The 112,713-nt window shown below is 70.0% G+C and carries 116 protein-coding genes and 1 tRNA gene (1 of these 117 only partly in view); 91 read left to right on the plus strand and 26 right to left on the minus strand.

Annotation, left to right across the window (positions count from 1 at the left end; translation table 11 throughout):
• Positions 1-76: 76 nt before the first annotated feature.
• Positions 77-955: a hypothetical protein gene (locus H9622_RS09460; protein ID WP_191766160.1), complete on the minus strand. Its 879-nt coding sequence runs from the start codon at positions 953-955 to the stop codon at positions 77-79.
• 6 nt (positions 956-961) lie between these two features.
• Here H9622_RS09460 and H9622_RS09465 point away from each other — a divergent pair, with 6 nt between their 5' ends.
• From H9622_RS09465 to H9622_RS09545, 17 genes are all read left to right on the plus strand, one after another.
• Complete coding sequence (locus H9622_RS09465; RefSeq protein ID WP_191766161.1) at positions 962-1,780, plus strand: hypothetical protein; 819 nt, start codon at positions 962-964, stop codon at positions 1,778-1,780.
• On the plus strand, positions 1,780-2,826 hold the full coding sequence (locus tag H9622_RS09470) for an HAD-IIA family hydrolase (RefSeq protein WP_191766162.1): 1,047 nt from the start codon (positions 1,780-1,782) through the stop codon (positions 2,824-2,826). The genes H9622_RS09465 and H9622_RS09470 overlap by 1 nt, the downstream gene beginning before the upstream one ends.
• 40 nt (positions 2,827-2,866) lie before the next feature.
• The gene (locus tag H9622_RS09475) at positions 2,867-3,031 is read left to right on the plus strand and encodes a hypothetical protein (RefSeq protein ID WP_191766163.1); all 165 of its coding nucleotides are present in this window, start codon (positions 2,867-2,869) and stop codon (positions 3,029-3,031) included.
• Positions 3,028-3,828: a TlyA family RNA methyltransferase gene (locus tag H9622_RS09480; RefSeq protein ID WP_191766164.1), complete on the plus strand. Its 801-nt coding sequence runs from the start codon at positions 3,028-3,030 to the stop codon at positions 3,826-3,828. The genes H9622_RS09475 and H9622_RS09480 overlap by 4 nt, the downstream gene beginning before the upstream one ends.
• Entirely contained in the window at positions 3,825-4,769 is a 945-nt protein-coding gene (locus H9622_RS09485; protein ID WP_191766165.1) for an NAD kinase, read from the plus strand. Before H9622_RS09480 ends, H9622_RS09485 begins: the two co-directional genes overlap by 4 nt.
• Positions 4,766-6,457: a DNA repair protein RecN gene (gene recN, locus H9622_RS09490; protein WP_191766166.1), complete on the plus strand. Its 1,692-nt coding sequence runs from the start codon at positions 4,766-4,768 to the stop codon at positions 6,455-6,457. Before H9622_RS09485 ends, recN begins: the two co-directional genes overlap by 4 nt.
• A 74-nt stretch (positions 6,458-6,531) precedes the next feature.
• Positions 6,532-8,229, plus strand: a complete 1,698-nt coding sequence (locus H9622_RS09495; protein WP_191766584.1) for a CTP synthase — start codon at positions 6,532-6,534, stop codon at positions 8,227-8,229.
• A complete protein-coding gene (locus H9622_RS09500; protein WP_191766167.1) occupies positions 8,222-8,830 on the plus strand; it encodes an NUDIX domain-containing protein in 609 nt (202 codons plus the stop codon). The genes H9622_RS09495 and H9622_RS09500 overlap by 8 nt, the downstream gene beginning before the upstream one ends.
• Positions 8,831-8,867: 37 nt before the next feature.
• Positions 8,868-9,812: a site-specific tyrosine recombinase XerD gene (xerD, locus tag H9622_RS09505; RefSeq protein ID WP_191766168.1), complete on the plus strand. Its 945-nt coding sequence runs from the start codon at positions 8,868-8,870 to the stop codon at positions 9,810-9,812.
• Between the two features lie 47 nt (positions 9,813-9,859).
• On the plus strand, positions 9,860-10,765 hold the full coding sequence (locus H9622_RS09510) for a ParA family protein (protein WP_225221942.1): 906 nt from the start codon (positions 9,860-9,862) through the stop codon (positions 10,763-10,765).
• A complete protein-coding gene (locus H9622_RS09515; RefSeq protein ID WP_318247076.1) occupies positions 10,749-11,573 on the plus strand; it encodes a segregation and condensation protein A in 825 nt (274 codons plus the stop codon). Before H9622_RS09510 ends, H9622_RS09515 begins: the two co-directional genes overlap by 17 nt.
• Positions 11,563-12,147 (plus strand): SMC-Scp complex subunit ScpB, encoded by a 585-nt coding sequence (gene scpB, locus H9622_RS09520; RefSeq protein ID WP_191766170.1) that lies wholly within the window; start codon positions 11,563-11,565, stop codon positions 12,145-12,147. Before H9622_RS09515 ends, scpB begins: the two co-directional genes overlap by 11 nt.
• Complete coding sequence (locus H9622_RS09525) at positions 12,144-12,965, plus strand: pseudouridine synthase (RefSeq protein WP_191766171.1); 822 nt, start codon at positions 12,144-12,146, stop codon at positions 12,963-12,965. Before scpB ends, H9622_RS09525 begins: the two co-directional genes overlap by 4 nt.
• A complete protein-coding gene (locus H9622_RS09530; protein WP_191766172.1) occupies positions 12,962-14,086 on the plus strand; it encodes a prephenate dehydrogenase in 1,125 nt (374 codons plus the stop codon). Before H9622_RS09525 ends, H9622_RS09530 begins: the two co-directional genes overlap by 4 nt.
• A complete protein-coding gene (gene cmk, locus H9622_RS09535) occupies positions 14,079-14,825 on the plus strand; it encodes a (d)CMP kinase (protein ID WP_191766173.1) in 747 nt (248 codons plus the stop codon). The genes H9622_RS09530 and cmk overlap by 8 nt, the downstream gene beginning before the upstream one ends.
• Positions 14,815-16,371 (plus strand): ribosome biogenesis GTPase Der, encoded by a 1,557-nt coding sequence (gene der, locus H9622_RS09540; protein ID WP_191766174.1) that lies wholly within the window; start codon positions 14,815-14,817, stop codon positions 16,369-16,371. The genes cmk and der overlap by 11 nt, the downstream gene beginning before the upstream one ends.
• Positions 16,372-16,447: 76 nt before the next feature.
• A complete protein-coding gene (locus H9622_RS09545) occupies positions 16,448-17,356 on the plus strand; it encodes an NUDIX domain-containing protein (RefSeq protein ID WP_191766175.1) in 909 nt (302 codons plus the stop codon).
• A gap of 28 nt (positions 17,357-17,384) precedes the next feature.
• On the opposite strand, the gene H9622_RS09550 is transcribed toward H9622_RS09545, so the two are convergent.
• From H9622_RS09550 to H9622_RS09560, 3 genes are all read right to left on the minus strand, one after another.
• Positions 17,385-17,756: an RNA-binding S4 domain-containing protein gene (locus tag H9622_RS09550; protein WP_191766176.1), complete on the minus strand. Its 372-nt coding sequence runs from the start codon at positions 17,754-17,756 to the stop codon at positions 17,385-17,387.
• The gene (locus tag H9622_RS09555; protein ID WP_225221943.1) at positions 17,753-18,412 is read right to left on the minus strand and encodes a lysoplasmalogenase; all 660 of its coding nucleotides are present in this window, start codon (positions 18,410-18,412) and stop codon (positions 17,753-17,755) included. Before H9622_RS09555 ends, H9622_RS09550 begins: the two co-directional genes overlap by 4 nt.
• 108 nt (positions 18,413-18,520) lie before the next feature.
• A complete protein-coding gene (locus tag H9622_RS09560; RefSeq protein ID WP_191766178.1) occupies positions 18,521-19,105 on the minus strand; it encodes a GNAT family N-acetyltransferase in 585 nt (194 codons plus the stop codon).
• Positions 19,106-19,240: 135 nt separating this feature from the next.
• On the opposite strand from H9622_RS09560, the gene H9622_RS09565 reads away from it, so the two are divergent.
• Positions 19,241-19,317 (plus strand) — tRNA-Pro (locus H9622_RS09565).
• A 183-nt stretch (positions 19,318-19,500) separates the two neighbouring features.
• Here the strand turns inward: H9622_RS09565 and H9622_RS15850 are convergent.
• Positions 19,501-19,995 (minus strand): tyrosine-type recombinase/integrase, encoded by a 495-nt coding sequence (locus H9622_RS15850; RefSeq protein WP_225221969.1) that lies wholly within the window; start codon positions 19,993-19,995, stop codon positions 19,501-19,503.
• Positions 19,996-20,351: 356 nt separating this feature from the next.
• Between H9622_RS15850 and H9622_RS15855 the strand changes: the two genes are divergently transcribed.
• Together H9622_RS15855 and H9622_RS09580 are read left to right on the plus strand one after the other, a co-directional pair.
• Positions 20,352-20,618, plus strand: a complete 267-nt coding sequence (locus tag H9622_RS15855; RefSeq protein ID WP_225221944.1) for a helix-turn-helix domain-containing protein — start codon at positions 20,352-20,354, stop codon at positions 20,616-20,618.
• Between the two features lie 175 nt (positions 20,619-20,793).
• Positions 20,794-21,528, plus strand: a complete 735-nt coding sequence (locus tag H9622_RS09580; RefSeq protein WP_318247077.1) for an alpha/beta fold hydrolase — start codon at positions 20,794-20,796, stop codon at positions 21,526-21,528.
• 9 nt (positions 21,529-21,537) lie between these two features.
• On the opposite strand, the gene H9622_RS09585 is transcribed toward H9622_RS09580, so the two are convergent.
• Positions 21,538-23,106 (minus strand): cell wall-binding repeat-containing protein, encoded by a 1,569-nt coding sequence (locus H9622_RS09585; protein ID WP_191766180.1) that lies wholly within the window; start codon positions 23,104-23,106, stop codon positions 21,538-21,540.
• Between the two features lie 185 nt (positions 23,107-23,291).
• On the opposite strand from H9622_RS09585, the gene H9622_RS09590 reads away from it, so the two are divergent.
• The 4 genes from H9622_RS09590 (at position 23,292) to H9622_RS09605 (ending at position 26,603) form a co-directional block, all read left to right on the plus strand.
• Complete coding sequence (locus tag H9622_RS09590; RefSeq protein WP_191766181.1) at positions 23,292-24,053, plus strand: hypothetical protein; 762 nt, start codon at positions 23,292-23,294, stop codon at positions 24,051-24,053.
• A 49-nt stretch (positions 24,054-24,102) separates the two neighbouring features.
• Positions 24,103-24,549: a DUF2809 domain-containing protein gene (locus tag H9622_RS09595; RefSeq protein WP_191766182.1), complete on the plus strand. Its 447-nt coding sequence runs from the start codon at positions 24,103-24,105 to the stop codon at positions 24,547-24,549.
• Positions 24,550-24,593: 44 nt separating this feature from the next.
• Positions 24,594-25,547 carry a L,D-transpeptidase gene (locus H9622_RS09600; RefSeq protein WP_225221945.1) on the plus strand — a complete coding sequence of 318 codons (954 nt, stop codon included), beginning with the start codon at positions 24,594-24,596 and terminating at the stop codon, positions 25,545-25,547.
• 69 nt (positions 25,548-25,616) lie between these two features.
• The gene (locus tag H9622_RS09605) at positions 25,617-26,603 is read left to right on the plus strand and encodes an aldo/keto reductase (RefSeq protein ID WP_191766183.1); all 987 of its coding nucleotides are present in this window, start codon (positions 25,617-25,619) and stop codon (positions 26,601-26,603) included.
• Positions 26,604-26,609: 6 nt separating this feature from the next.
• Here the strand turns inward: H9622_RS09605 and H9622_RS09610 are convergent, their stop codons facing one another.
• The 6 genes from H9622_RS09610 to H9622_RS09635 form a co-directional block, all read right to left on the minus strand.
• Positions 26,610-27,065, minus strand: coding sequence for a DUF1294 domain-containing protein (locus H9622_RS09610; RefSeq protein WP_191766184.1), 456 nt, complete (start codon positions 27,063-27,065; stop codon positions 26,610-26,612).
• A gap of 61 nt (positions 27,066-27,126) precedes the next feature.
• Positions 27,127-28,614 (minus strand): hypothetical protein, encoded by a 1,488-nt coding sequence (locus tag H9622_RS09615; RefSeq protein WP_191766185.1) that lies wholly within the window; start codon positions 28,612-28,614, stop codon positions 27,127-27,129.
• Positions 28,615-28,749: 135 nt separating this feature from the next.
• Positions 28,750-30,630, minus strand: coding sequence for an adenylyl cyclase (locus H9622_RS09620; protein WP_191766186.1), 1,881 nt, complete (start codon positions 30,628-30,630; stop codon positions 28,750-28,752).
• Between the two features lie 209 nt (positions 30,631-30,839).
• Positions 30,840-31,241 (minus strand): DUF7144 family membrane protein, encoded by a 402-nt coding sequence (locus H9622_RS09625; protein ID WP_191766187.1) that lies wholly within the window; start codon positions 31,239-31,241, stop codon positions 30,840-30,842.
• A 105-nt stretch (positions 31,242-31,346) separates the two neighbouring features.
• The gene (locus H9622_RS09630; protein WP_191766188.1) at positions 31,347-31,952 is read right to left on the minus strand and encodes a GNAT family N-acetyltransferase; all 606 of its coding nucleotides are present in this window, start codon (positions 31,950-31,952) and stop codon (positions 31,347-31,349) included.
• Positions 31,953-32,101: 149 nt separating this feature from the next.
• Positions 32,102-33,559 carry an HNH endonuclease gene (locus H9622_RS09635; protein ID WP_225221946.1) on the minus strand — a complete coding sequence of 486 codons (1,458 nt, stop codon included), beginning with the start codon at positions 33,557-33,559 and terminating at the stop codon, positions 32,102-32,104.
• Positions 33,560-33,747: 188 nt separating this feature from the next.
• On the opposite strand from H9622_RS09635, the gene H9622_RS09640 reads away from it, so the two are divergent.
• From H9622_RS09640 to H9622_RS09710, 15 genes are all read left to right on the plus strand, one after another.
• Positions 33,748-34,560: a glycosyltransferase gene (locus tag H9622_RS09640; RefSeq protein WP_191766189.1), complete on the plus strand. Its 813-nt coding sequence runs from the start codon at positions 33,748-33,750 to the stop codon at positions 34,558-34,560.
• 170 nt (positions 34,561-34,730) lie between these two features.
• A complete protein-coding gene (locus H9622_RS09645) occupies positions 34,731-36,416 on the plus strand; it encodes a PxKF domain-containing protein (protein WP_191766190.1) in 1,686 nt (561 codons plus the stop codon).
• Between the two features lie 40 nt (positions 36,417-36,456).
• Positions 36,457-36,882, plus strand: a complete 426-nt coding sequence (locus H9622_RS09650; RefSeq protein ID WP_191766191.1) for an SRPBCC family protein — start codon at positions 36,457-36,459, stop codon at positions 36,880-36,882.
• A 25-nt stretch (positions 36,883-36,907) separates the two neighbouring features.
• Positions 36,908-37,300, plus strand: a complete 393-nt coding sequence (locus tag H9622_RS09655) for a hypothetical protein (RefSeq protein ID WP_191766192.1) — start codon at positions 36,908-36,910, stop codon at positions 37,298-37,300.
• 9 nt (positions 37,301-37,309) lie between these two features.
• Positions 37,310-37,609, plus strand: a complete 300-nt coding sequence (locus tag H9622_RS09660; protein WP_191766193.1) for a DUF1905 domain-containing protein — start codon at positions 37,310-37,312, stop codon at positions 37,607-37,609.
• A 424-nt stretch (positions 37,610-38,033) separates the two neighbouring features.
• Positions 38,034-38,411, plus strand: a complete 378-nt coding sequence (locus tag H9622_RS16115; protein WP_191766194.1) for a type IV pilin protein — start codon at positions 38,034-38,036, stop codon at positions 38,409-38,411.
• Between the two features lie 65 nt (positions 38,412-38,476).
• Positions 38,477-38,866, plus strand: coding sequence for a hypothetical protein (locus H9622_RS09670; protein WP_191766195.1), 390 nt, complete (start codon positions 38,477-38,479; stop codon positions 38,864-38,866).
• Positions 38,863-39,387 carry a hypothetical protein gene (locus tag H9622_RS09675; protein WP_191766196.1) on the plus strand — a complete coding sequence of 175 codons (525 nt, stop codon included), beginning with the start codon at positions 38,863-38,865 and terminating at the stop codon, positions 39,385-39,387. The genes H9622_RS09670 and H9622_RS09675 overlap by 4 nt, the downstream gene beginning before the upstream one ends.
• Entirely contained in the window at positions 39,378-40,985 is a 1,608-nt protein-coding gene (locus H9622_RS09680) for a hypothetical protein (RefSeq protein ID WP_225221947.1), read from the plus strand. The genes H9622_RS09675 and H9622_RS09680 overlap by 10 nt, the downstream gene beginning before the upstream one ends.
• A 1-nt stretch (position 40,986) precedes the next feature.
• A complete protein-coding gene (locus H9622_RS09685; protein ID WP_191766198.1) occupies positions 40,987-41,817 on the plus strand; it encodes a prepilin peptidase in 831 nt (276 codons plus the stop codon).
• 15 nt (positions 41,818-41,832) lie between these two features.
• On the plus strand, positions 41,833-42,849 hold the full coding sequence (gene pilM / locus H9622_RS09690; RefSeq protein WP_191766199.1) for a pilus assembly protein PilM: 1,017 nt from the start codon (positions 41,833-41,835) through the stop codon (positions 42,847-42,849).
• The gene (locus H9622_RS09695; RefSeq protein WP_191766200.1) at positions 42,849-43,493 is read left to right on the plus strand and encodes a PilN domain-containing protein; all 645 of its coding nucleotides are present in this window, start codon (positions 42,849-42,851) and stop codon (positions 43,491-43,493) included. Before pilM (H9622_RS09690) ends, H9622_RS09695 begins: the two co-directional genes overlap by 1 nt.
• Positions 43,493-44,191, plus strand: a complete 699-nt coding sequence (locus tag H9622_RS09700) for a hypothetical protein (RefSeq protein WP_191766201.1) — start codon at positions 43,493-43,495, stop codon at positions 44,189-44,191. The genes H9622_RS09695 and H9622_RS09700 overlap by 1 nt, the downstream gene beginning before the upstream one ends.
• A 5-nt stretch (positions 44,192-44,196) precedes the next feature.
• Positions 44,197-45,408 carry a type IV pilus twitching motility protein PilT gene (locus H9622_RS09705; protein WP_191766589.1) on the plus strand — a complete coding sequence of 404 codons (1,212 nt, stop codon included), beginning with the start codon at positions 44,197-44,199 and terminating at the stop codon, positions 45,406-45,408.
• Position 45,409: 1 nt separating this feature from the next.
• Complete coding sequence (locus H9622_RS09710) at positions 45,410-46,645, plus strand: type II secretion system F family protein (protein WP_191766202.1); 1,236 nt, start codon at positions 45,410-45,412, stop codon at positions 46,643-46,645.
• Between the two features lie 101 nt (positions 46,646-46,746).
• Here H9622_RS09710 and H9622_RS09715 read toward each other — a convergent pair whose 3' ends face one another.
• Positions 46,747-48,414: a GspE/PulE family protein gene (locus tag H9622_RS09715; RefSeq protein ID WP_191766203.1), complete on the minus strand. Its 1,668-nt coding sequence runs from the start codon at positions 48,412-48,414 to the stop codon at positions 46,747-46,749.
• A gap of 261 nt (positions 48,415-48,675) precedes the next feature.
• Between H9622_RS09715 and H9622_RS09720 the strand changes: the two genes are divergently transcribed.
• From H9622_RS09720 to H9622_RS09780, 13 genes are all read left to right on the plus strand, one after another.
• Positions 48,676-49,077: a type II secretion system protein gene (locus tag H9622_RS09720; protein WP_191766204.1), complete on the plus strand. Its 402-nt coding sequence runs from the start codon at positions 48,676-48,678 to the stop codon at positions 49,075-49,077.
• A 134-nt stretch (positions 49,078-49,211) separates the two neighbouring features.
• Entirely contained in the window at positions 49,212-49,634 is a 423-nt protein-coding gene (locus tag H9622_RS09725; protein WP_191766205.1) for a prepilin-type N-terminal cleavage/methylation domain-containing protein, read from the plus strand.
• A gap of 44 nt (positions 49,635-49,678) precedes the next feature.
• Positions 49,679-50,191 carry a hypothetical protein gene (locus H9622_RS09730; protein ID WP_191766206.1) on the plus strand — a complete coding sequence of 171 codons (513 nt, stop codon included), beginning with the start codon at positions 49,679-49,681 and terminating at the stop codon, positions 50,189-50,191.
• Positions 50,179-51,729 carry a polymer-forming cytoskeletal protein gene (locus H9622_RS09735; protein ID WP_191766207.1) on the plus strand — a complete coding sequence of 517 codons (1,551 nt, stop codon included), beginning with the start codon at positions 50,179-50,181 and terminating at the stop codon, positions 51,727-51,729. The genes H9622_RS09730 and H9622_RS09735 overlap by 13 nt, the downstream gene beginning before the upstream one ends.
• Complete coding sequence (locus H9622_RS09740; RefSeq protein ID WP_191766208.1) at positions 51,726-52,559, plus strand: prepilin peptidase; 834 nt, start codon at positions 51,726-51,728, stop codon at positions 52,557-52,559. Before H9622_RS09735 ends, H9622_RS09740 begins: the two co-directional genes overlap by 4 nt.
• A 31-nt stretch (positions 52,560-52,590) precedes the next feature.
• Positions 52,591-53,643, plus strand: a complete 1,053-nt coding sequence (pilM, locus tag H9622_RS09745) for a type IV pilus biogenesis protein PilM (protein ID WP_191766209.1) — start codon at positions 52,591-52,593, stop codon at positions 53,641-53,643.
• A complete protein-coding gene (locus tag H9622_RS09750; protein WP_191766210.1) occupies positions 53,643-54,287 on the plus strand; it encodes a hypothetical protein in 645 nt (214 codons plus the stop codon). The genes pilM (H9622_RS09745) and H9622_RS09750 overlap by 1 nt, the downstream gene beginning before the upstream one ends.
• Entirely contained in the window at positions 54,284-54,985 is a 702-nt protein-coding gene (locus H9622_RS09755) for a hypothetical protein (protein ID WP_191766211.1), read from the plus strand. Before H9622_RS09750 ends, H9622_RS09755 begins: the two co-directional genes overlap by 4 nt.
• 2 nt (positions 54,986-54,987) lie before the next feature.
• Complete coding sequence (locus H9622_RS09760; RefSeq protein WP_191766212.1) at positions 54,988-56,127, plus strand: type IV pilus twitching motility protein PilT; 1,140 nt, start codon at positions 54,988-54,990, stop codon at positions 56,125-56,127.
• A complete protein-coding gene (locus H9622_RS09765; protein ID WP_191766213.1) occupies positions 56,127-57,365 on the plus strand; it encodes a type II secretion system F family protein in 1,239 nt (412 codons plus the stop codon). The genes H9622_RS09760 and H9622_RS09765 overlap by 1 nt, the downstream gene beginning before the upstream one ends.
• 97 nt (positions 57,366-57,462) lie before the next feature.
• Entirely contained in the window at positions 57,463-58,473 is a 1,011-nt protein-coding gene (locus H9622_RS09770; RefSeq protein ID WP_191766214.1) for a YihY/virulence factor BrkB family protein, read from the plus strand.
• Positions 58,470-59,165, plus strand: a complete 696-nt coding sequence (locus H9622_RS09775; RefSeq protein WP_318247078.1) for an NAD(P)H-hydrate epimerase — start codon at positions 58,470-58,472, stop codon at positions 59,163-59,165. The genes H9622_RS09770 and H9622_RS09775 overlap by 4 nt, the downstream gene beginning before the upstream one ends.
• Positions 59,166-59,218: 53 nt before the next feature.
• Positions 59,219-60,190 carry a calcium/sodium antiporter gene (locus H9622_RS09780; protein ID WP_191766215.1) on the plus strand — a complete coding sequence of 324 codons (972 nt, stop codon included), beginning with the start codon at positions 59,219-59,221 and terminating at the stop codon, positions 60,188-60,190.
• A gap of 7 nt (positions 60,191-60,197) precedes the next feature.
• On the opposite strand, the gene H9622_RS09785 is transcribed toward H9622_RS09780, so the two are convergent.
• Positions 60,198-60,929 carry a glutamine amidotransferase gene (locus tag H9622_RS09785; RefSeq protein ID WP_191766216.1) on the minus strand — a complete coding sequence of 244 codons (732 nt, stop codon included), beginning with the start codon at positions 60,927-60,929 and terminating at the stop codon, positions 60,198-60,200.
• A 145-nt stretch (positions 60,930-61,074) separates the two neighbouring features.
• Positions 61,075-63,627 carry an alpha-glucan family phosphorylase gene (gene glgP / locus H9622_RS09790; RefSeq protein WP_191766217.1) on the minus strand — a complete coding sequence of 851 codons (2,553 nt, stop codon included), beginning with the start codon at positions 63,625-63,627 and terminating at the stop codon, positions 61,075-61,077.
• Positions 63,628-63,744: 117 nt separating this feature from the next.
• Here glgP and H9622_RS09795 point away from each other — a divergent pair, with 117 nt between their 5' ends.
• The 3 genes from H9622_RS09795 (at position 63,745) to H9622_RS09805 (ending at position 65,191) form a co-directional block, all read left to right on the plus strand.
• Positions 63,745-63,978: a response regulator gene (locus H9622_RS09795; protein WP_191766218.1), complete on the plus strand. Its 234-nt coding sequence runs from the start codon at positions 63,745-63,747 to the stop codon at positions 63,976-63,978.
• A complete protein-coding gene (locus H9622_RS09800) occupies positions 63,965-64,612 on the plus strand; it encodes a CYTH domain-containing protein (RefSeq protein WP_191766219.1) in 648 nt (215 codons plus the stop codon). Before H9622_RS09795 ends, H9622_RS09800 begins: the two co-directional genes overlap by 14 nt.
• An 84-nt stretch (positions 64,613-64,696) precedes the next feature.
• Positions 64,697-65,191, plus strand: coding sequence for a PaaI family thioesterase (locus H9622_RS09805; RefSeq protein WP_191766220.1), 495 nt, complete (start codon positions 64,697-64,699; stop codon positions 65,189-65,191).
• Positions 65,192-65,318: 127 nt separating this feature from the next.
• Here H9622_RS09805 and lpdA read toward each other — a convergent pair whose 3' ends face one another.
• Entirely contained in the window at positions 65,319-66,716 is a 1,398-nt protein-coding gene (gene lpdA / locus H9622_RS09810) for a dihydrolipoyl dehydrogenase (RefSeq protein WP_191766221.1), read from the minus strand.
• A gap of 10 nt (positions 66,717-66,726) precedes the next feature.
• A complete protein-coding gene (locus H9622_RS09815) occupies positions 66,727-67,428 on the minus strand; it encodes a copper resistance CopC family protein (protein WP_191766222.1) in 702 nt (233 codons plus the stop codon).
• A gap of 107 nt (positions 67,429-67,535) precedes the next feature.
• On the opposite strand from H9622_RS09815, the gene H9622_RS09820 reads away from it, so the two are divergent.
• Complete coding sequence (locus tag H9622_RS09820) at positions 67,536-67,937, plus strand: hypothetical protein (RefSeq protein ID WP_191766223.1); 402 nt, start codon at positions 67,536-67,538, stop codon at positions 67,935-67,937.
• Positions 67,938-67,946: 9 nt separating this feature from the next.
• On the opposite strand, the gene H9622_RS09825 is transcribed toward H9622_RS09820, so the two are convergent.
• Complete coding sequence (locus H9622_RS09825; protein WP_318247079.1) at positions 67,947-68,294, minus strand: hypothetical protein; 348 nt, start codon at positions 68,292-68,294, stop codon at positions 67,947-67,949.
• A 168-nt stretch (positions 68,295-68,462) separates the two neighbouring features.
• Here H9622_RS09825 and H9622_RS09830 point away from each other — a divergent pair, with 168 nt between their 5' ends.
• From H9622_RS09830 to H9622_RS09840, 3 genes are all read left to right on the plus strand, one after another.
• Positions 68,463-68,972: an FHA domain-containing protein gene (locus H9622_RS09830; RefSeq protein WP_191766224.1), complete on the plus strand. Its 510-nt coding sequence runs from the start codon at positions 68,463-68,465 to the stop codon at positions 68,970-68,972.
• Entirely contained in the window at positions 68,972-69,664 is a 693-nt protein-coding gene (gene ftsR / locus H9622_RS09835; protein ID WP_191766225.1) for a transcriptional regulator FtsR, read from the plus strand. The genes H9622_RS09830 and ftsR overlap by 1 nt, the downstream gene beginning before the upstream one ends.
• 112 nt (positions 69,665-69,776) lie before the next feature.
• Positions 69,777-70,322, plus strand: a complete 546-nt coding sequence (locus H9622_RS09840; RefSeq protein ID WP_191766226.1) for a MerR family transcriptional regulator — start codon at positions 69,777-69,779, stop codon at positions 70,320-70,322.
• 83 nt (positions 70,323-70,405) lie between these two features.
• Here H9622_RS09840 and H9622_RS09845 read toward each other — a convergent pair whose 3' ends face one another.
• Positions 70,406-71,617, minus strand: coding sequence for a trans-sulfuration enzyme family protein (locus H9622_RS09845; protein ID WP_191766227.1), 1,212 nt, complete (start codon positions 71,615-71,617; stop codon positions 70,406-70,408).
• 102 nt (positions 71,618-71,719) lie between these two features.
• Between H9622_RS09845 and H9622_RS09850 the strand changes: the two genes are divergently transcribed.
• Positions 71,720-72,211: an Lrp/AsnC family transcriptional regulator gene (locus tag H9622_RS09850; RefSeq protein ID WP_318247080.1), complete on the plus strand. Its 492-nt coding sequence runs from the start codon at positions 71,720-71,722 to the stop codon at positions 72,209-72,211.
• Positions 72,212-72,232: 21 nt separating this feature from the next.
• Here the strand turns inward: H9622_RS09850 and H9622_RS09855 are convergent, their stop codons facing one another.
• Complete coding sequence (locus tag H9622_RS09855; RefSeq protein WP_056119365.1) at positions 72,233-73,042, minus strand: ParA family protein; 810 nt, start codon at positions 73,040-73,042, stop codon at positions 72,233-72,235.
• A gap of 73 nt (positions 73,043-73,115) precedes the next feature.
• On the opposite strand from H9622_RS09855, the gene H9622_RS09860 reads away from it, so the two are divergent.
• From H9622_RS09860 to H9622_RS09870, 3 genes are read left to right on the plus strand one after another with little or no spacing between them, the layout of a single operon-like run.
• Positions 73,116-76,523, plus strand: coding sequence for a pyruvate carboxylase (locus H9622_RS09860; protein WP_191766228.1), 3,408 nt, complete (start codon positions 73,116-73,118; stop codon positions 76,521-76,523).
• Positions 76,524-76,577: 54 nt separating this feature from the next.
• Positions 76,578-78,110 (plus strand): MinD/ParA family ATP-binding protein, encoded by a 1,533-nt coding sequence (locus tag H9622_RS09865; protein ID WP_191766229.1) that lies wholly within the window; start codon positions 76,578-76,580, stop codon positions 78,108-78,110.
• Between the two features lie 8 nt (positions 78,111-78,118).
• The gene (locus tag H9622_RS09870) at positions 78,119-78,610 is read left to right on the plus strand and encodes a peptide deformylase (protein ID WP_191766230.1); all 492 of its coding nucleotides are present in this window, start codon (positions 78,119-78,121) and stop codon (positions 78,608-78,610) included.
• Between the two features lie 111 nt (positions 78,611-78,721).
• Here H9622_RS09870 and H9622_RS09875 read toward each other — a convergent pair whose 3' ends face one another.
• Positions 78,722-80,548: an AMP-dependent synthetase/ligase gene (locus H9622_RS09875; RefSeq protein WP_191766231.1), complete on the minus strand. Its 1,827-nt coding sequence runs from the start codon at positions 80,546-80,548 to the stop codon at positions 78,722-78,724.
• A 152-nt stretch (positions 80,549-80,700) separates the two neighbouring features.
• Between H9622_RS09875 and H9622_RS09880 the strand changes: the two genes are divergently transcribed.
• From H9622_RS09880 to H9622_RS09890, 3 genes are read left to right on the plus strand one after another with little or no spacing between them, the layout of a single operon-like run.
• On the plus strand, positions 80,701-81,636 hold the full coding sequence (locus H9622_RS09880; protein WP_191766232.1) for an ROK family glucokinase: 936 nt from the start codon (positions 80,701-80,703) through the stop codon (positions 81,634-81,636).
• Between the two features lie 2 nt (positions 81,637-81,638).
• Complete coding sequence (locus H9622_RS09885) at positions 81,639-82,325, plus strand: lysophospholipid acyltransferase family protein (protein ID WP_191766233.1); 687 nt, start codon at positions 81,639-81,641, stop codon at positions 82,323-82,325.
• A 50-nt stretch (positions 82,326-82,375) separates the two neighbouring features.
• Complete coding sequence (locus H9622_RS09890) at positions 82,376-83,713, plus strand: class II 3-deoxy-7-phosphoheptulonate synthase (protein ID WP_191766234.1); 1,338 nt, start codon at positions 82,376-82,378, stop codon at positions 83,711-83,713.
• 46 nt (positions 83,714-83,759) lie between these two features.
• Here the strand turns inward: H9622_RS09890 and pknB are convergent, their stop codons facing one another.
• Together pknB and H9622_RS09900 are read right to left on the minus strand one after the other, a co-directional pair.
• Positions 83,760-85,685, minus strand: a complete 1,926-nt coding sequence (gene pknB, locus H9622_RS09895; protein ID WP_191766235.1) for a Stk1 family PASTA domain-containing Ser/Thr kinase — start codon at positions 85,683-85,685, stop codon at positions 83,760-83,762.
• A gap of 69 nt (positions 85,686-85,754) precedes the next feature.
• Positions 85,755-86,906: a LysM peptidoglycan-binding domain-containing protein gene (locus tag H9622_RS09900; protein ID WP_449843661.1), complete on the minus strand. Its 1,152-nt coding sequence runs from the start codon at positions 86,904-86,906 to the stop codon at positions 85,755-85,757.
• 221 nt (positions 86,907-87,127) lie between these two features.
• Between H9622_RS09900 and H9622_RS09905 the strand changes: the two genes are divergently transcribed.
• On the plus strand, positions 87,128-87,478 hold the full coding sequence (locus H9622_RS09905) for an Rv2175c family DNA-binding protein (protein WP_318247081.1): 351 nt from the start codon (positions 87,128-87,130) through the stop codon (positions 87,476-87,478).
• Positions 87,479-87,487: 9 nt separating this feature from the next.
• Here the strand turns inward: H9622_RS09905 and H9622_RS09910 are convergent, their stop codons facing one another.
• Positions 87,488-88,582, minus strand: coding sequence for a polyprenyl synthetase family protein (locus H9622_RS09910; RefSeq protein WP_191766237.1), 1,095 nt, complete (start codon positions 88,580-88,582; stop codon positions 87,488-87,490).
• A gap of 64 nt (positions 88,583-88,646) precedes the next feature.
• Between H9622_RS09910 and H9622_RS09915 the strand changes: the two genes are divergently transcribed.
• From H9622_RS09915 to H9622_RS09960, 10 genes are all read left to right on the plus strand, one after another.
• Complete coding sequence (locus H9622_RS09915; protein WP_191766238.1) at positions 88,647-89,012, plus strand: DUF3040 domain-containing protein; 366 nt, start codon at positions 88,647-88,649, stop codon at positions 89,010-89,012.
• 197 nt (positions 89,013-89,209) lie between these two features.
• Positions 89,210-89,641: a division/cell wall cluster transcriptional repressor MraZ gene (mraZ, locus tag H9622_RS09920; RefSeq protein ID WP_191766239.1), complete on the plus strand. Its 432-nt coding sequence runs from the start codon at positions 89,210-89,212 to the stop codon at positions 89,639-89,641.
• A 105-nt stretch (positions 89,642-89,746) separates the two neighbouring features.
• Positions 89,747-90,700: a 16S rRNA (cytosine(1402)-N(4))-methyltransferase RsmH gene (rsmH, locus tag H9622_RS09925; protein WP_191766240.1), complete on the plus strand. Its 954-nt coding sequence runs from the start codon at positions 89,747-89,749 to the stop codon at positions 90,698-90,700.
• Positions 90,697-91,317, plus strand: a complete 621-nt coding sequence (locus H9622_RS09930) for a hypothetical protein (RefSeq protein ID WP_191766241.1) — start codon at positions 90,697-90,699, stop codon at positions 91,315-91,317. The genes rsmH and H9622_RS09930 overlap by 4 nt, the downstream gene beginning before the upstream one ends.
• A gap of 4 nt (positions 91,318-91,321) precedes the next feature.
• Positions 91,322-93,103 carry a peptidoglycan D,D-transpeptidase FtsI family protein gene (locus H9622_RS09935; RefSeq protein ID WP_191766242.1) on the plus strand — a complete coding sequence of 594 codons (1,782 nt, stop codon included), beginning with the start codon at positions 91,322-91,324 and terminating at the stop codon, positions 93,101-93,103.
• Positions 93,104-93,128: 25 nt separating this feature from the next.
• Positions 93,129-94,544, plus strand: coding sequence for a UDP-N-acetylmuramoyl-tripeptide--D-alanyl-D-alanine ligase (locus H9622_RS09940; RefSeq protein ID WP_191766243.1), 1,416 nt, complete (start codon positions 93,129-93,131; stop codon positions 94,542-94,544).
• Entirely contained in the window at positions 94,541-95,653 is a 1,113-nt protein-coding gene (gene mraY / locus H9622_RS09945) for a phospho-N-acetylmuramoyl-pentapeptide-transferase (RefSeq protein ID WP_191766244.1), read from the plus strand. The genes H9622_RS09940 and mraY overlap by 4 nt, the downstream gene beginning before the upstream one ends.
• Positions 95,650-97,203 (plus strand): UDP-N-acetylmuramoyl-L-alanine--D-glutamate ligase, encoded by a 1,554-nt coding sequence (gene murD, locus H9622_RS09950; RefSeq protein WP_191766245.1) that lies wholly within the window; start codon positions 95,650-95,652, stop codon positions 97,201-97,203. Before mraY ends, murD begins: the two co-directional genes overlap by 4 nt.
• A complete protein-coding gene (gene ftsW / locus H9622_RS09955; RefSeq protein ID WP_191766246.1) occupies positions 97,154-98,422 on the plus strand; it encodes a putative lipid II flippase FtsW in 1,269 nt (422 codons plus the stop codon). Before murD ends, ftsW begins: the two co-directional genes overlap by 50 nt.
• A 96-nt stretch (positions 98,423-98,518) precedes the next feature.
• Entirely contained in the window at positions 98,519-99,604 is a 1,086-nt protein-coding gene (locus tag H9622_RS09960) for a UDP-N-acetylglucosamine--N-acetylmuramyl-(pentapeptide) pyrophosphoryl-undecaprenol N-acetylglucosamine transferase (protein WP_191766247.1), read from the plus strand.
• A 6-nt stretch (positions 99,605-99,610) separates the two neighbouring features.
• Here H9622_RS09960 and H9622_RS09965 read toward each other — a convergent pair whose 3' ends face one another.
• On the minus strand, positions 99,611-99,982 hold the full coding sequence (locus tag H9622_RS09965; RefSeq protein ID WP_191766248.1) for a GntR family transcriptional regulator: 372 nt from the start codon (positions 99,980-99,982) through the stop codon (positions 99,611-99,613).
• A 126-nt stretch (positions 99,983-100,108) separates the two neighbouring features.
• Here H9622_RS09965 and H9622_RS09970 point away from each other — a divergent pair, with 126 nt between their 5' ends.
• The 11 genes from H9622_RS09970 (at position 100,109) to H9622_RS10020 (ending at position 108,827) form a co-directional block, all read left to right on the plus strand.
• Positions 100,109-100,576 (plus strand): hypothetical protein, encoded by a 468-nt coding sequence (locus H9622_RS09970; RefSeq protein WP_191766249.1) that lies wholly within the window; start codon positions 100,109-100,111, stop codon positions 100,574-100,576.
• A gap of 70 nt (positions 100,577-100,646) precedes the next feature.
• On the plus strand, positions 100,647-102,065 hold the full coding sequence (gene murC, locus H9622_RS09975) for a UDP-N-acetylmuramate--L-alanine ligase (RefSeq protein WP_191766250.1): 1,419 nt from the start codon (positions 100,647-100,649) through the stop codon (positions 102,063-102,065).
• 6 nt (positions 102,066-102,071) lie between these two features.
• Complete coding sequence (locus H9622_RS09980) at positions 102,072-103,076, plus strand: FtsQ-type POTRA domain-containing protein (protein ID WP_191766251.1); 1,005 nt, start codon at positions 102,072-102,074, stop codon at positions 103,074-103,076.
• Positions 103,077-103,244: 168 nt separating this feature from the next.
• A complete protein-coding gene (gene ftsZ / locus H9622_RS09985; RefSeq protein WP_191766252.1) occupies positions 103,245-104,387 on the plus strand; it encodes a cell division protein FtsZ in 1,143 nt (380 codons plus the stop codon).
• A 30-nt stretch (positions 104,388-104,417) separates the two neighbouring features.
• Complete coding sequence (locus H9622_RS09990) at positions 104,418-105,125, plus strand: YggS family pyridoxal phosphate-dependent enzyme (RefSeq protein ID WP_318247082.1); 708 nt, start codon at positions 104,418-104,420, stop codon at positions 105,123-105,125.
• A 32-nt stretch (positions 105,126-105,157) separates the two neighbouring features.
• On the plus strand, positions 105,158-105,619 hold the full coding sequence (locus H9622_RS09995) for a cell division protein SepF (RefSeq protein WP_191766594.1): 462 nt from the start codon (positions 105,158-105,160) through the stop codon (positions 105,617-105,619).
• Positions 105,620-105,628: 9 nt separating this feature from the next.
• On the plus strand, positions 105,629-105,928 hold the full coding sequence (locus H9622_RS10000) for a YggT family protein (RefSeq protein WP_191766253.1): 300 nt from the start codon (positions 105,629-105,631) through the stop codon (positions 105,926-105,928).
• A 136-nt stretch (positions 105,929-106,064) separates the two neighbouring features.
• Complete coding sequence (locus H9622_RS10005) at positions 106,065-106,655, plus strand: DivIVA domain-containing protein (protein WP_191766254.1); 591 nt, start codon at positions 106,065-106,067, stop codon at positions 106,653-106,655.
• Positions 106,656-106,664: 9 nt separating this feature from the next.
• Entirely contained in the window at positions 106,665-107,282 is a 618-nt protein-coding gene (gene lspA / locus H9622_RS10010) for a signal peptidase II (protein WP_191766255.1), read from the plus strand.
• 1 nt (position 107,283) lies between these two features.
• Positions 107,284-108,204, plus strand: coding sequence for an RluA family pseudouridine synthase (locus H9622_RS10015; RefSeq protein ID WP_191766256.1), 921 nt, complete (start codon positions 107,284-107,286; stop codon positions 108,202-108,204).
• A 101-nt stretch (positions 108,205-108,305) separates the two neighbouring features.
• A complete protein-coding gene (locus H9622_RS10020) occupies positions 108,306-108,827 on the plus strand; it encodes a GNAT family N-acetyltransferase (protein WP_191766595.1) in 522 nt (173 codons plus the stop codon).
• Between the two features lie 24 nt (positions 108,828-108,851).
• On the opposite strand, the gene H9622_RS10025 is transcribed toward H9622_RS10020, so the two are convergent.
• Positions 108,852-109,331, minus strand: coding sequence for an NUDIX hydrolase (locus H9622_RS10025; protein WP_191766257.1), 480 nt, complete (start codon positions 109,329-109,331; stop codon positions 108,852-108,854).
• Between the two features lie 83 nt (positions 109,332-109,414).
• On the opposite strand from H9622_RS10025, the gene H9622_RS10030 reads away from it, so the two are divergent.
• From H9622_RS10030 to dnaE, 3 genes are all read left to right on the plus strand, one after another.
• The gene (locus H9622_RS10030; RefSeq protein WP_191766258.1) at positions 109,415-110,017 is read left to right on the plus strand and encodes an RNA polymerase sigma factor; all 603 of its coding nucleotides are present in this window, start codon (positions 109,415-109,417) and stop codon (positions 110,015-110,017) included.
• A complete protein-coding gene (locus H9622_RS10035) occupies positions 109,992-111,116 on the plus strand; it encodes a hypothetical protein (protein ID WP_191766259.1) in 1,125 nt (374 codons plus the stop codon). The genes H9622_RS10030 and H9622_RS10035 overlap by 26 nt, the downstream gene beginning before the upstream one ends.
• Positions 111,117-111,239: 123 nt before the next feature.
• Positions 111,240-112,713, plus strand: the start of a protein-coding gene (gene dnaE / locus H9622_RS10040) for a DNA polymerase III subunit alpha (RefSeq protein ID WP_191766260.1). 2,045 nt of this gene lie beyond the right edge of the window; only the first 1,474 of its 3,519 coding nucleotides appear in the window; its start codon is at positions 111,240-111,242; its stop codon lies beyond the right edge, outside the window.

The following is a 112,713-nucleotide window of genomic DNA, read 5'->3' on the forward strand; positions in this document are numbered from 1 at the left end:
CTGTGGGAGAGTAGGACACCGCCGGACTTCCATTACCGAAATGGCCACCCAACGCAGGGTGGCCATTTCGCGTTAACTAGGCTGAAGCGAGCCACGGGAAGGATCGAGAGAGATGGCCGAGCAGGAGCCGCGCGAAGGCGCAGCAGATCGCGAGCCGCGCGGACGCTCCGGCGACCGTCCCCCTCGAGCCCGTGAGGCCGGCGCACGCACTCCACGGACCGGCAGCTCCGGTTCCGCGGGACGTGACGGCGATCGCAGACCGTATGAGAAGCGCGAGGGTGACCGGAAGCCGTACCCCAAGCGCGATGGTGACCGGAAGCCATATGAGAAGCGCGACGGTGACCGTCCCTACGTGAAGCGTGACGGTGACCGGAAGCCGTATGAGAAGCGTGATGGTGACCGTCCCTACGCCAAGCGTGACGGTGACCGGAAGCCGTACGAGAAGCGTGACGGTGACCGCCCGTACGCGAGGCGTGACGGTGACCGGAAGCCGTACGAGAAGCGTGACGGTGACCGCCCGTACGCAAGGCGTGACGGTGACCGGAAGCCGTACGAGAAGCGTGATGGTGACCGCCCGTACGCGAGGCGTGACGGTGATCAGAAGTCGTATGAGAAGCGTGATGGTGACCGCCCGTACGCGAAGCGCGATGGCGATCGGAAGCCGTACGAGAAGCGCGATGGTGACCGCCCGTACGCGAAGCGTGACGGTGATCGGAAGCCGTACGAGAAGCGCGACGGTGAGCGGAAGCCGTACGGCGGTCGTTCTGACCGTCCGGAGCGCGGGGGAGCGAACCGCTCCGACACCGCGCTGCGCCCGGAAGAGAACCGTCCGGTCCGCGCGCGCCACGATGACCCCTTCATTCCCGAGGACGTCACGCCCCAGGATCTGAACGGGGGCGCGCGCAACGAGCTCAAGACGCTCAGCAAGGAGAACGCCGAGCAGGTCGCGCGCCATCTGGCGATGGCCGCGCAGCTGATCGACGAAGACCCTGCGCTCGCGCATCAGCACGCGCTGTCGGCATCCCGTCGCGCCGGCCGTATCGCCATCGTCCGCGAGACGCTCGCCATCACTGCGTACGCGACAGGCGACTACGCCCTCGCGCTGCGTGAGCTGCGCACCTACCGTCGCATCTCCGGCAAGGACGATCAGATCGCACTGATGGTCGACAGCGAGCGCGGCGTCGGGCGCCCCGACCGGGCACTCGAGCTCGGTCGCAGCGTCGACCGCTCCACCCTCCCCACCGAGGTTCGCGTCGAACTCGCGATCGCCATGTCGGGCGCGCGACTCGATCTGGGCGACGCGGAGCGTGCGCTCCTCGAGCTGGACATCCCCGAGCTCGACCCCGACCGCGCCTTCGAGTGGAGTCCCGCGCTGTTCGCCGCGCGTGCTGCCGTTCTCGAAGAACTCGGCCGCGACGAGGAGGCTGGTCGATGGCGCGAGCGCGCCGAGGTCGCCGCCGACGTGATCGACGCGGCATCCGGCATCGGCGATCTCGAGACGGTCTACGTCGATGAGATCACCGAAGAGGCCGGTGACGAGGACTTCGAGTCCGAGAACGTCGACGAGCCCGACGACCTGGACGACCTGGACGACTCGCTCGACGCCGACGCCGACGCCGACGCCGACGCCGACGCCGACCTGGACGCCGACGATGCGACGGCGGAGCAGCCCTCCGTCGCGGACGAGGTCGCCGAGATCCTCGCCGACGTGGGCATCGACGACGACGACCCCGAAGACGACACCGACGGGACGGACGAGCGGGAAGGCTCCGACCGCTGATGGCGCTGTTCGGCCGCCGGTCCGCGCCGGCGGCACCGCCCACGCCGCTCGAGGGCGTAGACGTCGTGCTCGCCGACCTCGACGGCGTCGTGTACGCGGGTCCCGGTGCGCTGCCGCACGCGGTCGACAGCCTGAACCGGGCCCGTGGGGGCCGGTCGCTCGCGTACATCACGAACAACGCTGCGCGGACGGATGCCTCGGTCGCCGCGCACCTGTCGCAGCTGGGTCTTCCGACCGCGGCATCCGACGTCGTGACGAGTCCGCAGGCAGCGATGCGCCTGCTCGCGGGCCGCATCGCCGAGGGCTCGACGGTGCTCGTGGTGGGCGGTGAGGGGCTCGTCTCCGAGGTCGTGAAGGCCGGCTTCATCGTCACGCGCAGCGCCGACGACGCGCCGGCCGCCGTCGTCCAGGGCTTCGCACCCGAGGTGGGCTGGACCCAGCTCGCCGAGGCGGCGTTCGCGCTCAAGGTTCCGGAGGAGGAGGGCGGCATCCCCTGGATCGCCACCAACACCGACTGGACCATCCCGCAGGCGCGCGGCATCGCCCCGGGCAACGGCACTCTCGTGTCAGCCGTGCACACCGCGATCGGCCGCCTCGCGACCGTGGCGGGGAAGCCGGAGGTGCCGATCTTCGAGGAAGCCGTCGCGCGGTTCGGGGCGCGGCATCCGCTGTTCCTCGGCGATCGACTCGACACCGACATCCTCGGCGCCAACCGTGCCGGCATCGCTTCGGCTCTCGTCCTCACCGGCATCGACCGGCCGAAGCACGTGCTGGCAGCCCCGGCAGGTTCGCAGCCGACCTTCATCCTGGGCGATCTGCGCGAGCTGCACGAGCCCTACCCGGCGGTGAGCGTCGAGGATGGCGTCGCGACCGTGCGCAACGCCGCGGTCGCGATCGAGGGCGCCGACGTGCGGATCGTCGCCGAGGGCGACCGGCCCATCGACCTGCTCCGCGCGGGGGCTGCGGCGATCTGGAGCACGGGCCGCGCGATCTTCGGCTTCCGGGTTCCGGAGCGCCTGTACGCGGATCCGTTCCACCGGCCCTGACCACGCGGCGCGGGCGAGTGTTCGACGTATCCTTTAGGGCATGGCCCAGCCCGACGACCGTGAGCTCGACCCCGGCGATCTGCTCTCGACCCTCGAGGTGATCGAGGCCCAGCCGCTCGCGACCCGCGCCGAGGCCTATGACGCTCTCCACGACACGCTCGCCCGGCGGCTGGAGGCGGCACCCGGCGGCGCGCCGACGCCATGACGTCGCGCCTCGACGCCGCGCTGGCCGCTCGAGGACTCGCGCGCTCCCGCACTCATGCGGCGACGCTCATCGCCGAGGGCCTCGTGTCGGTCGACGGCCGTCCGGTGGTGAAGTCGTCGACGCCCGTCGCCGAGTCCGCGGTGCTCGAGGTCGCGGCATCCGATCACTATGTCAGCCGTGCCGCACACAAGCTGGTCGCCGGACTCGACGCGTTCGGCGTCGACGTCTCGGGCCGCCTCGCCCTCGACATGGGCGCGTCCACCGGCGGCTTCACACAGGTGCTGCGCGAGCGCGGCGCCGAGCCGGTGATCGCCGTCGACGTCGGTCATGGTCAGCTGGCGGCGTCCATCGCCGCCGACCCCGGGGTGATCTCGATCGAGGGCTTCAACGTGCGCCACATGACGGCGGAGTCGCTGGCCGAGGCGAGCGGCACCGCCGCCCGGCCGTCGGTCATCACGGGCGATCTGTCCTTCATCTCGCTCGCCCACGTGCTGCCGGCGGCGCGCGCGGTCGCTGCGGACGACGCCGACCTCGTGCTGCTCATCAAGCCGCAGTTCGAGGTCGGCCGCACGGCGGTGAAGGGCGGTCTGGTCACCAACCCGACGCTGCGGGCCGACGCCGTCGCCCGCGTGCTGTGGTCGGCGTGGGATGCGGGTCTCGGCACGTGCGGCATCATCTCCTCCCCGATCGTGGGGACGCACGGCAATTCCGAGTACATCGCGCACCTCGCGCCGGGGCGCGGCACCAATCCGACAGAATGGTTGAGCACCGTGAACCGACTGGCGGGGAGCCGATGACCACCACCGACGTGCGCGCCGAGCGCAGCATCCTCGTCGTCGCCCACGCCCACCGTCACGACACCGTGCTCGCGGCAGAGCGCGTGGTCGCCGCTCTGCGCGCGGCGGGCGCCCAGCCCGTGCTCGCCGCAGAGGACCGCGCCGAGCTCGCCGCCGTCAACGACTCGTTCGCCGACGTGCGCGTGCTCGGCGACGACGTGCCCGTGCGCGACATCGAACTCGCGATCGTCCTCGGCGGCGACGGCACCATCCTGCGCGCGGCAGAGCTCGTGCGCGACGGCACGGCTCCGGTGCTCGGCATCAACATGGGCCACGTCGGGTTCCTCGCTGAGATCGAGCGCGACGACATGGACGACGCGGTGCGCCGCGCGATCGAGCGCGACTACGAGGTCGAAGAGCGCCTCGCCCTGCACGTGCGGGTGAAGGATGCCGCCGATTCGGTGATCTACGAGACGTGGGCGCTCAACGAGGCCACTGTCGAGAAGGCCAGCCGCGAGCGGATGCTCGAGGTCGTCATCGAGATCGACGGCCGGCCGCTGTCGTCGTTCGGCTGCGACGGCGTCGTCGTGTCGACGCCGACCGGGTCCACGGCCTACAACTTCTCCGCCGGCGGCCCGGTCATCTGGCCGACCGTCGAGGCGATCGCGGTGGTGCCGCTGTCGGCGCACGCGCTGTTCGCCACGCCGCTCGTGGTGGGTCCCGAGCACGCCGTCGCGATCGAGGTGCTCGAGCGCACCAACGGCGTCGGCATCCTGTGGTGCGACGGCCGCCGCTCCCACGACCTTCCGCCCGGTGCGCGTGTCGTCGTGCGCCGCTCCGAGCAGCCGGTGCGCCTCGCGCGCCTTCACCCGGCCTCGTTCACCGACCGCCTCGTGCGCAAGTTCCGTCTTCCGGTCGAGGGCTGGCGTGGTCCTGCGGCGATCACGGGGCTGTCGACGTGATCGAAGAGATGCGACTGCGTGATCTCGGGGTCATCGCCGAGGCCACACTGCCGATCGGTCCGGGCTTCACCGCGATCACGGGTGAGACCGGCGCCGGCAAGACGATGGTGGTCACCGGACTCGGGCTGCTGCTGGGCCAGCGCGCCGACACCGGCGCCGTGCGCGCCGGCGCGGCCCAGGCGACGGTCGACGGCGTCTGGATCGTGCCCGAGAGCGGCCCGGTCGCCGAGCGCGTCCGCGAGGCGGGGGGCGACGTCGAGCCGCTCGGCGACGGCCGCGCCGAACTCTACGTCGGTCGCTCCATCTCGAGTGAGGGCCGTGGTCGCGCCTCCGTCGGCGGCCGCACGGCGCCCGCCGGGGTGCTGGCAGACCTCGCCGATGAGCTCGTCGTGGTGCACGGCCAGTCCGATCAGCTGCGTCTGCGCACCGCGGCGGCGCAGCGCGACGCGCTCGACCGCTTCGGTGGCGACGTCGTGCAGGGGGCCCTGGCGACCTACCGCGAATCCTACGAGCGCTGGCGAGGGATCGACCGCGAGCTGGCGGGACTCACCACCGAGCGCGACGCCCGCGCCCGCGAGGCCGACGAGCTGCGCGCGCAGCTGGCCGACGTCGAGCAGGCGGCGCCGCAGCCCGGCGAAGACGCCGAGCTGGCGGCCCGGGCCGAGCGGCTCGCCAACGCCGAAGAGCTCCGCATCGCCGCCGCGACCGCGCACGACGCCCTGTCCGGCGAGGGAGAGCAGCCCGATGCCGCGTCTCTGCTCGCCGAGGCGCGACGAGCACTCGAGCGCGCGCACGACCCGATCCTCGAAGACCTCGCGGGTCAGGTCGCCGATCTCGGCTACCGCGCTTCCGACCTGGCGGCGTCTCTCGCGGGCTACCTCGCCGACCTCGACGAGACCGGTCCCCACGAGCTGGCGGCGGTCGAGGAGCGCCGTGCGGTGCTCACGGGGCTCATCCGCGCGCACGGCACGCTCGACGATGCGATCGCCCTGCTCGAGACCGGCTCGGCGCGACTGGCCGAGCTCGACGACGACTCCGACCGCATCGAGCGGCTGACCGAGGAGCGGGGGGCCGCGGCATCCGCTCTCGATGAAGCCGCCGCCGCCCTAACTGCAGCCCGCACCGCCGCGGCCGAACGGCTGGGGGCGGCGGTCACCGCCGAGCTGCACGCCCTCGCCATGCCCGACGCCCGGCTGACGGTGTCGGTCACGCCCGGCACCGAGTCGGCCGCGGGCCGCGACGACGTCGCGATCCTGCTCGCTCCGCACGTGGGGGCCGATCCGCGCCCGGTCTCGCGTGGGGCGTCCGGCGGCGAGCTCAGCCGCGTCATGCTCGCGATCGAGGTGGTGATCGCGGCGGTCGATCCCGTGCCGACCTTCGTGTTCGACGAAGTGGATGCCGGCATCGGCGGGGCCGCCGCGATCGAGGTGGGTCGCCGCCTCGCCCGTCTCGCGCACTCGTCGCAGGTCATCGCCGTGACCCACCTCGCCCAGGTCGCCGCCTTCGCGACGAACCACCTCACCGTGGTGAAGGCGGGCGACGGATCCGTCACGGCGTCCGATGTTCGCCGCCTCGACGGTTCCGACCGCGAGGCGGAGATGGCCCGGCTGCTGTCGGGCATGCCCGACTCCGACGCCGCGCTCACCCATGCCCGCGAGCTGCTCGGCCTGCGTGCCGAGGTGGCCTGACCGCTCGACGCGACGAACCCATGTGCGTTTCCGCAGCTTGCCGCCACCGACGTGAGATAGGATAAAAGCCCGTGATGCAGACTTCTGATTCTTCCCGCGGCGACACTTCGAACGACACCACTCGGCACATCTTCGTGACCGGCGGTGTCGTTTCCTCGTTGGGGAAGGGCCTCACCGCCGCCAGCCTCGGCAACCTGCTCACCGCCCGCGGTCTGCGGGTCGTCATGCAGAAGCTCGACCCCTACCTGAACGTCGACCCGGGAACGATGAACCCGTTCCAGCACGGCGAGGTCTTCGTCACGGACGACGGCGCCGAGACCGATCTCGACATCGGCCACTACGAGCGCTTCCTCGACATCGAGCTGAACCAGGCCGCCAACGTCACCACGGGTCAGATCTACTCGCAGGTGATCGCCAAGGAGCGCCGCGGCGAGTATCTCGGCGACACCGTGCAGGTCATCCCGCACATCACCGACGAGATCAAGCGCCGCATGCGCCTGCAGTCGACGGAAGAGCCGCGTCCCGACGTCATCATCACCGAGATCGGCGGCACGGTCGGCGACATCGAGTCGCAGCCCTTCATCGAGTCGGCGCGGCAGATCCGCCACGAGCTCGGCCGCCAGAACGTGTTCTTCGTGCACGTGTCGCTCGTGCCCTTCATGGGCGCATCGGGCGAGCAGAAGACCAAGCCCACGCAGCACTCGGTGGCGACGCTCCGCAGCATCGGCATCCAGCCCGACGCCCTGGTGCTGCGCAGCGATCGGCCCGTCACCGAGGCGAACAAGCGCAAGATCGCGCTCATGTGCGACGTCGACGAGGGCGCTGTCGTGAACGCGGTCGACGTGCCGAGCATCTACGACATCCCGACGATGCTCAACGAGCAGGGGCTCGACGACTACATCGTGCGGGCACTCGGCCTCGAGATGGCGAACGATGTCGACTGGTCGCGCTGGCAGCGCGTGCTCAACGCGGTGCACAACCCGAAGCACGAAGTCACGATCGGCCTCGTCGGCAAGTACATCGACCTTCCCGACGCCTACCTGTCGGTCACCGAGGCGCTCAAGGCCGGCGGCTTCGCTCAGGAGACGCACGTCAACATCCGCTGGATCCCGTCCGACGAGTGCGAGACGCCCGAGGGCGCTGAGAAGGCGCTCGCTCCGCTCGACGGCATCGTGATCCCCGGTGGATTCGGCATCCGGGGCATCGAGGGCAAGATCGGCGCGCTGAAGTTCGCGCGAGAGCAGGGCATCCCGACGCTCGGCATCTGCCTGGGTCTGCAGTGCATCGTCATCGAGTACGCGCGCCACGTCGCCGGCATCGAGGACGCCTCGTCGAGCGAGTTCGACCCCGACACCGAGCATCCCGTCATCGCGACGATGGAGGAGCAGGTCGACATCCTCGAGAGCGGCGACCTCGGCGGCACGATGCGCCTGGGCCTGTACCCGGCGCACCTCGCCGAAGGCTCGATCGCGGCCGAGGTGTACGGCTCGACCGTCGCGTCGGAGCGTCACCGTCACCGCTACGAGGTGAACAACCGCTACCGCGAGCGCATCGCCGAGGCGGGGCTCGTCTTCTCCGGCCTCAACCCCGACCTCGACCTCGTCGAGTACGTGGAGCTGCCGCGCGACGAGCACCCGTACTACATCGCCACGCAGGCTCACCCCGAGCTGCGCTCGCGTCCGACCGACGCCAACCCGCTCTTCCGCGGGCTGGTCGGAGCGGCCCTCGAGCGCCACCGCGCCAGCGAGCTGTTCGACGTCGAGAATGACTGACGCGACGACGGCTGCGCCGCTCGCCGACGAGCCCGTCGAGTTCGAGGTCACCGACAGCGACCTCGTCTACCGGGGGCGCGTGTGGGATGTCCGCAGCGACACCGTCGCGTACGGCGACGGCGAGATCGTGCGGCAGTACGTCGACCACCCGGGCGCCTCGGCGATCGTCGCGATCGACGAGGAGGGCCGCGTGCTGCTGATCCAGCAGTACCGTCACCCGATCCGTCACCGCGACTGGGAGATCCCGGCCGGCCTGCTCGACATCGCGGGGGAATCGCCGCTCGAGACGGCGCAGCGCGAGCTGACCGAGGAGGCCGACCTCACGGCATCCTCATGGGAGTCGCTGGTCAGCATCTTCACGACGCCCGGAGGCAACGACGAGGTCGTGCACCTGTTCCTCGCGCGTGGTCTCTCCGAGGTCGGCTCCGCCCATGCGCGTGCCGAGGAGGAGGCCGACATCCGCGTGGAGTGGGTTCCGCTCGACGACGTGGTGGACGGCGTGCTCGCGGGCAGGCTGCGCAACGGCATCCTCGCGGTGGGCGTCCTCGCCGCCGCCGAGCGCCTGCGCCGCGCGGAGGCTGCAGGTGGCGCGCGCCGGTAAGCCAGGGGCGTGGGGCGGAGCCCCATAAGCTGAAGACATGCGGCTCGATCGCGCGGTGGACGCGTACCTGCGGCACATCTCGATCGAGCGCGGACTGTCCGACAACACCGTCTCGGCGTACCGGCGCGACCTCTCCGGGTACGTGCAGTGGCTGGCGGAGCGCGACGTCGACGACTCGGCCGCCGTGACGCCCGAGATCGTGGCCGGGTTCGCCGCTGAGCGCGCCTCCGCGCAGCCGCCGGTCGCGGCATCCTCCCTCGCCCGTCTGCAGTCGTCCGTGCGGGGCCTTCACCGGTTCCTCGCGCGCGAGGGCATCGAAGACGCCGACCCGTCGGCAGGGCTGAGGCCGCCCAAGCAGGCGCGGCGGCTGCCGAAGGCGCTCACGATCGACCAGGTGGAGTCGTTGCTGGATGCCGCAGGCCCGGCGCCTTCCACTGACGGCGCTCCGACGATCGGCGCGGCGCCCGGCGACGTGCTCGGGCTGCGCGATCGCGCGCTGCTCGAGCTGCTCTACGCCACCGGCGCGCGGGTGTCGGAGATCGTGCAGCTCGACGTGGACGACCTTTCGCACGGCGACGTCGTGCGCGTGCGCGGCAAGGGGAACAAGGAGCGGATCGTGCCCGTCGGGTCGTACGCGCGGGCGGCGGTCGACGCCTATCTGACGCGCGCCCGCCCCGATCTCGCGCGCCGTGGCCGCGCGACCCCGAAGCTGTTCCTCGGAGCGCGCGGGGCGCCGCTGTCACGGCAGAGCGCATGGCTCGTCATCCACTCCGCCGCCGAACGCGCGCAGCTGACCGCGCACGTGTCGCCGCACACCCTGCGGCATTCGTTCGCCACCCATCTGCTGCAGGGCGGGGCCGACGTGAGGGTCGTGCAGGAGCTGCTGGGGCACGCCTCGGTGTCGACGACGCAGATCTACACGTACGTCTCGGTGGACGCTCTGCGCGACGTCTACGCGACCTCGCATCCGCGCGCCCGCTGACCGCTCCCAGGTGCGGGGCCGCGCCGTGACTAGAATCGGTGCACGGCATGGGAAAGTCAGGAGAGTCTGTGGCGGGCAGCAAGCGGGGCGCGACGACGGCCTCAGAGAACGAGACCCCGATCGGTCCCACCGGGCGTCCATACCGCGGCTTCCCGACCCCGCCGAAGCTCGACGGGCACGGCCCGGCGCGCATCATCGCGCTGTGCAACCAGAAGGGCGGCGTCGGCAAGACGACGACCACCATCAACCTGGCCGCATCGCTCGCGGGCTACGGTCGCAAGGTGCTCGCGGTCGACTTCGACCCGCAGGGCGCGCTGTCGGCGGGCCTGGGCATCCAGACCCACGACATCCCGACGATCTACGACCTGCTGCTCGACAGCAAGCGCGACCCGTACGAGGTCGTCGTGGCATCGCGCGTCGAGAACCTCGACGTCATCCCGGCCAACATCGACCTCTCGGCCGCCGAAGTGCATCTCGTCAACGAGGTCGCCCGCGAGCAGACGCTCGCGCGCGCCCTGCGCAAGGTCGCCGCCGACTACGACGTGATCCTCATCGACTGCCAGCCGTCGCTCGGCCTGCTCACGGTGAACGCCCTCACGGCGAGCCACGGCGTCATCATCCCGCTCGAGTGCGAGTTCTTCGCACTCCGCGGCGTCGCGATGCTCATCGAGACCATCGACAAGGTGCGCGACCGCCTCAACCCGACGATCGCCCTCGACGGCGTCCTCGCCACGATGTACGACGCCCGCACACTGCACTCCCGCGAGGTGCTGGAGCGGGTCGTCGACGCGTTCGGCGACGACGTGCTCGAGACCGTGATCGGTCGCACCGTGAAGTTCCCCGATGCCTCGGTGTCGGGCATGCCGATCACCGAGTTCGCGCCCGAGCACGCCGCCGCCCAGGCCTACCTGCGGCTGGCGCGGGAGCTGGTCGCCCGTGGCGCCGTCGCCTGACGAGGTCTCCGATCCGCAGCAGCCGGCTGACGGCTTCCGGGTCTCGGTGGGCGGGTTCGACGGGCCGTTCGACCTGCTCCTGACGCTCATCTCGAAGCACGAGCTCGACATCACCGAGGTGTCGCTGTCGCTCGTCACGAACGAGTTCATCGCGTACCTGCGCGAGCTCGGCCCCGAGGAGGAGCTGGAGGAGGCATCCGAGTTCCTCGTCGTCGCGGCGACCCTGCTCGACATGAAGGTCGCAGGACTGCTGCCGCAGGGGGAGCTCGTCGACGCCGAGTCGGTCGCGCTGCTCGAGGCGCGCGACCTGCTGTTCGCGCGCCTCCTGCAGTACCGCGCGTTCAAGGAGGTGTCGGTGTGGTTCGAGCGCTGCCTCCAGCGGGAAGACCGACGCCACGCGCGCAGCGTGCGGCTCGACGAGAAGTATCGCAAGGCGGCGCCGGAGCTCGTCTGGACGCTCAGCGTCGACGATTTCGCCGCGCTCGCCCTGCTCGCCATGACGCCCAGGGAGATCCCGCACGTCGGGCTCGACCATCTGCATGCGCCCCTCGTCAGCATCCGCGAGCAGGCCGCGGTCGTCGTGACGCTGTTGCGCGACGCCGGATCGCTGAGCTTCCGTGAGCTGGTCGCGGGGGTCTCGCAGCCGGGCGTGGTCGTCGCGCGCTTCCTGTCGGTGCTGGAGCTGTACCGGCACGCCGCCCTGTCCTTCGAACAACTCGAACCGCTCGGTGAGCTGACGCTGCGCTGGAGTGCGCAGCGCTGGTCCGACGAGAACCTCGCCACTCTGGGAGCCGACTATGACCGATGAACCTTCGCAGCTGCCGGTGGCGGACGTCGCCCGGCGGCTGGAGGCGATCCTCCTCGTCGTCGAGGAGCCGCAGAGCCTGGTGAGCCTCGCCGCCGCCGTCGGCTCGCCCGTGCCCGCCGTCCGGCAGGCGATCGAGGGCCTCGTCGCCGACTACGACGGCGAGACCGGGGGACCGGTGCGCGGCTTCGAACTGCGCGAGGTCGGCGGCGGCTGGCGTCTGTACGTGCGTGAGGAGCACGACGACCTGGTGAGCGAGTTCGTCAATGCCCAGGCGCCGTCCCGCCTCTCCCAAGCGGCGCTGGAGACGCTTGCGGTCATCGCCTACAAGCAGCCCGTCACGCGCAGCCAGGTCGCGTCGATCCGCGCGGTGAACGTCGACTCGGTGGTGCGCACGCTGCTGTCGCGCGGCCTCATCACCGAACTGTTCACGGACGCCGAGACCGGCGCCATCAACTACGGCACGACCGACGCGCTCCTGGTGAACCTCGGAATCAACTCGCTCGACGAGCTGCCGCACATCTCGCCCCTTCTCGACGACGGGGCGGACGGATTCGACGAGGAGGCGCGGCGATGACCGAGCACGATCCCTTCGCATCGCCGGAAGGCGTGCGCCTGCAGAAGGTGCTGGCGAACGCCGGCGTCGCCTCTCGCCGGGTGGCGGAGCAGCTGATCGTGGAGGGCCGGGTGCGGGTCAACGGCACCGTGGTGACGGAGCTCGGCCGCCGCATCGACCCCGAGAACGACCTCGTCGACGTCGACGGCACCGCGATCCAGCTCGACCAGTCGAAGCGCTACGTCATGCTCAACAAGCCGACGGGCGTCGTGAGCTCGATGAAGGACGACCGAGGTCGCCCCGACCTCCGTCGCTTCACCAAGGACTGGGCGGAGCGGCTGTACAACGTCGGGCGACTGGATGCCGAGACCAGCGGCCTGCTCGTGCTGACGAACGACGGCGAATTGGCGCACGTGCTCGCGCATCCCTCATTCGGTGTCACCAAGGTCTACATCGCGAAGGTCGAAGGACGCGTCACGCCGCAGACGATCCAGCGACTCACGCACGGCGTCGAGCTCGAGGACGGGCCGATCGCCGCCGACAAAGCGCGGCTGCTGTCGTCGTCGGCCGAAGGCGGCGGCTCGCTCGTCGAGCTCACTCTGCACTCCGGCCGCAATCGCATCGTCCGCCGGATGATGGCCGAGGTCGGGCATCCGGTCGTCGAACTGGTCCGTCGCCAGTTCGGGCCGCTCCACCTGGGAACACTGCCAGCCGGGCGCGCACGCGAGTTGACTAAGGTGGAGCGGGGCGCTCTGCTGACTCTCGCGCGTCGCGCGGCGGGAGACGCCCCCGAGCCCCGCGACAGCTCCGACCCGCGGAGCGACCAGGAGAACCAGTGACCGAGTCCACGCCCCCGTCTGCGCGCGCGCGTGCCCCGCGCGTGCAGGGCACGGTGCGGATCGTCGGCGCCGGCCTGCTGGGCGCGAGCATCGGCCACGCGCTCAGCGCGCTCGGGATCGACGTCGCACTCGACGACACATCACCGGCGCAGCTGCGTCTGGCCGTCGACTACGGCGCCGGCCGTCGTGCCGCCGAGGACGACGACCCGACCCTGGTCGTCGTGGCCGTGCCGCCGGACGTCACGGCCGACGTCATCGAGCGAGAGCTCACTCGCTTCCCGCGAGCAGTGGTGACGGATGTCGCGAGCGTCAAGCTCGAACCGCTGCACATCCTGCGCGACCGCGGCGTCGACCTGACCCACTACATCGGCTCCCACCCGCTCGCGGGCCGGGAGCGCGGCGGTGCGATCGCGGCGCGTGCCGACATCTTCATCGGCCGGCCGTGGGTCGTGTGCCGCGACGGTGAGACGCCGTCGAGCGACCTCGCCCTCGTCGAAGGGCTCGCGCTCGACCTCGGCGCTATGCCGATCGAGATGAGCCCCGAAGACCACGATCGGGCCGTCGCGCTCGTGTCGCATGTGCCGCAGCTGGTCGCGAGCCTGCTCGCGGGCCGGTTCGTCGACGCCCCGGAGGGGTCTCTGGGTCTCGCCGGCCAGGGCGTCCGCGACACGACGCGCATCGCGGCATCCGCCCCCGAATTGTGGGTGCAGATCCTCGGCGCCAACGCGACGCCGGTCGTCGACGTGCTCGACGCTCTCTCCGCCGACCTGCGCGACGTCGCCGACGCCCTGCGCGCTCCCGACGCCCCCGGTGCGCGCCGGGCCGTGGCCGACACGATCCGTCGCGGCAACGAGGGCGTCGAGCGGCTCCCCGGCAAGCACGGCCAGAATCGGCGGTTCGAGCAGGTCGTGGTGATGGTCGACGACACACCGGGCCAGCTCGGCCGGCTGTTCGGCGAGCTCGGCGAGCTCGACGTGAATGTGGAAGACCTGCGCCTCGAACACTCGCCGGGCGCCCAGTTCGGTCTTGCCGAGATCAGCGTCGTGCCCGGCGCCGTCCGACGCGCCGTGGAGGGCCTCGAGTCCCGCGGCTGGAAGATTGCGAGCACCACCAATGACTGACCCCGCGACGCACTCCGCCGAGACGGCGGCTGCGCCCGGTGCCCAGAGCGCGCCCGTCGTGGTGGCGATCGACGGTCCGGCCGGCAGCGGCAAGTCCAGCGTGTCGAAGCAGGTCGCGCGCCGCCTCGGCTATGGCTTCCTCGACACCGGCGCCGCTTACCGCGCCCTCGCGTGGCTCGCGCTCGAGCGCGGCACAGACACGTCCGACTCGACGTCCGTCGTCGACGTGATGGGTGACTTCGACTACGCCATCTCGCTCGATCCCGACGAGCACTGGGTGCGCGTCGGCGAGACCGACGTGACGCACGCGATCCGCGAGCCGCGCGTCTCCGAGGCGGTGAGCGGGGTGGCCCGCGTGCCCGCCGTGCGACAGGCGGTCAACGTGCTGTTCCGCTCGATGGTGGCGTCCTCCGGCCGTCCGGGGGTCGTGGTCGAAGGCCGTGACATCACGACCGTCGTCGCCCCCGACGCGCCCGTGCGCATCCTCCTCACGGCGGCGCCCGAGGTGCGCGCGGCCCGGCGCAGCGCAGAGCTGTCGTCGCAGGATGCCGCGGCCGTCGCCGCCGCCCTGCACAAGCGCGACGCCTCCGACTCGACCGTCGTCGACTTCCTCACCGCCGCACCCGGCGTCGAGGTCGTCGACTCGACCCACCTGGATTTCGACCAGACCGTGGACGCCGTCATCGGCGTCATCCGCACGAATGTGCCTGCACAGACAGGAGCGCACGATGTCATCTGACAACCGTGAGGCATCCGACGCCCGCGACGCCGAAGAAGAATACGAGGGCAGCGAGGATCACCTCGCCGAGAACCTCGCCGACCTCGACGAGGAGCTCGCCGAGCAGAGGGCGAGCGCGCTGCGCGCCGGCCTCGAGGACTACGAGCTCGACGATGAGGATGCGGCCCTGCTCGAGGGGCTCGCGCTGGGCGAGGACGGGATCGAGTACCTTCCCGCACTTCCCGTCGTGGCCATCGTCGGTCGCCCGAACGTCGGCAAGTCCGCGCTCGTGAACCGCATCCTCGGCCGCCGCGAGGCCGTCGTGGAAGACACCCCCGGTGTCACCCGCGACCGCGTGACGTACAAGGCCGAGTGGATGGACCGCCGGTTCTCGCTCGTCGACACCGGCGGCTGGGAGCCCGACGCCCGTGGCATCGACCGCTCGGTCGCCGCCCAGGCCGAGGTCGCGATCGATCTGTGCGACGTCGTGCTGTTCGTCGTCGACGCGATGGTCGGCGCCACCTCGACGGATGAGCACGTCGTGAAGATGCTCCGCAAGAGCGGCAAGCCGGTGTTCCTCGTCGCCAACAAGATCGACGACTCCCGCCAGGAGCCCGAGGCCGCCGCCCTGTGGAACCTCGGTCTCGGCGAGCCCTTCCCGGTCTCGGCGATCCACGGCCGCGGCGTCGCCGACCTTCTCGACGCGATCATGAAGGTCCTCCCCGAGGTGTCGGCCGTGGCGAAGCACGAGATCGGCGGCCCGCGCCGGGTCGCGATCCTCGGTCGTCCGAACGTCGGCAAGTCGTCGCTGCTGAACAAGGCGGCCGGCGAGGAGCGGGTCGTCGTCAACGACCTCGCAGGCACGACGCGCGACCCGGTGGACGAGGTCGTCGAGATCGGCGGACGTCTGTGGCGCTTCGTCGACACCGCCGGCATCCGCCGCCGCGTGCACCTGCAGCAGGGCGCGGACTTCTACGCGTCGCTGCGCACCTCGGCCGCCCTCGAGAAGGCGGAGGTCGCGGTCGTCGTCCTCGACGTCAGCGAGCCCATCAGCGAGCAGGACGTCCGCATCATCGACCTCGTGCTGGAGTCGGGTCGTGCGCTCGTCCTCGCGTACAACAAGTGGGATCTGCTCAACACTCCCGCGTTCGAGGACATCGAACGCCGCCGCTACCTCGAGCGCGAGATCGAGCAGGACCTCGCCCACGTGGCGTGGGCCCCGCGCGTGAACATCTCGGCGCGCACCGGCCGTCACCTCGACAAGCTCGTCCCCGCACTGGAGACCGCCCTCGAGTCGTGGGATCAGCGGATCCCGACGGGCAAGTTCAACGCGTTCCTGTCGGAGCTCGTCAACGAGCACCCGCACCCGGTGCGCGGCGGCAAGCAGCCCCGCATCCTCTTCGGAACGCAGGCGTCGACGCGTCCGCCGACCTTCGTGCTGTTCACGACCGGGTTCCTCGACCCGGGCTACCGCCGGTTCATCCAGCGTCGCCTGCGTGAGCTGTACGGCTTCGAGGGTTCGCCGATCGTGATCAACATGCGGGTGCGCGAGCGCCGCCAGCGCTGAGCGGGAGCCGAGTCGGGGCCGGCACGGCACACGGACGACCGGGCCCGGTGCGCGGCACGTGTGGAAGGGTGGCAGGGTGACGATCGAACCTCCCGCTCCCGGTGAGCCGCGCCGCCCCCACGGGCCGCGCGACCCCGGGGACGCGTGGGTGGTCGCCCCGACGGGCGAGCGCTACTGGGGACGCTTCGGCGCCGCCGGGCTGCTCGCCGTCGACGCCGATCGGGGCGTGCTGCTGCAGCACCGGGTGACCTGGAGTCACTTCGGCGACACGTGGGCGCTGCCCGGCGGCGCCCGCCACGAGGGCGAGTCGGCCTGCGACGGCGCGCTGCGGGAGGCGGCGGAGGAAGCGGGAGTTCCGGATGCCGCGATCCGCCCGCGCCTGCTCTCGGTGCTCGACCTCGGCTACTGGAGCTACACGACGCTGATCGGCGACGTGGTGCACCCGTTCGAGCCGACGATCAGTGATCCCGAGAGCCACGAACTCGCCTGGGTTCCCGTCGACGACGTGACGCGGCATCCGCTCCATCCTGGATTCGCCGCCTCGTGGGAGCGGCTGCGCGCCCTCCTCGGCGTGCGCCCCGCGGTGATCGTCGATGCTGCGAACGTGGTCGGCTCCGTGCCCGAGGGCTGGTGGCGCGACCGCCCCGGCGCCGCCGGCCGCCTGGTCGGGCGCGTCGCGGAGCTGACGAAGACAGGCGTCACGGCGGCATCGCTCGATCTTCCCGAAGACGTGTGGTTCCCCGACTGGGTCATCGTCCTCGAGGGTCAGGCCCGCGCGGCGGGTGATGCCCCCGGTGTCGAGGTGGTGCGCGCCGAGGCATCCGGTGACGACACGATCGTCGACGAGGTGCGGCGGTCGGTCTCGGCGGGGCGGACGGTCACGGTGGTCACGAGCGATCGCGACCTGGTGGCGAGGGTGACGGATGCCGGCGCCGCTGCCCGCGGATCCCGCTGGCTGCACGATCTCATCGGCCCGCCTGCCTGACGGCCGGGTGGATCAGCCGGGTCGGCGGTCAGTCGCGCCCGCGGAGGCGGTCGATGTCGCGGCGCTCACGCTTGGTCGGGCGACCCGCGCCGCGGTCGCGCACCGGGACGAACGCGGTCATCTCGCGCGGCGGGGGAGGAGGCGTGCGATCCTCGACGGCTTCGGCGGCGAGAACCGCGCCCACCCGCTTGGTGATGGTCTGGCGCACGACCAGGATGCGGTCGAAGCCGCTGATGCGCACGCGCAGCTCGTCGCCGGGCCGAACCGGCTGAGCGGCCTTCGCCTTCTCGCCGTTCACCCTCACATGCCCCGCCCGGCATGCGGCGGTCGCGGCGGACCTCGTCTTGTAGACCCTCACGGCCCACAGCCACGAGTCCACGCGTGCCGAGGCATCCGTCATGCGTGTGCTTTCTCGACCATCGCCGCGTCGTCGACCGCGCGTGTGCGCAGGCGGCGCGCCGACACGACCACGCCGGCCGCGATCAGGCCCTGGCCGAGGCAGTACGTGGCCATCACCAGAGGGCTCGACCAGTCGGGCAATGCCTCGGGCATGAAGAGGCGGAACGCCAGCACCGAGTCGGAGGCCAGGAAGAACAGGCCGCCCCACGCGATGAGCGGGTGGCAGCGCGCCGCGCCGACCGCCGTGGCGCCGAGGACGAGACCGTAGACCGCGACCGGCACGAGGAGCGCGCCGAGGCTCGGCCACAGCACGGCCAGGAGCGCGACGTACCAGACCGCGTAGCCGAGCGCCCACAGGGGCACGCGCCGCTCCGGGAGCACGCGCCAGAACAGCCAGAGGTAGCAGAGGTGGGCGAGGCCGAAGAAGAGCAGCATCATCGGCACGGTCGGCAGCCAGGCGAAGAGGGGCCCGGCACCGTCGCCCAGCCACGACAGCGCGATGGCGATGACGAGGAGGGTGTGCGCGCGCGTCCACGAACGATCCGCGCCCCAGACGACAGCGAGGGCCAGGAACGGCATCAGCATCAGCTTCGTCGGGTCGGCCGCGTCGTGTGCGCCGGCGGCGAGGGCGGCCACATGCGCCAGCGACATTGCCATATAGGGGATGAAACCGATCAGCAGCCGCGACATCTTCCTCCTCGTCGAGCGTGGCGACCACCATCGTCCCACGTATGAACGGCCCCGATGTCGCATTCGGGCGGGAGATCAGCTGCTCAGATCGAGTGCCATGATCGGCCGATCGGGGGATGGCCGAGCGATCTCGCGGAATCCGGCCGACAGGAAGGTCGACACGACGCCGTGATAGAGGTCGTTGGACGACTTCTTGCGACCCAGAGTGGGGTCGACGGGGTACGCCTCGACGACCCTGGCGCCGCCGTCGCGGGCGAACGCGATGGCGGCGTCGAGCAGCTGGGCGTTGAGTCCGGCCCCTCGGTGCTCCTTGCGCACGACGAAGCAGCTGACCGCCCACACCGTGTCATCGTTCCAGGGCTCTTCGGAGGCGGCGAACAGCTTCGTGCGCGAGAGCCGGACCTGCGCAGTGCGTGGTCCGACGCGCACCCAGCCCGCAGCTTCGCCGTCGACGTACGCGATGAGTGCCGGGGGCGGCCCGGACTCGATCTCATCGCGCAGCAGCTCTCGCCGCTCGTCGGTGGACAGGGCGTTGAACTGCGCATTGGTGATCGTCCACCACTGGCACTGGCAGTGGCGTCCGTCGCCGCCGCCGGTGAGGGCGTGCTGGGCATCGTCGAAGCGTGCGGGCGTGGCCGGCTCGATCGTGATCTGTGCCATGCGGCGACGGTACTCCTCGACACAGACACCGGCCCGAGGTACACGCGGGGCGACGCGCCCGGACCGGTGGCCGGTTCGCGACCGGCCCGAGGAGCGGGTAGCATAGGGGAGTTGTCCGCGCTCCGGCTCGGGCTTCGGGATGTGGCGCAGCTTGGTAGCGCACTTGACTGGGGGTCAAGGGGTCGCAGGTTCAAATCCTGTCATCCCGACCAGTCCGGGGGTCGAAAAAGGTCCGGAAAATCAAGGAAAACGCCCCCGAGAGGCAGAATCTCTCGGGGGCGCTTTCTCGTGGCCTCACATGAACGCTCACATGACGCGAAAAGTCTCGCGTGAGGGGCGCCTACGCGGCCGAGCGCTCACATGAATCATGTGAGCGCTGGCACCGTTCTCGGTCGTCAAGCGCTCCTCCTGGTGCGCGCGAGTGCGGCTATCGCGCTCTGAATTCCGGTCGCGCCCGCCTCCGGCAGGTAGGTGTTGCGGAACACCTCGGTCGTGTGGCCCAGCAGTGACGCGGCGGCGTCCGGGGCGACTCCCACAGCGATCAGCCACTGCGCCAGGCTGCGCCGCACACTGTGCAGGCGGATCGACTGGACGCCTGCGACGGCGCACAGCCGTCGGAACCGGTCGCTGTAGACCTCGGGGCGGAGCGGCCTACCGACCTCGTCGACGACAACATACCCGCTGTCCTCCCAGGCGGCACCGGCCACCAGCCGGTTGGCCGCCTGTCGGGCTCGAGTTGACGCAGGAGCGCCGTGGTGCCCGGGTGGACGGCGTCGAGCGGAACGGTGCGGCGGCGTTGCTTGCTCTTGGGGATGCGTTCGCCCATTACGCGAGCGCTGTGCTCCACAACGGTCTCGGCGAGTACTCCACCGCGCGTGAGGCTGCGTCAGCGACGTGCGTCTCCGCTGAACTCTCCCTCAGCACCATCGGACTGCCTGAGTTGATCGAGGCCTCCGTGCGCGCCGGCGACAGAGACGGCGGTGCGGGCTCTCGAACGGCTGAGCGTGCGGGCCCGGGCCAGCGGCACGTCCTGGGCGCTGGGCTTGGAGGCGCGCTCCCGCGCACTGACGATCACAGGAGTAGCCGCGGAAGAGTCGTACCTCGAAGCGGTCAGGCAATTCAGATCACGAGGATCGCCAGCGAGAGTGCTCGCGCTCGTCTCCTCTACGGCGAGTGGTTACGCCGCGACGGGCGCCGCCAACAAGCGCGTGAACAACTCCGCAGCGCCTATGAGCTGCTGTCAGGGATGGGCGTCAATGCATTCGCTGAGCGAGCCGCGCGCGAGCTGCATGCCACGGGCGAACATCCGCGAAAGCGAACTGCCCCCGAGAGCAGCGGGCTCACGGCGCAGGAGCTCCAGATCGCGCGGTTGGTGGCCGCTGGCGCGACGTCGCGAGAGGTCGGTGCCCAGCTGTTTCTGAGTCCGCGCACGGTCGAATCCCACCTGCGCAACAGCTTCCGCAAGCTCGGCATCACTTCCCGCAGGCAGCTCCGGGACGTGCGCGTGGCTTGACTCCGGCGCTCGGAATCCGCGGAGACGCGGGTTCCGAGCCTTTGTCGTTCGGGGTGCCGTCCGCGAGCTGTCGCCCGTCGTGTCGCGCGGGATTCACCGCCTCAACCTGCTCTTTCACGGGCCGGCGGCGGCCGTGTAAGTTCTTCGCCATCGACCCCTGGCCAAGGAGAACCCCGTGACCGATCGCGCGAACAGCGGAGGAGCCGTTCCCGCTTCAAGGGCAGACAATGTCGTGCTCGTGCACGGCGCGTACGCCGACGGCTCCTCCTGGTCGGGGGTGATCGCGCTTCTGCAGCAGGCGGGCATGTCGGTGACGGCGGTGCAGAACCCGCTCACCTCGCTCGACGACGATGCCGCGGCGACCATCCGTGCGCTCGATCTGCAGAGCGGCCCGACCGTGCTCGTCGGGCACTCATGGGCCGGCACGGTGATCAGCCAGACGGGCGGGCATCCGCGCGTTTCCGCACTCGTCTACGTCGCGGCCCGAGCACCCGAAGCGGGCGAAGACTATGGCGCGCTCGCCGGCACGTTCCCGTCAGCGCCCGCGAGCGCGGGCCTCGTCCACTCACCGGACGGCTTCGCGCAGCTGAGCGAGGAAGCGTTCGTGAACGACTTCGCCAATGGCGTCGATCCGGGCGAGGCGAAGGTGCTGTACGCGGTGCAGGGGAGGATCTCGGATACGTTGTTCGCTTCACGAACGACAGAGGCGGCGTGGCAGACCAAGCCGTGCTGGTACGCCATCTCGCGCGAGGACCGCACGACGGATCCCGACCTGGAACGCTTCCTGGCGAAGCGGATGAACGCCACGCAGATCGAGCTCGACAGCGGTCACCTGTCGCTCGTCACCCACCCGCGCGAGATCGCGGACCTCATTCTCGAAGCCGCCGGACGTCCGGTCGGGAAGCGCTGACGAAACGCGTCAGCAGTTCCGAAGGGACGACGGTGGAACCGCCCCGGTCCCGCCGGCGATCACGACAGTGCGTGGACCCTGGTCGTAGGTGAACCCGAGCGAGTGGTAGTTCGGGTCGCAGGAGCGTCCGACCAGGAGCAGCGGCGACTTCATCATTCCTGCGACTGCTGACGCCGCCGCGGCGTCCGCGAAGCTTGAACCGATGGCGTAGAACCGGGTGTCTGCGGCCGCCGAGAGCTCGGAGGCGAGAGAGGTCGCAGTCCCGTACCGGTCGGCGCCGCTACGGCGGGTGAGGTTCGGGTCGAACGAGATCAGATCCGCTTCGATCCCTGCTGACACCACACTGGTGTCCCCGGCGATCCGCAGCGACGCAGAGTAGGAGCTGACGAGGCTCCGCGTGGCTGGGTCGAGCGATGTCCGCGTTCCGTCGACGAGCACGAGCGGGCCGCCGAGCGCCCCCGCGACCGCACCCGCGGCGAGGGCGTCGGGGAAGTTCCGTCCGGTGGCGAAGTAGGCCACGGCCGGGTCGCTGAAGAACCTTTCGGCTATCGCGCGCGACGTCGCGTAGCGGTCGGCGCCCGAGATCCTCTCCACAGTGCCGGCATACGCGCGCAGCGCGGCTTGCGTGCCGCTCGACACCGCCCCCGTCCCACCGATGACGTAGATCGTGCTCGGTCCGATCCGCTTCAGCTCTGCGGCGACCGCCGCGGGGATCCCGCTGCGGGGGACCAGGAGAACGGGCGCCCGGTTGGCGGCGGCGGCGGGAGCCGCGCTCAGCGCATCGGGGAATTCCGCACCGCTCGCGATGAATACCGTGTCGGTGGCGGCGGCACGGTAGTACCTCGCAGACAGGGCGGCGGCGGTCTGGTACCGGTCCGCGCCGGCGAGGCGTGTGTACGTCAGCGGCACGTAGCCGAATGTCAGCGCACCGATGTCGGTGTTCGCGCCGGCGGTCACCCTGGCGACTTTCCGCTCCGGGAAGTAGCGTTCGAAGCCGCTGATGTCCGGCTCGCTGTACCCGCGCAGGATGTACACGCCCGGGGCGAGCCCGCGCAGAGTGAAGGTGCCGTCCGCGCCCGGGCCGATGGGCGTTGCGATGTAGGTGCCTCCACCGCTCTGATGGGTCGTCGGATTGTAGGCGAAGGCCTGGACGGTGATGAGGTGGCTCACCCCGGCCGGGAAGCCGGCCACCGTGCCCGAGATCGTTCCCGCCGCAGCCGACAGGGTGATGTTCCGCGTCAAGCCGGCGTCGGGCACGACCAGCACCTCCGAGCCGGCAGCGAAGCGCGAACCACCGAGAAACCCCGATGCCGACTCCTCGGTCGAGATGTACACGTGGTAGCGACCCGGAGGGAGCTGTGCGGTGTAATCCGGCGTCGCGTCGACGTAACGCTCGTAGGGCACGGTGTCGGCACCGCCGAGCGAGGAGAACGTCAACCAGAAGTCGTCGTCGCCCGGCGCGCCGGTCACGGTGCCGCTCACCGTGACGAGTTCGTCGGCTGCCGTCGCCGGCGGGCCGGCGGTGACGCCCGCGAGAAGCAGTGCGGCTACCGCGAGGGCTGCCGATCGTCTGAACATGCCGTCCTCCATCGTCGGAGTCCACTCACGCGCGCCGCGTGGGTCAACGGTAGGTGCTCTCCCGACACAGCACCAGTTCCAACTGAGGGTCGCACTCTCGTGGTGCAGAATCGAGCGATGAATTCCTGCGCCCCACGCACGGGTGCCGTTTGAGCGCCCCGAGCATCCTTTCGAAGACGGAGGCTGTGCTGGCCGGACTCCGGCACGGTCAGCCCGAGCAGATCACCGAGGCGCTCGAGGGATACGCGAGCGAAGAGCGGACTCCGCTGCGCAGGTTCGTGCGTCCGCAGGCCAACGCGATGCTCGCGGCTCAGAGCGGGGCCCGCGATCCCGAGGGCCGATGGGTCGGCGCACTGGGCAATGAGCACTGGTACGCCGCTCAGGTCGCGCTGCTCGGCACCGCATCGCGGTCTCACGCGCTCCGTCAACGCACGATGGACGGTCCGGTCGCACGCGACCTCCTTCCGCGTCTCTTCCCGGACGACCTGCCGCTCTTCGTGACGGCGTTCTCGGAGCGGTTTCTGACCGATCCGAAAGCGTGGGACGGCAACCGGGGCATCGAGGCGATGTTCGATTGGGCGCAGAGGGGACTGATCGCCCCGCCGGTGCACCAGGGGGCGGTCCTCGCCCTCATCTGCTGGGCCCCTCGGCCCTCGCTGTGGGGCTACCTGCACTCTCACCCCGTGCTGATCCGCACGACGCTCCCGGCTCTGTTCGACGTTCCAGGCGTGAGGGGCGCCTCGGCGGCGCAGCGTGATGAAGGCGGGCTCGGCGGTCGCCTGGACCGTTATGTCATCCCCCGCCTCATTCGCGAAGGGGCGTGGACACGTGCGGAGACTCTCGAGTGGTGCACGCGTGCGCTGAACGTGCCGCGCAGCGAGTACGAGTATCGCTGGTTCCGTGGTCTGCACGACCGGATCGCCGTCGAGCGTCGGCGACCGAACTAGCTCCGAGTGCGCGTGCGTCACCTGCGTGAGATGCGGAAGAATCGACCGGATGGATGACTCCGCCCCGCGCCGCACGACACGCCGCGTCATCGCGGTCGTGCTCCTCGCCGCCGTGATCGTCGCCGGCCTCGCCGTCCATGCCCTGCTGCCCGACACGGCGGTGACCGACATCGCGGGCGACTCCCTGTACGCCGGCGCGGCATATCTTGCGGTCGTGATCGTCGCCCCGCGCCTCGCGCCGCTCTCCGTCGGCGCGCTCGCCGCCGCGTGGTGCATCGTCATCGAGTTCTTCCAGCTGACCGGCATCCCGATGCAGCTCGGCGCGATCTTCCCGGCGTCGATGCTCGTGTTCGGCACGGTCTTCGACGGCCGCGATCTTCTCGTCTATGTGGTGACCATCGTCGTCCTCGTCGGGGCGGACGCGGTCGTCGCGGTCCTGCGCGGCACCTCGACTGCCGACCCGCGTCGGGCTGAGGAGTCGGCGACACCGACATAGTGCTCGGGTTGCGGCATCCGTCACCCGCACCGACCATTGAGTGCATGGGGGATGCTGCGCCACGGGGCGCCGATCTGGGTGAGTCCGCCGGGCCGCGCGGCGGCGCGCGTCGTCAGCGGATCGGGTGGCTGCTGCTGGCGGCGATCATGCTCGTGGTCGCGGGCGTCGTCGCGGCCGCGCTGCTGGCGAGCCCGGACGCGCCGTCTGCGGCGGCGCCGTCTCCGACGTCGACCCCGACGGTGACGCCCACACCGACCCCGACGCCCACTCCGACGCCGACGGGATTCCCCGCGAACACGGCGCAGTACGACGTGACGCAGCTGCCGCAGGTGAACGTGTTCGCCGTGATCCCGCAGCTTCCGCTCGACGACGACCCGTTCACGGAGGCCACCGGCGAGACCGCGCTCGCGCTCGGGATCGGCGCCCCGGTCTGGGCCGATCCCACCGCGGAGCCCGTCGCCTACGTGCCGCGCGAGTTCCCGTACGACGGCACGACGCTGCCGGTCGTCGAGCGGCAGGACCATTGGGTCAAGGTGCTGCTGACCGGGCGGCAGGCGGTGCCGTCGAAGGGCGACGCCGCCCAGGTGAGCGGCTGGCTGCGGGCGCAGGACGTCGAGTTAGGCTCGACCGACACCGCGGTCGAGGTGAGCATCGCCGCGCGCACGGTCGACATCGTGCGCGACGGGGTGCCCGAGCGCATCGCGACCGACTTCGGCTGGGGAACCGACATCACCCCGACGCCGCTCGGCCGAACGTTCATCATGACGACCCGCGTCGTTCCCGAGTTCTGGTACACCCGCGGGCATCCGATCATCTACCTCGGAGTGCAGTCGCCGACCCTCGACGGATTCGGGGGAGCGGATGCCGCGGTCACGGCCTTCCACTACCACGATGAGCGTTCCGGCCCGATCTCGAACGGGTGCATCCGGCTCGATCCCGACGCGATCGCCCGGCTCGCCGAGCTGCCGCACGGGACGCCGGTCATCATCAACCCCTGACCCTCCGGCAACCTGGCATGCTGGATCGCGGTGCCTCGTTCGAGGCGGCCATTGTCGGAAGGATCCCCCATGAAGCAGCGCCCGCTCGGCCGCACCGCCCGTCAGGTCTCGGCGATCGGCCTCGGAACGTGGCAGCTCGGCGCCGACTGGGGCGCGGTCACCGAGGAGGACGCGACGGCTGTGCTCGCGGCATCCGTCGACCACGGCGTCACCCTCTTCGACACCGCCGACGTGTACGGCGACGGGCGGAGCGAGTCGATCATCGGACGCTTCCTCGCGGGGCGCACCGACATCACGGTAGCCACGAAGATGGGCCGGCGCCTCGCGCAGGAGCCCGAGAACTACACGCCCGAGAACTTCCGCGCGTGGACCGACCGGTCGCGCCGCAACCTCGGCGTCGACACGCTCGACCTGGTGCAGCTGCACTGCCCGCCGTCGGCCGTGATCGAGGATGACGCGACGTACGAGGCACTCGACGCCCTGGTGGCGGACGGCAGGATCGCGGCGTACGGCGTCTCGGTCGAGACGTGCGCGCAGGCGCTCGCCGCGATCGCGCGGCCGAACGTGACCAACGTGCAGATCATCTTCAACCCGTTCCGCCTGAAGCCGCTCGACGAGGTGCTGCCGGGAGCCGCGGCTGCGGGGGTCGCGATCTTCGCGCGGGTTCCGCTGGCGTCGGGTCTGCTCTCTGGGAAGTACACCGCGTCGACGACGTTCGCGGAGAACGACCACCGCACCTACAACCGTCACGGCGAGGCGTTCGATCGAGGCGAGACGTTCTCGGGCGTGGACTACCAGCTCGGTCTCGAGGCCGCCGATGCGCTCGCCGCCGCCCTGCCCGACGGCGTGACGCTGCCGGCGGCGACGCTCGCGTGGATCGCATCGCGTCCGGGCGTGACGACGGTGATCCCGGGTGCGCGCAACGTGCGTCAAGCGCAGTCGAATGCGGATGCCGCGGCCCTCATCGACGGCGGCTTCGATGTCGACGCATTCGATGCCGTGGTGCGCGAGGTGTACGACTTCCGGCTGCGCGAGGCGATCCACCCGCTCTGGTGAGGTCGGTCAGAGCCGGAGCGTGAGGTCCCAGCCGCGGAGCCTCGCGAGGGCGACGAACGAGCCGAGCAGCAGCAGGTTCAGCACGACGGTGCGCCAGAACGCCCGGCGGAACGATCGCTTGCGGGTCTTGTGGCGGAAGAGCTGCTGGGCGATGACGGCGCCCGGCCATCCGCAGAGCAGTCCGAGTGCGAGCAGGGTCTGCTCCGAGACCCGCTGACCCGCGCGCCGGGCGGCCGACTTGTCGAGGCCGTACGCGGCGAATGCCAGCAGGCTCATCACGGCATAGAGGGCGGGCATCCACCAGGGGAGGTCGAGCACGACGTACGCGACCGCGAACACCCCCGCGAAGACGGCCAGCGGCCACCAGCTGAGCGCCGCCGGCAGCGGCCGCGAGAGGTCGCGCGGGCGCTCGGCCGCATCGAATCCTGACGGACGGGAGCGGCGGTCGGGTGCGAGCGACATGCGCTCGATCCTAGGACGGGCGCGGCGTCTTGCTTCGCCCTGGTGCTCCGTCGCCGTAGGTTCAGGTGGGCAGCGCGCCGACGGAGGTCCAGTCAGCCCCGGTCTTGTCGATGAGGGCGTGGTACGCGCCATTGCCGATACCGCGGCCGGCGGCGTGCACCCTGTCGCCGCGCACGAGGAAGTAGTCGAACCCGACTGCGACGGCCGTCTGCAGGCGCGGTGCCGAGATGCGACGCGTCACGACGAACTGGCTCGACTCCGCCTTGGCGCCCGTGATCACGAGTATGAACGGGACGGCGAGCTCAGCAGCCGCCGCGCGCTGCTGTTCATCGGGTGTGGGAGGATCGCCCACCGCCGTCGATGCGGGCCTGACCGCGAACTCGATCGACAGGGCGGCCTCGAGCGGTGTCTGGCCGCCACCTGTCGGAGCGCCCGTGATGCGCGTCGTGAAGGCGTTCATCCGCTCGACGACAGCCTTGACTGCGGCGAGCGCGGGGGTGATGCCGGCGAGGCGATCGCTGTCTTTCTCAGCCTGCTCGATGCGCTCCTGCGCGCTCCGAGCCTTCGCGCTGTCCTGATCCTTCTCTGCGGCCAGGTCGGCCTTCGCCTTCTTCAGGTCGGCGGCGGGATCGCCCAGCGCGGTGACGAGATCGTCCACGGTCTTCGTGAGCTCAGCGGCGGCGAGATCGCCCTCGATGATCCGCCGAACGACGGCGAGAAGCGGCGAATCGGCGATCACCGGTGCGCGGAGCGTCTCGTGACGCACCTCGCGCATGTCCTCAGTCTCCAGCAACGCGGAGATCACGGCCGCGTGCACGGTGACGGCGGGCACGTCGAACTCTGCCGTCCGCACGGCGACGTCCTGCTCGAAGAGCGATGCCACCTCCGTGATGGCGGTGCCCAGGGCTCCGGCGGCCGCGAGGGCGAGATCGGGGCCGAGCGCGCCGAACGGCCTCGGCCCGCCGTCCGGCAGCTTCGCGGCCTCCGCCAGCTCGGTGCTCGTGCGGGCCAGCTCCTGCTCGAGCACCGAGCCCTCGTCCATGATCCGCTGATAGCCGATGAGCCGGGTCGAGATGTTCGGGTCCGACGTCACGAAAAGGGGAACGTCAGCGGGAATGCTCTTGTCCGTGAGCGCCGCGGCCAGGCCCGCCGCGACGTCGGCGGCCGCCGTTCCAAGCGCGAGCGCCGTCGCCTCACCCTGGCGGAGCGCGCGGCCGTCCGAGAATGTGACGGTGTTCTTGGCCAGCGAGCTGAAGTCGGGGACTGCTTTCGAGAGCTGGTCGCGGTAGTTGGTGACGCGCGCTGCGCGGTTCTCCTCGTCGGCCTTCGCGTTCGACAGCCGCGTCGTCTCGAGACCGAGCTCGGACTGCCGCTGCGCCAGCCGCGTGGTCTCGATGCTGACGCGTGCCTGGTCGTTCGAGATGCGGGTCGTCTCGAGAGCGATCCGAGACTGCTCGTTGGCGATCTGCGTCGTCTCGAGCTCGGCGCGCGATTTCTCGAGCGCGAGGAGCTTCTCGAATGCCGCAACCAGGTCGTCGATCTCGGCCATGTGTGTCCCCCATCGATCACGCCCCACCGATGAGGGAGATCATGGCGCAACTTCACCCTCTTGCGGAAGAGGCGGCACGAATGACGGATGCCTCGGCCCGGCGGAAGTCCCGGGCCGAGGCATCCGCTCGCCGTTCTACGGCGCGGGGTAGTCCACGAGGTACTGCGGCGCGCCGGTGTTGGTGTTGTCTGCCTGACCGCCGACGCCGTTGACGACGTGCTGGATCGTGCCGGCGCTGAGGTTCACCGTCATGATGTGGTGAAGCTGCACGCCGGGCGTCTCCGGCACCGAGAATCCGTTCGCCGTGATGATGGACGGGTTGTTCTGGTTGAAGACGTACACGCCGGCTCCGTCGAGGCGGTGGTTCTTCACCTTCGCGTCCACGACGTAGCCCGGGTAGCCGAGCGTGCCGTCGGGCTGCGTCCAGTCCGCCTGGGTGGGCGGGTCGTACGGCAGCTCGTTCTGGTACAGGATCACGCGGCCGTTCTCGCCCTTCCAGAGCGTGTTGTACTTCTGGAAGTGCTCGACGAACAGGCCCGTCGCCGTGACGTTGTCGCCGTTGACGATGACCCCGTTCGTGCCGGTGTTGGTGGCCCAGCGCTCGTTATCGCCGTTGACGCCGTCGGTCGGGTCGAAGCCCTCGATGCCGTGGTCGCCGCGCCACACCCAGGTGTGGTCGATGAGCACGTTGTCGGAGTTCACCTCGAGAGCGGTGGTCGTCTTGCCGATGTGCGGGCCGCCGACGCGGAAGTACACGTCGCTCAGCGTGATCGGGTTCGCGGCTCCCAGCGGCTTGCCGCCCTTCGCCTTGCCGACCCGCAGCAGAACGGGCGAGAGCTCGGTGCCGGCGTCGATGGTGACCCCGGCGATGACGATGCCCGCGGCATCCTTCACCTCCAGCGGAACCGCACCGCCCACAGCCGTGAGCGTCGCGTGGCCGATGCCGAGCACGACTGTGTCGGCGCGCTTGACGTCGATCGTCTGGGCGATGTCGTAGACGCCGGGAGTGAGGAGCAGGTGCTGGCCGCGGGCGAGCGCGTTGTTGATGTCCTTCACCGAGTCACCGGGCTTCGCGATGAAGAAGTCGGTGATCGGGATGCTGCGCCCCGCCGTCATGCCGTCGGCCCAGCTCACCCCGCGGGTGTCGGACTGCGCCTCGGGCACGCGCACGTTGTAGCGACCCTCGTCGTCGACGTAGAGGTACGGCTTCTCGCGGCTGAGCGGAGTCTCGTCGATCGTCGTGTACGGCGGGTCGGGGAATCCGGCGTCATCGGGGGCGCCGACGACACCGGAGAAGACCTGGTTCCAGACGCCGTTCGACCAGCCGGCGACCTCGCTGTTGCGCGTGAGCCACTGCTGCTGCGAGCCGCTCACGACGAACGGCAGGCGGGAGTCGGCGATGAACCCGCCGCTGGCGAACTGCGGGCCGGCGGTGCAGTAGTCCATGAGCGACAGGTTGGCGCCCGAGATGTCGAGTCGGCGCATCGATACGGCCTGCGACACCGCCCAGAAGTTCGCGCTGGCGCGGCATCCGTCGTCGTCGAGGCTGTTCACCTGCAGCGAGAGGTTCGAGATCGTCCGCCAGAAGTTGACGAGCGCGATGCAGTTGTCGGCGGTGAGGCAGCGGTTGTAGACCTCGATCGAGCCGTTGATGTCGACGTCGGTAGGGGAGGCGCCGAGCCCGGCGACCTCGGTGTAGTAGCCGACGTCGAACTGCAGCGGGTTGTCGGCGGTGCCGTACTGGCCCGGCAGGAAGTAGACCGCGCGGCGCACCGAGCTCATCTCGGCGTCGCGTTGCTGATCGGCCAGCGCGTCGAGCTCGGCTTCGATCTGGTCGACGGGAGTGTCGGGGCTGTACACGGTCACGTTCGGACCGAGGTCGGGGTCGAACGGGTCGACGGCACGCGGCGGCGCGGCCGCGGCCGGCGCAGCCATGAAGGCTCCGGCAACGAGTGTCGCGCCCGTGACGACGGCCGCGATCCGTGTTTTCCGGCGGTGGTGCGTGGGGGTGGTCATGCGAATGTCTCTCTTCGTCGAGGGATGTCGCGCGGCAGGAATGCCGCCTACTTACAGGACAGTAACCAAACTGTGGGAGCGGTTTCAAGGGCGAGTTTTCCGGGGAACCCTCGCCCGGCTCGGGCGCAGATCGCGGTCGCGGTAACAAAGAGAAGGGCGCCGCACCCTGGCCGGGTGCGGCGCCCTTCGTGCTCGGCGGTCGGCTGAGGTCAGCCTTCCTGGAGCTCCCGACCGTGCACGGTCAGGGCGTAGATGATGATGACGTCGAGCGCGATCACGATGAGCGCCCACCACGGCTGCACGCTGAAGAACGCGAGCTGGCTGATGGCGTTGAGGGCGACGAGGATGACCGCGATCACCCGGGCCCACGCGGCCCCGCGGAGCACGAAGATGCCGACCACGAGGATCACGATGCCGAGGATGAGGTGCCACCATCCCCAGATCTCGACGTCGAACAGGAAGGTGCCCGCCTCGGAGGACACCGCCCACTTCTCGACGGGCGACAGGACGGCATTCAGGCCGTTGAGCGCCGCGAGGGCTCCGGCGATGATCATGAGGATGCCGGCGAAGACTGCCCAGCCCGCCCATCCGGTGCGCTGCGTGTTGGACATGATGTCGATCCCTTCGGACGGTGAGATCGGCGAGGGTGCGATCTCTGGCGACTTCATCGTTCTGCACGCCATGGCGGTGCTGCGTCACCCGCCTCGGGTGAAAGGTCAGAAGTCGATCCGCATGGCGAGTCGGCGCTTTGTGGGGTGGGCGACCTCGCGGAATCCTGCGGCCAGGAACGGTCCGACGGGGCCGACGTTGAGTTCGTCCCAGATGATCTGCGCACCGCCCGTCACGAGCGGGTAGCCCTCGATCGCCGATGCGCCACGTTCGCGGGCGAACTCGACGGCAGCAGCGACGAGCGGGTAGGTGAGGCGCTCGCCGCGGTGCCCCTTGCGGACGATCATGCACGCGATCGCCCAGACTGTCGTGTCGTCCTTGTCTTCGGAGCGGCCCTTCCACGGCACGGGCGAGCCGCGCAGCCGGCCGTACACCCCGCGGCGGTCGACCGCGCACCAGGCGACGGGCTCCTCGCCCCGGTAGGCGACGATGCCGATGGTCTCGGTCGCCCGGGGGTCGCCGCAGTGGGTCTCCTCGCGCAGGATCGCGCCGCGCTCGGCGACGGGCATGTACCACCAGTCGTGGTCGCCGAGTCGCTGCCGCTGGCACTGGCACTGCCCGGCGGTGCCGGTGAGGATCGCCTGCAGGTCATCCCACGAGGCTTCGTTGGCGGGGACGATGCGCAGGTCGCGCGTGGTGCCGGCTGCATCCATGGGGTCAGGGTAGACCCCGGTGCGGACAGTCGCGTCAGTCCCGGTGAGAGCCGCCCCGCCACACGCCTGACGCCTACGCCGCCCGCCGGGCCTGCCACCTGCGCCAGCCTCCAGACGCCTGCCGACTACTCCCGCCACACGCCCGTCGCTTACGCCGCCCACCCGAACCGCGCCTTGCCGCCGAGTCTCGGAACCCGCCCGGGATCGACGTGCGCCGGCGGGATGAACCACACCCGCCCGTCGACCCCGCGACCCTCGATCTCGATCTCCCACCCGTTGTCGTGGATGCGATGGTGGCAGGTCTCGCAGAGCAGGACGCCGTTGTCGAGGTCGGTCGGTCCGGCATCCCGCGCCCACCATCGGATGTGATGCGCCTTCGTCATGCCGGGCGGCAGACCGCACATCGCACAGCCGCCATCGCGCTCAGCCAGAGCCAGCCGCTGGGTGGGGGTGAAGAGGCGCCTGCGGCGGCCCCAGTCGAGGATCTCGCTTCGGGAGCCGAGAACCCACGGGATCACGCCGCCCGACGCCGCCATGCGCCGGGCGGTGGCGATCGACACCGGGCGTTCGATGCCGTCGATGGTTGCGCTGCCCGTGCCGTCTCGCAGATCGCTGAGAGTGACGCGGACGATGACCGTCGCACCCTCGATCGGCTGATCGGCGGAGCCGCAGCCCAGCAGGTGCGACGCGAGGAGCACGAGGGCGTCGGCCTGGCGCTGGGGGAGTGTGCGACGCGGTGTATCGGCATCGGCGGGTGAGGCGACAGAGGCAGCCGCCACGCCGGAGCGGTGATCGCCGGTGCCGTGCCGATCGCCATCGCGCGCAGCATCCGATTCATCCGTGCCGACGCCACCGGCGCACGCACGCTCGCTGCGGAACTCGGCCGTCACAATGGCATCGAGGGCGGCCTTGACCGGCGCAGCCGACTCGGGGTCGAGCTTGGCGTTGAGGTGCACCATGCCACCGCGCTCGAACATCAGCAGGCTGCGCTCGCCGCGGAGCTGCTGCTCCTGCGGCTCGAGGCCGTCGGGGTCGAGCCAGGCTTCAGCGCGTGCGACGAGCTTGCCGACCTGGTCGAGGGCGAGCCCTTGGGCTTGCGCGCAGAGCATCCGCTCGGCCTGGTCGCGCTCGTCGAGGCCGGCGCGCAGCGCCACCCGGTCGAGCATCGAGATGATGACCGACGCCGCGGGCATGCCGATGCGCCCGGCAGAGAGGGCCTCGGCGACGTGAGGGTGGCGGGCCGGGGCATCCGCTCCCGTGAACGTGCGACGAGGAGCGGTGGCTTCGCCGACGGCGACGAGTCTCGCGGCGTCGCCGACCGTGGTGCCGGTGGTGGCGGCGATGAGCACAGCGGGGCTGCGGTAGCCGTTCTTCTTGGCGAGCCCCTCGGAGCCGAGTTCGGGGCGTGACTGCCGCGCGATCTCGGACGCCACCCGCGCGTGGACAGCCTCGACGCGTCGACGCAGTGCACCGATCGCGTTGTTGAGGGACACAAGTTCGGCGTGATCGAGAGTATCGACATCGACGTGGGTGCCGCGCGGATCGGTGGCCCAGACATCCGTCACCATCGCCAACGCATCGGCGAGACCGCCGATCGGATCGTCCATAGATTCGAAGATGACAGTGCCTCCCGTCTGCGCGCGATTGACCAATCTGCCGCTATCGGGCCGCTTCTTCAGCGGTTGGGCACTTCCGACACGAACAAATATACTACTAGCGGGAACGTGAAGCAAGGATTTCTCGAAACTTCGGCGCCGCGCCGAGCCGTCGTGCGGGGCGAGAGTATGGTGTGCGTGTGCCCCTCGTCCCTCGTGTCACGGTCGTCATCCCGTGCCGGAACGATGCCGATTTCCTCGATGCCTGCCTGACCGCGCTCGAGCAGCAGACCCATCCGGCCGACCGCGTGATCGTCGTCGACAACGGCAGCACGGATGACTCGGCAGACGTCGCACGGCGGCACGGCGCGGTCCTGGTCGAGGAGGAGAGGGTGGGGGTGTGGCCGGCCGCGGCGCGCGGGTACGACGAGGCGATGTCCGACGCCGACGTCATCGCCCGGCTCGACGCCGACTCACGGCCGCATCCCGACTGGATCGCCCGGCTCGTACGCGCATTCGTGTCAGATCCGGGCCTCGGCGTGCTCACCGGCGGCGCGGAGTTCTACGGTGGCAGCCCCCTCACCAACTATCTCGGCGAGCGCTGGTACATCGGCGGTGGCCACTACTGGGTGCGCAAGTGGCTGGGCGTGCCGCTCGTCTTCGGATCGAACTTCGCGATGCGCTCGACCGTCTGGGAGCGCATGCGCGACCGCGTCGATCGCGACAACGGTGCGATCCACGACGACCTCGACCTCTCGATTCGGCTGCGTCCTGCGGACGGCGTGCGCTACGACCCGCAACTGCTCATGCCGGTCTCGGCGCGTCCGCTGCAGACGGTCGGCGGACTCTCGCGCCGGATCTTCAAGGTTGCGACGACCTTCGCCGCGAGCTGGCCCGAAGGCGCATCGTGGCGCCGCCGTGAAGAGAGTACGAGCAGAGCGGATGCCGCGGCCGGCGTCACCGACGAGTGGACGCCCGACACCGACGACTGGGCACCTGAATTCGGGCGCTGACGCATCGGCCCCGGTGTCGATGCCGGTGCGGAGCGCTTTCCGGCGTTCCGTGCCCCGGCCCCACCGCGGACACCCTTGACACGCGCACCTGGCGGGTGGAACATGTGCGCCAAGCGACCTGGGGTCGCTGCTCGGAGCGCTGGGGAAGCGCCGAACGCAAGGGGGCCGACATGGCCGTTTCACGTACCCGCGCGCGCACAGCCTCGGCGGTCGTTCTGGCCGCCGCGCTGCTGACCGCCGGACTGACCGCCGCCCCGGCGATGGCCGAAGATCCGCCACTCGACTGGACGACCGTAGCCGGATATCCGAAGTCGGTCAACGAGGTCACGGTGACCTGGCAGACGGCGATGTCGTCGACCACGTCGCCCTTCGGCGGAGCCGAACTGCAGGAGCCGCTTCCGCTGATCCGCGCCGACTTCGTCAACGACTCAGGCGAGACGAAGCATTTCGGTCTGGGGATGGACCTGACCGAGCAGGGCGTGGTCGATCCGCTCTGGGAACTCGAAACGTGGGGCGTCACCGAAGAAGCGGTGGGCGGTTTCATCGACACCTTCTGGCTCAGCCTCGATCCCGGCGAGTCGTTCTCGACCGACGATGGTGAGGGAAACGTGTGGTCCATGGCCTTGCCGATGTGGACCGGCCACACGATGCGCATCTTCGAGCTGAGCGAGCCGCCTATCGACGGCGTGACACCTCTCGTCGCGACGCTCGACTCTCTCGTCGTGCCGGGCCGATTCGTCGGCGCGAACCTCGAGAGTCTCGTCGTCGATGACATCTCCGCTCTCATCGGCGAACGCGCGTCGGTCGACGGCGGCGGCGGGTCGCCTGATCTCTTCCCCGGCCTGTCGGCGACGGCGACCGCGTCCGGACTCACTCCCGGGGAACAGCTCGAGCTGTGGATCGCGCCGAATCTGGACTACTTCTACTTCTTCCTGCTCGGCGGCGGTCTGCCGGTCAATGCGACGCACGTCGGCACCGACATCGTCGCGGCAGACGGCACCCTCACCGCGGACTTCACGCTGCCCGCATCGCTGCCCTACGGCACCTATCAGCTCGTCATCGGCGACTCGGCCGAGCGGTACTGGCCGGCGGGAAGCTATGGCGACTTCCTGGTGACGGAGCCGCCGAACGCAGAGTCGGCAGAGACCCAGCCGGGGGCGGACACCGCCGACATCCCACTCGGATCCACTTCCGCGAGCATCACCTACCCCGCCACCGCGTCGGGTGGAACGACGACCGTGACCGTCACCGGCACCGGTCCGGCGCCCGACGGCTTCCAGCTCGTGGGGGGCGGCATCCCGCTCTACTTCCACATCTCCACGACGGCGACCTTCACCGAGCCGGTGGAGGTGTGCTTCACCTACAGCACGGCGAATCTGCCCGGCGATCCGCCGTGGCTCCACCACTACGACAGCGCGCAGGGCCGGTGGTTCAACATCACGACGACCCGTGAGCCGGGCAGGGTGTGCGGCGCCACGACGAGCTTCTCGCCCTTCGCCCTGGGCTTCCCCGACACCTTCGACTTCGACGGCTTCTTCGCCCCGGTGTCGATGGCGGAGCCGAACGTCGCCAAGGCGGGTCAGGCCATCCCGGTGTCGTTCTCGCTCGGCGGCGACCAGGGACTCGAGGTCGTGACGTCGGCGAAGTTCGTGATCGAGGGAACGGACGCCAACCCGGCCGGCGAGCTGCTCGACGCCGTGACCGCCGGACGCAGCGGGCTCACCTACGACGCGAGCGCCGACCGCTACACCTACGTCTGGAAGACCGACAAGGCGTGGGCGAAGAAGACCGGTCAGTTCGTGCTGACGTTGAGCGACGGCACGACCCACACCTTCGACGTGAGCTTCAAGAAGTAGCCCTGCCGCCGCGTCGGCGCCCTGCGCTACGGTGACGGGCATGTTCGAGATGATCGAGAGCGCGCTCGTGGCGGCATCCGTCGAAGAGGTCTGGAGTGATCTGACGGATGCCTCGCGGCTGGCCGAGTGGTACTGGCCGCCGCGCCTCGAGGCCGAGGTCGTCGTCGAGCCGGTCGAGCTCGGGCGGTGGGAGGTCCGCTCGCAGGTCGCCGGCCTCGCCGTGCTGGGCCGCGTGCTCGCCGCCGAACCGCCGTCGCGGCTGCGGCTGGAGTGGCGGTGGGAGGGTGAGGACCACACGACCGACGCCGAGCTCACGCTCGAGAGAGCCGCGGATGCCTCGACCCGGGTGATCGTGCGTCACTCCGGGTTCGTGTCGGCCGACGAGCGCGACAACCACATCGAGGGCTGGTCGAACTGCCTGCAGCGGCTCGTCGATCGCCATGGCGGGGTCGCGGCGTTCGGGTAGAGAGCACCCGCGACTGTGGGGACGGGTGCTCTTCGCGCTGATCTGGACCGTCGGCGTGCTCGGTGCCTTGCTGCTGCTGTGGTGGGGCATCTACCGGCTGCGTCCGGTCGAGATGCAGCCGCAGGTGTGCGTGGTCAACGACGCGATGGTGCTGATGATCGGCGCCCTGGCGCTGGCGATGGTGGCCGCGATCGGCTGGCTGATCATGGGATCAGGCGCCTGGTGCACGATGGTGGCGGCGCCGGGCTTCGTCACCACGGCACTCGTGCTGGCGTTCCCCTGCTCGTTCCTGCCGCAGCTCGTCCTGCCGTTCCTGTCGATGGTCGCGGTCGGCTCGATCGTGCCCATCGTCTGGCTGTACTTCGCCGGCAGCGGGGGACCGGCGACGGGGTCGGACCGCGTCGGCGGTGGTGAGTAGCCTCGGAGCATGATCATCGAGTTCGAGGGCGAGATCTTCCGGTGGGACGCCCGCGACGACTCGGCCTGGTTCTTCACGGCCGTGCCGCCCGAGCTGAGCGAAGACATCCGCGAGATCCCGCGGCCCTACCGCGGCTTCGGCTCGGTGCGGGTGCGTGCGCGCGTCGGCGGCTCGGAGTGGTCGACGTCGATCTTCCCGTCGTCGCAGAGCGGCTCGTACGTGCTGCCGCTGAAGAAGGCGGTGCGGGATGCCGAGGGCTTGGTCGACGGCGGCCCGGTGCTCGTGCGCCTCGACGTGCTGGACGGCTGAGCTCGGTCGCTGTGCTGTGCCTCAGCGACTCCCTCCTCGCTCCGCGAGCTCGTGCGGTTCCCGATAACTCCCGGGGATCTTGAGCAGAGTCAATAGGAAAGCGCATGCCTGAGGCGTTCCTGAGTCGACGCTGAGGCAGCGCGCGTTGACAAGGGTGACGGGGCTATCCCATGCTCTTGGTTGGGAGGGGATTCACGCATTCCGGTGCGTGCGTTCCAGACCCGGCTCTGATGAAGTGCTGGGACGCAAAACTGGGGTTTTACACGAAACTGGGGTTTTCGATCGGCCACGCTGCCGCGTGGTCTCGCTGTGCCGCTCGTCGGTGCGGTGACATCCGTGCTCTTGTCGCGCGGTTCATCAGGGCTGTCTTCAATCACCACTTACAGGGGAGACAGCGCACATGCGTGCATCAATCAAGAACTACATGGACGCCCTTCGCAAGCAGCGCGAGGAGCGGGGCGAGGACGGCGGCTTCTCGCTGATCGAGCTCATCATCGTCGTCGTGATCCTCGGCATCCTCGCCGCGATCGCGATCCCGATCTTCCTGAATATTTCGGACCAGGCTCGAACCAACGCTGCATCGTCGGTCGCTGCCAACGGCGCAACCCAGGTGGCCGCGCAGTTGGCGCAGAACAAGACCGTCGACGTCAGCAACCTGGTCGGGGGTGAAGCGACTTCTGTGTCCACTGTCAACAACTCCACGGCGGGTGCGGCCGAGACGCCTACCACCATTGAGAACGTCTGCGTGAAGGCGGTCGTGAGCACCAAGACCGCCTACGCCGGCCCGGGCTGCGGGTCCTAGCAGCACCCGGTTTGGGGGTCGGGTCGCCGACCCCCAACCTCTCAGCCAATGCCTCGGAGGACTCCATGGATCGAAACTCGGCTGCCGCGTCGGATGCGGGATTCAGCGTCGTTGAAGTGATGATTGCCACTTTCCTCCTAGCGCTGGTCGCGGTTGCACTGCTCCCAGCGTTGCTGCACGGCCTTGGGTACTCAGCTCAGCAGTCCGCGGTCGCCACCGCGACACGCGAACTCAACGCACTCGTCGAGGAAGCGCGCGAGACGCCCACGTGCACCACTCTGTCCGCGGTCGCCAGCACGAACAGCGTGACGGACGGGGCCGGCCAAACGATCACGACCTCCGGCTCCGTCGGCACGTGTCCGGCTGTGTCGAAGACCGTGAAGATCTCACTCACCGCCGTGGACACCTCGGGAACCACGCTCGCCACCACGACCGCCGTCATCTACGTCCCATGACTCTCGACGACGCTCGTGACGACGCCGGCATCTCGCTCATCGAGCTCATCGTCTACGTGCTGCTCGCCAGCACCATCCTGATCGCGACCACCATGATCCTCATCAACTCCTGGAACACCCAGAAGGACGTCACGAGCGTCAGCGAGGCGACGAACCGAGGGCAGTCGATGGGGTCGACGATCGAACGCGCGATGCGCAACGCCCTGGCGTTCGAAGTGACGAACGAGAACGAGCTCCGTGTGCGCACGTCGCTTACCGGCGCCCAGCAGTGCCAGGCGTTCTACCTCGCTCCCGGCACCGCGCGTCTCGCGCAGGCGCCCGGAGTACTGCCGCTCGACCCGGCGTCATGGACTCTGTGGAACTCGGGCGTGAAGCAGAACGGGCTGACGCCGTTCTTCGCACAGGACGGCACGACCGTCACTTACACCTTCGACATCGAGACCGAGTCCGCGCCGGTGCGGTTCGCCGGAGAAGTGTCGACCCGCTCGACCTCCACGGGGGTGACTTCGCCATGCTGGTGATCGATCGAATCTTCCGTCGCACGCGCCGCGACGACGAGGGCGCTGTGCTCATCACGGTGGTCGTCGTGATGCTCGTGGGCTTCATCGTCGCGTCGGTGGTGGCGGCATCCGTCCTGTTCACCATCCAGGCGAACGCGCACAATCGCAGCCAGACGCAGTCCTTCGTCGCAGCGGAATCAGGACGCGACGTCGCCGTCGCCGCCATCGCGGCCGGTTGCACGGGCACCAGCTTCTCGGGCACCGACCCGCAGTACACCAGCACCATCTACACGACGTCGGGCAATCAGCCTTCGTCGGCTGTCGGGCTGACTCCGGGCTGCCCGACGTCGAGCACACGCTTCATCGTCATCCGATCGACGGGAACCGGCACCGACGGCTCCACCTCGACGATCGACTCGGTCTACCCGTGGCAGGTCACGTACTCGCAGCAGCCGGGCGGAGTCGTCACGTACTTCTCCGGTGGATTCCAGGCCGGCCTCTCGCACTACACCGGCGACCTCGTGCTGCGCGACGGAAGCTTCCACTGCAACAACGCCGCCACGCTCACAGGTGACCTCTATGTGCTCACCGGCGACGTCGACCTCAGCAGCAGCTGCGTCGTCGAAGGAGATGTGTGGTCGGACGGGTACGTCAAGAACGGCAGCAGCGCTGCGAAGATCACCGGCTCGATCACGTCGAACAGCTATGTGAGCCTCAGCTCGAACGGCGCGACGTCGGTGGGCAAGGACATCAACGCGATCGGCCAGGTCACTCTGAGCAATCAGGGGAACGACGCCGCGACGGTCGGCGGCAACGTCACGAGTCGCAACACCATCACCGTCGGCTCGAACTGGACCGTCAGCGGCACCGGCACCCCGAATGTGCAGACGGTCCCGGGTTTCACGCCCACCTTCGAACCCACGCTCGACTGGCTGAAGGCGGCGACGAAGTGGATCGACCTGAGCAACGCGTCGGGCTTCGGCACGTCGTACTCGGGCACCTGCAACGTGCTGAAGAACAACGCGAACCCGAGCCTCACCACCTTGCTGCAGACCGCCGGCAGCAAGATCGTCTTCGATTTCACCGGATGCTCGACAGGCCCCGGCCAGAGCTCGGTCGACATCGCACTCGGAAACGTCAACCTTGCCCGAGACGCGGTCTTCATCGTGAAGCCCGGCGCGACCATGAACGTCAACCTGAGCGGAACGCTGACCTCCGCGTCCGGCACCCGGCAGCTGCTCTTCATCCACTCCGACGAGTCGACCGCCTATCGCAACGGCGAGCCCGCGCCCGACTGCGGCAACGGCGGCAACGGTGCCGGCATGAAGCCGGACGGGTTCGATGTGAGCGGGACGCACACCGGCGACGTGCGGATCATGGTGTACTCGCCGTGCGGACTCACCGGCAATGTCAATTCGTCCTTCAGCGGGCAGCTGTACACGAACGACAGCACCAAGCTGAAGTCGACCGGCAACATCCAGACCGCTTACACGTGCCAGCCCATGAGCTGGAGCCCGGCGTTCGACCAGCTCGGCTGCAAGATCAAGGGCAGCGGTGGCGTGGCCACGGGCACCCTCGTGCAGCGCATCGGCTCGCTCCTGTACCAGACGGAGCTCTGACATGACGCCGCTGGAGATCCTGCTCGTCCTCTTCGCGGGGGTCTTCGGTCTCGCGATCGGGTCATTCCTGAACGTCGTCGTCTACCGCGTGCCCGCCGGCATCCCGCTCACGCGCGAGAGTCGCTGCCCGCACTGCGACAGCGCCATCGCACCCGGGCACAACGTGCCCGTGCTGGGATGGCTCGCCCTGCGAGGGCGGTGCGCGTCGTGCCGCGCGGCCATCTCCGCCCGCTACCCGCTGGTGGAGGCGTTCACCGCAGTCGCCTTCGCCGTGGTGACCTGGTCGATTCTGGCCACGACGGCCGCGGCATCCGCTCGCGAATCCTGGGCTCTGGGGCTCGTCACCGCGGCGTACCTGTACTTCGTGGCGATCAGCATCGCGCTGACGCTCATCGACCTCGACACGCACCGGCTGCCGAACGCCATCGTGTTGCCGAGCTACGTCGTCGGGCTCGTGCTCTTCACCGGCGCGGCCGCGCTCGGCGGCGACGGGGAGGCGCTCCTTCGCGCGGTCGTCGGAATGATCGCGCTGTACCTCTTCTACTTCGTGCTTCGGCTCGTGCGTCCCGGTGGCATGGGCGGCGGCGACGTGAAGCTCGCCGGGGTCGTGGGGCTCTATCTGGGCTGGGTCGGCTGGGGAGCTCTTGCCGTCGGCGCGTTCGCGGCATTCCTGGTCGGCGGGGTGGTGGGGCTGGGGCTCATCGTCACCCACCGCGCGGGTCGCAAGACCGCCATCCCGTTCGGGCCCTTCATGCTCATCGGCGCCTGGACTGGCGTCTTCGCCGGCGAGGCGCTCGGCCACGCCTACACCAGCCTCTACTCGGGCACCTAGAAAGGAAGATCGTTCATGGGGAAAACGATCGTCGGATTGGAACTCACGGAGGAGAGCGTCCGCGCCGCGGAGATCACGGTGTCTCGCACACCGCAGCTGATCGCCTGCGGCGAGGTGCCCCTGCCGCCCGACGCGGCCAAGGACTCCGAGGTGCTCGACGCGGGCACCATCGCCGTCGCCCTGCGACAGCTGTGGGCGGGGGCCCGCTTCAAGAGCCGTGACGTCGTGCTCGGCGTGGCCAGCCGCCGCATCCTGGTGCGCGAGTACACCACGCAGGCCATGCGGCCCGACCTGCTGCGCGAGGCGCTGCCCTACCAGGTGCAGGATCTGCTGCCGGTGCCGGCCAGTCAGGCTGTGCTCGACTTCTTCCCGCTGTCACAGCATGACGACCAGGTGAGCGGCCTGCTGGTCGCCGCAGTGTCGGAGACGATCGAGCAGATCATCGGCACGCTCGACAAGGTGAAGCTGCGCGCTCGCAGCGTCGACCTCACGGCCTTCGGTCTCGCGAGGGCGACGGCGCGACTGGCGCCGGTGACGGAAACGGTCGCCACCGTCTTCGTCGGCGATCACACCACGCAGGTCGTGGTGGCACGAGGGGGAGTGCCGCTGTTCGTACGCATCCTCCCACTCGACATGCCGACCGCGGCCTCGCAGCGACAGGCGCCCCTGCCGGTCGATGCGGTGGCCGAACTCGAGTCCTCGCTGCAGCTCGTGCCGACGACACGAGTGCGCAGCTCGCTGCGTGCCGGCTCGTCCGTCCCGCCCGTGGTGAACGATCTCGCCGCCCGCGTGCGCAGCACCGTCGCGTTCTTCGCCAGCCGGCCGGGTGCGGTCCCGATCGATCAGGTGTTCGTCACGGGAGCCGGCGTGTCGGTGGCCGGGGTCATGCCGGCGCTCACCGCCGCCATCGATGCGCCGCTCCGCTCTGTATCGGTCGAGGAGGTCGTCGGTGTGCGCGCGGTGCAGCCGACCGGTGATCTGACCCTCAATCTCGTGTCGACGATCGGCATCGCTCTCGGGGAGGTGCGCTGATGACCACGCTCACGCCCGCAATCAGCGGAGTTCCGCGTGTCAACCTCATGCCGCGATCGGAGACGCTCCGGCGCGAACGGGATGCCGTCATGCGCGGCTGGATGTGGGGAGTGCTCGGCGCCATCGTCGTCGCGCTGCTCATCATCGCCGCGGCCTTCGGTTTGCGCTGGGCGGCAGAGCAGCGCCTTGCCGCCGAACAGGCGACGTCGACTCAGCTGCTCGGCGAGCTGTCGGCCCTCACGGCGGTGAGCCAGGCGCTCGCGGCGGAGCAGGAACTGACGGACTTCCGGGCCAGGGCGATGGCCGCCGACTTCGCCTGGCAGCCGGTCGTGCGCTCGCTCGCTTCGGCGCTGCCTGCGGATGCTGTGCTGACCGGGTTCGACTTCGTCAGCGGGGGCGCGCCTCAGGGCGACGACGTGACGCTCGAGGAGGGTCTCACCGGCACGGTAGCCGTCGAGAGCCCGCGGCCGATCGACATCGTCGCAACGATCCGCGCACTGCGCGCGCTGCCCGGAGTGAGCTATGCGGACGGCCAGTCGGTGACCGCCAGCTCGGTCACAGAGGGCGACTACGGATATCTGCTCAACGTCACGCTCGACCAGAGCATCTACTCGGGCGACTTCGTCGCAGGAGAGGGGGAGTGATGCCCAAGCAGCTCATCACCGTCATCGGCCTCGTGGTCTCGCTGGGTGTCGTCGCCGTCGCTGTCGCGCTCGTGGCGCTGCCGATGTGGGTGCAGGCCCTCGGCGTCGACGCGCAGACCGCCACGGTGGCGCAGACCAACGCCCTGTACCAGACCCAGGTGGATACCCTCCTGGTCGAGCAGGAGAGGCAGGACGAGATCGATGCGTCGGTCGCCGGCCTGCGCGCCGAGATCCCGGCGACGAACCAGCTCGACGACGTGTTCGAGGTCATCGGCCGGGCTGCGGCCCAGTCCGGCGTGACGATCTCGAGCGCGACGGCGGGCGAGACCGTTGCATTCACCGAGCGCACCGCGGCCACCGCGGTGGGGGAGGCGACCGCTGCGGAGCCTGCCGCCGCCGACCCGGCCGAAGGCTCGGCGACCGACGGCGATGTCGTCGAGGCTGCAGACGGTGCGGCCGCGGACGCCACGGCTGCGGACGCCGCGGCGGTCGACCCCGACGCCGTGCTCAGCGGTCGTCAGCAGGTCGACTTCACGATCCTCGTCACCGCCGACGACATGGCGCAGGCCACCGCGTTCCTCGACGCGCTGCGGAACGGTCCGCGCCTCCTCAGCAGCATCACCGCGACCACGACCCAGACGGGCACCGCCGTCGATGTGCAGGTCAGCGCCTTGACGTTCGTCGACTCGGAAGGGTGACCGCCATGATCAACCTCGACATGGACGCCATGCTCGCCCGCGCCGCGCGCCACCGCGCGTCGGACGTGCACATCACCGCCGAGCAGCCGCCGCTCATGCGCGTGGACGGTGACCTCGCGCCGATTCCCGGCTACCCTGATCCGCTGCCCGAGTCGTGGGTCGAAGACGCCGCATTGACCTTCATGTCGCCCTTGCAGCGGCAGGAGTTCGAGGAGCGCTACGAGGTCGACCTCGCGCTCGCGAGCCCGGGCATCGGCCGTTTCCGCGTGAACGTCTTCCGTCAGCTCGGGTCGATCGCGATCGCCCTGCGCTTCATCCCCGACCGCGTCTACACGCTCGAAGAGCTCGGCGCTCCGGCGATCGCGCGCGATCTGGCGCTCAAGCCCCGGGGGCTCGTGCTGCTCACAGGGCCGACGGGCTCGGGCAAGTCGACCACGCTCACCGCGATGATCGACATCGTCAACCAGCTGATCCCGGCGCACATCATCACGATCGAAGACCCGATCGAGTTCCACCACGAGAGCAAGCGCGCGCTCATCCATCAGCGAGAAGTCGGCAGCGACACCGCCTCGTTCTCGGAGGCGCTGCGGCGCGTGCTCCGTCAGGACCCCGACGTGATCCTGATCGGCGAGCTGCGCGACCCCGAGTCGATCCGCACCGCCCTGTCGGCCGCGGAGACGGGACACCTGGTGCTGTCCACCCTGCACACGCAGGGCGCGGCGAAGAGCATCAACCGCATCGTCGACGTCTTCCCCGCCGACCAGCAGGCGCAGATCCGCACGCAGCTCGGCGACACGCTCCAGGGCGTGATCAGCCAGACGCTCATGCCGCTGTCGCAGACCGACGGGCGGACGATCGCGACAGAGGTGCTGCTCAACACGCCCGCCGTCGCGAACATGATCCGCGAAGGCCAGGTCGCGCAGCTCTACTCGGCGATGCAGGCAGGGGCGTCCGTCGGGATGCACACCCTCGACCAGGACCTGCGCCGCCTCGTCGAAGAGGGCGTCATCGCACTCAACGTCGCGAAGTCGTTCGCCGTCGACCCGAGGAGCCTCGAGGGCGCGCATGTGCGCCCCCGCGACCTCGACGCCGAAGCGTGGGCGCTGCATGCGGGGGAGTGGCACCAGCCCGATCCGAAGCTCGCGGCGCCGAACACGGCGGCGGGCACCGGGCTCGGGATGGGGTCGCGGTTCGGCACTCCTCTGAAGGGGAACTGACATGGCGGTCATGCAGGAATTCGTCTACCGGGCAGTCGATCCGCGCGGCGGGGCCGTGGTCAAGGGCAGCGTCGAAGCCGCCAGCGAGACCGCCGTCACCGGCAAGCTCAAGGCGCAGGGACTGACGCCGCTCGAGGTGACCCTCAAGTCGAAGACGGGGATCCATCGCGAGCTCAAGATGCCCGGTGTCTCGAAGCAGGTCGCGGCGAAGTCGCTCGCGATCTTCGCGCGTCAGATGGCAGGTCTGCTCAACGCCGGCCTGCCGCTCATGCGGACGCTCACGATCCTCATCGATCAGACCGAGGACAAGAAGCTCCAGCCCGCACTCGTCGCGGTGCAGGCCGACGTCGAAGGCGGGTCGTCGTTCTCGGGCGCGCTGGCGCGGCATCCCGACGTCTTCCCGCCGCTGCTGCTCAGCATTGTCAAAGTCGGCGAGACCGGCGGCTTCCTGGGGCAGGCGCTCACCTCCGTCGCCGACAACTACAAGCGCGAGGCGGAGCTGCAGAACAAGATCCGCGCGGCGACCACCTACCCCGTCATCGTCCTGATCATCGCGGTCATCGGCGTGCTGGCGATGGTGACGTTCGTCGTGCCGGTGTTCGAGCAGATGTTCGCGGGGCTGGGCAACGAGCTTCCGATCCCCACGCAGATCCTCGTGAACATCTCCCGCAACATGTGGTGGATCCTGCCGTTGCTCGCCGCCATCGTCATCGCCGTCTGGGCCTGGTGGGCGCGCAACAAGAACACCGAGCAGATGCGCCGGGTGGTCGATCCGCTGAAGCTCAAGCTGCCGATCTTCGGCAAGCTCGCCACCAAGATCGCCGTCGCCCGCTTCGCCCGCAACCTCTCGATGATGCTCGACGCCGGCGTGCCGATCATCCAGGCTCTCGCAATCGTGGGCCAGGCCTCGAACAACTGGAAGATCGAGGCGGCAGTGCGCGACATCCAGGAGTCGATCCGCCAGGGCAAGTCGTTCGCCGGCCCGCTGGCGAAGGCCGACGTCTTTCCACCGATGGTCGCGCAGATGGTCTCGGTCGGCGAAGAGTCGGGGACCCTGTCGGAGATGCTCGCGAGCATCGCCGACTTCTATGAGGACGAAGTCGAGACGGCCACGGCGCAGCTGTCGGCGACGATCGAGCCGGTGCTCATCGTCCTGCTGGGCATCATCATCGGCGGCATGGTGATCTCGCTGTACCTGCCGATCTTCACCCTCTACCAGGACCTCGGCGCTCAGTAGCGCCACAGACTCGGCGCCCGGATCCCCTCCCGCGTGGGCTTGGCGCCGACACCACCGCCCCCGGGTGAGGCCACGAGGCCCCCGGGGGCGGTGTGACTTCGTCAGACCGAGACGCGCAGGACTTCTTCGATCGTGGTCAGGCCCTGGGCCACCTTCGACCAGCCGTCTTCGCGCAGCGAGACCATGCCCTGCTGCAGGGCGACCTGACGGATGTCGCTGCCCGTCGAGCGGGTCACGACGAGCGATTCGATCTCGTCGCTGAGCGTCATCACCTCGTGGAGCGCGACTCGTCCGCGATAGCCGGTGCTCGAGCACGCGGGGCAGCCGACCGCCCTGTAGAGCTGAGGCACATCGCGGGGGTCGTGGGGGAAGCCGAGCGACGACAGCACCTCGGTGGGCTCCACCATGGGCTCGCGGCACTTCATGCAGAGCCGTCGGGCGAGGCGCTGCGCCACCACCGCCGAGAGCGCTGTCGCGACCAAGAAGGGCTCGCAGCCGATCTCGGTGAGGCGGGTGAGCGCAGACGGGGCATCGTTCGTGTGCAGCGTCGAGAGCACGAGGTGACCCGTGAGGGCCGCCTCGATCGAGATCGTCGCCGTCTCGTTGTCGCGGATCTCACCCACGAGCACGACGTCGGGGTCGCTTCGCAGGATCGACCGCAGTGCCGACGAGAAGGTCAGGCCGGCGCGATTGTTGACCTGCACCTGATTGATGCCGGCGATGCGGTACTCGACCGGGTCCTCGACGGTGATGACATTGATCCGCGGGTTCGCCACCGCACGCAGCGCCGTGTAGAGCGTGGTCGACTTGCCCGAGCCGGTAGGCCCCGTCACGAGGATCATGCCGTGCGGCTTCATGATCGCCTCGCGGAACCGGCGGTCGTTGACCCCGGAGAAGAGCAGATCGCGCATGGTCATCGTCTGACCGCTGTTGTCGAGGATGCGCATGACGATCTTCTCGCCCCACACGGTCGGCAGCGTCGCGACGCGGAGGTCGACCGAGCGGCCCTCGTGGGTCACCGAGAGGCGGCCGTCCTGCGGCTTGCGCTTCTCGGCGATGTCGATCGCCGACATGATCTTTAGGCGCGAGATGATGCCGTCCTGAATCGCGCGATCGGCCTTCTGCATCTCGTGCAGCACGCCGTCGATGCGGAACCGGACGGTCAGCTGCTTCTCGCCCGGCTCGACGTGGATGTCGCTCGCACGGTCGTTGATCGCCTGGGCGATGAGCAGGTTGACGAACCGGACGACGGGTGCGTCGGTGTCCTGCTCCTCGAGCGATTCGGTGAACGCCGCCTGATTGGTCTCGGCGGACTCCTCGATCGTCATCGACAGCTCGCTGAGCTCTTCGTCGGAGCGGAGGAACCGCTCGAACATCTGCGCCAGCGCGTCCTGGGCGACGACGACCGGTTCGACGAAGAGGTCGGTCACGCTCGCGACGTCGTCGAGCGCGACGATGTCGGTCGGATCGAGGATGCCGACGGTCAGCCGATCAGCCGTCTTGTCGACCGGGATCAGCTGGTACTTCCGGCAGAGCGTGCCCGGCACGAGCGCGACGATGTTGGGATCGAGCGGCATGTTCGCCAGGTCGATGAACCGGTGCCCGGTCTGCAGGGCGATGGCCTCGGCCAGCTGGCTCTCGGTGACGAGCTTGGAGTTCACCAGCAGCTGCTGAAGCTCGGGCCCCTCGCCCACTTCGGCCATGGCCGCCGACATGTCGGCCGCGCGCACCGCGCCGGTGAGCACGAGCGTCTGGGCGAGTCCTCTCATGGCATTCCCCTTAGTCCCCGTCGCCATCCTATGGCTGGAGCACCGTTCTGACCCTTCCTCAGCAAACCCTCAGGAAACTGCTTACCCAATCTTGTGGAAAACCGACTTGGACTTTATATGAGAAGTCTCTAATGTAATCGGCGGGGACGGAGACATGCAGACGCATGGATCCTAGGTTTGCCTCTGAATCGACTGGCCGACTGGGCGAAAACGCGGTCTGATCAGGGATATGTATATCCACAGATCAAGAAAGCGGTCGCCATGCGCACTTTCATCAGCAACTACATCCAGTCCGAGAAGGCCCGTCGTGAGGAGAACGGCGACGCCGGCTTCTCGCTCATCGAGCTCATCGTCGTGGTCGTCATCCTCGGCATTCTCGCCGCGGTCGCGATTCCGATTTTCATGAACATCTCTGCCGAGGCGGAGAAGAACTCGCTGAAGTCGATCGCCGCGAACGGCGCAACACAGGTCGCTGCCGCGGTGGCGCAGAACGAGGCAGACCCCGATGACGTCACGAACCTGGACGACCCGGACCAGGGAATCTCAGTCGCGGCAGTGATCGGGACCGCCGGCGACATCGACACGATTTGTGTGACGGCCACTAAGGCCGGAAAGTCCGAATCGTCCGGCCCTGGTTGCACCGGGGCAGACGCAGAAGACTAAGCGGCGGAGCGCCCGGGGGGCGCGTTCCGGCGGGTCAGTGGGAGCTTGCTCCGCGCTGACCCAACGATCGGCCAGGGTCGTCCTTGCCTGGGGACGACCCTGGCCCACTCCGCGAGCACTGGGAGGTGATCATCGTGTCCAGCCGAGAAGAGGGCTTCAGCATCGTCGAGGCGATCATCGCGATGTTCCTGCTCATGGTGCTCGCGCTCGCGGTGCTGCCGCTGATCGCGGGTGCCACCCGCGCGAGCGTCACCAACACCGACCTCGTCGCGGCGAACACGTTCGCCAACTCCGAACTCGCGGCGATCAAGACCGGCTTCTCCGCCGATCTCGCAACCTCGTCGCGATGCAGCGACCTCTCTGCCAAGTCGACTCCCGCAGGGTCGGGGCGTTCCGACCCCGCAGGCTCGGGTCTGACCGCGGTCATCGCGGTCGGTGCGTGCCCCGGCACGGCGGATGCCTATCCGGCCACCATCCCCGTCACCGTGAGTGTCCGCGACGCCTCCGGCGCCAGGCTGACGACGCTGCCGACCTTGATCCTCGTGGTCGATCCTTGACCGGCGGAATCCGGTCCGCCGCCCGGGATGACGTCGGCCTCACAATGGTGGAACTGATCGTCTATGGGGCCGTATCGGCTCTGTTCCTCGGTCTGCTCGCCAGCATGTTCATCAGCGGACTGCGTGCGCAGCAGCAGAGCATCGCCCGAGACAGTGCGGCCGGGAGAGCCAACGTCTTCAGCGCGACGCTCGCTTCCTCGATTCGGAACGCGACGGACTTCCGCGTCACCGGCGGCACCCGGCTGGATGCGTCGGTCTTCCTGCCGGATGGCACATTGGAATGCCGTGCATGGGCAGCCGTGAACGGTGCTGGCGGCGCGAAAGACATCGTCTACCGCACGAGTACGAGCGGCGCTGTACCCGCGGCCGACAGCACGTGGGCAACGGTCGCAACGGACGTCTCGGGTACCCTCGCCGGCGCTGCCGTGTTCGCCGACGACGGAGAGCGGCGGCTTCGGGTCGGCGTGACCATCACCGTAGGCGACGTCGTCGTCGCCCTTACCGAAGGGATCACCGCGCAGGCCGTAGGAGAAGGGGAACTCAGATGCTGGCCATGACCGACAGAACTCGTGGCGACCGCGACGGAGGATCGACGCTGGTCTCGGTCCTCGTCATCATGCTCGTGCTCAGTGTGGGAGCGCTGACGCTCGCGGCCATAGTCACCAACACGACCGGCATCCTGGTCGACAGTCGCAGCACCGCTCAGTCGCGCGCGGCCGCCGATGCTGGTCTCGCCGACGCGATCGCCCGCGCAGGTCGCGATGACGTCTGTGGCGCCCCGCTCACGCCGGCTGCAGCGTTCGCAAACGGCGCGACGTACAGCGTCGAGCGCGACTGCACGGTGTCCGATCGGGTGCGCTTCACCTCGACCGGCACCACACCCGACGGATCCCGTACGGTAACCGAGGCTGTGTTCGAGATCCCCCCCGCGCCCGCCCCGCTGATGAAAGAGCCTGCGCTGGTCACCCGCGCCCCCCTCGACCTCAGTGCGCTGACGATCAAGTCCGTGGACCCTGCGGATCCGGCGACGGTTTGGGTGGTGCCCGATGCCGGTGTCTCCGGTGACTTCAGCTGCAATTCCGGTGGCGCCATCGCTGGCTCGGTATACCTGCCGGCGGGAACCGTGTTCGGGGCCGGCGGCTGCGAAGTCCAGGGCGACGTGTATGCCGAGAAGAGCGTGACCATCGGAAGCGGGACGGAGATCCGCGGCGATCTCGTGTCGCTGAACGGCAGCGTCAGCATCACGGGCGGGAACACCATCGACGGCAGCATCTACGCGAAGGGAGACGTCAACGGTTCCGGCCTTTCGGGCCGGTTTGTCGAGAGCATCCATGCCGTCGGCAATCTGAATCTTGCGGGCGGGGCCCCGGTCGCCCGTGACCGCATCACCTACGGCGGGGCATTCACGTATCCTCACAGCGGCCATGACGCCTGGGCGGTGAACTCTGTGCGGAAGACGGTAGTCAGCCCGCCTCAGTTGCCCACCGCTCCCGCGTGGGAGGGATTCACCCAGGCGGAGCTCGACGCTCTCGTCGCCAGCAAGCTGTTCACGAAGGTGAGCTGGGCAGGGGCGTGCACCCACAGCTGGAATCATCCGATGAAGTCGGTTCTCGAAAGCCTCACCGCGCCGACGCTGGTTGACGCCAGCGGATGCACACGCGTGGACCTCCCGGGTCAGTGGAGCGACCTCAAGGTGAAGACCGACATCATCTTCGTCGCGCCCTCGTTCAACCTCGTCGGTCAGAACTTCATTTCGGGCGACGGGAACGAGCATCGAATCTGGATGATCTCGCCCGAAGTCCCCGGCCGCAACTGTGCGCCTGTCCCCGTCATCAACGCCCAGGGCGTGAAGATGAGCCCCATGGGGAGCTCCAAGATCTCCGGCATGATCTTCACTCAGTGCACGGTGTACTTCGCCAACGCAAGCGAGAACTGGCAAGGCTCCATTCACGCCGGCACGATGACCGGAAAGCCGAACTTCTGGTACAAGCCGGTCGGTTTCCCTGGAAAAGAGCCTCCCGGCGCAGAAGATGAAGACGGGGGCGACGCACAACCGGCCATCGGCCGTCTCATCTCCTTGAGAGATCTGCCGTGACGTTCCTCACAGAACCCGCCCTCATCGCCTTCGCGCTCGTCTTCGCCGGCTTGCTGGGGCTGGTGATCGGCTCGTTCCTCAACGTCGTCGTCTACCGCGTGCCTGCCGGCATCCCGCTCACCCGCGAGAGCCGCTGCCCGGCGTGCGACGCCCCGGTGCGACCGTGGCAGAACGTGCCCGTCGTGTCGTGGCTCGCGCTGCGCGGCCGCTGCGCATCGTGCGGGGCGACCATCTCGCCGCGGTACCCGCTCGTCGAACTCGCGACGGGCCTTGCATTCGCCGGCGTCGTCTGGCTCTTCCTCGCCCAACCGAGCCTGCCGCTCGCAGCGTCGGTGGTCGTGACCATCGCGTACCTCTACTTCGCGGCGATCACGATCGCGCTCGCCCTCATCGACATCGACACCCATCGCCTGCCGAACAGCATCGTGCTGCCGAGCTACGCCGTCGCTGCCGCGCTCTTCATCCTCGCGTGCGTGCTCGGTGCGGACTGGTCGGCGCTGCTGCGGGCCGCGATCGGCGCGGCCGCGCTGTACCTCTTCTACTTCGTGCTGCGCGTGGTGCGCCCGGGCGGCATGGGCGGTGGCGACGTCAAGCTCGCCGGAGTGGTCGGCGCCTACCTGGCGTGGCTCGGCTGGGGAGCGCTGGCCGTGGGCGCCTTCGCCGCCTTCGTGGTCGGCGGAGTCTTCGGCGTCGCGCTCATCCTGATGCGGCGCGCCGGACGCAAGACCGCGATCCCGTTCGGGCCGTTCATGCTCGCGGGCGCGTGGATCGGAATCCTCTCCGGCGAGATCCTCGCCGGCTGGTACCTGGGGCTGTTCGCGATCGCCTGAGCGATTGCGCGGAAAGAGAGAGGAGCGGGTCATGGCGAAGACGGTCATCGGTCTCGAGATCACGGAGGAGGGCGTGCGCGCCGCCGAGGTGACGACCGGTCGCACCCCGACCCTCGTCGCATACGGCGCCGTGCCTCTGCCCGTCGGGGCTGCGAAGGACTCGGAAGTGCTTGACCCGGATGCGGTGGCGCTCGCGCTGCGGCAGCTGTGGAGTCGCGGGCGGTTCTCGCATCGGCGCGTGGTGCTCGGCATCGGCAGCCGCCGCATCCTCGTGCGCGAGTACACGACGCAGGCCCTGCGGCCCGACCTGCTGCGTCAGGCCCTTCCGTTCCAGGTGCAGGACCTCCTGCCCGTGCCCGCCGACCAGGCCGTGCTCGACTTCTACGCGTCGTCCCAGGAGGGCGACCAGATCACCGGTCTGCTCGTCGCGGCGGTCGCCGAGACGGTCGAACAGCTCGTGACGGCGGTCGGAAAGGCCAAGCTCACGGTGGACGCCGTCGACCTCGCACCGTTCGGGCTCGCCCGCGGAGTGAGTCGTCTCGCGGCGCCGGGGGAGTCGGTCGCGGCTCTGCACCTCGGCGACCACACCAGCTACGTCGTCATCGTGCGCGACGGCGTGCCCCGCTTCGTGCGCATCCTGCCGCTCGAGATCCTCACCGATGCCGTGCGTGAGCGCGAGGCGGCCGCGGCCTCCGGAGCGGAAGAGGCCGAGGCGCCGGTCGAGGAGCTCGTGGGTGTCGGCGCCGGATCGAGCGGCCCGCGTCGTCGCCGCTACTCGTCGGCGCGCGGTGAGCGCGTCGCAGGCATGACCGAGGCGGCGCTGTCCGACCTCGTCGGCCGCATGCGCAGCACGCTCTCGTTCTACGCGGGCCGCACCAACGATGTGCCGGTGAGCCGCGTCATCCTCACCGGCGCCGGCGCAGCCGCTCCCGAGGTCGGCGAGTCGCTTGCGGCCAGCCTGCCGCTGCCGGTCGCCTACGCCGGCGCGGCCGAGATCGTCGCGACGAAGACCGATGCGCCCCAGGGCACCGTCGGCCTCGATCTGCTCACCACCGTCGGCCTCGCCCTGACCGAGGGGCGCTGATGTCGATCGCGAAGACGACGGCGATCGTCATCGGCGGGACGCCCTTCGTCAACCTCATCCCGCCGTCCGAGACGGCGCGGCGGCAGGGCGCTCGCCTGCTGCGACGCTGGATCCTGGCGCTGGTCGTCGTGATCCTCGTCGTGGCCGCCGCCACGGCCGGCGCGTTCTGGCTGCAGCTCACCGCCGCCCAGCGCTTCGCGGTCGAGAGCCTCCGCACGCAGACCCTGCTCACGCAGCTGGCCGACCTGTCGGACGTGCAGGCGCAGCTCGACCTGCAGTCCGAGCTCACGGCGTTCAGAAGCGGCGCGATGGCGACCGACATGCGGTACGGGGGGCTCGTCAACGCCATCGGCGGCGTCCTGCCCGGCGGCTCGGTGATCGCCGGCTTCAGCATCGCTCCGGGAGGGATGCCGCAGGGCAATGACCCCGCGATGGAGGTCGGGGCCACGGGCACCGTGACCATTGCGAGCCCCGCTCCCCAGCTCGTCGTGCCGATCGTCCGAAACGTGCGCGGCCTGCCGGGAGTGCTGGAGGCGGACGGCTGGGAGGTCGACGCGACCGAGAGCGGGTACGAGTACGAGCTGCGCGTCGTGTTCGACCAGTCGGTGTACACCGGCGCCTATACCGAGGAGGCGGCCGAGTGAACATCCCCCGTCAGATGATCAACCTGCTCGGCATCGTCGTGGTGGTCGCGCTGCTCGTCGCCGGCCTGACGATGGTCGTGCTGCCGATGTACAGTTCGGCGCGCGCCATCGACACCGACACGGCGAACGTCGCACAGACGAATCAGCTGTACGACGTGCGGGTCTCGCAACTCACCGCGGCCCAGGCCGAGATCGAGACCCTCACCGGCGACGTCACCGCACTGCGGCGCCAGATCGCGGCATCCAGTCAGCTCGATGACGTCATGCAGATCGTCGTGGACTCCGCCCGGGCCACCGGCGCCACGATCGAGAGCGTGTCGGCCGCCGACGCCGAGCCGTGGGCACCGCGCACTGGCCTCGAGGGCGACGACGACGCCGGCGCCGCGCCGGCCGACACCGCCCCGGCCGAGGGCGAAGCAGCCCCGGCCGAGGGCGACACGACGGAGACGGGCGACGCCACGACCGACCCCGCGATGGACGCCGGCGCCGGCGAGACCCCGGCCGAGACCGAGCCCGCGGCCTCGCCGCAGCAGCAGATCCCGGTGACGATCACCGTGGAAGTGCCCGACGCCCGGTCGGCCGCGGCGTTCATCGACGCGCTCAGCCGCGGACCCCGCCTGCTCGCCACCATCGACGGAACCCTCGAGGAGGGCACCCTCACGGTGACCGCCCTCGCCCTCGTACGCACGGAGGACTGACAATGACCGCATCCGAAGACCTGACCTCGATGCTCGGCGTCGCCCAGCGGTCGCGCGCCTCGGACGTGCACCTGACGGCCCGGCAGCCGGCACTCATGCGCGTGGACAGCGACCTCACCGGCATTCCCGGCTGGGCCGACCCCACCTCGTCGGCCTGGCTCGACGAGGCCGTAGGCGCCCTCATGTCGCGCGAGCAGCTCGAGGAGTTCCGTACCCACGGCGAGGTCGACCTCTCCTACACGGTGCCGCAGGTCGCCCGCTTCCGCGTCAACGTCTTCCGTCAGCTCGGCGATGTCGCCGTGGCGATGCGCTTCATCCCCGACCGGATCCGCCCGCTCGAGGAACTGGGCGTGCCGGCAGCAGCGCGCGATCTCGTGCTGCGCCCCCGGGGACTCGTGCTCGTGACGGGGCCGACCGGCTCGGGCAAGTCGACGACGCTCGCCTCCATGATCGACGTCGTCAACCGCACTCTGCCCGCGCACATCGTGACGGTCGAGGATCCTGTCGAGTTCCAGCACACCAGCCGCCGCTCTCTCATCCACCAGCGCGAGATCGGCAGTGACACCGCGTCGTTCTCGGAGGCGCTGCGGCGGGTCCTGCGTCAGGACCCCGACGTCATCCTCATCGGCGAGCTCCGCGACCCGGCATCCATCTCCACCGCCCTGTCTGCGGCCGAGACCGGTCACCTCGTGCTGTCGACGCTCCACACGCAGAGCGCCGCGAAGTCGATCAACCGCATCGTCGACGCCTTCCCGCCCGACCAGCAGGCTCAGGTGCGCACGCAGCTCGGCGACACCCTGCAGGGGATCATCAGCCAGACCCTGCTGCCGCGCGCCCAGGACGAGGGCCGCGTCATCGCCACCGAAGTGCTCGTCAACACACCGGCTATCGCGAACCTGATCCGCGAAGGACAGGTGAGCCAGATCTACTCGATGCTGCAGGCGGGAGGCAGCCTCGGCATGCACACGCTCGACCAGGACCTCAAGCGGCTCGTCGAGGAGGGATCGATCTCGATGCAGCTGGCGAAGAGCTACGCGACCGACCCCGCCTCGTTCGACGACGTGCGGGTGCGCCCGCGCGACCTCGACGCCGACGCGTGGTCGGCCCACGCTGACCTGCAGACGGCCGGCTGGGGGCGCTGATGGCGCTCATCGCGGAGTACTCGTACCGGGCGATCGACGCCACCGGCGGCGGCATCGTCAAGGGCACGCTCGAAGCGTCGGGCGCGAACGGCGTCACGGCGAAGCTGCGCGCGCAGGGGCTTACGCCGCTCGAGGTGACGCTCACCTCGAAGACCGGGCTCAACCGCGACGTCTCGATCCCCGGATTTGAGCGGCGGGTCAAGGTCCGAACACTCGCGGTGTTCTCGAAGCAGATGGCCGGGCTCATCAACGCCGGCCTTCCGCTCATGCGCACGCTGGCGATCCTCATCGAGCAGGCCGAGGACAAGAAGCTGCAGAGCTCGCTCGTCGGCGTGCGCGCCGCCGTCGAGTCGGGCTCGTCGTTCTCGGCGGCGCTCGCCGCGTACCCCGACGTGTTCCCTCCGCTCATGGTCAGCATGATCCGCGTGGGCGAGTCGGGCGGTTTCCTCGGGGAGTCGCTGGCAACCATCGCCGAGACCTACGCCGGTGAAGCCGAGCTGCAGGGCAAGATCAAGTCGGCGACGACCTACCCGATCATCGTCTTCGTCATCGCGATCCTCGGCGTGGTCGCGATGGTGACCTTCGTCGTGCCGATCTTCGAGGGCATGTTCAAGGGCATGGGTTCGGCGCTGCCGCTGCCCACGCAGATCCTCGTGACGCTGTCGAACAACATGCTATGGATCCTGCCGCTCATGATCGGCGGCGGCATCGCCGGCTGGCTGTGGTGGGTGCGCAACCGCCGCGAGGAGAAGGTGCGCCGCGTGGTCGACCCGTGGCGGCTGAAGCTGCCCGTCGTCGGTCCGCTGACCACGAAGATCGCCGTCGCGCGGTTCGCCCGCAGCCTCTCGATGATGCTCGATGCCGGTGTGCCGCTGGTGCAGGCGCTCTCGATCGTGGGCGCGGCGTCGAACAACTGGAAGATCGAGCAGGCGGTGCGAGAGATCCAGGAATCGGTGAAGCAGGGCCGGTCGTTCTCGGGTCCGCTCGCGAAAGCCGAGGTCTTCCCGCCGATGGTCGCGCAGATGATCTCGGTCGGCGAAGAATCGGGCACGCTCGCCGAGATGCTCCGCAGCATCGCCGACTTCTACGAGAACGAGGTCGAGACGGCGACCTCGCAGCTCACTGCCTCCATCGAGCCGATCCTCATCGTCGGCATCGGCATCATCATCGGCGGCATGGTGATCTCGCTGTACATGCCGATCTTCTCGATCTACGGCGAGCTCGGCCAGAGCGGCTGAGCCTCCGGCGCGACCCGGTCCGCCCCCGCCGGTGAACCGTCTTCGGGCACCGTGTCAACCGGGTCGAGTGCCGACGGTGCCCGGATAGCCTGGCGACATGGCTGACCTCATGGCGAAACTGACGGCGTGGGCACTGAGCCTCCGGCCGGTGCGAGTCTGGTTCCACTACCTCGAGCGGCGCGGCGCGATGCTGGCCGACAGCATCACCTACCGCGCGCTGTTCTCGGTCTTCGCGGGCGTGCTGCTGGGCTTCTCGTTCGCGGCGCTGTGGCTCTCGGGCAATCCCGCCGCGTGGCAGGCGCTGGTCGACACGGTGGACTCCGCGATCCCCGGACTGCTCGGCGAGGACGGACTGATCGAGGTCGACAAGATCCAGGCTCCCGCCGGCCTCACGCTGACCGGCATCCTGTCGCTCGTCGCCCTGGTCGGTGCCGCGATCGGCGCCATCGGCTCGCTGAGGGCGGCCCTGCGCAACCTCGCCGATGAGATCCACGACGACGTCTTCTGGGTCTGGGTGATCCTGCGAAACCTGCTCCTCGCCATCGCGATCGGGGGCGGCTTCGTGCTGTCGGCCGTCGTGACGTTCTACGGCTCCACGTTCATCGGATGGGTGGGGGACTGGCTCGGCGTTCAAGGATTCGTCGCGGATGCCGCCACCCGCGCTCTCGCGCTGATCGTCGTCTTCCTGCTCGACGCCAGCCTGATCGCCCTCGCGTTCGTCGTGCTCAGCGGCGTGAAGGCCCGGCCGCGCACGCTCTTCGCCGGTGCGCTGATCGGCGGCATCGGCCTCACCGTGCTGCAGCAGCTGTCGGGCATGTTCGTCGCCGGCGCCGGATCGAACCCGCTCCTCGCGTCGTTCGCCGCACTCATCGCGCTGCTGCTGTGGTTCAACCTCTCGGCGCAGGTGATCCTGCTCGCCTCGACGTGGATCATCGTGGGCGTCGCCGAAGACGTCGACCGCGTGCGCGAACGTCATGGGGCTCCGACCTTCGAGGCCCGCCGCATCAAGCGGGCCGAAGACGCTGTGCGTGTCGCGGCCGCCGAGCTGAGACTCGCGAACGAGGCCGCCGAGAAGTCGCGTCGCGCGGCCGAGGCGAAGCGGGCGTGACCGTGCGGGTGCCGGCGTACACCGCGGCGCAGGTGCGCGCGGCGGAGCGACCGCTCCTCGATGCCGGCCAGCCGCTCATGCGGCGGGCGGCGTCGGCGCTCGCGGGGGTGATCCGAGAGCGACTGACGGATGCCGCGTCCCCACGAGTGCTCGTGATCGCGGGCAGCGGCGACAACGGCGGCGACGCCCTGTTCGCGGCGTCCGAGCTCGGCGCGGGGGTCGCGGTCGACGTGCTCGCGGTCGGGAGCCGCGTGCACCAGGACGGACTGGCCGCCGCGCTCGGGGCCGGGGCGCGGCAGGTCTCGGTCGACGCCGCGGCGGCCGCGGCATCCGGGTACACCGTCGTCGTGGACGGGATCCTCGGCATCGGCACCTCGCCCGACCCGGCGCTGCGCGGCGCCGCCCGCGACGCGGTCGCGCGCCTGCTCGACACGATGGGCGACGGGATGCCGCGCCGCACCGTCGCCGTCGACCTGCCGAGCGGCCTGCAGCCCGACACGGGGGTCGCCGACGACGTCGTGCTGCCGGCTGCGATGACAATGACCTTCGGCGCCGTGAAGGCGGGCCTCGTCATAGGGCGCGGACCCGACCTGTGCGGCGAGCTCGTGCTGGTGGACCTCGGCCTGGGTCCCGGTCTCGCCGACGAGGAGCCGGCCGGCGAGGCATCCGTCACCCGCATCCTCGAGGCGTGAGCCTGTGACCCCGCCCATACGGTGAGCGGGCGAGGTGGGGATACGGTGGCCGCATGATCCCGCTGCTCGTCGTCGCGCTCGGGCTCATCGCGCTCATCGTCGGAGCCGAGCTGGTCGTCCGCTACGGTGCGAAGCTCGCGCGGCGGATGGGAATTCCGCCGATCATCATCGGGCTCACGGTCGTCTCCATCGGTACGAGCGCCCCTGAGCTCGCCGTCGGCATCGACGCGGTCCGGTCGGGGGCGGGCTCCCTGGCCATCGGCAACATCGTCGGCACCAACATGGTGAACCTGCTCCTGATACTCGGCATGTCCGCGGCCATCCGGCCGATCGTGATGCACGCGCAGACGCTCAAGCTCGACCTGCCGGCCATGGCCGCGGCATCCGTCCTCCTCTTCCTGCTCTCGTTCGACCGGGCGCTGTCCGTGCTCGACGGCGTGCTGCTGTTCGTGGCCGCCCTCGTCTACATGGCGCTGCTCGTGCTGTTCACCCGGCGCGAGTCGACGCGAGTCCTCGCGGAGTACGAGCACGAGTACCCGAGGCAGGACGTGCACGGGAGCCGACGCTGGGCGGTCGTCGAAGCCGCCCTGCTGGCGCTCGGCATCGTCGTCATCGTGTTCGGCGCGGACTGGCTCGTCCGAGGAGCGGTCGAGCTCGCTGCGGCCGCAGGCGTCTCGAATGCGCTGATCGGCCTCACGATCGTCGCGATCGGCACGTCGGCGCCCGAGCTGGCGACGACGATCGTCGCCACCATCCGCGACGATCGCGACATCGCGGTGGGCAACCTGATCGGGTCGAGCATCTTCAACCTCACGTTCATCCTCGGCGCCTCGCTCTTCTTCGCGCCGGGACAGGTCGCCGTCGAGCCGAGCCTCGCCTACATCGACATGCCGATCATGGTGCTCGTGTCGCTGCTGTGCGTCCCGGTGTTCCTGACCGGCAGACGGGTGACCCGCGTCGAGGGTGTTCTCTTCGTCGTCGCCTATGCGGTGTACCTGACGTATTTGATCGTCGCGCGCACGTAGGCGCGGTTCAGCGCGCGTAGCGCTCGACGAACGTGCGCAGGATTCGGCTCGGGTGCGACACCGCTGCGCGGCGCACGGCGGCGAGGGTGAGTTCGAGCTCCTCGGCGGCGAAGTACCCGTAGCCGGCGTACGCGTGGATGCGCGTCGTGATGCCGTCGACGTCCAGCTCGGGGTGGAACTGCGTGGCGTACACGTTCTCGCCCACCTTGAACATCTGCACCGGGCAGTCGGGCGACGAGGCGAGCAGCGCGGCCGAGGCCGGGAGCGTCGTGATCGCCTCCTTGTGGCCGACGAAGGCGTCGAACTGCGGAGGCATGTCGCGCAGGAGGGGATCGGATGCCCCGGCCTCGGTGAGCGTGACGGGAACCACGCTGATCGGCTCGGGGTACGTGCGGTCGATCACGGCGCCCTGGTGGGTGCCGAGGGTGCCGATGCCGTAGCAGGCCCCCAGGAACGGGAAGTCCCGGGCGACGACCTCGTCGAGGAGCGTCTGGAACTCGGCCTCGACCCGGTGCTGCACCGCCGACTTCGTCTCGGCCGGGTCGGAGGCGTTGAACGGCCCGCCGCCGACGAAGATGCCCGAGAGGGCGTCGAGGTCGAGGCGCGGCATGGGCTCGGCCTCGAGCCGGATGCGCACGAGGTCGCGCTCGTCGAGCCCGGAGTACCGCAGGAAGAGCTGGTACTCCTCGTCGGCGGGGACGTCTTCGGCCCGTGTGGCGAGGAGGACGAACGGCTTCACCCCCCAAGCCTACGGCCCGGCCGGCGGTGTCCCCGGCGGCGTCGCAACGTCGGAGATCCCGGGCGACACGCCGCCGCCGGGCTGCGGCGCACGGCGTGTCGCCGACGATCTCCGATTCTGCGACGTCGGGAACCCGGCGCCGGTGTCAGACCGGGTAGGTCACCAGGCCGAGCTCGACCGGGGACACCAGCTGCGGATGCGAGGGCACCACGCGCACGGTGTAGCCGAACGTGCCCGTCACCGTCAGGGGGAGCGCGCCCGTGAACGTCGTCACGCCGTCGACGGCCGGGCCGGCGGGCTCGAGCCGGTGCACGGAGTGGTCGCGCGCGAGCGCGTCGTCCTCGTCCGTGCGGCCGTATGCCAGCTCGACGGCGACGTCGTCGGGCGAGAGCCCGTCGAGCCGCACCTCGGCGCGCACCTCGAGCGTGTCGCCCGCCTGCGCCTGGGCGGGGATGCCCGAGGAGTCGACGCCGGCGACCGAGACGCGGGGCCAGGCATCCGTCACCCGCCGCACGAAGTCCGCGAGGGCACGGGCCTCGGCGAAGCCGTCGGCACGCAGGGCGCCGTCGTGCTCGGCGGCCGGCACGTACAGGCGCGTGACGTAGTCGCGCACCATACGGTCGCTCGTCGCCTTCTTGCCCAGCTCGGTCATCGTGTGGCGCACCATCGACAGCCAGCGCAGCGGGATGCCTCCCTCACGCTCGTAGAACCGCGGCACGAGCTGGTGCTCGATGAGGTCGTAGAGAGCGGATGCCTCGGCGTCGTCGCGCTCCTCGTCGTTCGACGCGGTGTCGGCGGTCGGGATGGCCCAGCCGTTCTCGCCGTCGTACCACTCGTCCCACCAGCCGTCGAGGATCGAGAGGTTCAGCACGCCGTTGAGCGCGGCCTTCATGCCGCTGGTCCCGCACGCCTCCAGCGGGCGCAGCGGGTTGTTGAGCCAGACGTCGCAGCCAGGGTAGAGGCCCTTCGCGAGCGAGATGTCGTAATCGGGCAGGAACACGATGCGCCCGCGCACCTTCGGGTCGCGGCTGAAGCGCACGAGCTGCTGGATGAGGATCTTGCCCGAGTCGTCGGCCGGGTGCGACTTGCCGCCGATCACGATCTGCACCGGCCGCTCGGGGTCGGTGAGGAGCTTCGTCAGCCGCTCGGGTTCGCGCAGCATGAGCGTGAGCCGCTTGTACGTCGGCACGCGCCGCGCGAAGCCGATCGTCAGCACCTCGGGGTCGAGCAGGTCCGCGATCCACGACGGGGTGTGGCCGTTGCCGACGCCGGCCGCGACGCGCCGCCGAGCCTCGGCGACGAGCTCGCCCTTCATCTGCTGGCGCACGCCCCACAGCTCGGCGTCGGTGACGGCCTCGCGGTTCGTCCAGTCATGGGCGTCGGTGTGCGCGTCGCCGAACGCGCGCTCGCTGACCGCCTTGAGCGCGGGGTGCACCCAGGTCGGAGCGTGCACGCCGTTGGTGATCGAGGTGATGGGCACCTCGTCGGTGTCGACGCCGGGCCACAGCATCCCGAACATTCCCCGGCTGACCTCGCCATGCAGCTCGGACACGCCGTTGGCGTGCTGGCCGAGGTGCAGCCCGAGGACCGCCATGTTGAAGACGCTCTGGTCGCCGCCGTCCCAGGTCTCGAGGCCGAGGGCGATCGCGCGACCGGCGTCGAGGTTCTGGAACAGTCCGCTCGCGAGGAAGTCGGCGATGAGGTCGCGGGGGAAGCGGTCGATGCCGGCGGGGACGGGTGTGTGCGTCGTGAAGACCGTGGATGCCCGCACCTGAGCGAGCGCGGCATCGAAGCCGAGACCGTCGTGGGTGATGAGCTCGGACATCCGCTCGAGTCCCTGGAACCCGGCGTGCCCCTCGTTCGTGTGGTAGACGTCCGGCGTGGGGCGGCCGGTGATGCGGCAGAACGCGCGCACCGCGCGCACGCCGCCGACGCCGAGGAGGAGCTCCTGCAGCAGGCGGTGCTCACCGCCGCCGCCGTAGAGGCGGTCGGTGACCCGGCGCATCTCGTCGGAGTTCGAGGGCGTCTCGGAGTCGAGCAGCAGCAGCGGGATGCGGCCGATGTCGGCGACCCACACGCGTGCGTACAGGCGCCGGTCGGAGGGGAGGTCGAGGGCGATCTCGACGGGCGAGCCGTCGGATTCGCGCAGCAGCGTGAGGCCGAGGCCGTACGGATCGAGCAGGGGGTAGCTCTCGCGCTGCCACCCGTCGTCGCCGATGGACTGGCGGAAGTAGCCGGCCCGGTAGAACAGTCCGACGCCGGTGAGCGGCACGCCCAGGTCGGAGGCGCTCTTGAGGTGGTCGCCGGCCAGGATGCCGAGTCCGCCCGAGTACTGGGGGAGCGATCCGTCGACGCCGAACTCGGGGGAGAAGTAGGCGATGTGCGCAGGCTTCGGCCCCTCGAGGTGCTGGAACCAGCGGTCGCCGTCGAGATACGCGGTGAGGCGCTCGTCCTCGGCGTGCACACGCTGAACGAAGGCCTCGTCTCGCGCGAGCTCGTCGAGGCGCTCCTGGCCCAGGGCGCCGAGCATGCGCGCGGGGTTGGCGCCGATCTCGTCCCACAGCGCCGGATCCATCGAGGCGAAGAGGGCGTGCGTCGCGCGGCTCCATGACCAGCGCCAGTTCGACGCGAGGCGGTCGAGTGGGGCGAGGCTTTCGGAGAGGACAGGGCGGACGGTGAACGTTCGGATGGCCTTCACGCGAGTGATTCTAGGGCGCGAAGATGAAAACGCTTGCACTCGTGCGGTCGCCGGAACGCGCGAAACGCCCGCGTCAAGGGCGGGTCCCGGCCGTCGGCGCGGGTCTAGGCTCGGCACATGGCTATCGCACGACTTCACGGAGGTCCGCTCGACGGGCAGCTCCTGCCGCTCGAGAACCCCGACCTCGACCGACTCATCGTCCCGTACAGCGAGACGCAGGTCGTCTACGCCCGCAAGGGCGACCTGGAGCGCACCGGGGAGGCCGACGGCCCGACCGAGGCCGAGTTCTGGTTCGTCGAGGCGCAGGACGACATCGACCCCTACACCGACTCGGCGAGTGAGCGACGCTGACCCCCGCCCCGGGGCCGCGCCCTCGCGCTCGGTCGAGATCGAGCTGAAGTTCGATGTCGATGACGGCGTCGCCCTGCCGGACTGGTCGGCGCTGCCGGGCGTCGCGTCGGTGGGCGCCGGCGAGCCGCGGTCGCTCGACGCGACCTACCTCGACACCGCCGATGTCGCACTGGCTCGTGCCGGCTACGCACTGCGGCGGCGCACCGGCGGGCCCGACGCCGGCTGGCATATCAAGGGTCCGCGCGGGGCGGATGGCGGACGCGTCGAGCTGCACTGGCCGCTCGGCGAGGCCGACGAGGTGCCCGCCGGCGCGCGCGCCGAGGTCGGCGCCGTCGTCGGTGACGCGGCGCTCACACCGCTCGCCCGCATCCGCAACGAGCGCGTCGCGTACTTCCTGCTCTCGCCCGGGGGCGAGGTCGTGGCGGAGGTGGCGGACGACCACGTGCGCACGCGCGACGAGCGCTCGGGGATCGAGCACGAGTGGCATGAGTGGGAGATCGAGCTCGGCCCTGCCGGGCCCGCCGACGCGGAGGAGCGCCGGGAGTTCTTCGCCGCGGTCGCGGACGCGGCTCATGCCGCGGGAGCGCGGGCCGCGGCATCCGATTCGAAGCTCGCGCGAGCGCTGGGGCACTGACGCCGCGGCGCCGGCCGGTTCGCCGCGCTTCGGTCGCTTCCCGGAGGGGCGCGGCCGTCGGCGGGGTGGCTCTAGGGTGAGCGCATGACCGACACGTCGCGCACCCGCACCTTCGACTGGGACGACCCGGCTCCGCCGCTCGCGGCGTCGCAGACGCTCGACGGCCTCACCTACCTGCGCGCCCTCATCGGGGGCGAGTTCCCCGCGCCGCCCATCGCGCGGCTCCTCGACTTCCGCATCGTCTCGGCCGATCCCGGCGAGGTCGTGTTCGAGTGCGAGCCGGCGGAGTACCACTACAACGTGCTCGGAATGGTGCACGGCGGCGTGGCATGCACGCTGCTCGACACCGTCGTGGGCTGCGCAGCGCACACGACCCTCGAGGCGGGGGTCGGCTACACCTCGATCGATCTCACCGTGTCGTACCTGCGCCCGATCCTGTCGAGCACCGGGCTGCTGCGGGCGCGGGGTCGTGTGGTGAAGCAGGGTTCGCGCGTGATCTTCGCCGAGGGAGTGGTGGAGGATGCCGCGGGCACGGCCTTCGCGACGGCGACGAGCTCGCTGCTCGTGCTCCGGCGCTGACGGGTGGTGCGCCACGGGGGCGGGGTGCGTCGTCTCGCCCGCGACGCTCCACGGCCGGGCACGCTCGGCGACCGGGAACGACGAAGGCCCCGGCGGGATGCCGGGGCCTTCGTCGTGATCGGGTGATCTACAGGTTGATCATGTGGCCGGCGAGGCCATGGAACGCCTCCTGCACGGCCTCCGACAGGGTCGGGTGCGTGTGCACGTTGCGCGCCGCCTCGAGGGCCGTGAGGTCCCACTTCTGAGCGAGCGTCAGCTCGGGGAGGAGCTCCGACACATCGGGTCCGATGAGGTGGCCGCCGAGCAGCTCGAGGTGCTCGCCGTCGGCGATGAGCTTGACGAAGCCGATCGGCTCGCCCAGGCCGTTGGCCTTGCCGTTGGCAGAGAACGGGAACTTCGCGACCTTGACGTCGTAGCCCGCGTCGCGCGCCTGCTGCTCGGTGAGACCGAACGAGGCCACCTGCGGCGAGCAGAACGTCGCGCGCGGCATCATGCGGTAGTCGCCGAGGGTCATCGTCTCGGCCTTGCCGATGGTCTCGGCGGCGACCACGCCCTGCGCCTCGGCCACGTGGGCCAGCTGCAGCTTGGCGGTCACATCGCCGATCGCGTAGATGTGCGGCACGCTGGTGCGCATGTGGTCGTCGATGTCGATGGCACCGCGGTCGGTGAGCTTCACGCCGGTCTTGTCGAGGCCGAAGCCCTCGACGTTGGCGGCGAAGCCGATCGACATCATGACCTTGTCGGCCTCGATCGAGCCGGCGGTGCCGTCCTTGGCGGTGTAGGTCACGGTCACCTTGTCGCCCTGGTCGGTGACGGTCTCCACCTTGGTCGAGGTGAGGATGTCGACGCCGTACTTCTTGTACTGACGCGCGATCTCCTTCGAGACGTCGGCGTCCTCATTGGGCAGCGCACGGTCGAGGAACTCGATGATCGTGACCTTGACGCCGTAGTTGACCATCACGAAGGCGAACTCCATGCCGATGGCGCCGGCGCCGACGATGACGATGGACTCGGGCAGGTCGCGAGCGAGGATCTGCTCCTCGTACGTGACGATGTTGCCGCCGATCTCGACGCCGGGCAGCAGACGCACCGTGGAGCCGGTCGAGATGATCGCGTTGTCGAAGGTCACCTCGTCGGTGGAGCCGTCGGCCTTGGTCACCGTGATGGCGTTGGGCCCGGTGAACGAACCGCGGCCCTCGTACTCGGTGACCTTGTTCTTCTTCATCAGGTAGTGGATGCCCTTGACGTGGGTGTCGGCCACGGTGCGGCTGCGGTCCCACGCGACTCCGAAGTCGAACTTCACGTCGCCGGAGATGCCGAACAGATCGGCCTTGTGGGTGAACTGGTGCGCGAGGTCGGCGTTCTTCAGGAGTGCCTTCGAGGGGATGCAGCCCACATTGAGGCAGACACCGCCCCAATACTTCTCTTCGATGATGGCGACGGAGAGGCCGAGCTGTGCGCTGCGGACAGCCGCGACGTACCCGCCGGGGCCCGCGCCGAGGATAGCGACGTCGTAATGGGGCATGACTGCAAGCCTATCGCTCGGCGGAGGCGTCGGAGTCGGGCCCGGGAGCCCCCCCGAGCGCCCGCCCGCGGTTGTCGGCGAGGGTCTTCTCGCGACGTGCGCGCGACACCAGCAGGTAGGCGATGCCGCCGCCGAGGGCGATCACCACGATGCCGACGAGCACCCAGGGCCACACATCGGAGCCGGTCGTCTCGGAGTCCGCCGGCACGGTGGCCGACGGCGTCGCAGTGGGCTCCTGCGTGGGCTCGGACGTCTCGGTCGGAGTCGGAGTCGGCGCCGGGGTGCCGGTGGCGGTCGGGGTCGGAGTGGACGCGGGCGTCACGGTGAACGCGAACCGGCCCGAGATGGGGTGGCCGTCGCTCGAGACGACCTTCCACAGGACGGTGATCTCACCGGATGCCTCGCCCGTGAGCGGCTGGGTCAGCACGTTGTCCTGCGCGGTCGGTGCGCCGTCGATGAGCGACGTGCCCGCGGCATCCGTCACGGCCACCTCCGACGCGCCCGCGTCGGTCGCGATCGCACCGCTGAACGTCAGCGCCAGCTGCGCCGGAACGCCCTCGACGGTCGAGTCGGCGGACGGGCTGCTGCCGATCAGCTCGTCGTGCGCGTGCGCGGGGGATGCCGGAACCAGCAGCAGCGCGAAGGCCACGAGCAGGGCCGCAGCGAGGGCGAGGACGCGGGCGGGAAGGGCCGTGTGAATTCCGTGTGACATCACGTGATCGAGCCTAGCCAAGACCTTCTCAGCCGCCGGACGCGCGAGTAGCCTGACCGCAGGCGGGCACCCCTGCCCGCGGACGAACACGGAAGCGAGGTGGGCAGATGGATTCCACGATGATGGAGGCCATGTCTAAGGACATGATGTCGATGCCCGGCATGGCGACGATGGACATGTCGGTGCTGCAGGCGTGTATGGACGCCTGCTCGGCCTGCGAGCAGGCGTGCACGGTGTGCTCCACGCAGATGATGTCGTGTGCTCCCGCATGCATGAACTGCGCGGACATGTGCAACACGATGATGCGCGCCATGATGCGGATGCAGGGCATGACCCCGGCGTCGATGATGGCGATGCTCGACGCGTGCATCGCGATGTGCCAGACCTGCATGGACGAGTGCATGGAGCACGCCGACCACAGCGAGGTCTGCAAAATGTGCGCTCAGTCCTGCAAGGCCTGCATGGATGCCTGCATGGCCGTCCGGGACATGATCATGAAGGCGACCTGAGCCGCGGCATCACCGTGCGATGTTGAAGTGCTCGCGGCCCACCGCGAGCACGTTGTAGCGGCCGTGCACCGCCACCGGCGTGCCGGGCGTGAGCGCGCGTGCGGCGCCCGCGCCGTTCCACACCGTGATCGGGGCCGCGCTCGTCAGGTCCCGCACGACGATGGTGCCCGTCGCGGCATCCGCCGACTCGACGATCCCGTCGCTCCAGTCCGAGGGCGTCGCCGACGCCAGGCGTGACTGGATGAGGTGCAGCGCGTGCCCGGGAGCGTAGGAGGAGCACGCGTCGCCGACGTCGCACATGCACGCCGCACGCTCACGCACCTGGAGGGGCGGGATGTGGCGGTGCTGGCTCGACACGGCGGGACTCCTTCTCGTAGTTTCGGTCTCCACCACGTTAGGTCGGCTGCTCGCCCGAATCACGCGACCCGACATCAGGCGAAACAAAGCGGATCCGCGCGTCGCGCCGATTCCCGGCCTTTCGCCGGCGAGGTGATCGGATAGGCTTGCACGCAGAGGAGGACCACCGTGGAGGAACACCGCCGACCTGACGAGGGCGACATCCGCCGGGCATCCGGTGCAGACCCCGAGTCGGCCGAGTCCGATCGCGGGACCGACACGACGCAGACCTTCGGACATGATTCCGACCTCTCGTTCGTGCCGTTCGGAAGTGAGCTGGCGACTGCCGAGCTCGAGGCGATCGACGCCCTTCCCACCGGCGCTGCGCTGCTCCTCGTGCGGTCCGGTCCGACGGCCGGAGCCCGCTACCTGCTCGACACCGATGTGACGACGGTCGGCCGGCATCCCGAAGCCGACATCTTCTTCGACGACGTCACGGTCTCGCGTCGTCACGCCGAGATCACGCGCACCGGCACCTCGTTCGAGCTCGTCGACCAGCGCTCGCTCAACGGCACGTACGTCAACGGCGAGCGGGTCGACCGGGCGGTCCTGCGCAACGGCGCCGAGCTGCGCATCGGCAAGTTCCGCCTCAACTTCTTCGTCTCGCCCGCCGATCTCGCTCAGGCCGCGGACGGGTGATGCCGGCTGCATCCGCCCGCGAACGATCGTCGTCCGCGGGGCTTCTCAGCATCGGCCAGGTCCTCGCGCGCCTGTCGCCCGAGTTCCCGTCGCTGACCTCGAGCAAGCTCCGCTTCCTCGAAGTGCAGGGCATCGTCACGCCCGTGCGCACCGAGTCCGGCTACCGCAAGTTCTCGCAGGCCGACCTCGAGCGGCTGCGTCTGGCGCTCACGCTCCAGCGCGACCACTACCTGCCGCTCGTGGTGATCCGCGAGTACCTCGAAGACGTCGATGCCGGCCGCGAGCCGGCCACGCCGACGGCAGTCTCGCCGCCGTCGATCGTGCCCGCGCCGCGCCGCTACCGCCGCGACGAGCTGCTCGCCGCCGCCGGCGCGGCGCCCCAGCTGCTCAACGACGCGATCAGCACCGGCGTGCTCATCGGCTCCGACTCGTACACCGAGCAGTCCGTCGCGCTGCTCCGCGCGCTCGTCGCTCTCGACCGCCACGGCATCGAGCCGCGCCACGTGCGCGCACTGCGGCAGAACGCCGAACGCGACGTCGCCCTGGTCGAGCAGGCGCTCTCGCCCCTGCTGCGGCGGACGGATGCCTCGTCCCGCGGCCGCGCCGGAGAGCTCGCGCCGGAACTGGCGAAGCGGCTCGACGAGGTGCGCGCGATCTTCGTCCGGTCGGCGCTGGACCGGCTGCTCACCTGAGCGATCCGAGCCGCCGATCGCGCGACACGCCGGGGCCGTCGAAGCCGATGTCGTAGACGGAGTGGGGTGGCTCATCTAGCGTGGAAGTATCCGAGTCCGGAGGGGGGCGAGCATGACTGCTCGAGAAGCGGCCGACAATGAGCCGTTCGTCGCGGAGCTCCTCTTCACCGACGGGCTCCCCGCCATGGACGACGAGGTCGGCTACCGCGGTGCGGTGGCGGCACGCGCCGCCGGCATCACCTACCGCCAGCTCGACTACTGGGCGCGCACCGAGCTGGTCGAGCCGACCGTGCGCGGCGCGAGCGGTTCAGGATCCCAGCGGCTCTACGGCTTCCGTGACATCCTCGTGCTCAAGCTCGTGAAGCGCCTGCTCGACACCGGCATCTCGCTGCAGCAGATCCGCACCGCCGTCGATCAGCTCCGTGCCGCCGGCATCCGCGATCTCGCCGGCACGACGCTGATGAGCGACGGCGCTTCCGTGTACCTGTGCACGTCGAACGACGAGGTCATCGACCTCGTCAGCCGCGGTCAGGGCGTCTTCGGCATCGCCGTCGGCAAGGTGCTGCGCGAGGTCGAGACCGAGCTCGTGGCCTTCGAGGCGCAGGCGCCCGACGCCCTCGACGAGCTCGCGATGCGTCGCGCCTCACGCTCCGCGTAGCGGCTCGACGCGACCCGACGACGAAGAAGGCGGGCCCCCGTGGGGGAGCCCGCCCTTTTCCGTCTTCGGACGCCGCTTCTGCGTCAGACGCGCTCGGCCGCGGAGTGCTCGAGCACCCGCGAGCGGGCGAACGCCTGCTCGAGGTCGGCGATCAGGTCGTCGGGGTTCTCGAGCCCGATCGACAGGCGGACCAGCGCGTCGGAAGGCTTGGCCTCCGACTGCACCGGCCGATGCGTGAGCGCCGCGGGGTGCTGGATGAGCGAGTCGACGCTGCCGAGCGACACGGCGTGGGTGAAGAGCTCGACGGCGGCGGTCAGCTCGCTCGCGGCGTCGAAGCCGCCGGCGAGCTCGATCGCGATCATCGCGCCCGGACCCGACTGCTGCGTGCCGATGAGGCCCTGGGGGTCGCACTCGGCGAACTCCGGGAAGTGCACGCGGGTGACCTCGGGACGCGTCGTCAGCCAGGTCGCCACCGTGCGGGCGCCCTCCTGCTGCGCGCGCATGCGCACGGGCAGCGTCGTCAGGCCGCGGTGCAGCAGGTAGGCCGCGAGCGGGTGCATGATCGCGCCCGTGATGGCGCGGGTGCGGCGCAGGGCCGCCGCGGTCGATGCGTCGCACGCGACGACGCCGCCGACCACGTCGCCGTGGCCGCCGAGGTACTTGGTCGCGCTGTGCAGCGAGATGGCGGCGCCGAGATCGAGCGGATGCTGCAGCACGGGCGTCGCGAACGTGTTGTCGACGAGCACGGGCACGTCGCCCGCGGCGGCGACGACCGCACGGATGTCGACGAGCTCGAGGGACGGGTTGGCGGGAGACTCGAGGATGACCAGGGCGGTGTCGGGGCGCACGGCGGCGGCCACGGCATCCGGAGTGCAGTAGGTGGCCTCGACGCCGAGCAGGCCCGACGCGAGCAGGTGGTCGGTGCCGCCGTACAGCGGGCGCACCGCGACGACGTGACGCTTGCCCTGCTCGTGCGACAGCGCGAGGAGCACGGCGGTCACGGCGGCCATGCCCGAGGAGAACGCGACGGCCTCCTCGGCGTGCTCGAGCCGGGCGAGCGCCTGCTCGAACCGCGCGACCGTGGGGTTCCAGAGGCGCGCGTAGACGTTCGATCCGCCCTCGAACGGGTGGCCGCCGGTGGCGAGCACCTCGTACGAGAGGCCGCCGACGTCGATGCCGGGGAGGGGGTTCGTCGACGAGAGGTCGAGGGGGAGCGCGTGCACTCCGAGCTCGGCGAGGTCTTCGCGGCCGGCGTGCACCGCAAGGCTGTCAGGGTGCAGCGAGTTCGGTGTCATGCCCTGATCGTCGGCGATATCGCAGATCCAAGCAAGCGGAACCGCGACTGTGATGCCGTATCGTCATCGTTGATTGAAGAATCCCCAAAGTGGAGGCATCCGGTGGTCTCGTCTTCGAAGAATCCGCAAGCGGTCTCGCTCGACGCATTCGACCGCGCGATCCTCGCCGCCCTCGTCGAGGACGGACGGATGACCAATGCGGCGCTGGCGGCGCGCGTCGGACTCGCCGAGTCGACGTGCGCATACCGGGTGCGCGCGCTGCGCGACAGCGGCGTCATCTCGAGCATCAACGCCCGCGTCGACCTTGCGGCGGTCGGGCGCCCGATCCAGGCGGTGGTGCAGGTGCACCTCTCGAGTCACAGCCGCGTGCACATCGACGAGCTGTTCGACCGGCTGGTCGAGATCCCGGGGGCGCTGTCGGTGGTGCACGTCGCCGGTGACAACGACTTCCACCTGCATCTGGCGGTGGCGAGTCCCGAGCGGTTGCGCGACCTGATCCTCGAGCACATCACGAGCCACCCGGCGGTCACGAAGACCGAGACGCAGCTGGTCTTCGAGGTGCGGCGGGGCGCAGGCGCCCTCGGACCGCTCTGAGGCGGGCCCGGTCTGACGGGGTCAGGCCCGCGCTTCGCCCGGCACGGGGATGCGCCCGGTGCGCATGACCCGGTCGAGCAGCGAGTCGAAGTCGGCCGCCAGCTCCTGCGCCGAGTCGCCCGGCCAGATGTGCAGCGGCTTGGCCGCGCCCTGTGCCTGCTGCAGGGAGGTGCGCTCGGGCAGTTGCGGGCTCAGCACGAGCGGGCCGAACATGTCGCGCAGCTCCTTGATGCGGAACTGGTGCTCGATCGACTGCGGACGCACACGGTTGACGACGATGCCGAGCGGCTGGAGACGGGGGGAGAGGCCGCGGCGGATCTCCTCGATCGCGCGGAGGGCGCGGTCGGCGGCGGCGACCGAGAACAGGCCGGGCTCGGTGATCACGATCACGCGGTCGCTGGCCGCCCACGCGGTGCGCGTCAGGGCGTTGAGCGACGGCGCGCAGTCGATGAGGACCAAATCGTAGTCGGCCTCGATCGTCGCGAGCGCCTCTTCGAGCTTCCACACGTCGCGGACGCTCGGGTGCGGTCCGTCGAAGTTGATCGCCGAGGGGCTGCCGATCATGACGTCGATCGTGCCAGGGTGCACCTTGGCCCACCCGCTGGAGGTGATGGCCTGGCGGACCGTCTTCTCCTTGGGGTTCGCGAGGACATCGGCGACATTCAGGCGGCCTGCCACCTGAATGTCCATGCCCGTCGAGACGTCGGACTGCGGGTCGAGGTCGACGACGAGCGTGCGGACACCGCGGGCGAAGGCCGCCGACGCGAGTCCGAGGGTCACGGTCGTCTTGCCGACGCCTCCCTTGAGCGAGCTGACGGAAAGGACGTGCACAAGGCACCACGTTACCTTCCCCTAGGCTGAGAACACACTCAGGCCCGCACGCATCGCCGCACCCGGAGGTCGAATGTTCCGCAAGATCCTCGTCGCGAACCGTGGCGAAATCGCCATCCGAGCCTTCCGCGCCGCCTACGAGCTCGGGGCGCGCACGGTCGCGGTGTTCCCCTTCGAGGATCGTGGTTCGCTTCACCGGCAGAAGGCCGATGAGTCCTACGAGATCGGCGAGAAGGGGCATCCGGTCCGCGCCTATCTCGATGTCGCCGAGATCATCCGCGTCGCGAAAGAGTCCGGCGCCGACGCCATCTACCCCGGCTACGGCTTCCTCTCCGAGAACCCTGAGCTCGCCGAGCAGGCGGCCGCGAACGGCATCGCCTTCATCGGCCCGCCCGCCCACGTGCTGGAGATGGCCGGCAACAAGGTCACCGCGAAGCACCACGCGGTCTCCGCCGGCGTTCCGGTGCTGCGCTCGACCGAGGCATCCGACGACGTCGACACGCTCCTCGCGCAGGCCGACGACATCGGATTCCCGATCTTCGTGAAGGCCGTCGCAGGCGGAGGCGGGCGCGGCATGCGCCGCGTCGAGCAGCCCGGCGAACTCGCCCCCGCCCTCGCCGAGGCCATGCGCGAGGCGGGCAGCGCGTTCGGCGACGCCCGCGTCTTCCTCGAGCAGGCGGTGCAGCGCCCGCGGCACGTCGAGGTGCAGATCCTCGCCGACACGTCGGGCGAGACGGTGCACCTCTTCGAGCGCGACTGCTCGGTGCAGCGCCGCCACCAGAAGGTCATCGAGATCGCCCCGGCCCCGAACCTCGACCCCGCGGTGCGTGACGCGCTGCACGGGTACGCCGTCGCGTTCGCACGGTCCATCGGGTACCAGAACGCCGGCACGGTCGAGTTCCTGCTCGAGACGGCCGGCCCTCGCGCCGGCGAGGTCGTCTTCATCGAGATGAACCCGCGCATCCAGGTGGAGCACACCGTCACCGAAGAGGTCACCGACGTCGACCTCGTGCAGTCGCAGATGCTCATCGCCGCAGGCAAGACGCTGGCCGACCTGGGCCTGACGCAGGACCGCATCCAGCTGCGCGGCGCCGCGCTGCAGTGCCGCATCACGACCGAGGACCCGTCACAGGGCTTCCGTCCCGACACCGGACGCATCACGACGTACCGGTCGCCCGGTGGCGCCGGCATCCGCCTCGACGGAGGCACGACGGCCGCAGGCTCGCAGATCAGCCCGCACTTCGACTCGATGCTCGCGAAGCTGACGTGTCGCGGGCGGGACTTCCCGGCCGCCGTCGCCCGCGCCCGCCGCGCTCTCGCCGAGTTCCGCATCCGCGGCGTCGCGACGAACATCCCCTTCCTGCGTGCTGTGCTCGACGACGCCGCCTTCGTCGCCGGCGACGTGAGCACGTCGTTCATCGACGAGCGCCCGCAGCTGCTCTCGAGCAACCCGTCGCGCGACCGTGCGACGAAGCTCCTGGCGTGGCTCGGTGACGTGACGGTCAACCGGCCGTACGGCGAGAAGCCGGTGTCGGTCTCGCCCGGCAGCAAGCTCCCCGCGATCGATCTGGCGGCCGCGGCGCCGGCGGGAACGCTCGACCGGCTGCGCGAGCTCGGACCCGAGGGCTTCGCCCGTGCACTGCGCGAGCAGAGCGCCCTCGCCGTCACCGAGACGACGTTCCGCGACGCGCACCAGTCGCTGCTCGCGACCCGGGTGCGCACGCGCGACCTCGTGCGCGTCGGTCCCCACGTGGCCCGCATGACTCCGCAGCTGCTCTCGGTCGAGGCCTGGGGCGGCGCGACCTACGACGTCGCGCTGCGCTTCCTCGCCGAAGACCCGTGGGAGCGCCTCGAGGCGCTGCGCACCGCGATGCCCAACATCCCGATCCAGATGCTCCTGCGCGGCCGCAACACGGTGGGCTACACGCCGCGCCCGGTCGAGGTGACCGAGGCCTTCGTGCAGGAGGCCGCGACCACCGGCGTCGACATCTTCCGGATCTTCGACGCGCTCAACGACGTGTCGCAGATGCGCCCGGCGATCGACGCCGTACGCGCCACCGGCACCGCGATCGCCGAGGTCGCGCTGTGCTACACGTCCGACCTGCTCGACCCGTCGGAGAAGCTCTACACGCTCGACTACTACCTTCGCCTCGCGGAGCAGATCGTCGAGTCGGGCGCGCACATCCTCGCGATCAAGGACATGGCGGGCCTCGTCCGTCCCGCCGCCGCCGCGAAGCTCGTCAGCGCGCTGCGCGAGCGATTCGACCTGCCGGTGCACCTGCACACGCACGACACCGCCGGAGGACAGCTCGCGACGCTGCTCGCTGCAAGCGCCGCGGGAGTGGATGCTGTGGATGCCGCGGCCGCCCCCATGTCGGGCACGACCAGCCAGCCGTCGCTCTCGGCTCTCGTCGCCGCCCTGGCGCACACCGACCGCGACACCGGGCTCAGCCTGCAGGCGGTCAGCGATCTCGAGCCGTACTGGGAGGGCGTGCGTCACCTGTACCGGCCGTTCGAGTCGGGTCTCGATGCGCCCACCGGTCGCGTCTACCACCACGAGATCCCCGGCGGGCAGCTGTCGAACCTCCGCCAGCAGGCCATCGCGCTCGGCCTGGCGGACGACTTCGAGCTCATCGAGGACATGTACGCCGCCGCCGACCGCATCCTCGGCCGCATCCCGAAGGTCACGCCGTCGTCGAAGGTCGTCGGCGACTTGGCCCTCGCCCTCGTCGCGGCGAAGGCCGACCCCGCCGACTTCGAGCAGAACCCGCGCAACTACGACATCCCCGACTCGGTCGTCGGGTTCATGGCGGGCGAACTGGGCGATCTGCCGGGCGGATGGCCCGAGCCCTTCCGCACCAAGGTGCTCGAGGGCCGCGAGGTGTCGATCGACGTGCCGCCGCTCACCGACGAGGAGCGCGCCGGGCTGGCCGGCGACGGCGCCGACCGCCGTCGCACGCTGAACCGGCTGCTCTTCCCGGCCCCCGCCCGCGAGTTCGAGAAGAACCGCGAGACGTACGGCGACCTGTCTGCCCTCGGCACTCCCGACTACCTCTACGGCCTCAAGCCGGGGGAGGAGCACATCGCCGAGATCGATCCGGGCGTGCAGCTCTATGTCGGCCTCGAGGCGATCGGCGAAGCCGACGCGAAGGGCATCCGCACCGTCATGACGACGCTCAACGGCCAGCTCCGGCCGGTGTTCGTCCGCGACCGCAGCATCAAGGTCGACGTCAAGCAGGCCGAGCGCGCCGACACCTCCAAACCGGGTCAGGTGGCCGCGCCGTTCGCCGGCGTCGTCACCCTCAAGGCCGCGGTCGGCGCCACCGTCACCGCGGGTCAGCCGATCGCGTCGATCGAGGCGATGAAGATGGAAGCGGCCATCACCGCGCCCGTCGACGGCGTCATCGAGCGCCTCGCGATCGGCGAGACTCAGCAGGTCGACGCCGGAGACCTTTTGGTCGTCATACGTCCTGCCCAGTAATCTGGAGGGTGGCACCCGCCCGCAATCGCCTCCCCTGTCTTGGAGAACTCCGCAGTGACGCCTGATCGACCCGACCACACGCCCGAAGAATCCGAGAACGGCGTGCTGTCCGACACGGGCAGCCTCGAGACCGCGGGCTTCGGCATCCTGGGCGGCTCGACCGCCCAGGTGAGCGTCGAGATGCCGTCCGAGTCGGATGACGACCTGGTCGACGACGACGTGATCGGCGACGAGGTTCCGTTCGTGGTCGAGATCCCGGCAGACACCGCGGAGGCGGAGATCGTCGAGACCGCCGCAGGCGCGGAGGACTGGACCGTCGAGGACGGCGTCGAGGACTGGGAGCCCATCGAAGACATCGCGGACGCCGACGAGGTGTTCGAAGAGACCGACGTGGTCGCCGCCCCCGCCGAGGCGCCGGCGGCCGCGGCATCCGCTCCCGCGTCGTCGTTCGACGACATCATCGCTCCCGCTCCCGCCGCGGCCGCCGCGCCCGCTGCGGCTGCCCCGGCGCCCGCTGCCCGCGCGGCCGCGCAGAGCGAGGCGGCCGACCGACCCCAGGCCGTCGAGCGCGCGGGGTACCCGCGCCCCGACGTCACGCTGACGTCGAAGCGCCTGGGCGAGTTCGAGGCCGACCGCGAGACGGCCGACCTGCTCACCGCCGACCGCCTGCTCGACCCGCACCACATCGTGCGCTCCGAGCCCGAAGGCTACTGGCAGCACCTCGTCTACTCGATCTCCGGCCGTCGCATCAACCTCGGCGACGGCAAGCGCGCCCGCGCCCGCAAGGAGCTCGACCGCCGCATCGCCGCACCGCTCGCCGGCGGCGCCCGGTTCGTGCCGGTGCTCTCACGCAAGGGCGGCGTCGGCAAGACCACCGTCACGACGCTCCTCGGCATGGCGCTGGCCGATGCACGCGACGACCGGGTCATCGCCGTCGACGCCAACCCCGACCGCGGCACGCTCGCCGAGCGCATCGCCCGCTCGAGCGGCAAGACCGTCCGGGATCTCGTGCGCATCCGGGGCGATGTCGTCGGCTTCAACGACCTGTCGGGCATCGTCGCGCGCGACGAGACGCGCCTCGACGTCGTGGCGTCGGACTCCGACCCGCGCGTGTCCGAGGCCTTCAGCGACTCCGACTACCGAGACGTGGCCGGGCTCGCCGCTCACTACTACTCGGTCGTCCTCACCGACACCGGCACCGGCATCGTCCACTCCGTCATGGGGGCGACCCTCGAGCTCGCCGACCAGCTCGTGATCGTCGCCGGACTGAGTGTCGATGAGGCGCGGCTGGCGTCCGAGACGCTCACGTGGCTCGAGACGAACGGTCACGCGGCCAAGGTGCGCAACGCCATCGTGGTGCTGAACAACTCGCGCCCGGGCAATCCGCTGGTGCAGCTGGAAGAGCTCGAGTCTCACTTCCGCACCCGCGTGCGCGGCGTCGTGCGCATGCCGTACGACGCCCACATCGCCGCGGGCAGCGCGATCGTGTTCCGCGACCTGCACCCCGAGACGCGCCTTGCGGCCCGCGAACTCGCCGCCTCGGTGGTCGAAGGCCTGCGCTCCGTCCCGTCGGCATCGGCCGCCTGAGGCCCGGCGTGTCGGTCCGTCCGATCCGGGTCTTCGGCGACCCGGTCCTCACCTCCGTGTGCGCGCCCATCGACGAGGTCGATGACGGCGTGCGCGCGCTCGTGCGCGATCTGCTCGACACCGTCGAGCTGCCCGGCCGCGCGGGTGTCGCCGCGCCGCAGATCGGCGTCGGTCTGCGCGCCTTCAGCTACAACGTCGACGGCGTGATCGGCTACGTGCTCAACCCGGTGCTCGTCGAGGTCTCGGGCGAGCCCGAGGCGATCGGCGAGGGATGCCTCTCGGTGCCCGGCCTGTGGCACGACGCCGTGCGCTATCCGCACGCGAAGGTCGTCGGCACCGACCTCGACGGAAACGAGGTCGTGCTCGAGGGCGACGGGCTGATGGCCCAGGCGCTCCAGCATGAGACCGACCACCTCGACGGCATGCTCTACCTGCGGCGGCTCACGCCCGAGGAGCGCAAGATCGCAATGCGCGAGATCCGCGAGTCGGACTGGTTCTGACACGGGGCCGACGTCCTGCATCGGTGCCCGGCGTGTCGTCTCGCTTCGCTCGCAGAGCGGCCGAACGACGAAGCCCCGGACCTCGTGGAGGTCCGGGGCTTCGTCATGGCGTCACTTGAGCGAGACGTTGCTCGTGTTCACGGGAGCGCTGTAGAGCTCGACGATCTCGGCTGCGAAGTCGTCCATGATCACATTGCGCTTGATGCTCATCTTCGGTGTCAGGTGCCCGCTCGCCTCGGTCCACTCGCTGTCGAGGATCGTGAACTTGCGGATCGACTCGGCGCGCGAGACGGACTTGTTGGCGTGGTCGATCGCCCGCTGCACCTCGGCGCGCACGTCGGGGTTCTTCGCGGCATCGGCGAGCGACATGTCGCCCGGCAGGTTGTTGTTCGCGAGCCACGTCGGCAGCATCTCGGGGTCGAGCGTGACGAGTGCCGAGATGAACGGCTTCTGGTCGCCGACGACGACCACCTGGCCGACGATCGGGTTGGCGCGGATCGGGTCTTCGAGCGCGGCGGGCGCGACGTTCTTGCCGCCGGCCGTCACGATGATCTCCTTCTTGCGGCCGGTGATCTTGAGGAAGCCCTCCTCGTCGAACGAGCCGATGTCGCCCGTCTTGAACCAGTCGCCGTCGAACGCCGCGGCCGTCGCCTCGGGGTTGCGCCAGTACTCCTTGAAGACGTTGATGCCGCGCACCTGGATCTCGTCGTCCTCACCGAGGCGGATGCCGACGCCCGGCAGGACCGGGCCGACCGTGCCGATCTTCGACTTGGTCGCGAGGTTGACCGTCGCGGGGGCGGTGGTCTCGGTGAGGCCGTAGCCCTCGAGGATCGTCACGCCGAGGCTGTGGAAGAAGTGGCCCAGGCGCGGCCCGAGCGGAGCCGAGCCCGAGACGGCGTACTCGACGTTGCCGCCCATCGCGGCACGCAGCTTGCTGTAGACGAGCTTGTCGAAGAGCGCGAACTTGATCTTCGTCATGAACGGCACCTTCTTGCCGTCCTGCAGCAGCGTGGAGTGCTCGACGGCGGTGTGGGCCGCGGCGCGGAAGATCTTTCCCTTGCCGCCCGCTTCGGCCTTCTGCTCGGCCGAGTTGTAGACCTTCTCGAACACGCGCGGCACGGCGAGGAGATACGTCGGCTTGAACGAGCCGAGCGCGGGCAGGAGCTGCTTGGTGTCGGGCTGGTGACCCGTCTTGACGCCGGCGTGGATGTTCAGCACCGAGATGAAGCGGGCGAAGATGTGCGCCGTCGTGATGAACAGCAGCGTCGACGCGCCCGGCTTGGCGACGACCTCGTTCAGCGCCTTCGCCGAGTTGCGGCACAGCTCGACGAAGTTGCTGTGCGTGAGCACGCACCCCTTGGGGCGGCCGGTCGAGCCGGAGGTGTAGATCAGGGTGGCGATGTCGGCGCCGTTGGCCAGGTGACGGCGGCGCTGGATCTCGTCGTCGGAGACGTCCTTGCCGTCGGCGACGAGCTTGTCGAGGTCGCCGCGCGCCATCTCCCACGTGGCGCGGACGAGCGGAAGCTCGGCGCGCACCTCGTCGAGACGCGCGGTGTGGTCGGGCGACTCGCTGATGCACGCGATGGCACCGGAGTCGGTGAGGATCCACGAGATCTGCGACGGCGAGCTCGTCTCATACACCGGGACCATGACCGCCCCGGCATAGAACAGCGCGAAGTCGACGAGCGTCCAGTCGTAGGTGGTGCGCGCGATGAAGGCGACCTTGTCGCCGGGCCCGATGCCGGCGGCGACGAACCCCTTCGCCAGGGCGATCACCTGCTTCTCGAAATCGGCGGCGGTGATGTCGCGCCAGCCCTCGCCCTCGGGCACGGCGAACAGTGCGAGCTGCGGGGTCGCCTTGACCCTGTCGGCGAGCAGATCGGTGACGTTCGCCTGCGGGTCGGCGGGGACGATCGCGGGGACTTCGAATTGGACCACGGCAGCTCCTTCGGTACCGGAAAAAAGAATCTCGGGTGGATCTCATCCGAGTCTAATCGGCTCGAGGCGGCGCACCAGCAGGGGTGTGGACGCCGACGCGCCGATAGACTGCAACGCGCCGTCGCGCCTGCGCCGGCCGGAGAGGGAGTGCGGTGCTCAAGGTCGGGATCGACATCGGCGGGACGAAGATCGCGGGAGGCGTCGTCGACCAGGACGGCCGCATCCTCGAGAAGGTCCGGGTGGACACCCCCGCAGACACCCGCGCCCTTGCGGATGCCGTCATCGACATGGCCCGGCACTTCGGCGCCGGGCACGATGTCGCGGCGGTCGGCGTCGCAGCCGCGGGGTTCATCGACCGCGACCGGGCGACCGTGATCCATGCGCCGAACATCGCGTGGCGCAACGAGCCGCTCAAGGCGACGCTCGAGGCCGGCCTCGAGGTGCCCATCGCGATCGAGAACGATGCCAACGCCGCTGGCTGGGCCGAGTTCCGCTTCGGCGCCGGGCGGGACGTCGACAACATGGTCATGCTCACGATGGGCACCGGCGTCGGCGGAGCGATCGTCCTCGACGGCGAGCTCTTCCGCGGCGGGCATGGCATCGCCGCTGAGCTCGGCCACACCCGCTTCACCCGCGACGGTCTGCGGTGCGGCTGCGGACAGAACGGATGCCTCGAGCAGTACGCCTCCGGCCGTGCACTGCAGCGCGAGGCCAACGCCATCGCCGACGCAGGCGGCATCGGCGCGGCGCTGGCCGACCTGCGCACCGAGACCGGCACCATCAGCGGCCCCGCCGTCTCGCGACTCGTGCTGGCCGGCGACCCGGGGGCCACGGAGGCCCTGCGGCGCGTCGCGACCGCTCTCGGCGAGGCCTGCGGAGGATTCCAGGCCGTGCTCGACCCGGAGCTCTTCGTGATCGGCGGGGGAGTGGCCCAGCTCGGCGAGGACCTCCTCGCGCCCGTGCGGCTGGCGTACGAGACGTCGCTGCCCGGGTACGGCGACCGTCCGGTCGCGGAGTTCGCGATCGCGCAGCTCGTCAACGACGCGGGTCTCATCGGAGCGGCCGATCTGGCGGGCCGGGAGGTCTAGCGATGTTCTACTGGCTGATGAAGTACGTCGTGGTCGGGCCGATCGTCAAGGCGATCTTCCGCCCATGGATCGTCGGCCGGCGCAACGTCCCCGCCGAGGGCGGTGCGATCCTCGCGAGCAACCACCTCTCGTTCGTCGACTCGGTCATCCTCCCGCTCATGATCGACCGTCGGGTGGCGTTCCTGGCGAAGAGCGACTACTTCACCGGCAAGGGCCTCAAGGGCTGGGCGACCCGGATGTTCTTCAAGGGCACCGGCCAGCTGCCCATCGACCGCTCCGGCGGCAAGGCGTCCGAGGCATCCCTCAACACCGGCCTTCAGGTGCTGGGCGGCGGCGAGCTGCTGGGCATCTACCCGGAGGGCACGCGCAGCCCCGACGGCAAGCTCTACCGGGGGCGCACCGGCATCGCCCGCATGGCGCTCGAGGCCCACGTGCCCGTCGTGCCGGTGGTGATGGTCGACACCGACACGATGATGCCGATAGGCCAGCGACTGCCGAACGTCGTGCGCGTCGGAGTCGTCATCGGCGAGCCGCTCGACTTCTCGCGCTTCGCCGGAATGGAGGGCGACCGCTACATCCTGCGGTCGATCACCGACGAGATCATGGTCGCGCTGCAGCGGCTCGGCGAGCAGCAGTACGACGACGTCTACGCGTCGACCGTGAAGGACCGTCTCACGTCCTCGCGCTGAGCGCTCGTCACACGGCGTCGGTCCCCGTCCGCCCCGGATAGAATCGAGGGATGCTCCAGCAGCTCGACAGCCTCGACCACTGGCGGAATCTGCCCATCAAGCAGCAGCCCATGTGGTCGGACGCCGACGCCGTCGCCACGGTGTCGGCGGAATTGGCCACCCTCCCGCCGCTCGTGTTCGCCGGTGAGGTCGACAACCTGCGCGAGAAGCTCGGCCGTGCCGCATCCGGGCAGGCGTTCCTGCTCCAGGGCGGCGACTGCGCCGAGACGTTCGCGGGTGCGACGGCGGAGCAGATCCGCAACCGCATCAAGACCGTCCTGCAGATGGCGGTCGTGCTCACGTACGGCGCGTCGATGCCGATCGTGAAGATGGGGCGCATGGCGGGTCAGTTCGCCAAGCCGCGCTCGAGCGACACCGAGACCCGCGGCGACGTGACGCTGCCGGCCTACCGGGGCGACATCGTCAACGGCTACGACTTCACCGAGGGTTCGCGTCAGGCCGACCCGCAGCGGCTGCTGAAGGGGTACCACACGGCCGCGTCGACCATCAATCTCATCCGCGCGTTCACGCAGGGTGGCTTCGCCGACCTGCGCGAGGTGCACTCCTGGAACAAGGGGTTCGCGCAGAACCCGGCCAACCAGCAGTACGAGCGCCTCGCCACCGAGATCGACCGCGCGATCAAGTTCATGGAGGCCGCCGGCGCCGACTTCGACGAGCTCAAGCGCGTCGAGTTCTACACCGGCCACGAGGGTCTGCTGATGGACTACGAGCGTCCGATGACCCGCATCGACTCGCGCACGAGCCTGCCCTACAACACGTCGGCGCACTTCCTGTGGATCGGCGAGCGCACACGCGACCTCGACGGCGCGCACGTCGACTACTTCTCGAAGATCCGCAACCCCATCGGCGTGAAGCTCGGCCCGACGACCTCGCCCGAGACGGCGCTGGCATTGATCGACAAGCTCGACCCGAACCGCGAGCCGGGACGCCTCACGTTCATCACGCGCATGGGCGCGGGCAAGATCCGCGACGCGCTGCCGCCGCTGCTCGAGGCCGTGCGCGACTCGGGTGCGACCCCGCTGTGGGTCACCGACCCGATGCACGGCAACGGGATCACGACGCCGACCGGGTACAAGACGCGCCGCTTCGACGACGTCGTCGACGAGGTGCGCGGCTTCTTCGAGGCCCACCGTGCCGTCGGCACGTTCCCCGGCGGCATCCACGTCGAGCTCACCGGCGACGACGTCACCGAGTGCCTCGGCGGCTCCGAGCAGATCGACGAGGCCACCCTCGCGACCCGCTACGAGTCGCTGTGCGACCCGCGCCTCAACCACATGCAGAGCCTGGAGCTCGCCTTCCTCGTCGCCGAGGAGCTCGAGAAGCGCTGACGATGCCTCGGCACGAGGCATCCGCCAGCCCAACGGGTTGCGCGGCCTAACCCGACGAGGTGACTTTGACCTCTGTGCCCCGTGGGTGAAGCGTCCCTGCGGCGGGATCAGTCGAGCCGACCGTGAACAGTCCCCAGACGAACTGAGGCACCACCGAGGTCGGCCGGAAGCCGGCCGCTTCGAGCTCGCCCATGGCCTCAGCCAGATTGCGCCCGACGACATCGGGGACCTCGATGGGGGCCGGGCCAAGTGAGACGACGAGGGTGGCGGAGTCGCCCGGTCGCCACCAGCCGCCGCCGGCTCGCTCGGCCATGCGCACCACGGAGCCTTTGGCAATCTCTTCGCTGTACTCTTCGGGGCGCTCCGTCACCGTGATGTCCAGGCTTCCGAGCGTCGAGACGGCCTCGTCGACGGGCTTGCCGACGACGCTGGGGAGGGGGCCAAGAGACACGCCCAAAGTTGCGGAGTCACCCTCGTGCACCGTGCAGCCCTCACCGCACTCCACGTTCTCGCCGCCGGTCGCAGGGTGGACGACGGCGTACACGACGACGCCAGCGGCGGCATCCGTGTAATACGGAGCGCTGTCACGAATGGTGATGTGCGTCGCCTCGAACTGCGAAGTCACGTCCTCCTCGGTCTGCCCGTTCAGCTTCTCGAAGGTGACCTCGGCCGGGCCGAGCGAGATCAGCACCGTGATCTCGGCCTCCCTGTCGACGCGCGTGCCCCACCGCGGGTCGGTGCCGATCGCGAGGCCGGCCTCGACGTCGAGACTCGTCTGGCCCTGCTGGACCGCCACCAGCGAGTCTTCGGCGAGGCGAGCCTGCGCGTCGGCGAAGGTCAGGCCGGACACATCGGCGACGGCGACCATCGAGCCGGGTCCGGAGCCGAACCACCAGCCGAGCCCGCCGGCGAGTGCCGCCAGCAGGATCACCAGGGCGATGAGCCAGCCGCCCTTCGCGCTGCGGCGGCGCGCGGCGGCGCGCAGCGCCGTGGCGTTGTCGACCTCCTCGACGGCGGCCGTCGGCCCGGTGCCGGGCGAGGGGAGCACGGCGGTCAGGTCTCCGGACGGCACGCCGTCCTCGCGCATCATGCCGAGCGGCATGGTGCGCGTCACGCTCGGCGTGATCCCGAGCTCGCGCTCGATCTCGCGCAGGCGGTCGAGCATCTCGCGGGCGTCGGACGGCCGGTCGTCGGGTGTCTTCTCGGTGGCCCACAGCACGAGCTCGTCGAGGGGCTCGGGCACGCCGGGGTTCTTCACGCTCGGCCGGGGCACGGAGTCGGTCGCGTGCTGGAAGGCGATCTGCATGGGCTGCTCGCCCTTGTACGGCTGCTCACCGGTGAGCATCTCGTAGAGCATGATGCCGAGCGCGTAGATGTCGCTGCGCGCGTCGGCGGTGCCGCGGGTCACCAGCTCGGGCGCGAGGTAGGCGATCGTCCCGAGCAGCTGGGCGCCCGTGGCCGTGTTGGCGGTGGTCGCGCGGGCGAGCCCGAAGTCGCCGATCTTGATGCGCCCGTCCTCGGCGAGGAGCACGTTCTCGGGCTTGACGTCGCGGTGCACGATGCCCGCGCGGTGCGCGGCGGCGAGCCCGGACAGGATGGCGTCGAGGATCGACACCGCCTGCGGGACGGTCAGCCGACGCTGCTCGCGCAGGAGCTCGCGCAGCGTGATGCCGGGAAGGTACTCCATGACGAGGTACGCCATGTCGCCGTCCTGGCCCTGGTCGAAGACGTTGACCACGTGCGGATCGGCGAGGCGCGCGGCGGCGCGGGCCTCCTGGATGAACCGGCTCTGGAACACGGTGTCGTCGCTCAGGTGACCGTGCATCACCTTCAGCGCGACCCGGCGCTCGAGGCGCAGATCGGTGGCGACATAGACCGTGGCCATTCCGCCGCGGGCGATGCGAGCGCGGACGCGGTATCTGGCGTCGACCAGACGCCCGATCAGCGGGTCCGTCTGCTGGCTCGTGCTCACGGGGAAAGTCTACGGACGCAGACCTGCGAGCCCGCGGAACGGCTCACCCTGCGAGCGTTCGTTCTCGGCCTACCCGAGCGCCGCGAGCCAGGCGTACGCAGGCTTCTCCCACCGAGCGTAACGATCGGGATACGCCGAGATCTGCACCGCTTGGGCCGCCTGCGCGAACGTCATGTTCATCCACCCGGGGATGTCGAGCAGGCCGCGGGTGCGCGAGCCGTTCGGATCCGACGGGCCCCCGTAGAAGGCCTTGATGGACCGCACGCGGTCGCGGATCTGCGCCGCCGTGCCCCAGCCGGTGCTCGGACGCTGCTGGAAGAGGCCGAGCGAGTCGCGATCGCCCCAGTCGAGGTTGCGGATCCAGGACTCCTGCATCGCCGTGCCGAGGGCGATGGCGATGCCGCGGTCGGGAACGCCGAGCTCGCGGCCGACCCGGATGATGAGGCGGGCGTTCTCCTGCTGCGCGGCGTCCAGGCCGGAGGTTGCCGCCGTCTCCGGGATCGTGAGCTTCTGACCGGGGTAGATGATCGACGACATGCCGAGCTTGTTGGCGGTGAGTACCGCGCCGACCGAGACGCCGTGGCGTGCCGCGATCGCGCTGATCGTCTCGCCCGCCGTGACGACATGGCTGCGGGCGGCAGACGGGGCCGGCGCCGGGGCAGCCTTGGGGGGTGCCGCTTTCACGGGCTCCGATGCCGCCGCTCGGACCATGCCGGGGATCGTGAGCTTCTGGCCGGGGTAGATGATCGACGACCAGCCGAGCCTGTTGGCCGAGAGCATCGCGGCGGTCGAGACTCCGTGCCGCTGGGCGATGGCGCTGATGGTGTCTCCCGGCTTGACCGTGTAGGTGCCGGATGCCGCGGCCTTCGCCTTCGTGGCGGGCGCCGGCTTCGCGGGTGCAGGCTTCGCGGCGGCCGAGAGTGTGAGGACCTGCCCGGGGTAGATCGTGGACTTCCAGGTCAGGCCGTTGAGCGTGAGCACGTCGACGGTGCGCAGGCCGAAGCGCGCGGCGATCGCGCTGACGGTGTCGCCGCGCTTCACGGTGTAGGTCCTGGGGGTCGCGGCCATGCCGCGGGTGGTCGTGACCACGGCCGGAACCTGCGCCGCGGCGGCGGCCGGCAGCGCGCGGAGGGGCAGGGGGCGCGGCATCCGCTCTTCGGTCGCTCTTTCCTGAGCGTGGGCGGGAACCCCCGACAGGACGAGGGCGATTGAGCCGAGGATCGCTGCGGGAACGCCCGCGGAGACCACTTTCGGCGGGTGGGCACGGTGGGTGCGGGTATCAGGTCGCAAGAGATTTCCCCCCTCTTCGGACTTCCAGAACCGTGTCACGGATGTCAACGGGTGTCAACGGACGGGAAATGAGAGGTGGATGTGACTGATGTGGCGCAAGCGTGGTCGCGCGGGACGTGCGAAGGGCGCCGGAGGAGTGGGATAGTTGCTGAGTGACCGCTGACGACGCTCCGCGCATCGAGACCGAATGGCTCACCCTGCCCGAACTGGTGGAGGTGCTGGGCGAACCGCTCGGACGCGTCCGCCGTTTCATCGACGAGTCCCACCTCGTCGGCTCACGACGCGACGGGGCACTCAAGGTTCCCGCCGTGTTCATCGTCGACGGACATCCGCTCGCGTCGCTGCGGGGCACGGCGATCGTGCTGCACGACGCCGGATTCTCCGACGACGAGGTCATCGACTGGCTCCTCACGCCGGAGGAATCGATCGGCATCCCGCCCATCGAGGCGCTGCGGGCCGGACGCAAGGCGGAGGTCCGCCGCGTCGCCCAGACGATGGCGTGACACCCCGCGTCAGGTGACGCGGACTGTCGCGGCCCGTGCCAGGTCGCGAAGCTCGCCCACGGCGGCATTGCCCAGCCGTGCACCCGAGAGCGACCGCTCCGCCTCGCGCGCATACGCGGCGATGAGGCTCTCGACCCGTTCGAGCGCGCCCGATTCGACGATGGTGCGCTGCAGCGACGCGATCTGCGCCGCGTCCAGGGTGCGGTCGCCGACGAGCTCGTCGACGATGCGCCGGGCCGGCGGCGCGAGCGACTCGCGTGCGTAGGCGATGAGCACCGTGCGCTTCCCCTCGCGGAGATCGTCGCCCGACGGCTTGCCGGTCTCGCGCTCGTCGCCGAACACGCCCAGCACGTCGTCGCGCAGCTGGAATGCCATGCCGAGCGGATGCCCGAACGCGGCGAGAGCGGCGACCTGCGCGGCATCCGCGCCGGCCAGTGCCGCGCCGATCACGAGCGGCTGCTGGATGCTGTAGCGCGCAGACTTGAGCGACGCCACGCGCAGCGCGCGGTCGGCGTGACGGTCGTCGTCCTCGGTGACGAAGGCGGATTCCTCGGCGATGTCGAGGAACTGCCCGATCGTGACCTCGCGGCGCATCGTGGCGTACTCCGCGCGCGCGGCCGACGCCCGGGCCGTGAGGGAGACGGCGAGTCCTTCTTCGAAGAGGTCGTCGCTCCACGCCACGAGCAGGTCGCCGAGGAGCACGGCGGCCGAGCGACCGAAGGCCGCGGCATCCCCCTCCCAGCGGGCATCGCGGTGCGAGGCCTCGAGGGCGCGGTGCGCGGCGGGGCGGCCCCGGCGGGTGTCGGAGTTGTCGATGACGTCGTCGTGCACGAGGGCGGCGGCGTGGAACACCTCGAGCGCCGCGGCGGCGGTGACGACCTCGGCGGGCAGAGTGGGAGCGGGGCGGGATGCTTCCTCCACTGCCCTCCACCCGGCGATGCAGAAGCGGCCGCGCAGGCGCTTGCCGCCCTCCACGGTGGCCGCGGCCGCCTCGACGAAGGAGGCCGCCTCGGCGCCGAGGCCGGCCGCGTGGAGTCGCTGAGCCGTGACGAAGATGTCCAGACGCTGGGAAATGGCTTCGACAGGATCTGGAGAGGCTGACACGGGCCTAGCCTAGTGATCTACGGCACGCGTAGAATCGGTGCAAGCGAGCTAAAGAGGGGGATGCATGCCACTCTCCGAACAGGAGCAGCGTCTGCTCGACGAGATGGAACGCCATCTGATGCGCAACGACGCAGACGTCGTCAGCGCGCCCAGTGACGGACGCAGCCTCAGTTATCGCAACATCGTCTACGGGACGATCCTCGTGCTCCTCGGCCTCGGCGGGCTCATCGTCGGCGTTTCGCAGCAGCTCATCGTGGTCGGCGTGATCGGTTTCGTGGTCATGCTGGCGGGCGTCCTGCTCGCTGTGACTCCCACCCGCGGCGCGGGCCGCGCGCGTGTCGAGTCCGAGAAGCCGGCGAAGGCCCCCCAGGGGTCGTCCTTCATGGACCGTATGAACAACCGCTGGGACAGGCGTCAAGAGGGGCGCTGATCCGCCACACCCGCTGACACGGGAGACGAGCACCGACCTTCGGGTCGGTGCTTTTTCTTTGCCCGGAAATCGCGCCATCGCGCGCCGAATGGAGGCGCGGTGGAGTGTCGCGCGATGAATGAGTGACAAAGTGGAGGGAAGTGGAGTAAAGTGGCGTACACCCAGGGGGGCCGGGATGAAGGGGGAGTGATGAGCCGATGCTGTTGGGCACGCACTCTCCGAAGCTCGATGACAAAGGCCGCGTCATCCTTCCCGCGAAGTTCCGCGACGACCTCAGTGGAGGCGTCGTGGTGACTCGCGGACAGGACCGCTGCCTGTACGTCTTCAGCACGCAGGAGTTCGAGCGGGTGCACGAGCGCATCCGCGAGGCGCCGCTCGCCAACAAGCAGGCGCGCGACTTCCTGCGCATGTTCCTCTCCGGCGCGAGCGCCGAGAAGCCGGACAGCCAGAACCGCATCACGATCCCCCCTCCGCTGCGCGCCTATGCAGGCCTGGAGCGCGACCTCGTCGTCACCGGCGTGGGCGCCCATGCCGAGATCTGGAACGCCGACGCGTGGAACGCCTACGCCGACGCGAACGAAGAGAGCTATGCCGAGCTGGAGCAGGAGGTGATTCCGGGCCTCTTCTGAGAGCCCTCGGTCCTGACTCCCAGCTGCTCGTGCCCTGACATCACTTCCCCGGTGCCAGGTCGGAGCGGATGGGGATCAGGACCGAGGGACACGGCCCCGTACGACATGAACCTCCGTGACATCCACACCCCGGTCCTTCTCGAGCGCTGCGCCGAGCTGCTCGCCCCCGCGCTCGAGCGCGACGGCGCGGTGTTCGTCGATGCCACCCTCGGCATGGGTGGCCACTCCGAGGCCTTCCTCGAGCGGTTCCCAGGCATCCGGCTCGTCGGCCTCGACCGCGACACCGACGCCCTGCGCATCGCCGGCGAGCGCCTGGCCCGCTTCGGCGACCGCGTCACGCTCGTGCACACGGTCTACGACGGCATCGCCGACGCCGTCGCCTCAGCGGGATACGCCGCGGCAGACGGCATCCTGTTCGACCTCGGCGTCTCGTCACTGCAGCTCGACGTCGCAGACCGGGGCTTCGCCTACTCGCAGGACGCCCCTCTCGACATGCGCATGGACCAGTCGGCCGGCACGACAGCCGCCGACATCGTCGCGACCTACGGCGAGGGCGACCTGCGGCGCATCTTCGAGCGCTACGGCGAAGAGAAGCTCGCCGGTCGCTACGCCCGCGCGATCATCGCCGCGCGCGCCGAGGCGCCGATCGAGCGCTCCGGCCGCCTGGTCGAGATCCTCGTCGCGGCCACGCCGTACGCGGCTCAGCGGACCGGGCACCCGGCCAAGCGGGTGTTCCAGGCCCTGCGCATCGAGGTGAACCGCGAGCTGTCGGTGCTCGATCGTGCCATCCCCGCGGCCCTCAGCACGCTGCCGGTGGGCGGCCGCATCGTCGTGCTGTCGTACCAGTCGCTCGAGGACCGCCTGGTCAAGCGAGCGCTGGCGGAGGCCTCGGCCTCCACCGCCCCTGCCGGCCTGCCGGTCGAGCTGCCCGAGCACGCGCCCAAGTTCAAGCTGCTCGTCAAGGGCGCCGAACTGGCGTCCGACGAAGAACGCGCGGTCAATCCGCGCGCCACGCCCGTGCGTCTGCGCGCGGCCGAGCGGGTGCGGGAGGACGCATGAGCACCGCGACCGCACTGAGCACCGTCGCCGCGCGAGGGACCGCACCGGCGATCGCGCCCGAACGCGGGGGACGGCCCGATCGCCGGCTCCGCGTCGTCGAGGCACCGGCGCGCCGCCGTCGCCCGAAGCTCCTCTACGGCGTCGTCGCCGTGCTCGGGGCGTTCCTCATCGCCGGTGCTCAGATGGTGCTGTCGATCATGACGACCCAGAGCTCCTACGAGCTCTCCACTCTCACCCAGCAGCAGCGCGACCTGACCTACGAGAAGCAGATCCTCTACGACGACGTCGCAGGTCTCAGCTCGCCGCAGTACCTGGCGGCGAACGCGGCCGCGCTGGGCATGGTGATCGACGAGTCGCCCAGCTACCTCCGCCTCAGCGATGGCGCGCTCCTGGGAGCGGGGGAGGTCTCGCTCGGATCGTCGTCGGTCGATGCGATCGGCCGCGGTGCGGTGCCGAACGCCCTCATCGCCGACACGCCGCTCGTGACGGAGCCCGACGCGACCATCGGCGGGAAGCCGGTGGTCCCGGTCGTTGCCGGCACCGACGCCGGCGGCAGCGGAGTCGGCAACACTCCGCCTCCCATCACCGACGGACTCCCCACGCCGAGCACACACTGAATCCATGACGACACGCAGCACCCGCAGCCCGCGCCGCCGGACCGTCGTCGCACTGGCCGTCGTCCTGGCGGTCCTCGCCGGATTCATGGTGCGGCTCGTCGACATCCAGGTCGTCAACGCCGACGAGCACGTCGCCGACTCGCTCGAGATCGCCCTCCGCGGCTCGCAGACGCTCTACGGCACGCGCGGGCAGATCGTCGACGAGACCGGGCAGACTCTGGCGGGCAGCATCCTGGAGTACGACTGCCAGCTCGACCCGCTGCTCATCACGCAGATCGACGCGCAGGTGCTCGACGAGAAGTCGGATGCCCGGCTCTGGGCGGAGGTGTCGGATGACGTCGCCGAGATCCTCGAGACGACTCCCGAGGCCGTGCGCGAGATCGTCGGCGCCGCCCTCGCCGCCGATCCGGGGAGCCGGTACGCGGAGCTGGAGCGCGGGGTGTCGACCGAGCAGTTCCGCGCCCTCGCCGATCTGGGCACCCCCTACATCGTGTGCCTCCAGCACCCGGCGCGCGCGTATCCCGACGGAGCGGTCGCGGGCAACCTCGTGGGCTTCGTCGGCACCGACGGCGACGCACTCGAAGGCCTCGAGAAGTCGTACGACGACTGCCTCATCGCGACCAACGGCAAGCGCGCCTACCAGAAGGGCAAGGACGGGGTCATCATCCCCGGCACGAAGGTGCAGCAGGATGCCGTCGACGGCGGCACGCTCGAGCTGACCATCCACCGCGATCTGCAGTGGTACCTGCAGCAGCTGATCGGCGAGCAGGTGCAGGACATGCGGGCGGAGCGCGGGGCGATCCTCGTCGTCGAGACCGCGACCGGCAAGATCCGCGCCGCCGCCGAGTACCCCACCGCCGACCCCAACGAGCCCGGCGCCGTCAAGGGCGTGCGAGGCAGCAAGATCTTCGAGGGCACGTTCGAGCCCGGCTCGACGTTCAAGGCGCTGACCGCGGCGACCGTCATCGATGCCGGCGGGCAGACGCCGGCGTCGACCGTCGTGGCGTCGAGCCTCGAGAACTTCCCCGGCGGGGCGCGCGTGCGCGACTCGTTCCAGCACCCGGCGTACACGTACACGCTGACGGGTGTGCTTATCGACTCGTCGAACGCCGGCATCTCGAAGTTCAGCGAGCGGGTGCCGTCCTCGACGCGCTACGAGTACTTCAAGAAGTTCGGGATCGGGTCCGGATCCGCCGTGCAGTTCAGCGGCGAGGAGTCCGGCGACATCCACCCCGTCGAAGAGTGGGGCGCGCAGACGACCTACAACACGTCTTTCGGCCAGGGCCTCACCACGACGATGCCGGAGCTCGCCGGCGCCTACGGCGCGATCGCCAACGGCGGGCTGCGCATGCCCCTCTCGTTGATCGAGTCCTGCACGACGGCCGACGGCACGGTGGTGGAGCCCGAGCTTCCCGAGCCGACCCGCGTGGTCAGCGAGTCGACCTCCGCCCAGGTGCGGTCGATGCTCGAGAACGTCTTCCTGCAGGCGCCGTACGCCAAGGCGGTCGAGATCCCCGGCTACCGCATCGGAGGCAAGACCGGAACCGGTGAGAAGTCGGACGGCAAGGGCGGCTACAAGGCGGGCGTCTACTACACGACGATGGTCGGATTCGCGCCCGCCGACGACCCCGAGTACGTCGTCGTCGTCACGCTCGACGAACCCAAAAAGGTAACATCGTCTGCGGCCAACGCGACCGCGTTCCAGAAGGCGATGACCCAGGTCCTCAAGACCTATCGCGTCATGCCCTCGACGACGGCGCCGAAGCTGTTGCCCAAGTTCGGGTGACGCTTCCGATCCGGCCGGAGACCACATGATCCCCCTTACCATCGCCCAGCTCGCCCGTGCCGTCCGGGGTCAGGCGGTCCTCGCCGACGGCGACTCGTCCGAGACCGTCGTGTCGGGCACCGTCGACACCGACTCCCGCCTGATCGCCCGCGGAGACATCTTCGTCGCCAAGCCGGGGGAGGAGACCGACGGGCACCTCTTCGTCGGAGCCGCAGCCGAGGCGGGCGCATCCGTCGCCATCGTGGAGCACCCCGTCGAGGGGGCGGCCCTGACGCAGATCGTGGTGCCCTCCGCGGTGGACGCGCTGGCCGACCTGGCCCGCACGGTCGTCGAGCAGGTCCGCGAGGGCGGCGCTCTGCGGGCTGTGGGGATCACCGGCTCGAACGGGAAGACGACCACCAAGAACCTCCTCGCCCGGATCCTCGAGGGCGAGGGCGAGACCGTGTCGCCGAAGGCGTCGTTCAACAACGAGGTCGGCGCCCCGCTGACGATGCTGCGCGTGACCGACGACACGAAGTACCTCGTGAGCGAGTTCGGCGCGAGCGCCCCCGGCGAGATCGCGCGGCTCGCCGGTCTCGTCGAGCCCGACATCGGCATCGTGCTCATGGTCGGCATGGCGCACGCGGGCGGATTCGGCGGCATCGAGGCGACCTTCATGGCGAAGTCCGAGCTCGTGCGCTCCATCCGCCCCGGCGGGCTGGCGGTGCTCAATGCCGACGACGCCCGAGTGGCCGCGATGGCGAAGATCGCCGCCGAGCGCGGCGTGGACGTGCTCTGGTTCGGCCGCGGCCCCGACGCGCAGGTGCGCGCGGACGACGTCGTGGTGACGGCATCCGGAACCTCCTTCCAAGTCACCGCCGGCGGCGTGTCCGCGCCGCTGAAGCTGCGTGTGCTGGGTGAGCACCACGTGATGAACGCGCTGGCCGCCATCGCCGCAGCGACGGCGCTGGGCGTCTCGCTGGCGGACTGCATCGCCCGGCTCGAGACCGTCGAGATCGCGGAGCGCTGGCGCATGCAGCCGCTCGGGTCCGATCGCGTGCGCATCATCAACGACGCCTACAACGCCAGTCCCGACTCGATGGCCGCCGCCCTGCGCACGCTCGCGCAGATCACCGGCCCCGACGAACGCACCGTCGCGGTGCTCGGCGCCATGAGCGAGCTCGGCGAGCACGCCGAAGAGGAGCACGACCGGGTCGGCCTGCTCGCGGTGCGCCTGGGGATCAAGCGGATCGTCGTGGTCGGCCAGGACGCCCGCCGCATGTACCTCGAAGCCGTCGCCCAGGGGTCGTGGGACGCCGAGGCCGTCTTCTTCGCGACCGCCGACGAGGCGTTCGAGTACCTGAAGGGCGAGCTGCGCGACGGCGACCGGGTGCTGGTGAAGTCCTCGAACTCGGCGGGTCTGCGGTTCCTCGGCGATCGTCTGGGAGAATCGTTCTCGTGAGATCACTCCTGACTGCAGCCGCGATCTCGCTGGCCTTCACGCTGTTCCTCACCCCCGTCTTCCTGCGGCTCTTCCGCAAGTGGGGCTGGGGACAGGTGATCCGCACGCCAGAAGACATCCGCAACCCGAATCACAAGGCCAAGCGCGGCACGCCGACGATGGGCGGGACGATCTTCATCGTCGGCACGATCGTCGGCTATCTCGTCGGCGGTGTGGTCGGCAACAACCCGCCCACCATCTCCGGCCTGCTCGTCATCTGGATGATGGTCGGCCTCGGCGCCGTCGGCTTCATCGACGACTACATGAAGGTGCGACAGCAGCGCTTCATGGGACTCAGCGGCTGGCGCAAGGTCGTCGGGCAGGTGATCGTCACGGTGCCGTTCGGCGTCGTCGCGCTGATGTTCCCCAACGGGTTCGACGAGACACCGGCATCGCCGTACGTCTCGATCTTCCGCGACGTGCCCGTCCTCGGGTTCATGACCTTCGGGCTCATCGCCGGGTGGATCCTTTACCTGGCATGGATCACCTTCATCGGCGTCGCCTTCTCGAACAGCGTCAACGTCACCGACGGGCTCGACGGCATGGCCGCCGGCGCCGGCATCTTCGTCACCGGCGCCTACAGCCTCATCGCCTTCTGGCAGTTCAACCAGGCCTGCTGGGGCGGCGACGGCCTCTCGGAGGCGGCGAAGGCCGCGTGCTACCCGACCCGCGACCCGTTCGACCTCGCGATCATCTCTGCGGCGTTCGTCGGCGCCCTCGTCGGCTTCCTCTGGTGGAACGCACCGAAGGCCAAGGTCTTCATGGGCGACGTCGGATCGATGGCGATCGGCGGCGTGATCGCGGCCATGGCCATCCTCACCCGCACCGAGCTGCTCGCCGTGCTCGTCGCCGGCGTCTTCATCATCGGCCCCGGGTCGGTGATCCTGCAGCGCCTGTACTTCAAGGTGACGCGCGGCAAGCGCCTCTTCCTCATGAGCCCGTTCCACCACCATCTCGAGCTGCGGGGTTGGTCGGAGGTCACGATCGTGGTGCGCATGTGGATCATCGCCGGTCTGCTCGCGGTGTCGGGCGTCGGCTTCTTCTACGTCGAATGGCTCTCGCGCACATGACTTCACAGCGTCTCGACACGCTCACCAGCTGGTACGCGGACTGGAAGGGCCTGCGGGTCGCCGTGCTCGGCCTCTCGGTGACCGGCTTCTCGGTCGCCGACACGCTCGCCGAGCTCGGGGCCGAGGTGCTCGTGGTGAGCGAGACGGCCGACGAGGAGTACGCGCGGCTGGTGCCGGTGATCGGCGCCCGGCTCTGGACCGGCGCGCTCGACACCGTGCCGCAGCACCTCGCGGACTTCGCGCCCGAGGTCATCGTCGCCTCGCCCGGGTTCGCGCCGGGGCATCCGCTCATCTCGTGGGCCCGCGATGCGGGCATCGCGCTGTGGGGCGACATCGAGCTCGCGTGGCGCGTGCGCGACAAGGTCACGCGGCCGGACGGCACGCCCGCCGAGTGGGTGCTGATCACGGGCACGAACGGCAAGACCACCACCGCACGGCTCACCGCGTCGATGCTCGTCGCCGGCGGACTGCGTGCGGCGCCGGTGGGCAACATCGGCACCCCGGTGCTCGACGCGGTGCGCGACCCGAACGGCTTCGACGCCCTCGTCGTCGAGCTGTCGAGCCACCAGCTCTGGTACCTCGGCCTGCAGGACGGACCCGCGCCGCTGTCGCCGCACGCCGCCGTGTGCCTCAACCTCGCCGACGACCACCTCGAGTGGCACGGCTCGTTCGAGGCGTACCGCGACGCGAAGGCCCACGTGTACGACAACACGCGCGTCGCGTGCGTGTACAACAAAGCGGATGCCGCGACCCGCGCGATGGTCGAGGACGCCGAGGTGGTCGAGGGCGCACGCGCCATCGGCTTCGACCTCGGCGTGCCCGGGCCGAGCGACCTCGGCGTCGTGGACGGGATCCTCGTCGACCGCGCGTTCCTCGAGGATCGCCGCACCAGCGCGCTGGAGCTCACGACGGTTTCCGAGCTCGCCGAGCTCGGTCTCGCCGCGCCGCACGTCGCGGCGAACATCCTCGCTGCAGCGGCGCTGGCCCGCTCGCTCGACGTCGCCCCTGCCGACATCCGCGACGCCCTGCGCGGCTTCCGCCTCGACCCCCACCGGATCGAGGTCGTCGCGCAGCACGCGGGCGTGACGTGGGTCGACGACTCGAAGGCGACCAACCCGCACGCCGCGGCATCGTCGCTGACGGCCTACCCCGGTGCGGTGTGGATCGTCGGCGGTCTGCTGAAGGGCGTCGACATCGCGACACTCGTCTCGGAGCGGGGCGCCGGCGCCAAAGCCGCGATCGTGATCGGCACGGATCGCACCGCCATCCTCGCCGCGTTCGAGCGACACGCGCCCGCGGTGCCGGTCTGGGAGGTGGACGACGCCGAGACTGAAGAGGTCATGACGCGGGTCGTCGAGCTGGCGGCCGGGATCGCGCGTGACGGGGACGTCGTTCTGCTCGCCCCCGCCGCGGCATCCTTCGACCAGTTCTCGTCCTACGCGGACCGGGGCCGGCGGTTCGCGGCGGCGGTGAAGGAACGGATCGGAACGGGGGCCGGCGATGAGCACGACGCAGTCGCGGGCCCGTCAGACCCCGACGACACCGCCTGACGCCTCGGCCCGCGGCGGCGGCCTTGCCGCGCGGGTGTCGCTGGGGCGTGTGTTCGCTCCGGTGCCCAGCGAGTTCCTGCTGATCTCGTCGACGGCGCTTCTGCTGACGTTCTTCGGGCTGGTGATGATCCTGTCGGCCACGTCCGCCGTGGCGACCGCTGCCGGGCTGCCTCCGTACGAGGCCGTGCTCAAGCAGGCGATCTTCGCCATGATCGGCGTGCCGCTGATGTTCATCGCCAGCCGGGTGCCGGTGTCGTTCTGGAAGCGCATCGCGTGGCCCGCGCTGATCTTGGCCACGGCGTTCCAGCTGCTGGTGTTCACGCCGCTGGGCATCGACAACGACGGCAATCGCAACTGGATCAACATCGCCGGCATGCAGGCGCAGCCGTCGGAGTTCCTCAAGCTGGCACTCGCGCTGTGGCTGGGGTTCATCCTCTTCCGCAAGCAGACGCTGCTGAGCAAGTGGCAGCACGTCTTCATCCCGATCGTGCCGGTGTCGGTCGCGGTGTTCGCGACGGTGCTCGCCGGTCACGACCTGGGCACCGTGATCGTGCTGGTGCTGATCCTGCTCGGCGCGCTCTTCTTCTCGAACGTGAAGCTGCGGCTGTTCGTGATCCCGCTCATCCTCGCGATCGTGGGCATGGCGGTGTTCGCCGTGACGAGCCCCAACCGCATGCGGCGCATCATGAGCTTCCTCGACCAGAACTGCATCGCCGACTACCTCGACTCGTGCTACCAGCCGCTCCACGGCATCTGGGGCCTCGCGAACGGCGGCGTCTTCGGCCTGGGGCTCGGCAACTCGCGCGAGAAGTACGACTGGCTGCCCGCCGCCGCGAACGACTACATCTTCGCGATCGTCGGCGAAGAGGTCGGCCTCATCGGCTGCGCCGTCGTCCTCGCCCTGTTCGCGCTCTACGCCGTCGGCGCGTTCCACGTGATCCGCAAGACCGATGACCCCTTCGTGCGCATCGTCGCCGGTGCCATCACCGTGTGGATCGTCGGCCAGGCGCTCATCAACATCGGCGTCGTACTCCGCGTCTTTCCGGTGCTCGGCGTGCCGCTCCCGTTCATGTCGCAGGGCGGAACCTCGCTCGTCTCGGTGCTCGTCGCCTCGGGCGTGCTGCTGTCGTTCGCCCGCACCCTGCCCGCCGCGGTGGCCAAGCGCCAGGCCGCGATCGAGGCCGCCCGCGCCTCACGGGCGGCCCGCGCGGCCCGCTGACGCTCCTGCCGTGACGCGCCGGCCACCGTCGGGCGTCCCAGGCCGGCCGCCCGACCGGGCGGCTTCGGCGCCCGACCGGGCGGCTAGGCTCGTCGGGTGACGACGTATCTGCTCGCCGGCGGCGGCACCGCCGGACACGTCAACCCGCTTCTCGCCGTGGCCGATGCGCTGCGTGCGCAGGATCCCGACGCCGAGGTGCTCGTGCTCGGCACCCGCGAAGGCCTCGAAGCCCGGCTCGTGCCCGAGCGGGGCTACGAGCTGCTCTTCGTCGACAAGGTGCCCTTCCCGCGCCGTCCCGACTCGGCGGCCGCGGCCTTCCCGGTGCGGTTCCCGCGCGCGGTGAACCAGGTGCGCTCGCACATCGCGACGCGTGGCGTCGACGTGGTCGTCGGCTTCGGGGGCTACGCGTCGGCACCCGCCTACGTCGCCGCCCGCCGCGCACGCGTGCCGTTCGTCGTGCACGAGGCCAATGCCCGGCCGGGTCTCGCCAACGTGCTCGGCGCGCGCACCGCGGCCGCCGTCGGCGTCGCGTTCGACGGCACGCCGCTCAAGCGCTCCCGCGTGGTCGGGATGCCGCTGCGCCGCGAGATCGTCGAGCTCGACCGCGCCGCGCGCAGGGCCGAGGCGGCGGTGCACTTCGGGCTCGACCCCGAGCGCCCCGTCCTGCTGGTGTTCGGCGGTTCGCTCGGCGCGCAGCGCCTCAACGAGGCGTTCGGCGAGGGCCACGGCGCGGCGTGGCGCGATGTGCTCGCCGCAGGCTGGCAGCTGCTGCACGTGACGGGGGAGCGGTCGACGCTCGCCGACCCGGGCGCTCCCGGCTACGCCGTGCGCCGCTACGTCGACCGGATGGATCTCGCGTTCGCCCTCGCCGACCTCATCGTCTCGCGCGCCGGCGCCGCGACGGTGAGTGAGATCAGCGCGCTCGGGATCCCGGCCGTCTACGTTCCGTACGCCGTCGGCAACGGCGAGCAGGCCCTCAACGCCTCGTCGGCTGTCCGCGCCGGCGCAGCCATCCTCATCGCGGACGCCGACTTCACGGGCGACCGCGTGCGCAGCGACGTCGTGCCGCTGCTGGCCGACGAAGGCCGTCGCGCGGCCATGACGGCGGCCGCGGCATCCGTCGGCACTCGCAACGGCACCGAGAACGTGGTCGCCCTCATCGACGTCGCCCTCGGGCGCTGACCGGGGTCAGGCGCTCCCCGGATCACCGCCGCGCAGCGCCGCCGCGGCGAGCGCGAGAGCGTCATCGGGGTCGATCCGCAGGCTGCGGATCTGCTCGGCGAACACCGTCGCCGCCTGCTGCGCGGCCCGGTGCGCCGGATCGTCGCTGAACGACACGAAGGTCCCGTTGCGTCCGCGGGTCTCGATGACACCGGATGCCTCGAGCTCGCGGTACGCGCGGGCGACGGTCCCGGGCGCCAGGCCGAGGTCTTCGGCCAGGCGTCGCACCGTGGGCAGGCGCTGCCCCGCCGCGAGCTCGCCGGACGAGATCGCGTCGACCAGTCCGCCGCGCAGCTGCTCGAACGGCGGGACGGGTGAGGCGGAGTCGATCGTGATCATGCGGGACCTCCTGCGGGCGGTGCTCGGTGCGGCTCACGGTAGCGTGCCGTGGTGCGAGACGATCGTCCCGCGGCGGACACTCACACACGAGGGGCCGCGTGCGGTCGATCGAGCCCGGGAGGCGGCATGTCCGAGAGGTTCCACTCACGCCCGTTCGCGATGGGCGTGATGCTGCTGACGGCCCTCGCGCTGGCCGGCTGCGCCACGGGTGGCGGGGCGCCCGGCGGCACGCCGAGCCTCGACGGCCGGCAGGCGCCCACCGTCCGGACCGAACCCGACACCCCCGCGTCCTTCACCGACCGCATCCCTCTCCCCTCGTGCGGCAGCGTCGAGCTCGGGCAGGCGGAGGCGATTCCGCAGGATGCCATCGACTGCCTGACGGATGCCGGCGCCCAGGGCGCCGAGCTGGTCGTGACCACGCTGACGGTCGAGGGCGACGAGATCGTGACGTACTACCGGGCGCTTCCGGAGGGCGGCATCGAGGTCTTCACCGACATGACGAAGGACGCGTTCGGCGGTGGCTGGGCGCACGAGGTGTGCGCGGACGCGACGACGGTCGGCGAGTACGGCGGCTGCGCCGAGGCGACGGGCTGAGGCGGGGAGCGCGCCCGGACGGGCGCGCCGGGGCCACGGCATCCCGACCCCAACTTAGGATTGACGGGTCATGATCAGACCCGACCTCACCCTGCCCATCCCCGAGAACATCGAGGCCGCCCACTTCATCGGCATCGGCGGCTCCGGCATGTCGGGCCTCGCGCGTATGTTCCTCGAGCGCGGCATCCGTGTCTCGGGCTCGGACCGGGCCGACAGCACGGGCCTCCGGGAACTGGCGGCGCTCGGCGCCACGGTGCACGTGGGGCATGACGCCGCGAACCTGCACGACGATGTCGACACCGTCGTGCACACCGGTGCCATCTGGCCCGAGAACCCCGAGTTCGTGCTGGCCAAGGAGCGCGGTCTGCACGTCATCCACCGGTCGCAGGCGCTCTACTGGCTCATCGGCGGCCGCCGCCTCGTCTCGGTCGCGGGCGCCCATGGCAAGACGACCTCGACGGGCATGATCGTGACCGCGCTGCGGACGCTCGACACCGACCCCACGTTCGTCAACGGCGGCGTCATCGCCCAGCTCGGGGTGTCGAGCGGCAGCGGCACCGACGAGCTCTTCGTCATCGAGGCCGACGAGTCCGACGGCACGTTCCTGCTCTACGACACGTCGGTCGCGCTCATCACCAACGTCGACCCCGACCACCTCGACCACTGGGGCTCCGCCGACGCGTTCTACGACGCCTTCGCCCGCTTCGGCAACGAGGCCCGTGAGGCCGTGGTCATCTCGTCCGACGACCCGGGTGCGCGCCTCGTCACGGAGCGGCTCACGCACGAGCGTGTGGTGACCTTCGGCGAGGCGGCCGACGCCGCGGTCCGCGTCGCCGACATCCGCACCGAGGGTCCGGTGTCGTTCACGATCAGCCACGACGGCGCCACGGTCGCCGGCCGGCTGCCCATACCCGGCGCGCACAACGCGATCAACGCCACCGGCGCCGTCGCGGTGCTGCTGACCCTCGGGTTCGAGCTCGAGCCCGCTGTCCGTGCGGTCGAGGAGTTCGCGGGCACGGTGCGCCGCTTCGAGCTGCACGGCACGAAGCGCGGCGTCAGCGTGTACGACGACTACGCCCATCACCCGACCGAGGTCGCCGCCGCGCTGGCCGCCGCGCGCACGGTCGTCGGCGAGGGCCGGATCATCGCCATCCAGCAGCCGCACACGTACTCGCGCACGCAGGAGATGTACCGCGAGTTCGCGCAGGTGCTCGAGACGCACGCCGACCACACCGTGATGCTCGACGTCTACGGCGCCCGCGAGGATCCGGTGCCCGGTGTGACCGGCGAACTCGTCAGCGGCGCCTTCACCGACCCCGCGCACGTGCACTACGTGCCGGACTGGCAGGAGGCGGCCGACTACACCGCGTCGGTGGCGCGCGACGGCGACTACGTCATCACGCTCGGCTGCGGCAACGTCAACCTCATCATCCCGCAGGTGCTCGACGCCCTCGGCCGCTCCACGTCCCACGCGAACCCGGGGGAGTAGCACCGGATGCGCCGCCCGTCGCCTCTCCCGCCGCCCGTCGGCGGCGAGACACGGCGTGCCGCCCCTGCGGGCGAGACGGCGTCTGCGGACCACGACACCGATCGCGCGGTCGACGAAGCCGGCGACGCGCCGGTCATCCCGCTCGAGTCCGCTGAGGCGTTCGGCGGCGCGGGCCGCGCCGCTCCCGCACCGCTCCCGACATCGGTGGGCGGCACGAGCGGTTCGGACGCCTCCTTCGCCGACGACGCGGTGGGGATCCGCGAGGTGTGGCGCGCCGCGCGCGCCCGTCGCAAGGCCCTGCGTGCCGAGGTGCGGCGATTCACGGCGCGCCAGCGACGACGCCGTGCGGTCTGGATCGGGGTGACGGCATCCCTCCTCATCCTCGCCCTCGCGACGATCGGCGCGGCGTACAGTCCGCTGTTCGCGGTGGAGACCATCACGGTGGAGGGCGCGCGGCAGCTCGACGAGGCGGAGGTGCGGGCTGCGCTCGGGGACCAGCTCGGCACGCCGCTGCCGCTCGTCGACGAGAGCGCGGTGAAGGCGGCTCTGGTCACCTTCCCGCTCGTGCAGTCGTACACGCTCGAGGCGAGGCCGCCGCATGAGCTCGTCGTGCGGATCGTGGAGCGCCTGCCGATCGGCCTGATCGAGACTCCCGCCGGCTACACGCTGGTCGATGCCGCCGGTGTCGCGCTGTCCACCACGCAGACCCCGATGACCGGCGTGCCCATCCTCGACATCCGCGGCGGCGTCTCGTCCGACGCGTTCACCGCGGCCGGGCGGATCATGCAGTCGCTGCCCGCAGAGATCCGGTCGCAGGTCACCGGCGTCATGGCCTCGACGCCCGACGACGTGAGCCTGCGTCTCGGGGGCACAAGGACGACCGTCGTGTGGGGGAGCGCCGATGACTCCGCGATGAAGGCGCTGACCCTCGGCAAGGCGATGGTCTCGCGCCCGCCCGCCGGCGTGAGCGTCTACGACGTGTCGTCCCCGACGGCGATCGTCATCCGCTGACCCCCTCACGACGCCGTTATCGGACGGGATGTCGCGACACGCCCACCCCGGTCCCGGCCGGGTGGCGGCATCCGCTTACCTTCAATTCAGGAATTGCATACCGGGCAATTCTTTATACCTCTACTAGAGGTTGAAGGTTTCGACAGGTCCAGGGCTACGGAGGCCGGCATGAGCCAGAACCAGAACTACCTCGCCGTCATCAAGGTGGTCGGGGTCGGCGGAGGCGGCGTCAACGCCGTCAACCGCATGATCGAGCTCGGCCTGCGCGGCGTCGAGTTCATCGCCATCAACACCGATGCCCAGGCGCTGCTGATGAGCGACGCCGACGTCAAGCTCGACGTCGGCCGCGAACTCACGCGCGGCCTCGGCGCCGGCGCCGACCCCGAGGTCGGGCGACGCGCGGCAGAGGATCACGCCGAAGAGATCGAAGAGGCCCTGCGCGGCGCCGACATGGTCTTCGTGACCGCCGGCGAGGGCGGCGGCACGGGCACGGGCGGTGCGCCGGTCGTGGCCAAGATCGCCAAGTCGATCGGTGCGCTCACCATCGGTGTCGTCACCAAGCCGTTCTCGTTCGAAGGGCGCCGCCGCCAGCAGCAGGCCGAGACCGGTGTCGGCAAGCTGAAGGAAGAGGTCGACACCCTCATCGTGGTGCCCAACGACCGCCTCCTCGAGATCAGCGATCGCGGCATCTCGATGATCGAGGCGTTCGCGACCGCCGACCAGGTGCTCCTCGCCGGTGTGCAGGGCATCACCGACCTCATCACCACGCCGGGTCTGATCAACCTCGACTTCGCCGACGTGAAGTCGGTCATGCAGGGAGCGGGTTCGGCCCTCATGGGCATCGGCTCGGCGAGGGGAGCGGACCGCGCGATCAAGGCGGCCGAGCTCGCCGTCGAATCGCCCCTGCTCGAGGCGTCGATCGAGGGCGCGCACGGCGTGCTGCTGTCGATCCAGGGCGGCTCGAACCTCGGCATCTTCGAGATCAACGACGCCGCGCAGCTGGTCAAGGAGGCGGCGCACCCCGAGGCGAACATCATCTTCGGAACGGTGATCGACGACACCCTCGGCGACGAGGTGCGCGTCACGGTCATCGCCGCGGGCTTCGACGGCGGCGAGCCGCAGCAGCGTATCGAGCCGATCACCGCGTCGCGGATCGTGACGACGCCCGCCGTGCCGGCGCTGCCCGCCGACGAGGCGGCCGCGCAGGAGCGCGAGGCCGAGCCGGTGTCTGTGGGCGCCGCCCTTCCCGAGTCCTCGTTCGACTCGGCATTCGGCGACGACGACCTCGACATCCCCGACTTCCTCAAGTAGTCCGTCGACGAGCTCAGAGACCGACACGCCGTGCCAGACGCCTCTGAGCTCGCCGGAGTGCTCGCCGATCGTCTCGCAGACGTCGACGAGCGGATAGCGGATGCCGCGCGCGCGGCCGGGCGGGACCCGGCCGCGCTCACGCGCATCGTCGTGACGAAGTTCCACCCCGTGTCGCTCGTGCGCGAGCTCTATGCGCTCGGCGTGCGCGACATGGGGGAGAACCGCCAGCAGGAGTTCTCGGCCAAGGTCGCCGAGGTCGGCGACCTCACCGACCTGCACTGGCACTTCATCGGGCAGGCGCAGACCAAGAAGGCGCGGGCGATCCGGGCCGCGGCATCCGTTGTCCACTCCGTCGACCGCGAGAAACTCGCCGACGCCCTGCATGCGGCCGCCGGCCCGGACGCGTCTGTGCTCGACGTGCTTCTTCAGGTCAACCTCACCGACGACCCCGGCCGCGGCGGGGTCGCGCCGGTTGATCTCGAGGGTCTCGCCACCCACACCGCCGCGCTGCCCAGCCTGCGCGTGCGGGGCATCATGGCGGTCGCACCGCTGGATGTCGCGCCCGAAGCCGCCTTCGCGCAGCTGCCGGGCCTCGCCGACACCGTCCGGGCGGTCGTGCCGGACGCGGACTGGATCTCCGCCGGAATGACGGCGGATTTCGCCGAAGCGATCGCCGCAGGCGCGACACACCTGCGGATCGGCTCGGCAATCACGGGCCCGCGGCCCCTGCACGGTTAACCTCGGAACAGATGAGCACTACGGAGGATGCGATGTCGAACCCGCTCAAGAAGACCATGGTGTACCTGGGCCTCGCCGACGAGGAAGAGGTCTACGACGAGCCCGCGCCGCAGCCGCGCAGCCGCAAGCCCGAGGCGGTCGTCGAGAAGGCCGCCCCGGTCACCCCGCTGCACCGCCCCGCCGTCGTGCGTCAGCCGGCACCGACCGCGATCAGCGAGATCCTCACGGTGCACCCCAAGCAGTATCGCGACGCCCAGGTGATCGCCGAGAACTTCCGAGACGGAATCCCGGTCATCATCAACCTGTCGCAGATGAGCGACGCCGACGCGCGCCGCCTGATCGACTTCGCAAGCGGGCTCTCGCTCGGCCTCTACGGCCGCATCGAGCGCGTGACCAGCAAGGTCTTCCTGCTCTCGCCCGAGAACGTCGCGGTGTCCGGTGACGGAGCGGTCGCACAGGCCGACCCGGAATCCGTCCCCTTCGCACAGCCGTAGTCTGGATCCGTGGCCGTCGTCCAACTCATCGCCTCGATCCTGAATCTGGCACTGCTCCTCTATGTCTTCCTGTTGCTCGCGCGGCTGATCATTGACTGGATCCCGTTCTTCAACCGTGAATGGCGCCCGAAGGGCGCGGGGCTGGTCGCCGCCGAGATCGTCTACACCGTCACCGACCCGCCCATCAAGCTGTTCCGCAGGTTCATCCCGCCGCTGCGGGTCGGCGCGATCGCGATCGATTTCGGGTTCGCCCTCACGATGCTCCTGTGCTTCATCCTGCTGAGCGTCACGCGCGCCATCGCGAGCTGACGAATCCGCTGCGGGCACGCCGTCGTACTTCGACACTCTCGGGGACCCGCGGCTATGCTTGCCTGATACGACCAGCCGCCGGCCGGTCGACCCCCGACATCGGCCAGCGACCTGAGCGCTCGAAAGAGGAATCACCATGGCATTGACCCCCGATGACGTCGTCACCAAGCAGTTCCAGCACGTCCGCTTCAAGGAGGGGTTCGACCCCGATGAGGTCGACGACTTCCTCGACGAGATCGTCGTCGAGTGGCGCAAGGCCCTCGCCGAGAACGAGGAGCTGAAGGCCAAGCTGGCTGCCTACGAGTCGGGTGCAGCCCCCGCTCCCGCCCGCGCCGCCGAGCCGGTTCCCGCTCCGGCGCCCGCGCCCGCCGCCCCCGCCGCGGCCGAGTCGGCGCCCAGCGGTGCCGCCAGCGCCGGCATCATCGAGCTCGCTCAGCGTCTCCACGACGAGCACGTCGCCGAAGGCCGCGCCCAGCGCGACCAGCTCATCGCCGACGCCAAGGCCCAGGCCGCTCAGATCGTCTCCGAGGCGGAGTCGCGCGGCCGCGACGAGGTCGCCAAGCTCGACCGTGAGCGCGCTCAGCTCGAGTCGCGCATCTCGGAGCTTCGCAACTTCGAGCGCGATTACCGCGCGCAGCTGCGCAGCTACATCGAGGGTCAGCTGCGCGACCTCGAGACCACGTCCACGTCCTCGGGCTCGACGCCGGTCTCGGCCATCGGCCTCTAGGCCTGCCCTTTGGCAGACCGGCCCCCCCTTCGCAAGGCGGCGGCCGGCGCCATCATCGCGGTTCTCGCGGTGGTGGTGCTGGCCGCCGATCAGTTCACGAAGCAGCTCGCCCTCGAGAACCTGCCGTATGAGCAGCCGGTTCCCGTCATCGGCGACTTCCTGATCTTCTATCTCGTCCGCAACCCCGGCGCGGCCTTCTCGCTCGGCGAAGGGGTCACCTGGATCTTCACCATCGCGCTGGCCGCCGTCGCGGTCGCGATCGTGTGGCTCGCCGCCACCCGCGTGAAGTCACGGCTGTGGGCGGTCGCGCTCGGACTGCTCCTGGGCGGCGTGCTCGGCAACCTCACCGACCGCATGTTCCGCGAGCCGGGCTTCCCGGTCGGCCACGTGATCGACTTCATCAACACCCCGTGGATGATGCCGGCCATCTACAACATCGCCGACATCTTCATCGTCTCGATGATGATCGGCGTCGCGCTCCTGGTGCTCGTCGGCCTGCACCTCGACGGCACGCGCGAGCGCAAAGCCGCCGCGATCGACGCCGAGGACGGTGACGGTGCGAGCGCCGGCGGCGCGGGCAGTGACGGCGAAGCGGATGCCGCGGCATCCGATTCCTCGAAGGGCTGACGTGGAGTCGCGCAGTCTTCCCGTCCCGGACGGCCTCGACGGCACCCGGGTCGACGCGGCCCTCGCCAAGATGCTGGGCTTCTCACGCACCTTCGCGGCGGACGTCGCCGACGCAGGCGGTGTCGCGATGGACGGACGCACTCTCGCGAAGTCCGACAAGCTGCGGGGCGGCGCGTGGCTCGATGTCTCGTGGGCGCCCAAGGAGGAGCCGCGCATCGTCCCCGTCGAGGTGCCCGACCTCGGCATCGTGTATGACGACGACGACATCGTCGTCGTCGACAAGCCCTCCGGCGTCGCGGCGCACCCCTCGGTCGGCTGGGAGGGGCCCACGGTGCTCGGCGCCCTGGCCGCGGCCGGCTACCGCATCGCGACCACCGGCGCTGCCGAGCGCCAGGGGGTGGTGCATCGCCTCGACGTCGGCACCAGCGGTCTGATGGTCGTCGCGAAGACCGAGCACGCGTACACCGTGCTCAAGCGCGCGTTCAAGGAGCGCGAGGTCGACAAGATCTACCACGCCGTCGTGCAGGGGCATCCCGACCCGCTCGCGGGCACGATCGACGCACCCATCGGCCGTCACCCCCACCATTCGTGGAAGTTCGCGGTGACTCCCGACGGCAAGGACTCGGTCACGCACTACGAGACGCTCGAAGCCTTCCCCCGGGCATCTCTCCTCGAGATCCATCTCGAGACAGGTCGCACCCACCAGATCCGCGTGCACATGGCCGCCCACCGGCATCCGTGCGTCGGCGATCCGCTGTACGGAAGCGACCCGACTCTGGCGGCGCGCCTCGGGCTCACGCGGCAGTGGCTGCACGCTCACGAGCTGTCGTTCGCTCACCCGTCTACGGGGGACTGGGTCACGTTCGCGTCGCCCTACCCACCCGATCTCGCCCACGCCCTCGAGGTGCTCCGCGGCGACTGACGACGCGGTCCGATGCGGGTGTCGGACGCCGGTGCCAGGCTGAGACGGTGACGTCATCGATCAAGGTGGTTCCTGCCGAGAAGTTCGCCGATGTGCGCACGATGGTCGGCCCGAAGCGCCCTGACGCCGACGTCTGCTGGTGCCTCAGCTACCGCGTTCCGAGCAAGGAGAACCTCTCGCTGCACCGCGAAGCGCGGGGTGAGCGGGTGCGCGAGCTCATGAAGGAGGGCCCGCCCGGCGTGCTGGCCTACGACGGCGACGAGGTCGTCGGCTGGGCCGGCGTGCACCCGCGCGCCGACACCGCTTTCGCGACGAACCGCAAGATCCCGCACGTCGACGACCTCGCCGTGTGGAGCGTGTGGTGCCTCCGGGTGCGTCCCGGCCATCGCGGCAAGGGCATCTCGCATGCACTCCTGGAGGGCGCCGTCGCCTTCGCCAAGGAGAACGGCGCGCCCGCGATCGAGGGCTACCCCGTCGACAACCGCGGCGAGAAGGTCGACCTGACGATGGCCTACGTCGGCACTAAGGAGCTTTTCATGAGGGCTGGTTTCCGCAAGGCGGCAGACACCGACTCGGTGCTCAACGGCTTCCCCCGTGTGCTCATGCGGCTCGACCTCCGCTGACGCGGCGGCTCTCCGCGTGCCGGGTCACTTCGGCCGGCCGCCTTCGAAGCGCGCGGGGTCGTCCTCGGCGACGGCCAGGGCGATGCGCCGCACCTGCTCCTGCTCCATGTCGCCGAGCTCTTCCAGCCCGCGGAAGCCGACCTCGGTGAGTTCGCCGTCGGCGGGGTGCGGGTCACCCGACACCCAGCGGCACCGGAAGACGAGGTCGACGAAGTCGACCTGATCCCCGTTGGCGTACGTCAGCCGCGGCATCGCCTGCACGAAGGCGAGCCGCTCGACGCGCACGGCGACGCCGGCCTCCTCCGCGCACTCCCGGACCGCACTGTCGGCGGGCTGCTCGCCGGGGTCGACGATGCCCGAGACGCACGGCGGACGGCCGTTGTCTGCCCGTCGCCCGACCGGCACGTTCTCATCGGGGAACACCACCGCCGTGACACCCACGAGGGGGAGCGGGGCCGTGCCGACCTGCTCGCGGAGCCGGAGGACGAAATCGGGTGTGGGCATCCGTTCACGTTACCCGTGCGGATCCGGCTCCCGATCCGCTCGCCCCATATGAACCGGATGCCGCGAATCGGACAATACTCATTGTGACCACCGATGCCGACATCATCCGGCTCTCCCTGGAGAGACCCGCGGAGTTCGCCGAGATCTTCGTGCGACACGCGAAGCCGGTCGGCGCATTCGCGGCGCGACGTGTCGGTCTCGCCGCGGCCCAGGACGTCCTCAGCGAGACCTTCCTCATCGCCTTCCGCCGGCGGGCCTCCTTCGACACCGCGTGGGAGTCGGCGCGTCCCTGGCTGCTCGGCATCGCGTCACGTGTGGCGGGCAAGCACGGCCGAGACGAGGCCGCCCAGTGGCGGGCGTTCGCAGCCGAGGCGCGCAGCCGTGCGCCGTCGTCGGATGGCGCGGTTGACGCAGCGGGGGATCGATTGGACGCCGCCGCCTCCGTCCGCTCGCTGGCGCCGCTGATCGCGGGACTGGCGCGCCGCGACCGCGACACGCTCCTGCTCTACGCCTGGGGAGATCTCAGTTACGAGCAGATCGGCCAGGCGCTGGGGGTGCCGACGGGCACGGTGCGCTCCCGACTCAACCGGGTGCGGAAGAAGCTGAGCGCCGGTGCCGACGGGCCACAATCCGCAACAGACAGGAAAGGTGGTGGGATCGATGGACGTGTTGGATCTCGTGCGTGACCTCGGAGACGGGGCCGGGCTCGACGATGACACCATCGTGGTCGCGGAGCGAGCGCTCCGGCACGCGATCGACGGGGATACTGCGCGCCGGCGGCGCTTCCGCTGGGCGCTCGGCGGCGGGATCGGAGCCGCCGTGCTGGCGGGGACCGCTGCGACGGCCATCGCCATCTCGATGACGGACTCGACCGCTGTCGTGCAGCCGAACCCGGACGCCGACGTGGTGCGGACGCCCGTCGTCACCGTCGAGCCGGCGCCGGAGCCCAGGCCCACCACCCCCACGACTCCCACTGCTCCGACTGCGCAAGACGTGCTCGAGGGCGCGGCTGCGCTCGCGGGCGAATCAGCAGGTTCGGCGATGGCCGACGGCCGCTACCTGAAGATCGAGCACACGATCGAGCAGCTCGTGCTGTACGCGCAGGATGCTCCCCACAGCCCGTACAACGCGACCCGGGAGTCCGCGACGGCGGCGTGGGTCTCGACGGGCACGTGGGTGCAGTACATCCCGTCCGATCGGTCGGGCGAGTGGGTCCGCGTGTTCGAACCGGAGCACGAGATCACGGGCCGGTTCGGCGCCGCGACCGACCAGCTGATCGCCGAGTGGGACCGGAACAGCGGGGTGGACGAGCTGATCGTGGATCGGGTGCAGGGCGGGGTCACCGAGTCGTTCGAAGGGGAGCCTGCTCCGGGATCGGACGCCTACTACGCGGAGATGCCCTTGAACCCGGGAGCCCTCCTGGAGTGGAACCGGCAGCGGGCCGTCGACGCCAACCTCGCTCCCGACGGTGCGCTCGACGCCGCCGTCGTCCTCATGCTGATCCAGGATCTCGAGCTGAACGCCGCACCCCCGGCGCTGCGTGCGGCGATGTTCCGCGCACTCGCCCTGGTGCCCGGCGCGGAGATCGTCACCGCCGATCAGACGACGTCGACGATCGCGTACACCTACCCGGGAGACCGTCACGAGACGCTGACGATCGACACGGCGACGGGGCTCGTGACGTCGCGGTCCACCACCTTCGGAGCGGCAGACGGGGTGGTGCCCGGCACCGTGCCGGATGCCGCCTACCGGACGACGATCAGCGTGGTCGACGAGGCGCCCTGACCGCGAACGCGACCGGGCGCTGGTTTCACCTTCGACTCGAGGGTGAAGCGACCTGGCCCGGTCGATCGGCGCCATCCCGGCGCGCGGCACCGAGGTGTCTGCGGGGCTGGTTAGGCTCGATCCGTGGCATCCGACTCCTTCGTTCACCTGCATGTCCACAGCGAGTACTCCATGCTCGACGGAGCCGCCCGCATCGGCCCGATGGTGCAGGAGGCTTCGCGCCTCGAGATGCCCGCCATCGCGGTCACCGACCACGGCAACACGTTCGCGGCGTACGAGTTCTACAAGACCGCGAAAGATGCCGGGATCAAGCCGATCATCGGCATCGAGGCCTACGTCACGCCGGGCACGCACCGCTCCGACAAGGCCCGCGTGCGGTGGGGCACACCCGAGCAGAATGACGACGACGTGTCGGGCTCCGGTGCGTACACCCACATGACGCTGCTCTCCGAGACCACCGAGGGCATGCACAACCTGTTCCGCCTGTCATCGCTGGCGAGCATCGAGGGCTACTATTTCAAGCCCCGCATGGACCGCGACCTGCTGCAGAAATACGGCAAGGGGCTGATCGCGACGACCGGCTGCCCGTCGGGCGAGGTCCAGACGCGCCTGCGCCTGGGGCAGTACGACGCGGCACGCGCGGCGGCCGCCGAGTTCCAGGACCTGTTCGGCAAAGAGAACTACTTCGCCGAGATCATGGACCACGGGCTCTCGATCGAGCGGCGTGTGATGACCGATCTGCTCAAGATCGCGAAAGACCTCGACATCCCGCTCGTCGCGACGAACGACCTCCACTACACGCACCAGCACGACGCGTCGAGCCACGCTGCTCTTCTGTGCGTGCAGTCGGGCTCGACGCTAGACGACCCGAAGCGCTTCAAGTTCGACGGCGACGGCTACTACGTCAAGACGCCGGCCGAGATGCGCCAGGTGTTCCGCGACCACCCCGAAGCCTGCGACAACACGCTGCTGATCGCTGAGCGCTGCAACGTCGAGTTCAATACCAGCGCCAACTACATGCCCCGGTTCCCCGTGCCCCCCGGCGAGACCGAAGAGTCGTGGTTCGTCAAAGAGGTTGAGAACGGACTCCGCGATCGGTACCCCGGTGGCATTCCGGACGAGGTGCGCAGGCAGGCCGAGTACGAGACGAGCGTCATCGTCCAAATGGGCTTCCCGGGCTACTTCCTGGTCGTCGCGGACTTCATCAACTGGGCCAAGCGCAACGGCATCCGCGTCGGTCCCGGCCGTGGCTCCGGCGCGGGCTCCATGGCCGCGTACGCAATGAAGATCACCGACCTCGATCCGCTGCAGCACGGCCTGATCTTCGAGCGGTTCCTCAACCCCGACCGCGTCTCGATGCCCGACTTCGACGTCGACTTCGACGACCGTCGTCGTGGCGAGGTCATCCAGTACGTCACCGAGAAGTACGGCGACGAGCGCGTCGCGCAGATCGTGACCTACGGCACGATCAAGGCCAAGCAGGCGCTGAAAGACGCCGGGCGCGTGCTGGGCTTCCCCTTCAGCATGGGAGAGAAGCTCACCAAGGCGATGCCGCCCGCCGTCATGGGCAAGGACATGCCGCTCGAGGGCATGTTCG

Source organism: Microbacterium gallinarum, assembly GCF_014837165.1.
In the GTDB taxonomy this organism is placed as follows: Bacteria; Actinomycetota; Actinomycetes; order Actinomycetales; family Microbacteriaceae; genus Microbacterium; species Microbacterium gallinarum.

What these genes read in the sequence shown, in the direction of transcription:
- H9622_RS09460 (WP_191766160.1), bottom strand. Translation starts at nt 955, where the DNA reads ATGGCGCGCGACCTGCTCGGCGTTCTCCTTGCTGAGCGTCTTGAGCTC.
- H9622_RS09465 (WP_191766161.1), top strand. Translation starts at nt 962, where the DNA reads ATGGCCGCGCAGCTGATCGACGAAGACCCTGCGCTCGCGCATCAGCAC.
- H9622_RS09470 (WP_191766162.1), top strand. Translation starts at nt 1,780, where the DNA reads ATGGCGCTGTTCGGCCGCCGGTCCGCGCCGGCGGCACCGCCCACGCCG.
- H9622_RS09475 (WP_191766163.1), top strand. Translation starts at nt 2,867, where the DNA reads ATGGCCCAGCCCGACGACCGTGAGCTCGACCCCGGCGATCTGCTCTCG.
- H9622_RS09480 (WP_191766164.1), top strand. Translation starts at nt 3,028, where the DNA reads ATGACGTCGCGCCTCGACGCCGCGCTGGCCGCTCGAGGACTCGCGCGC.
- H9622_RS09485 (WP_191766165.1), top strand. Translation starts at nt 3,825, where the DNA reads ATGACCACCACCGACGTGCGCGCCGAGCGCAGCATCCTCGTCGTCGCC.
- H9622_RS09495 (WP_191766584.1), top strand. Translation starts at nt 6,532, where the DNA reads ATGCAGACTTCTGATTCTTCCCGCGGCGACACTTCGAACGACACCACT.
- H9622_RS09500 (WP_191766167.1), top strand. Translation starts at nt 8,222, where the DNA reads ATGACTGACGCGACGACGGCTGCGCCGCTCGCCGACGAGCCCGTCGAG.
- xerD (WP_191766168.1), top strand. Translation starts at nt 8,868, where the DNA reads ATGCGGCTCGATCGCGCGGTGGACGCGTACCTGCGGCACATCTCGATC.
- H9622_RS09510 (WP_225221942.1), top strand. Translation starts at nt 9,860, where the DNA reads ATGGGAAAGTCAGGAGAGTCTGTGGCGGGCAGCAAGCGGGGCGCGACG.
- scpB (WP_191766170.1), top strand. Translation starts at nt 11,563, where the DNA reads ATGACCGATGAACCTTCGCAGCTGCCGGTGGCGGACGTCGCCCGGCGG.
- H9622_RS09525 (WP_191766171.1), top strand. Translation starts at nt 12,144, where the DNA reads ATGACCGAGCACGATCCCTTCGCATCGCCGGAAGGCGTGCGCCTGCAG.
- cmk (WP_191766173.1), top strand. Translation starts at nt 14,079, where the DNA reads ATGACTGACCCCGCGACGCACTCCGCCGAGACGGCGGCTGCGCCCGGT.
- der (WP_191766174.1), top strand. Translation starts at nt 14,815, where the DNA reads ATGTCATCTGACAACCGTGAGGCATCCGACGCCCGCGACGCCGAAGAA.
- H9622_RS09550 (WP_191766176.1), bottom strand. Translation starts at nt 17,756, where the DNA reads ATGACGGATGCCTCGGCACGCGTGGACTCGTGGCTGTGGGCCGTGAGG.
- H9622_RS09555 (WP_225221943.1), bottom strand. Translation starts at nt 18,412, where the DNA reads ATGGCAATGTCGCTGGCGCATGTGGCCGCCCTCGCCGCCGGCGCACAC.
- H9622_RS09560 (WP_191766178.1), bottom strand. Translation starts at nt 19,105, where the DNA reads ATGGCACAGATCACGATCGAGCCGGCCACGCCCGCACGCTTCGACGAT.
- H9622_RS15855 (WP_225221944.1), top strand. Translation starts at nt 20,352, where the DNA reads ATGGGCGTCAATGCATTCGCTGAGCGAGCCGCGCGCGAGCTGCATGCC.
- H9622_RS09585 (WP_191766180.1), bottom strand. Translation starts at nt 23,106, where the DNA reads ATGTTCAGACGATCGGCAGCCCTCGCGGTAGCCGCACTGCTTCTCGCG.
- H9622_RS09595 (WP_191766182.1), top strand. Translation starts at nt 24,103, where the DNA reads ATGGATGACTCCGCCCCGCGCCGCACGACACGCCGCGTCATCGCGGTC.
- H9622_RS09600 (WP_225221945.1), top strand. Translation starts at nt 24,594, where the DNA reads ATGGGGGATGCTGCGCCACGGGGCGCCGATCTGGGTGAGTCCGCCGGG.
- H9622_RS09605 (WP_191766183.1), top strand. Translation starts at nt 25,617, where the DNA reads ATGAAGCAGCGCCCGCTCGGCCGCACCGCCCGTCAGGTCTCGGCGATC.
- H9622_RS09610 (WP_191766184.1), bottom strand. Translation starts at nt 27,065, where the DNA reads ATGTCGCTCGCACCCGACCGCCGCTCCCGTCCGTCAGGATTCGATGCG.
- H9622_RS09615 (WP_191766185.1), bottom strand. Translation starts at nt 28,614, where the DNA reads ATGGCCGAGATCGACGACCTGGTTGCGGCATTCGAGAAGCTCCTCGCG.
- H9622_RS09620 (WP_191766186.1), bottom strand. Translation starts at nt 30,630, where the DNA reads ATGACCACCCCCACGCACCACCGCCGGAAAACACGGATCGCGGCCGTC.
- H9622_RS09625 (WP_191766187.1), bottom strand. Translation starts at nt 31,241, where the DNA reads ATGTCCAACACGCAGCGCACCGGATGGGCGGGCTGGGCAGTCTTCGCC.
- H9622_RS09630 (WP_191766188.1), bottom strand. Translation starts at nt 31,952, where the DNA reads ATGGATGCAGCCGGCACCACGCGCGACCTGCGCATCGTCCCCGCCAAC.
- H9622_RS09635 (WP_225221946.1), bottom strand. Translation starts at nt 33,559, where the DNA reads ATGGACGATCCGATCGGCGGTCTCGCCGATGCGTTGGCGATGGTGACG.
- H9622_RS09645 (WP_191766190.1), top strand. Translation starts at nt 34,731, where the DNA reads ATGGCCGTTTCACGTACCCGCGCGCGCACAGCCTCGGCGGTCGTTCTG.
- H9622_RS09650 (WP_191766191.1), top strand. Translation starts at nt 36,457, where the DNA reads ATGTTCGAGATGATCGAGAGCGCGCTCGTGGCGGCATCCGTCGAAGAG.
- H9622_RS09660 (WP_191766193.1), top strand. Translation starts at nt 37,310, where the DNA reads ATGATCATCGAGTTCGAGGGCGAGATCTTCCGGTGGGACGCCCGCGAC.
- H9622_RS16115 (WP_191766194.1), top strand. Translation starts at nt 38,034, where the DNA reads ATGGACGCCCTTCGCAAGCAGCGCGAGGAGCGGGGCGAGGACGGCGGC.
- H9622_RS09670 (WP_191766195.1), top strand. Translation starts at nt 38,477, where the DNA reads ATGGATCGAAACTCGGCTGCCGCGTCGGATGCGGGATTCAGCGTCGTT.
- H9622_RS09675 (WP_191766196.1), top strand. Translation starts at nt 38,863, where the DNA reads ATGACTCTCGACGACGCTCGTGACGACGCCGGCATCTCGCTCATCGAG.
- H9622_RS09680 (WP_225221947.1), top strand. Translation starts at nt 39,378, where the DNA reads ATGCTGGTGATCGATCGAATCTTCCGTCGCACGCGCCGCGACGACGAG.
- H9622_RS09685 (WP_191766198.1), top strand. Translation starts at nt 40,987, where the DNA reads ATGACGCCGCTGGAGATCCTGCTCGTCCTCTTCGCGGGGGTCTTCGGT.
- pilM (WP_191766199.1), top strand. Translation starts at nt 41,833, where the DNA reads ATGGGGAAAACGATCGTCGGATTGGAACTCACGGAGGAGAGCGTCCGC.
- H9622_RS09695 (WP_191766200.1), top strand. Translation starts at nt 42,849, where the DNA reads ATGACCACGCTCACGCCCGCAATCAGCGGAGTTCCGCGTGTCAACCTC.
- H9622_RS09700 (WP_191766201.1), top strand. Translation starts at nt 43,493, where the DNA reads ATGCCCAAGCAGCTCATCACCGTCATCGGCCTCGTGGTCTCGCTGGGT.
- H9622_RS09705 (WP_191766589.1), top strand. Translation starts at nt 44,197, where the DNA reads ATGATCAACCTCGACATGGACGCCATGCTCGCCCGCGCCGCGCGCCAC.
- H9622_RS09710 (WP_191766202.1), top strand. Translation starts at nt 45,410, where the DNA reads ATGGCGGTCATGCAGGAATTCGTCTACCGGGCAGTCGATCCGCGCGGC.
- H9622_RS09715 (WP_191766203.1), bottom strand. Translation starts at nt 48,414, where the DNA reads ATGAGAGGACTCGCCCAGACGCTCGTGCTCACCGGCGCGGTGCGCGCG.
- H9622_RS09720 (WP_191766204.1), top strand. Translation starts at nt 48,676, where the DNA reads ATGCGCACTTTCATCAGCAACTACATCCAGTCCGAGAAGGCCCGTCGT.
- H9622_RS09730 (WP_191766206.1), top strand. Translation starts at nt 49,679, where the DNA reads ATGGTGGAACTGATCGTCTATGGGGCCGTATCGGCTCTGTTCCTCGGT.
- H9622_RS09735 (WP_191766207.1), top strand. Translation starts at nt 50,179, where the DNA reads ATGCTGGCCATGACCGACAGAACTCGTGGCGACCGCGACGGAGGATCG.
- pilM (WP_191766209.1), top strand. Translation starts at nt 52,591, where the DNA reads ATGGCGAAGACGGTCATCGGTCTCGAGATCACGGAGGAGGGCGTGCGC.
- H9622_RS09750 (WP_191766210.1), top strand. Translation starts at nt 53,643, where the DNA reads ATGTCGATCGCGAAGACGACGGCGATCGTCATCGGCGGGACGCCCTTC.
- H9622_RS09760 (WP_191766212.1), top strand. Translation starts at nt 54,988, where the DNA reads ATGACCGCATCCGAAGACCTGACCTCGATGCTCGGCGTCGCCCAGCGG.
- H9622_RS09765 (WP_191766213.1), top strand. Translation starts at nt 56,127, where the DNA reads ATGGCGCTCATCGCGGAGTACTCGTACCGGGCGATCGACGCCACCGGC.
- H9622_RS09770 (WP_191766214.1), top strand. Translation starts at nt 57,463, where the DNA reads ATGGCTGACCTCATGGCGAAACTGACGGCGTGGGCACTGAGCCTCCGG.
- H9622_RS09780 (WP_191766215.1), top strand. Translation starts at nt 59,219, where the DNA reads ATGATCCCGCTGCTCGTCGTCGCGCTCGGGCTCATCGCGCTCATCGTC.
- H9622_RS09795 (WP_191766218.1), top strand. Translation starts at nt 63,745, where the DNA reads ATGGCTATCGCACGACTTCACGGAGGTCCGCTCGACGGGCAGCTCCTG.
- H9622_RS09805 (WP_191766220.1), top strand. Translation starts at nt 64,697, where the DNA reads ATGACCGACACGTCGCGCACCCGCACCTTCGACTGGGACGACCCGGCT.
- lpdA (WP_191766221.1), bottom strand. Translation starts at nt 66,716, where the DNA reads ATGCCCCATTACGACGTCGCTATCCTCGGCGCGGGCCCCGGCGGGTAC.
- H9622_RS09815 (WP_191766222.1), bottom strand. Translation starts at nt 67,428, where the DNA reads ATGTCACACGGAATTCACACGGCCCTTCCCGCCCGCGTCCTCGCCCTC.
- H9622_RS09820 (WP_191766223.1), top strand. Translation starts at nt 67,536, where the DNA reads ATGGATTCCACGATGATGGAGGCCATGTCTAAGGACATGATGTCGATG.
- ftsR (WP_191766225.1), top strand. Translation starts at nt 68,972, where the DNA reads ATGCCGGCTGCATCCGCCCGCGAACGATCGTCGTCCGCGGGGCTTCTC.
- H9622_RS09840 (WP_191766226.1), top strand. Translation starts at nt 69,777, where the DNA reads ATGACTGCTCGAGAAGCGGCCGACAATGAGCCGTTCGTCGCGGAGCTC.
- H9622_RS09845 (WP_191766227.1), bottom strand. Translation starts at nt 71,617, where the DNA reads ATGACACCGAACTCGCTGCACCCTGACAGCCTTGCGGTGCACGCCGGC.
- H9622_RS09860 (WP_191766228.1), top strand. Translation starts at nt 73,116, where the DNA reads ATGTTCCGCAAGATCCTCGTCGCGAACCGTGGCGAAATCGCCATCCGA.
- H9622_RS09885 (WP_191766233.1), top strand. Translation starts at nt 81,639, where the DNA reads ATGTTCTACTGGCTGATGAAGTACGTCGTGGTCGGGCCGATCGTCAAG.
- H9622_RS09890 (WP_191766234.1), top strand. Translation starts at nt 82,376, where the DNA reads ATGCTCCAGCAGCTCGACAGCCTCGACCACTGGCGGAATCTGCCCATC.
- H9622_RS09915 (WP_191766238.1), top strand. Translation starts at nt 88,647, where the DNA reads ATGCCACTCTCCGAACAGGAGCAGCGTCTGCTCGACGAGATGGAACGC.
- mraZ (WP_191766239.1), top strand. Translation starts at nt 89,210, where the DNA reads ATGCTGTTGGGCACGCACTCTCCGAAGCTCGATGACAAAGGCCGCGTC.
- rsmH (WP_191766240.1), top strand. Translation starts at nt 89,747, where the DNA reads ATGAACCTCCGTGACATCCACACCCCGGTCCTTCTCGAGCGCTGCGCC.
- H9622_RS09930 (WP_191766241.1), top strand. Translation starts at nt 90,697, where the DNA reads ATGAGCACCGCGACCGCACTGAGCACCGTCGCCGCGCGAGGGACCGCA.
- H9622_RS09935 (WP_191766242.1), top strand. Translation starts at nt 91,322, where the DNA reads ATGACGACACGCAGCACCCGCAGCCCGCGCCGCCGGACCGTCGTCGCA.
- H9622_RS09940 (WP_191766243.1), top strand. Translation starts at nt 93,129, where the DNA reads ATGATCCCCCTTACCATCGCCCAGCTCGCCCGTGCCGTCCGGGGTCAG.
- murD (WP_191766245.1), top strand. Translation starts at nt 95,650, where the DNA reads ATGACTTCACAGCGTCTCGACACGCTCACCAGCTGGTACGCGGACTGG.
- ftsW (WP_191766246.1), top strand. Translation starts at nt 97,154, where the DNA reads ATGAGCACGACGCAGTCGCGGGCCCGTCAGACCCCGACGACACCGCCT.
- H9622_RS09965 (WP_191766248.1), bottom strand. Translation starts at nt 99,982, where the DNA reads ATGATCACGATCGACTCCGCCTCACCCGTCCCGCCGTTCGAGCAGCTG.
- H9622_RS09970 (WP_191766249.1), top strand. Translation starts at nt 100,109, where the DNA reads ATGTCCGAGAGGTTCCACTCACGCCCGTTCGCGATGGGCGTGATGCTG.
- murC (WP_191766250.1), top strand. Translation starts at nt 100,647, where the DNA reads ATGATCAGACCCGACCTCACCCTGCCCATCCCCGAGAACATCGAGGCC.
- H9622_RS09980 (WP_191766251.1), top strand. Translation starts at nt 102,072, where the DNA reads ATGCGCCGCCCGTCGCCTCTCCCGCCGCCCGTCGGCGGCGAGACACGG.
- ftsZ (WP_191766252.1), top strand. Translation starts at nt 103,245, where the DNA reads ATGAGCCAGAACCAGAACTACCTCGCCGTCATCAAGGTGGTCGGGGTC.
- H9622_RS09995 (WP_191766594.1), top strand. Translation starts at nt 105,158, where the DNA reads ATGTCGAACCCGCTCAAGAAGACCATGGTGTACCTGGGCCTCGCCGAC.
- H9622_RS10005 (WP_191766254.1), top strand. Translation starts at nt 106,065, where the DNA reads ATGGCATTGACCCCCGATGACGTCGTCACCAAGCAGTTCCAGCACGTC.
- H9622_RS10020 (WP_191766595.1), top strand. Translation starts at nt 108,306, where the DNA reads ATGGTCGGCCCGAAGCGCCCTGACGCCGACGTCTGCTGGTGCCTCAGC.
- H9622_RS10025 (WP_191766257.1), bottom strand. Translation starts at nt 109,331, where the DNA reads ATGCCCACACCCGATTTCGTCCTCCGGCTCCGCGAGCAGGTCGGCACG.
- H9622_RS10035 (WP_191766259.1), top strand. Translation starts at nt 109,992, where the DNA reads ATGGACGTGTTGGATCTCGTGCGTGACCTCGGAGACGGGGCCGGGCTC.